This is a genomic window from Chitinophagales bacterium, assembly GCA_041392475.1.
Lineage (GTDB): Bacteria > Bacteroidota > Bacteroidia > Chitinophagales > UBA2359 > JAUHXA01.
Genome location: JAWKLZ010000003.1, coordinates 1,476,268 through 1,591,610, shown reverse-complemented (window position 1 = coordinate 1,591,610; position 115,343 = coordinate 1,476,268). Strand labels below are relative to the sequence as shown.

The window sequence follows — 115,343 nt, the reverse complement described above, 5'->3', positions numbered from 1 at the left end:
AAAGCAGAATCCTTCAAAATAGTTGTTTCCTTCCAAACTCCTTGATTGGCAATCAACAAGCCAAAACGAGCCATATCCCTCGCTCGGCTCACAAAAAAACTATTGTTCCCCACATCTAACCAAAACCCCGACCACATACCTATCGTATTGCGAATACGTGTATTAGTGTACTGATTAAGAGTTTGTCCCGAAACCTTTTCCAAGATGGGTTTCAATAAATTGTAGGAGCCATTGTGGTAAGCCCAACGGGTTCCGGCATCGGCTACATAAGTCAGACAATTGGGTGTGATGCAACTAAACTCTGTTTCATCCAAACCGCTTGTCATTGTGAGTTGATGACGAATGGTAATCAGAGCTTCTTTTTCGGGCGACAAACTGCTCCATCCCTGCCCTAAATAATCAGCACTGCTATCTTCTATATTCACTAAACCTTCCGCTTGTGCAATCCCTACCAATGTAGCCCTCAAACTTTTACCCGCAGAATACCAAATCCAAAGGCTGTCTTGACCAAAATCGCCAAAATATTGTTCCAACACGATTTTACCATCCTTCAAAAGGATAAAAGATTTGGTTTGTTCTACTTCCAAAAAATCGTAGAGGGCTTCAATGTCATCATCGCACCAATTGAGGGAAGTAGGTGAAATAGTCTCCCAATTATTGCCAATCAAAGGAGGAAAATAAATGTCTTGTACTTTTGTAGAAGCATTGAATTGAAGTAAGCACAGCAGCAGTATAAAAGATTTGGCCATTTTGAGGATGTTATTTTTCATTTTAGATAAAAATAATACCTTTTAGACAACCTTTCAAATGATTTTATTCCCTTCTCTTACAATTATTTATCCGAATTATTGAAATTCAATTATCTGAACCTCAAACATAGCCTCCAATTTCCACTTTTTGAGTTTGTCCTTGCTCCAAAGGCTTCAATTTATGCAATGCCAAAGTACTCGCTACTGCTGCAATACACGCACCCATCACAGCTCCAATAATAGGTATGAAAAGTAGAATGTAAAACACCATCCCAATAGCAGTGGCCAAACCTGCATATCGGCGTATGATTTCCTCACTTTGTCTAACCGTTTTACCCCTCTGTTTGAAGTAATTGTCCATAAGAACTACTCCCAAAAAATAACACTGAGCGATAAAAATCAAAGGTGTTTTGAGAAAATCTATGCCCAAAATGCCAAGAACAATGCCGATAATGATTGTGACAATCAACTCCAAAATATACTTTTGAATAATCACCTTCACAGCTCTAATCTGATCTGCAATGAATTCTTTGAAGGTCAAATGAAATGGAACTCCTGTAAGTACCTCCGTAGTTTTTCCACCAAAATGAATAATCAACACCTCCAAAGCCAAGACAATGAGATATTTAAAACCACCCAAAAAGAAAAGTTGGTAACTTTCTGTACCTACTTTGCTAAACAAATGAAAAATGCTGCTTGTCATCTCAATGGGATTGAAGAGAGGTATGTTGAGTAGAAATTCCATCAACATCATAAATATCTTGACTCCCAATACAACACCTGCCAATACAGAAAGTCTATTCAACCAACCATATTGTTTCATTCCCTTCCAAAGTTCATGTTTTTGGATAAAAGAGACGGCTTTGGAAAAAAAAGACAAGCCCAATGTGAAGTGAATAAGAAAATGAGCGAGAAAATGAGTCAATTTTGAAAGCATAGCTGATTCTATTAGTTAGTACCAATAAAGCTACTAAATCCATCAATAAGTTCCCAAAAACTCCCCTTTCAACTATAAAAATACCCAATAAACTGCTATTTTTAAAAAAAGAAATGAGTCTATTCTTCTGTATTGCAGCTTATTGGGTTATTCTTTCTAAGAAAATCAGGATAAAAATTTAGGTTTCTTTAACACAATCTTCAAAAGCCTTTTATAAACTTCAAATCGGTTAAGACAAAGAAGCATAAACGAGTGTTTGACACAAAATACCTCCCATCAATATCAAACTGATGAGCCAATACCCCGTATGAATCAATACATATTTCCATCCCCTTCTTTCAAAAAGTGCATTAATCGCAATCACTGGCAGCAAAAAGAAAATTGTGGTAATAGTTCCATGTATTGCGCCATGACCAAATGACCTAAAATTATTGCCGTAAGTAGCCATCAAATCATTAAAAGTCTGTTGAGCAGCACTTCCCGACTCCATTACATCAGGCATCATCATAGCAAATACTTGACCTTGATGAATGACCAAACCTCCCAAGAAAAAAGCTATGAAAAAGCTGAACACATAACACAGTCCAAAAATCAACGCCATATTGGCACCCTGTAGGCTTTCTTCGGTAAAGCCGTTGGTTTTCATCCAAGCTCCTCCCATTACTTTGGGATGATAATACACCGCTCCAACAAGTAAAGGAATCAGTGCAACGAGAAAATACATGTAGAAATTTGTAGGCATAATATTATTTGTTTTGGATTAGAAAATACCTTACAAACTTAGCAAAAAAATTTATTTTTTAGCATTAACAAACATTTTAATTTAAGTTAAGAAGGGTTAAAATATTCCCAACTATTTTTTTTTCTTTACAAATCTAAAATTTGTTTTTTTTTGTAAAAAATTTCGTCTATATTTGTCAAACCAAAAATTGGCAGACCAATTTTTAGCCAACCAATAGTGATATGAGTGTACTAAAAAATTTCCAAGAAATAGTTATTGAAACCCCTGTTGATAAAATCATCAAGCAAATCAGAAGTTTGATCACTTCTGGACAATTAGAACCAGGTGACAAACTTCCTCCAGAACGAAAATTAGCGGAAAGGTTGGGCGTAGGTAGAACACACGTCCGAGATGCCATCCGAAAATTAGAATTTTACGGCATATTAAAAACACTTCCTCAAAGCGGTACCATTGTGGCAGGAATTGGTATTGCAGCTTTGGAGGGACTAATTACAGATGTATTGAAACTCGAAAACAATGATTTTGCTTCTTTGGTCGAAACTAGGGTGATGCTTGAAACCAATGCAGCGAGCCTTGCAGCTTTGCGACGTACTCCAGAAGACATTATCAATATCCAAAAAGCATCGGAAGCTTATGCTGAAAAGGTGAAGAATGGCAAGCAGGCCATTGAAGAAGATTTGATGTTTCACCTCAAAATTGCCGAAGCTAGTAAAAATTCGGTATTGAAGTCCTTGATGCTGATTATTATTCCCGATATCATCAGCAGTTTTATCAAATTGGACATTTGTAAAGAAGACCACTTCAATAAAGTTTTGGAAGAACATCAAGACATATTAGAACACATTGTAAATCAAGAGCCTGAGCTGGCATCAAAAGCGATGCGTTTGCATTTGAGCGATGTCATCAAATACAGCAATGAACTGAAACAAGGAAATGGAAGATTATTATAAATAACAAGAGAACTGGTAACTATCAGTTGCCAACTCTTGCTTATCATTTAGCCCCAGACTGACTGGATTCACACCTCATCTATCAATAAGTTTTAGAAGAGGTAAAGACAAAATTTTAAGCCATAACAAAAGAATTTATCAACAAGATTTCTCCTATTGAAGGGGAATTTTTTGCCTAAAACGAAGTATATAATTATTGATAAAAAAGCCCACATGGCAGTGTGAGCTTTAGTAAAATCACAAACAAAATGTTGCGTTATGATAACAAAATTAACAAAAAAAATCAAACTTTTAAAATTAGCTTTTTGCTTGCTGGCAATTGTGCTATGTTTACCTCAATCTATAGTGGGGAATATCCTACTGAATGAGCAATCTATTACCAATATTCCTCCTACGGTAAGCGGAACCATTACTTCGGAAGAAGATGGACAACCGCTTATTGGTGTGACAGTTTTAGTAAAAGGAACTACAAACGGAACGGTTACTGACTTAGATGGCAAATACAGTATTGATGCTGAAGAAGGCGATGTATTGGTATTTAGTTACATCAGTTACAAAACCCAAGAAGTAACTGTCAATGGTGCTACTGCAATTAATTTGGTAATGAAAACCGATGTGGCTCAACTCGATCAGATTGTAGTTATTGGTTATGGTGGACAGAAAAAATCCCACCTCACAGGTTCTATCTCCAAAGTGAAAAACGAACAACTCGATCAAATTCCGATTTCTCGTGTAGATGATGCTTTGGTAGGACAAGTAGCGGGTGTAAACATCCAAATGACCAACCCTGCTGCGGGTGAGGCTCCAACGATTCGAGTACGTGGGCAAGGTTCTATTTCCTTTGATTCCAACCCTTTGATTGTTGTCGATGGAATCAGTGTAGGTACGGATGCCGACTTTCTTTCCAGTTTGGACATGAACGATGTCGAATCCATTGAAGTGCTAAAAGACGCAGCTTCTTCTGCCATTTACGGTTCGAGAGGGGCAAATGGTATTTTGATGATTACCACCAAACAAGGAAAAGAAGGTCCGACTAAATTTACCTATGATAGTTATGTAGGCTTCAAATCTGTTCCTGAAACAGATGTTTTGACCACAGTAGATGATTGGTTGCAGTTTGTCCAAGCAGAAAATGGAGAATTAACCGACCGAGCAAAATACATTCAACAATTGGGTAGTTACACCAATTGGGAAGATGTGATGTTTGACGGAGGTGCGATTCAAAGTCATTCCTTGGCGGCAAGAGGGGGAAGTAAAAACACCCAATTTAGAGCATCTATGAGTTATCTGAACGATGAAGGTGTACTACTTACCGACAATTTCAAAAAACTCAACTTCCGACTGAATTTAGATACCAAAATCAACGATCGGATTTCTTTTGGAGTCGTATTGAACCCATCTCATACTGAGCAGAGAAGATTCCCAATTGGTATTCACGATGCGATTCGTCAAAACCCTTGGCTGCCGCTATACTTAGACGAAAACACGATTCAGTTTGTCAATAGAACCAGAGAAAATGGCCGATGGGCAAATGCCCAAATCGGTGACTATGCGATGGAACGTATGTTCGACGACTACGATTTGGCAGCAGGTCAACCGAGTACAGGCAATGGCTTAGACATCAGTTCAACTTCTAATCAAAGTGCTTTGGCAAAAGTATTGGAGCGAGATCGACGTAAGTTCCAAACCAAAATATTCGCCAATGCTTATGTGAACGTAAACATTGCAGATGGATTTTTCTTCAAGCAATCTGTTGGTGGTGATTTTAGAGAAACCAAAAATACCCAGTGGGCAGGTGTACAAGCATCCAGAAATGGAGCTGCCGACTCTGAATCCATCAGAAGTTCTGCTACCGAATTTCACACGGTTTCGGAAAGTACCTTGAACTTCAATAAGGATTTTGGCGACCACGAAATTGGTGTAGTAGCAGGTTTTGCGTATGAGCAATGGGACAGAGAATACAGTTCGTTGGAAGCAGCAGGTTATGCGTTTGACTACATCGAAACTATTCCTGCTGCAAACTTGGTAGGGGGCGAAACCACTGAATTTGAAGAAAAATTGGTGTCATACTTATCGAGAATCACCTATGCTTACAAGGACAAATATTTGCTTTCGGTGAGTGCCAGAACAGACGGTAGTTCCAAATTTGGACCAGACAATAAATTTGGATTTTTCCCCGCAGCATCTGTCGGTTGGAGAGTTTCACAAGAAGATTTTTTGGTGGCCAATAGATTTATCTCTGACTTAAAACTTCGGTTCAGTTACGGTATCACAGGAAGTAATTCAGGTATTGGAGAATACGATTACATCGGTTTGGTTTCTCCTGTCGGAACAGCTCTTGGCGGTACTTCAACGGGCTTCAATGCCACCAACATATCCAACTCTGAACTTCAATGGGAAAAATTAGTTGAATACAACCCTGGGATTGATGCCTCTTTCTTTGACGGTCGTTTTGGTTTATCTTTTGACTACTATAATAGAACAAGTGAAGATTTATTGTTAGACCTTCCGATTCCTTCAGTGACAGGTTTTGGAACGGCATTGGTGAACAAAGGTGTGGTAGAAAACAAAGGCTTTGAATTGGAATTGCGTTCTAAAAACGTGAAAGGTCCAGACTTCTCATGGTCGACTTCTGCTATATTTACCCACAACAAAAATACACTTATCGACTTTGCAGGAGCAGACGGACTCATCAGCATCGTGGACGACAAACGTGCTGCCGAATGGATTGCATTAGAAGGGAGTCCTATTTCTTCTTACTACGGCTACGTTGTGAAAGGGGAAATTGACCCTCAATACATCAATGATCCTTACTATCCTATCAATGGACAATCACAAGATGTGTACGCAAAAGACTTGAATGGCGACGGTGTAATTGACACCGACGACCGTACCGTGTTGGGTTCACCTTATCCAGATTTGATTTGGAGTGTAAGCAATAACTTCAACTTCAAAGGCTTTGATTTGAGTTTCATGTTCCAAGGCTCACACGGCGCAGAAATCCGAAACATTTCTTCACAGTATATCAACAATGAGTTTGCAAGCAGTCAAGATTATACCAGCGACTTCCCAGACAAAGATTTGGTTGTAGAGCGAATTTTCACCAACGATGATATTCAAGATGCTTCTTATGTTGCATTGAGGAACTTAAACCTGGGTTATACCTTCAAACGAAATATGCTAGAAAACATTGGAATTCAAAAATTAAGAGTCTATGTTGGCGCACAAAACCTGCTTTACATTATGGCAGACGGTTATGTGGGTTACAATCCAGAAGGATCAGGTGAAGGAACAGTAGCAGGATTATCCTCTCCATTGACTTTCGGCTATCAAAGAGGCCCCGCACCTCTTTATAGAACCATTTCGGCTGGTGTAAACCTTGCTTTTTAAACGATGAAGCATTGAGAAAATAGAAGTTTAAAAAAACCTCTGTTTTCTATTGTACTCTCTAAAATCAAAAAATAAAATAATGACAAATAAAATATATAAATCAATCTATTTTCTCATTTTCTCCATGTTCTTCATGGCATGTGACAAAGAAGACTTGAACCTCAATCCTAAATCTGCCATTGGCGACAACGCTTTCTATACCAATGTAGAAGAAGTGCAAGGCGCAGTGATAGCCATTTACGATGGACTTCAAGCAGTTCCCTTGCGTGAATTTGCCTTAACAGAAATGCGTTCCGACAACACCAAAACCAAATCAAGCGAAGGCGATTGGGCACAGTTTGAAAGTTTCAATGTAAAACCTACCAATCTTGCAGTGGGTGATTACTGGTTAGCCAACTACAATGTGATTTTCAGAGCCAATCGTGTATTGGAACATTTGGATGTAGTAAACAATGCTACTTTGAAAAGCCAATTTGAAGGTGAAGCTAAATTTGCAAGAGCTTTGTCTCACTTCAATTTGGTTAGAGCTTTTGGTAGTGTACCCATTATTGACAAGGTAATCATCCAAACCGACACCGACTATTTCGATAGAGATGCTGCAAGCTCAGTATTGGCTTTCATTGAAGCCGATTTGACGGCTGCCAGAAGCGCATTACCCGCAAGTTCGCCTTACGGACGGGCTACAAGTGGTGCTGCAGCCGCACTTTTAGCAAAAGTTCAATTGACACAAGGAAATTATGCAGGTGCAGAAGCTATCTTGGCAGATGTAGTAGCCAGTGGAAACTATTCATTGCTTGCAAACTATTCAGATGTGTTTTATACAGAAGGAAACAACGAAATCATCTTTGCCATTCCTTACCTCAACGACAATACCAACGAAAGCCAAGATTTCTCTTTTGAGATGACCGCAGGCGGTCGAGTCAGTGGCTTGAACTACGTCACCAGCGACTTTGTAGCAGCAGTAGATCCTTTAGATACAGAAAGATCTGCCGTACTTTTCAATCCAAGTAATACTGCTGAAGTAGGCAAATTCCTAACGACTTCTGCTGATGCTCGTTTGTGCGGCAATGATTGGATTGTTCTACGATTGGCGGATGTTTATTTGATGCACGCCGAATCAATCATGGCAGGGGGCGCATCTACCAAAGATTTGGATGCCCTTGCTTCTTACAATGCTATCAGAGCAAGAGTGGGATTGAGTACATTGCCTTTAGATGGTAGTGCTACTTTGACCAAGGAAATGTTGATGAAAGAAAGACGTGTTGAATTGGCTTTTGAAAACCATCGTTTTTACGATTTGGTACGTTTTGGTGCAGCAGAATCAGTCTTGAGTGCTTTCGCAGCAGGTCAAAGTTATTCTTTTGAAGCAACTGATTTATTGTTGCCTATTCCACAAAACGAAATCAATGTGAGTCAAAATCTTTTGACACAAAATCCTGGTTATAATTAATTTAGTGATTAGAAGAATTAGTGACTGGTGATTTGTAGCCGATTCAAGTTTGAAGGTTATACAAAACCAATAACCAGTCACTAATTACCACATTCACCATTAAATAAAAATTTATAAAATAATAAAACATCATTTTCAAATGAAAACGATTAACAATAAAATATACATCACAAACTTCAATACCTTCTCATTGAAGTCTTTTTTCCTCACTGCAATGATGGCAGTTCTCTTTTCAGCTTGCGAAAAAAACGTATTGCCAGAAGAAGGGTCTATTCCAGATTTAACTCCCCCAAGTGCGAGCTTTGCTTTCACACCAAGTGATGCCGACTATCTTCAAATAACTTTCAGCAACGAATCAGGTAGTGCGACCGACTATACTTGGGATTTTGGAGATGGCATGACTTCAACCGAAAAAAATCCTGTTCACACCTATTCTGCCGCAGGAGATTACACCGTTTCTTTGACATCTTCTGACAAACTGAATGTAAGTAGTACAACCACTAGAACCATCGAAATTAAAGAACCTGTCAATGATTTCGTTCCCGTTATTCTCAATCCTGGTTTTGATATTGAAGGAGATGACAGTTATAGAGATCATTGGAAAAATGGTGATTTGGGAGGTGTATTGCAGATTACTTCCGACCCCGTTCACGATGGTCCTAAAGCTGCAAAATTTCCTTCGGCGGGTGATAGAATTGCTTACCAATTGATTACCGTTCAAGCCAACAAAGATTACATCGTTTCTTTCTACTATACCATGAAAACTTCGCCAGAAGGCACCATGACAGTAGCGATTTTGGCGGGTGATGTGACCGACCCAGATAAAGTAGCCGATGCTACTATTGATTCTGTTACATTGACCGACCAATCAGATTCAGGCACCTATGTATTGGATTCTGTTAGTTTCAATTCTGGTGACAATACTGAAGTGGCTATTTTGGTCACCAATGTAGGTGTAGAATGTAGAATTGACAGTTTTACGATTGTAGAAGATTAACTTAGTGATTAGCTGATTGGTGACTTGTGATGGCTTATATAAGCGCACAAGTCACCAATCATCCCACTTACTATTAAACAATAGCTCGTAGTTTTTTTCTAATAAATTGATAATCAGATTATTAGAAAATAAATTAATTTTTACAACTATCTGATAATCAAATCTCTGCGTCTCTCTGTCTCTGCGTTTAGTAAAAACTACCCGAACCATTGATTAAATAAAATGTAATAAAAACGAACTTAATGACCTTTATCCAACTCCGTTTGAAAACTTCCCTAATTACTATATTCTTTTTGTGTTTGGCTTTCAGCACTTCAAGTTGCAAAAAGACCAGTCTGCAAAAACCAGAAGGAGAATACATTCCGCCTCCAGAAGAAGAGGAGGAAGAAAACCCCAATGAAGGAACAGAAATATTCCCCAACATTGACCTAAATCATTGGAAAGTCACACTTCCTATCGGGAATCCAACCGAAGTAGCTCCGCCTGCAATTTTGGACTATGCGAATAACCCGACTTTGAAGCCCTTTATGTATGATGATACAACGGATGGCTCACTCGTTTTTTATACCTATCCCAATGCCTCAACCGCCAATTCTTCTTATTCTCGAACTGAATTGCGAGAACAAATGGAATCAGGCAATAACAATGTCAATTGGACTTTTGCACAGGGCGGAAATATGCGGGGAACGCTCGCTGTGCCTGAAATATCCAAGGGTTCGGACGGCAAAGACCACCGCACCATCATCATGCAAATCCACGGAAGATTGACCAACGAACAGCGAGATTTGATTGGAGAAGACGACAACAATGCTCCTCCAATGCTTAAAATCTACTGGCACTATGGCTATGTGCGGGTCAAAACCAAAGTGTTGAAAAACCTAAACGCATCTGATACAGAGATACTTTCAGTAGATGCTTGGGACGATGATGATGGACATACCTTCAATGAATATGTAGGTTATGACAAGTTTACCCTCGAAGTGAAAGTACAGGAAGGCAGAATGGAGGTTATTCTAAACGACAATGAATCTGTTGTTTACGATGATATTCACATCCAAAAATGGGGAGTGTTTGAAAACTACTTCAAAGCAGGGAATTACTTTGCTACCAAAGATGAAGGAGCTTTTGCCAAAGTGAAATACTATGAATTGGAAGTGACGCATTAATGCACTAAAGCACGAAAACAAAAAATTTTAAAATTTCCATTTTCTATTGTTCACAAAATGAGAACATCTAATAAATTCAAAAATGGACTACTCCAAAGAAGTTCAATATTTGTAGAAAGTCAAGAAAAAGCAATTACCAACTCTGTAGGATTTTTGGACTTTGGACGAAAGACAAAAGACGTAAATATTTGGTTATGAATAAATTGCATTAAAAATGTAATTTCACTTAATTCCTTTGCTGTCAATAATTCAATTTTTTTTGTCTTATGTCTTTAATCTTTCGTCCAAATTCTAAAAGAGTTGAACATCAGTAATACTTGCTATTTGTTTTTGGATTGAACTTCGAAGGAGTTCTATAATTACTTTCCAATTTTTTCTACAAATATTTAAGTCCTGATGGACTTACCCAAATAGCAACTATATACCTTATTTTTTTTTAAGAAATCATCTATCTGTATTCAACAATAACCTATGAATCTCAATACAAACCAATTATCTTCGACCTATTTCATTCTTTTACTTTGTATACTATCTTCAATGAGTTGTAGCAATAGCACCGCACAAACAACAGGCTTAGTACACAACCTCGAAGAATTCAAAAAAACCGTTGAATCTGCAAAAGCAGGCGATAAAATCATTTTGGCAAACGGTGTTTGGAAAGATGTGGAATTGGTTTTTGTGGGTGAAGGAACGGAAAAAGCTCCAATTACCTTGACCGTTGAAGAAAAGGGAAAAGTCACCCTTGAAGGGCAGTCCAATTTGAGGATGGCGGGCGAATATTTAGTGATAGAAGGTTTGGTTTTTAAGAACGGTTTTACTCCAACCAATGAAGTCATTTCTTTGAGGAGAAACAAAGAATATCTCTGCAATAACTGCCGAGTAACAGAATGTGTAATAGACAATTATAGCAATCCAGAGCGTTTTGAATCCGATTACTGGGTCGGAATTTACGGCAAAAACAACCGATTCGACCACAACTATCTCACAGGAAAACGCAATCATGGAGTAACACTTGCAGTGCGCTTAACCACAGAAGAAAGTCAAGAAAACCACCACCAAATAGACCACAATTATTTTGGTTATCACCCAATTTTGGGTTCAAATGGTGGCGAAACTTTGAGGATTGGCACAAGCCATCATTCACTGACCAACTCCAATACGCTTGTCGAAAACAACTACTTCGACCGCTGCAATGGTGAACATGAAATCATCTCCAACAAGTCTTGTCAAAACATTTATCGGGGTAATACTTTCTACGAATGTCAAGGCACACTAACCATGCGACATGGAAACGAAACACTGGTCGAAAGTAACTATTTTTTCGGCAATGGCAAGGCAAACACAGGCGGTATCCGCATCATCAACGAAAAACAAAAAGTAGTCAATAACTACTGCGAAGGCTTGACAGGCTACCGTTTTAGAGGGGCTTTGGTGATTATGAATGGTGTCCCCAATTCACCTTTGAACCGCTACTTTCAGGTCAAGGATTCGGAGGCTTCCAACAATACTTTCATCAATTGCGACTACATTCAACTCTGTGCAGGAAGTGATGAAGAACGCTCTGCCACACCCGAAAATACAGTGGTCTCCAACAATCTGTTTTATAACGAAAAAAAGGACGACTTATTCACTGTTTACGACGACATTAGTGGAATCAAATTTGAAGGAAACATACTCAGCGAGAATATACAAGCTATTGCAAAAAAAGGTTTTGAGAACAAAAAAATCATCTTAGAAAGAAACAAAGAGGGCATTTTGATGCCCAAAGGAGACACTGCAAAAGGTGCAGGAATTACAGAGGTAAAAGACCATGCAAGTCCCGAAAATACTGGCGTGACTTGGTATCCTCTTATTGATGAGGAAGTTCGTTTTGGAACGGGAAAAGTGATTGCAGTCAAGGCAGGTATGAATACGCTTTTTGATGCTGCAAAAACGGCTCAAAAAGGAGATATTTTGGAGCTAGAAGCGGGTGAATACATGCTCACCAAAGCCATAGACCTCTACTACCCTATCACCGTGAGAGCTGCAAAAGGAGCAAAAGAAAAACCCTTTCTCCAATTTCAGAAAACCTCTTTGTTCAACATCGAAAATGGTGGGAGCTTAACCCTGCAAAATGTAGTTGTAGATGGTATGGAATCGCCTGACAGTCCAGGCAATGCAGTCATTCGCACAAGTCGCTATTCGATGAATCACAACTACAAATTGTTCGTTGAAGACTGTAAATTCCAAAACCTGGACATCAACCACAGCTTTGAAGTACTGAAAGTATTCCAAAATACCTTTGCAGATTCCATTCTTTTACGCAATTCTGTTTTTGACAACATTTCGGGTTCTGTTTTGAGCCTCGATAAAGAAACGGATGACATCGGGATTTACAATGTCGAAAATGTAGTGATAGAGAACTGCGAATTTAATGACATTGAAGGAGTTGCAGTAAATCTACATAGAGGTGGCGGAGACGAAAGCACTTTTGGCCCTATCCTCGAAATCAACCATTCTACCTTCAATAAAGTGGGTTATGGCAAGCGCAATAAGACGGAGGCGGCTATTTCTTTGCATGGCGTTCAGTTCATCAACATCGAAAATAGCAGTTTTAATGATTCTGAATCTTTGAAAATGCACCTTAGTGTCGGTGAACCTGTGGTCAACATTTCTCACTCCAATTTTTCTAATTCTAAGGGGATTATTTCGAACGACGATGCTTATAAATTAGTTGAGGTGACGGAAAAAGAGACAGCAGTGGATTTGAAAGGAAATGACGGGAAGGCGATTGGAATATTTCGATAAAACAAGGTGTCGGATACATTGAAGGTACGATACCTGATAAGCAAAATAACTTGAACAAAATCAAAAACATACAAACATTTTTCCTGCTGCTATTTATCACTGCAATAGCAACTGCCCAAACACATCCCAAATTGATGCTCACACCAAAAGGAGTTGCAACAATTCGGGCAGAACTGGGCAAAGTCCCGCTATTTGATGCAGAATTGAAGGCAACAATTGAAGAAGTTAATGCAGAAATTGAAGAAGGTATTCACGTGCCGATTCCAAAAGACATGGCGGGCGGCTACACGCATGAACGTCACAAAAAAAACTTTTTCATTCTTCAAAAAGCGGGCAATTTATTTCAGATAACAGGAGATGAAAAATATGCAATTTACATTCGAGATATGTTATTGGAGTATGCCAAAATATACCCCAAATTGGGTTTGCACCCTGCAAACAAATCTTATGCCACAGGTAAAATATTTTGGCAATGTTTAAACGATGCAAATTGGTTGGTATATGTGAGTCAGGCGTATGATTGCATCTATGATTGGCTCCCAATCAAACAGCGCAAACACTTGGAGAATGACTTGTTTCGACCTTTTGCGGATTTCTTGTCTATCGGCAATCCTCAGTTTTACAACCGCATCCACAACCACAGTACATGGGGCAATGCGGCAGTCGGGATGATAGGCTTAGCAATGGACGATGAAGAATTGGTTAATCGGGCTTTGTATGGATTAAAGTCAGACGATATTCCTAAAGATTTGATGGACAATGATGGTGGTTTTATCAAAATTGAAGGTCAAAAATCTGCTGGTTTTTTGGCTCAGTTAGATTACTCATTTTCACCAGATGGTTATTTTACTGAAGGGCCTTATTACCTCCGATATGCAATGTCGCCTTTTTTGTTGTTTGCCAAATCACTGTCAAACAGTCGTCCAGATTTGAATATCTTCAATTATAGAGACAAAATACTTCAAAAATCCGTTTATGCGCTCCTCAATCAAACCGACGCAAACGGTGTGTTTTTTCCCATCAACGACTCTCAAAAAGGAATGTCGTGGTTGGCAAGGGAGGTAATCGCAGCCGTTGATATTGCATACTATGATTTTGGAAACGACCCCGAATTGTTATCAATTGCAGCATTGCAGGAGCAGGTTTTGCTAGACGAAACGGGTTTTGCAGTAGCGAAGGATTTGGCGAAAGGATTGGCACAGTCTTTTGAACAAAAACCCATTGCCTACACCGATGGAGCAGATGGCAAGCAAGGTGGTGTGGGAATTTTGCGGACAAAAGGACAAGAATCGGGCGAATTATGTTTGGTGATGAAATATTCGGAACAGGGTATGGGACATGGGCATTTCGACAAACTATCTTATTCACTTTACGATGAATCGGGCGAAGTCATACAAGATTATGGCGCAGCTCGTTGGGTGAATATTGACCAAAAAGGGGGCGGTCGTTACCTACCCGAAAACAATACTTTTGCGAAACAAAGTATCGCTCACAATACAGTAGTGGTCAATGAAAAATCGCACTACAATGGGGATATAAAAATAGGCTCGAAATACGCTCCAATCCCCTACTACTTCAATGCCGAAAACGATGCGCTGCAAATCGTTAGCGCAAAATCAAGTCATGCGTATGAGGGTGTGGAAATGCACCGCACGATGGTTTTATTGAAGAACGAGAGTTTTCACAAACCGATTTTGATAGACCTCTTTCGGATGCAGTCTGATTCTGCCCAACAATACGATTTGCCGACTTGGTTTCAAGGGCATTTATTGTCCAACAATTTTGAATACAAAGCCGAAACGGAATCTTTGAAGCCGATTGGCAAAGAGCATGGTTATCAGCATATTTGGAAGGAAGCTCAAGGTAAAGCAGATGGAAAAAATGCCAAATTGACTTGGTTTTTGAACGGTAAATTTTTCTCGATGACAGCGCTGACTTCAAAAGAGGATGATTTGATTTTTGCCCGAAGCGGTGCAAATGATTCCAACTTCAATTTGCGTCACGACCCTACTTTTATTATCCGCAAAAATGAAGCGAAAAATGCACTGTTTTGTTCGGTGATTGAACCGCATGGGAATTACAATCCTGTTGGTGAGATTCCACACAGTCCGTTTAGTAGCATTGATAAATTGGAGGTTATTGTTGATACTGAAGATTATACGATTGTAAGTTTTAGCAACCAAAAAGAAAAAGTTTGGACGCTAATGTTAGCGAATCAGGACAATTCGGAGGAAACGCAACATGCAATTGAAGTTGATGGAAAAACGTATGAATGGAAAGGAGTTTTTTCTCTAATGGAGAATTGAATACAATACAATTATTAAACAAACATAACAGGAAGATGAATCCTACCAAAACAGGCAAAGATTTTTTTTTTAAAGAAGAACAGGAATGGGAACAAGTTGATCCCTTGATACGGCGGCAAATTCATGGTTATGACGACAAAATCATGCTCGTCATTGCCGACTTCAAAGCAGGCGGTGTCGGACAAATGCACAATCACCATCATTCGCAAGTAACTTATGTACAAAGTGGTGAATTTGAAATGACCATTGGCGACCAAGTAAAAACCATCAAAGGCGGGGATTCTTACTACATCCCTCCAATGGTTATGCATGGTTGTACCTGTATAAAAGACGGACAATTGATTGATGTTTTTAGTCCATTAAGAGAAGATTTTTTATAAGAATCAGGCAGTACTTTGACTAAATATGGGCAGAGCCGTCCATCGTCAACCGTCTGCCGTCAACCGTAAACAAAATGAAATTAAAAGGACTACGATGGTGGGTTATTGCTTTGATTGCTCTTGCCACAATTATCAATTATATTGACAGACAATCACTTGGTGTTCTATGGCCAGAGATTGCGATGGATCTTTATCCAGATAGTACGGATGATGAGAGAAAAGAAATTTACGCATTGATTTCTGTTATCTTTGTGTTTTCTTATGCCTTTGGTCAAGCTATCTTTGGGAAGATTTTCGACTGGGTTGGAACACGATTGGGCTTTGCTTTGTCCATTGGTGTATGGTCTATTGCAACTGCACTTCACGCCTTAGCTCGTGGCGTACTTAGTTTTGGTATTTTTCGAGCCATTTTAGGAATTGCAGAAGCAGGGAACTGGCCAGGAGCTGCAAAAGGAAATGCCGAATGGTTTCCAACAAAGGAACGGGCTTTGGCTCAAGGGTTGTTCAATTCTGGTGCAGCTATCGGAGGGATTATCTCTATTCCACTTATCGCATTTCTGACGATTCATTTCAATTGGCAAATGATTTTCATTCTGGTTGGTCTGACGGGTTTGATGTGGCTGATTCCGTGGATGATTTTGGTCAAAGCTCCACCTAAGTCGCATCCGTGGATAACAGAGGAAGAACGGCAATACATTTTAAGTGGTCAAAAAAATCCAACCCCCAACGAAGTTGCCCAACTCGAAGAAGAGGGATATAACCCAACGACCAAAGAACTGTTATCCCACAAGGAAAGCTGGGGTGTTATCATTGCATCCGCAGTGATTGACCCGATTTGGTGGTTGTTTGTTTTTTGGATTCCGATTTACCTATTTGAAGTCTATGGTATGGATGTCAAAACGATTGGGATTTACGGTTGGGTGCCTTATGTAGGTGCAATGTTTGGAGCTTGGTTTGGTGGACTTTTGGCACAAAACCGCATCAAAGTAGGCTGGACAGTTGATAAAACTCGGAAACTGGTCATTACTCTTGGCTGTTTAATTATGTTGCCATCCTTATTGGCCATGGCAAGCCCAGGAACTCCCGTTAATGCGGTGCTTATCATGGCGGTTATCCTGTTTGGTTTCCAGACAGCAATCGGAAATGTTCAAACATTACCGAGTGATATGTTCGGAAAGAAAACGGTGGGTACTTTGTCAGGATTTTCAGGAATGGCTGCTAAGTTAGGGGCTGTGGGGCTTACTTCTCTCGTTCCGTGGCTTACTGCGGGCGGCAATTATACCCCTGCCTTTGTGATTGGTGCTACTTTGGCGGTGATTGCGATGGCGAGTATTTGGATTTTGTGTCCGAAGATTGAACCTTTGAAACCTAAATTTTATACAAAAAAATAATTAAAATATTTTTATAAATGAAGAAATTAAACGGAAAAGTAGCAATAATAACCGGTGCCACCGGTGGTATTGGCTTTGCAGTAGCAAAAAGATTAGGTCAAGACGGATATACTTTAGTATTAAACGGCCTTGATGATGAAGCAGGAGCTAAAAGAGTTGAAGAACTTACTGCAGAAGGGATTACGGCTGAATATTGCGGATTCGATGTTACTAAGGAAGAGCTTGTAACTAAGAACATCACTGCAATTGGTGAAAAGTATGGAAAAATTGATGTGCTTGTAAACAATGCAGGTGGATTAGGTGGAAGATCCAGGTTTGAAGATATGACAACAGAATTTTACAGATTTGTAATGGCATTAAACTTGGATTCTGTATTTTTCGCTTCAAGAGCGGCAATACCTTTCCTTAAAAAGGGAGAAAATCCTACAATCATTAACTATACATCAAATGCAGCATGGAATGCAGGAGGCCCTGGAGCTGGAATTTATGGAACATCCAAAGCTGGTGTCCATGCAATTACGAGAGCGTTAGCAAAAGATTTGGCAGAATATGGAATTAGAGTTAATGCAGTATCTCCCGGTACAATTGACACTCCATTTCATAAGCAAATTAAAGACACGAAACCAGAAGTTTTTGCTTCTTGGGCAAATAACATTATGCTGGGAAGGTTAGGTCAACCAGAAGATGTTGCGGGGGTTGTTTCTTTCTTAGCTAGTAAAGATGCCGCATTCTTAACAGCAGAAACGATTCAAGTTGGCGGTGGTCAAGCATTAGGAATCTAAGAGTATATTTAAATTTTCAGGTACTCATAATTTTAATTTATGAATTTAGCAGGTAAAACTGCCTGGAGGTTTAACGTTTTCTTAAAACAGAAATAAGGCATTAGTAGTAATTTAGTTTCATAATATTTATTGGTTTGTAAGCTATGCGAAATGTTGATAAGGCATTTTTGCATAGCTTTTTTTTGAGGGAGGGGCGCAAAAGAATGAAAATTTTTGTTTCTTTTATTTCGATTTTCATTAACCCCTTATCCTTTCAATCATTTCCAAAACCTCTCGCACTTTTCTTTCCAAAGCTGCATAATCACCTGCTTCAATAATCTCCTTAGAAATCAATTTTGACCCCATACCCACACACGTTACCCCCGCTTCAAACCAGGCTGTCAGGTTTTCGATGGTAGGCGAAACACCTCCTGTTGGCATGATGCTCGTCCACGGACAAGGACCTTTGACCGCCTTAACAAAAGAAGGCCCCAATACCTCTCCTGGGAAAATTTTCACAATTTCTGCTCCCATTTCCTCAGCAGTTGCAATTTCGGTTAGCGTTGCACAGCCAGGTGCCCACAATATCTTTTTTCGATTGCAAACAATCGCAATATCCTGCCTATAAACAGGTGTTACCACAAAATTTGCCCCCAATTGAAGGTACAAAGAAACTGTCCCTCCATCAGTCACTGAACCTACACCCAACATCATTTCAGGTAGTTCTCTGGCTGCAAAAAGATTGAGCTCTCTAAATACCTCGTGTGCATAATCCCCTCTATTGGTGAACTCTAATATTCTTGCACCACCCTTGTAACAAGCCTTTAGGAGTTGTTTTCCTACCTCAATATTGCTGTGATAAAATAACGGAACCAAACCTGTATGCTCCATTGTCTGAGCAACTTGTATTCTTGTAAATCGAGCCATTTTTATTATTTTTTAAATTATCTAGAAACCCTTCCACTTGCATCTCCTTGCATCAATTTTTCTACCTCGTCAACCTTCACCAAATTCGCATCACCATAAATCGTGTGTTTCAAGCAGGAAGCCGCCACTGCAAAATTTAAAGCTCGTTGGTCGTCTCCTTCGTAGCTGACCAAACCGTAAATCAAGCCGCCCATAAAACTATCTCCACCTCCCACTCTATCTACTATATGCGTAATTTGGTAGGTAGGCGAATGGTATAACTTATTGCCATCATACAATACACCTGCCCAAGAATTGTGGGAAGCACTGATAGAACCTCGAAGAGTAATGATTACCTTTTTTGCTCTCGGAAAACGCTCCATCAATTGTTCGCAAACCGATTGATAAGCAGCCGCATCCATCGAGTGTCCTTGCGTTACGTCAATGCCTTTGGGGTGAATGTCAAAATGTTTTTCGGCATCTTCCTCATTGCCGAGAATCACATCGCAGCCCGCCACCAGTTCAGGCATCACTTCAGCAGGAGATTTACCATAATTCCACAAGTTTTTGCGGTAGTTCAAGTCCGTTGAAACGGTCACTCCCAGTCGGTTTGCGGCCTGTATTGCCTCCAAGCAAACATCTGCTGCACTTTGTGAAATAGCGGGTGTAATACCTGTCCAGTGAAACCATTGAGCATCTGCAAAAACTTCCTCCCAATCAACCATTCCTTTTTGAATCTCTGACACAGCAGAATAGGCCCTATCGTAAACAACCTTGCTGCCTCTACTCACTGCCCCAATCTCTAAGAAATAAATTCCCAAACGTTCTCCTCCAAAAATAATGTGCTTTGTACCAACACCTCGTTTTCGCATTTCCATCAAGGCACATTCTCCAATGTCGTTTTTAGGTAAGCGAGTCACAAACTCTACGGGCAGACCATAGTTGGCTAAAGACACAGCAACATTGGATTCACCTCCTCCATATACTACATCAAAACTATTTGCTTGCGAAAAACGCAGGGCATTGGGCGGAGTCAATCGAAGCATAATTTCGCCGAAAGTGATTATTTTTTTCATTGAATATATTTTTAAATTGGTTTACCAATTAATTGGCAGACCAAAATTAAACCATTTTGTGAAGTCTGCAAAATTTATTTGAACAAAGTTTTCAAATTGCAGCAGAATTAGAAGATGCATATGATTGCAATGAATTAAAAAGATGTAAAAAACAAATGGAATGCACAATTAAAGGTTGTAATCATCATTTTTTTCCTATATTGGATGGACGTTGGATTTGCAAGACATACACCAGACTTTGGTAGCTCGATTAGCGTCTAAAATAGAATGAAAACCAACACCAAATACCATAATTCAGCTGCTAAGGTCTTTTTGGAACCAAGACCACAAGAATTTATCCATGATACCTTTACGCCTGATAGTGTGAGGGAATTTGTTGCAGGGAAAACACCATTGCAGCGAGAAGGAACATCGGAAGAAGTGGCAAATTTGGTGGCTTGTTTGACTTCTGACATGACTTCTTTTGTGACAGGAAACAATATTGACATCAATGGTGGACTGGCTTTTTCTTAGAAAAAATGTTTCATAAACGATTTACTAATTAGTATTTTTTTGAATATTTAGCAAAGTTTAGGGCTATAATACAATGTAACCAAAAGAAGTATTGTCTTGTAGCCTTTTTCATTCCGATTCTTTGAAAAAAAACCGTTCCTATAATCCCAAAAAATATACTATCCCTATTCCTCCAACCCCAATTCTCTACGCAAAACCCTGTCCTCCAATGAATGTTTGTCCCAATAATCCGACAAGATTGTATGCGTCCGTTTTGCAGTAGTCGTCAAAAGTTCACCACCTGCCCAAAAAGGTGCTTTATAGATTTCTTGGAAACCTTGGATTTTGTAAGGAGAAACATTTTCATAGACAATTTTCAGCGTGCGGTTGTGTTCGGGATAAATCAACACATATTCCATCAATTCTTCTCCTTCAAAATCTTCCCCTTCATAAACCGACAACAAAGCATCTGCATCCATAGGACGCAAACTCCAATGTCCCAAACGGCTGTACAATGTACTGGTCACAATCTCTATCCTACCCAATGGCAAATTATTGGGATTCATACGGATAATGTTCCATATCTCATCCTCTAAATAAGGGGTTTTCAATTCAAAAGTTTTGTCACCATCTGCTTCAAAATACGAGAAGCTTTTGACATCGTACTTCTTACCTTCCGTCCAATTCAATTGTGTAAAAACATGTCCGCACCATTCTTGGACCGAATTGGTAACTTTCAAACATTTGCTATTTTTGTCACCATTGGCAGGTGTAAACACAGAAGTCAGAGCCGAATAATCGTAGATGCCAGTGGGAAAATTTCGCATAAAATTAAGTTTCATTACATTAATGGCTTTATCTTTATTTGCCTCATTTTCCAGTTTCACCTGTATATCGGTGCGGAAATCTTCGGTTACAAAGACCATGATGGCATCGCCTTTGTGAATTTCACCATAACGTGCCTGTTGCAACTCAAAACGGCTGATTTCTGCTTTTCCTTGATACCAATATTCATCCAAGGCAGTCTCTACAGTATCTGTTGTGAAGTATTCAGGAGAAGAAGAAAGACCATCATTACAACTTACAAAAGCTGAAAACACACTGCCAATCAGGACTATAAAACATGAAAATAAAAATTTCATTTACCAAAGTGTTTTTATAAAATAAAAATAATTAATTAAAATGACCACAAAATTAACAATTAGAGTATTTGGGCCTTATTATATAAGTTAAAAAAGTTTCAAAATATCAATAATTCAAGTTTATGCAGGCATACGATTACATCATTGCAGGAGGAGGCTGTGCAGGTTTAAGCCTTGCTTTTCACCTACTTCAATCGCCGCTTTCCCACAAAAAAATTTTGATTGTCGACCGTTCTCCCAAAACCGAAAATGATAGAACTTGGTGTTTTTGGACTGATAAAAAAACGCTGTTCGACCCTATTTTGAAGGGTTCTTGGCGACAATTGCAATTCAAAAGTGCTGATTGGACACATACTTTTGACCTAAAAAATTGGCGATACAACATGATTCGAGGCATTGACTTCTACGAATTTATCCTACCACAGTTGCAGCAACAGGGCAATATTGATTTTGTTTTTGGTGAAATTGAAATCTTAGATGCAGATAAAGAAAAGGCGTGGGTGAAAGTAAATGATGAAACTTATTATGGTAACTGGTTGTTTGACAGCACTTTTTCCCCTGCAATGTTTGAACAGGAAAAAGACCTACAAAAATACCATTATATCCTTCAACACTTCAAAGGTTATGTAATTAACAGCCCCAAAGCCATTTTCAATCCCGACATACCTGTATTGTTTGACTTCAATATTCCACAAGAACAATCGGCACGTTTTGTCTATATACTGCCACACAGCCCAACCAAAGCATTGGTGGAGTTCACCGTTTTCTCCAAGGACTTATTACCTCAAAAATCCTACGATCAACACCTACAAGAGTATATCCATAATAACCTTCAATTGAAGGAATATGACATTGAAGAAACAGAGTTTGGGATTATTCCAATGACCGACCATCCTCTTCCTCAACGTCCTCACCCTCAAAAAAGAATTATGCACATCGGCACCAAAGGTGGCCGTTCCAAACCATCCACAGGCTACACTTTTTGGCGCATACAGGAGGACTCCAAACATATCGTCGAATCCCTCCAAAAAACGAACCAACCTTTTTATACCCCCATCACCTCCAAACGTTTTTTAGAATATGATGCATTGTTATTGAATATTTTGCAGCATCAAGGTGAGCAGATTCGCCCAATTTTCACCGAAATGTTTAAGAACAATTCGATACAACGCATTTTTCGGTTTTTGAATGAAGAAAGTAGTTTAGCGGAAGATCTCAAATTGATGTATTCTGTACCAAGTCGCCCCTTTTTGGAGGCCTTGTGGAAAGTGAAAATTGGAGGAAATTAATTTTGTCTTGCTACTTACCTAGTACAGTGATTAGTAAATTAGTGACTGGTGATTAGTTTTCAAAACTATTAATTGTCAGTTGTTTGTGCGGAAAATAAGTTGCCGCTTATTTGGTTTATGCTGTACTAGTACCCTGTAACGGAAATTTCTTAATATTTGAGCAGCATCGCTGCGGCTCCCTTTGTAGGGACAATGCTAAAGAGGTTCTTATGAGGGGCGTAGCCTCGACACCATAAAACCCGTTATTTATACGTGCTGAAGCGATGCTAAACTATTTTTGTTAAGCAGCGAGACAAAAATAGTTTTACACAAAAGAACCTTCAACTCTTTTGTAATCAAATTTTCGTTATTAGCAAAATGAATAACTATTCCCTAACCACTTTGCCACTCATCACCTTTCCATTCTCCAATTTTGCCCAATAATAATACACGCCGACAGGCAAATGACTCATATCCAACTCAAAAACACTTGTACTGCTCAACTTTTCCAACATCAATTTCCCAAAAGTCGAATACACTCTAAAATCCAACTTTCCAGCATTGAAGTATTCATCCTTCAAAGACACTGTAAATTTATCGTGGAAAGGATTGGGATGTATCGTCAGAAAAGACTCAGCTTTAGGTCTGGGAGATTTATCTTCAATGTCCGTAAACATACAAGTTGGATTGGAAGTCACGATTGGATCTGTTCGATTGTTGTCAAAAAACGCCAAAGTATATTCTCCAAATTGCAGGTTGTTGATGGTAAAACTACCTCGTCGATCATTTGAATTACCTTGCGTATCTTGGCTCACTCCCGTCACTTTTTGCCATTCATTTGCAGGACTGGCCCGATAATACACCTGTAAAGCACTTTCAGAACCACCGCCCATCAAATCGTTGTCCAAATATCCGCCATTCAAAGTTGCAGCGCCATTGTAAGCGATGGTAGCGGAAGCCAAAAACAAATTGTAGCGAATTCCATCCACTTTCCAATAACGATTGGGTGAAAAAACCAAACCTTCAGGTGCATTTTTCATGCGATCGGGTGCAGCCCAATGGTGTTCGATTCGCAGCAAAGTAGAATCTGCAATTTGATTGACCGTTACTTGCATTTTGGCATTTTCAAAATCGTAAACACCTGTTGTTGAAATCATTTGCTGATTTTCTGTCACCGCATCGCTGATTTTTTGGTCAATGTCTAAGACCGTCATCACAGGATAAAAAGGCAAATCGAAAGAATGAATATCACATTCACCATTCAGCCAAATCTTTTCGGTCTGCATATTCATATTGGTATCGTAGAAGGTAATATCCATCGGCACCTGCTCAAAAAAATCGGGTGCAGCATATAATTTTTGACGAATATACACATCAGCGGTAAAAGGATTGCCGTCAAAACCCACTACTATAGAGTCTATTGCAAAGTGCGGAAAACCTGCATTGAAGACCCAATCATTGAAGAAATCATCCAAATCAAAGCCCGAACATTCAGCCAAAAAATCTCTAAACTGTTCGCTTGTTGCCGTTTTGAAAGCAAAAGCCGACAAGTATTCTCGTATGCACCGAAAAAAGGCTTCATCGCCCATATAGCCTCGAAGTGTGTGCGCTACATCTGCACCTTTGCTATATACATGGCTACCATAGGTAATATCAAAAGGCACTCCTGAAACAGGGTAATGTCCTCCATCTCGAATGTGGGCGTATTGCATTACCTCAATGTGATTCGCCACCACCGAAGACAAATACGCTTCCTTGCCATACACCGCTTCCATAAACAAATGCTCTCCAAAACTCGCCCACCCCTCGTTGAGCCACATATCATCCGCAGTTTCGCAAGTCACCAAATCGCCCCACCAATGGTGTCCAAATTCATGCGCCATCAAATCCTCAAAAACCAACGTACCATCTATTGCAAAAGTTGGATAGGCAATATTGGTAGCGTGTTCCATCGCCCCTCCACCAAAAGGAACAATGCTGAAACCAACCTTGTCAAACCGATGCTTCCCATAGGCTGCTTCAAAAGCATCAATTGCATTCGGCAAGTGTTCAAAAGAAATCTTGAGATTGGTCGTATCAGCAGCACGAGCAGCCAACTGTATCAAAATCGGGTCATAAGCCCCTACATGCACACTTTCCAGTGTTTCGTAGTCCGCAACGGCTACGGATGCCAAGTAAGTCGGTATGCTTTGATATAGTTTCCAATGCCAGGTTTTGGTGCCGTTCTCATTGGTGTCAAAACCTTCTAACAAGCCATTGCAGAAAGCTTTGTGCGATTCTATGGTGGTGATGTGAAAATCATATATGCTCCGAGAGCTAAAGGTATCGAAACAAGGAAACCACGCCCTGCCATAGTTGGGCGGATCTACACCAATACCCACACCCAAATTGTAAGCATAATTGGAACTAAAATAAAAACCTCCAAAAGACACACTTTGAGGTTTTCCTGCATAAAACACATTGACCTCCAAAAATTGCCCTGCTGCAAAACTTCCCTTCAAATCAATATACAATTTCGGAGATTGCTGAGTGAACGTTGCAGGTTCGCCGTTTATCTCCACTTTTTCGACCAGCAAACTTTCCAAATCCAATTCAATTCGTTGGATGTCATTCACCTTGGTAAACATCAAAATCTTACAATTTCCTGCAATAATTCGGTTCTCAAAGTCTGTGACATCGAGCGAAATATCGTAGTGGGTGATGCCAAAACTGTCTTCTCTCGCATCCGCCATTGCAGTAGTTTTGGCTGCAATAGATTGCAGTGTTTCAGCTTGTGTCTGCTTAAAGTTTTGACAGTCCAAGTAGTGTTTTTGAGCCAAACAAAGATTGGAAATCAAACACAGTAAACAAATGAATCGTATTTTTTGCATGGTAATGTTTCGTTTAAAAGTAACGCACAAAATAGGTAATTCTTCAAAACTGATTGGCAATGCTTGTAACAAAAACAAAATTTTCTTACTTCAACTGATTAACTACATTTTTTTTGACATCTTTAGCATTTATCAATTACACTAAATACTGAACTATACTATGTCTAAGATAAAAATTCTCGTCGTGGAGGACATTCCTCAACATGCACAAGCCCTTATAAACCAACTTAATAAATTTGGATACCAATCTATTCAACATGTGCAAACTGGCAAAAAGGCAGTTGTTCTTAGTTCTTAGTTCATTAAAGGCTTGGAAACCATTGATGATGAACTTCACACTCTGATGGATCAAGGGATAAACAAAATTCCCATTAGCCGCACCTATGCGCCCAACTTAAAGCACTTTTTCATCAAACTATGAGCAGAAAAGAGAAAAAAATCACCGTTGGGAAAGTATTGGTGTCGTTGGGAAGAATTGTGTTATTCAATTAATAATTCTTGTCTTTCTTTACAACTATGCTTTTTCTCAAAGTAAAAACTATTTACGAAAAATTATTATTACTTGCGTTTTGAAAAAATTCTAGTTATGGAAATAATTTTGCGCCATTTTTTCTTTCTCCTTTTTACAAACCAATAATGGACATTTTCTCCAAATAAAAACAAGAGGTTTCTTTTCCTCATTTGCCTTCACAACAGCTCATCCAAATTGTACTATTTCGGTTTTTTATTTATCTTGTCTATCATTAACCTAAAACAACACAACAATATGATGCAATTTGTAGAACCTATTATTGGCGGTCTTGCGGCTTTCGCATTAGGCTTTGCGTGGTACACCGTTTTGTTTGGTAAGGCTTGGCAGGCCGAAACGGGAATGACCGCCGAAGATGCTCAAAAAGACATGGCTCGAACACATGGACTTGCTTTGTTGATGATGATTATTATGTCCTATGCCGTCAACTTCATCATCAATATGCACCCACTTGCCGACCAAACTTTCATTCACGGTGCTTTTCATGGTGCATTGGCTGGTTTGCTTTATGCCGCTCCAAGTACAGCAATCAACTATTTGTACCAAAGAAAATCTCTAAAATTGTACTTGATTGATGCTTCTTACCAGGTGCTTTTCTTGGCCCTTTCAGGTGGGGTAATGGCAGCTTTGAAGTTGGCATAGAATGATTTAATGCGATTCAATAATTGAAGAAAGTTCCAATTGAAGATAGTTCAATTGGAACTTTCTTGGTTTGGTAACTACTTGATTTATACACGAACAATCAATCCAACATTCCTAATTCTTCTGCAATGTCTTTGGTGATGGCAAAGATGCAAGGTTTCCGTTATAGCGAAAACTTTGGCAACGGTTCACAACCTTGCCAATGGAACAAATCTACTTAAATTTCTCTCCCAATCCCATTCTATTAGACTTGTACGGATTTGATTATGATAGAGTTATGTGAAAAGTGATTTGTTGTGTGCAATTATTTTCCTCTTGAAAAACATTTGTTATAATCAAAATATAGGACTCTTTTTCAAAACATTTGTTTATGAGTGTTTTAAGCATAAAATAATAAATCATTAAATATTTTCAATAATTTATTATTCACTGATTATCGAGCCGAACAAGTCTATTATCTTTGCAACCAAACAAAACAACTCCCATGCCCCAACAACAACACAAACTCCTCATCGCCAACCGAGGCGAAATTGCCATCCGTATTGCCCATGCCGCAAACGAACTCAACATCCCAACAGTCGGTATTTACTCACAAGACGATGAAAACTCCTTGCACATTCGCAAAACCGATGAAGCCATCCCATTGCAGGGAAAAGGTGCAGCGGCTTATTTGGATGCTTTGCAAATCATTGAAATAGCGAAGCAAACGGGCTGCAATATGATTCACTCAGGCTATGGTTTTTTGAGTGAAAACGCAAACTTTGCGCTTCAATGTGCGGCAAATAAAATCACCTTTGTCGGTCCTACCCCAAAAACTTTGGAGGTGTTCGGCAACAAAATGGCTGCTCGACAACTCGCCCAATATTGCGATATTCCCACCATTGAAGGCACTTTTCGAGCCACAACTTTGTCGGAAGCACAGGTTTTTTTCAGTGAGCAATTGAAGGAAGGTGAAGGTCTAATGCTCAAAGCAATTGCAGGGGGCGGCGGTCGTGGCATGAGGGCGGTTTTTGCTTCGGAAGACATGGAAGTAGCATACAAGCGTTGTCAATCGGAGGCTTTGCAGTCTTTTGGGAATGGAGATTTGTATGTCGAAAAATTGATTCAAAATGCCCGACACATTGAAATTCAAATCATTGGAGATGGCACAGGTGAGGTGAGTCACTTAGGCGAACGAGAATGTAGCATACAAAGGCGACACCAAAAGTTGATTGAAATTGCTCCTTGCCCAAACCTCTCCCCTATTTTGCGGCAAAAACTCTGCAATGCATCGGTAAAAATGGCGAAAGCAGTCCATTATGCCAATGCTGGAACGTTTGAGTTTTTGGTGGATAAAAGTTTGGCGGACGATGCAGCTTTTTACTTTATGGAAGCGAATCCCCGATTGCAGGTCGAACATACGGTGACGGAGGAGGTGACGGGCATTGACATCGTTCAGTTTCAATTGCAGCAAGCGATGGGTAAAACGTTGGCAGAATTGGATTTGCTGCAAAGTCAAATTTCTGCTTCAAAAGGTTGTGCGATTCAATTACGCATCAACATGGAAAGCATAGACAAGGACGGAAGTGTTCGACCGAGTGGCGGACAATTGACAACCTTTGAAATACCTGTGGGCAAAGGGATTCGGGTGGACACTTTTGGCTACAAAGGCTATCGGACGAGTCCAAATTTTGATTCTTTGTTGGCGAAGGTGATTGTGTCGGTTCGCTCGGATGATTTTGGAGATGTGGTGAGAAAAGCGAGTCGGGCTTTGGCGGATGTGCGTATTGAAGGTGTGGCTACGAATGTTGGTTTTTTGGGGGCGATTTTAGGTAATTCGGAGTTTCTGGAAGGGGATTTTGATATTGGGTTTGTGGAGGGGAATTTGGCGGCACTGGTGGATAGTATTGCCCTCGGACCTCCCCCTAACCCCCTCCCTTTTGGAGAGGGGATTTTACGCCAAAACTCCCCTATGATTGGTAGTATTGTCAGCATTGAAGTGGAAGTGGGACAAAGGGTGAAAAAAGGGCAGGCTTTGGTGGTGATGGAGGCGATGAAAATGGAGTCGGTGATTTTGGCGGAGGAAAGTGGTGTGGTGCATAGCATTGCAGTCGAGGTGGGTGATGTGGTGACGGACAGGCAGCCTTTGTTGTTTTTGGAGGTGGCGGAAATGGAGGATGGAGAGACATTGGAGGAGAAAGCGGTGGATTTGGATTACATTCGCCCAGATTTGGCGGAGTTGTTTCAAAGGCAATATTTTACCAAAGACGAAGCCCGACCCATTGCCGTAGAGAAACGCCACAAATACGGTCAGCAAACGGCTCGTGAAAACATTGACTTACTTTGTGATGCAAATAGCTTTCGAGAATATGGTTCACTGATTGTGGCAGCGCAAAGGCGGCGGCGCACACTGCAAGATTTGGTGGAGAATACGCCTGCCGATGGTTTGATTACAGGCATTGGGGCGGTGAATGGCAGTGATTTTGGGGAGGAAAAAGCGAGGTGCATGGTGATGGCTTACGACTATACGGTTTTGGCAGGAACGCAGGGGACCTTGAACCACAAGAAGATGGACCGAATGTTTCACCTTGCCGAAGAGTGGCGGATTCCTTTGGTGCTGTTTGTGGAAGGGGGTGGTGGTCGTCCAGGCGATACGGATTACATGATTGTGGCGGGTTTGGATATTTTGACCTTTACTTTGTTTGCTCGAATGAGTGGATTGGTGCCGAGAATTTCGATTGTTTCTCGCTATTGTTTTGCAGGAAATGCGGTGTTGGCGGGAGCGGCAGATGTGATTATTGCAACGGAAAATACTTCACTTGGAATGGGAGGTCCTGCAATGATTGAAGGGGGCGGTTTGGGCAAATTTCACCCCAAAGACGTCGGGCCTGCAAGTTTTCAAACGACGAATGGAGTGATTGATATTTTGGTGAAAGACGAGGTGGCAGCGATTGCAGCTGCAAAGAAGTACTTGTCTTATTTTCAAGGAACTACAATGAGTTGGGAGTGTGCTGACCAACGTTTGTTGCGTTCTGCTATTCCCGAAAATCGGCGCAGGGTGTATGATATTCGCTCGGTGATTGAGACGATGGCAGATACGGATTCGGTGTTGGAATTGCGTCCTTATTTTGGGGTGGGCATGGTGACGGCTTTGATTCGAATTGAAGGGCGTGCAATGGGTTTGATTGCCAACAACCCCAAACATTTGGGGGGGGCGATTGATTCGGATGGGGCGGACAAGGCGGCAAGGTTTATGCAGTTGTGTGATGCTTTTGGGATTCCTATTGTAGCCCTTTGTGATACGCCTGGTATTATGGTCGGTCCCGATGCCGAAAAAACGGGAACGGTGCGTCATGCGGCTCGTTTGTTTGTCGTTTCGGGTAGTTTGCGGGTGCCGTATTTTAGCATTGTTTTGCGGAAAGGCTATGGTTTGGGCGCAATGGCGATGACTGCGGGCAGCTTTAGTCGGTCGTTTTTTACGGTGGCTTGGCCCACGGGTGAGTTTGGCGCAATGGGCTTGGAAGGGGCGGTGGAATTGGGTTTTCGGAAGGAATTGGATGCTGCAATGAAGGAAAGCCCTGAAGCACACAAGGCTTTGTACGACAAATTGGTAGCCAAATCTTATGAACGGGGTAAGGGCATCAGCATGGCTGCTTTTTTTGAGATTGACCAGGTGATTGACCCAATGGAGTCGAGGGAATGGTTGGTTATGGGATTGAAGTCTGTACCGAAATTGAAGGAGGACGGGAAGAGGCGGTTTGTGGATACTTGGTGATTTGCTCACTAGCGGTGGGTTTCGAAACCCACCGCTAGTGAGCAAAATGTAGCGAATAGAGTGAAACTTTGGCAACGGTTGCAGACCTTGCCAACAGTTGAACGAAGCCCCCACTTCAACTGTTGGCAAAATTGGAAATTGTTGCCAAAGTTTTCGCTTATTTTTATCATAGCACCTATACAGATACTAAAGGTGTTTTGGCGCAACGAAAACCGTTGTTGTTGTTACGGTTTGTAGGATTGTTCCTGTTTCGATTCGCCGAGCGGCAGTTGTTTGGTTTGTTATTCCAAGACCCGCCACGAAGCACACGAACGCTACACGTTAGCCCATACATCCGAAGCTACTAAACTACAAAAGTCTTAGAGACTTTTGTAGTTTTTGGTACAATAAATTCTCAAAAAAAAATTTTGTCTCGCTTCGCTCGACATTAAAAGAAAAAAAGCAAAAGTGGAAAAGGGTAAAAGTGTCTGAGCGCAGAGGTTTAGGGAGTTTTCGCGCAACGAAAACCGACGCCGTAGTTGATACGGAACTCAGGATTGAACCAGAACCGATCCGCCGAGCGGCAGTTGAGTGGTTTGTTATTCCAAGACCCGCCACGAAGCACACGAACGCCGCCAGTAGCTGGTCCTTTTGGATTAGAACTTGGGCTACTCGAATAGTAATTTTCATCATACCAGTCGTTGCACCATTCCCATACATTTCCACTCATGTCATACAATCCCAATTCATTTGCTTTTTTGCCACCAACAGGGTGTGTTTTACTGCCTGAATTATCACCATACCAAGCCACCTCATCAATCGAATTGCTACCTGAATAGGTATAATTTCGGCTTTTTGTTCCACCTCTCGCTGCAAATTCCCATTCTGCTTCGGTCGGCAGTCGGAAGCGTTTTCCTGTGAGTTGGTTCAGTTTTTTGATAAAATCTTGGGCATCGTTCCAACTCACACTTTCTACTGGACAGTTGTCGCAGCCTGCCGATTTTTGGGAAGGATTACTGCCCATGACGGCTTCCCATTGTGCTTGTGTCACTTCGTATTTGCCCATTTGGAAGGTGCTGAGGGTGACGGGGTGAACGGGTTTTTCGTCATCTTGTCCGTCATTGCTTCCCATTTGGAAAGTGCCGCCTGAGACTGTGACCATGTTGTTGATGAGTTTTTGGATTTCGGGGTGCAGCCTACTCCCGACCTTCTCCGAGGGAGGAGGGGTTGTTGTTGAAGTTGTTTCTTTTGCGGGTTCAGGTTTTGGCTTTGGAGGAGGATTCAGTATTTTATCAATTGCATCTATTTTTCCTTGCAGATAACCCCTTTCGGCAGGTTTCAATTGAAGGGCTTCTTGGTATTTGCTTTTAGAGGCATTGTATTCTTGGCGGTCGTAGGCTTTGCTTGCATCCGCCAGTAGTTGGTTGTATTGGCTGTTTTTGCGTTCTTGCTCTTTTTGAGCGGCATCCGATTGAGCGATTTTGTTGAGTTGGATTTCTATTTTCTCCAATTGATGACTTGGGTACTTTTCTTTGGGTTGCAGTGCCAAAGCAGCTGTATAATCGCTTTTGGCATCTGCCCATTTTTCGGCTTTGAAGTGGCGGTCGGCTTTTTGTATCAGTTCGGTATAGGCTTTGGTTTCGGCAGCTTCTTTTTCGGGTTTACTTTGTTCTTTTTCGGCAATTTCTGAATCTTTTTTCAGGGCTAAGGCATCCTTGTCTTCAGGTTTGAACATCAAAGCACTGTCTGCATACAATATGGCTTGTTCATACGTCTTTTTGTCTTTTAAGTCGGTGGCAGTTTGGAAGAGGCGTTGGTATTCTGCGGTGCTGTCTGACCTCCTCCCAGCCTCCTCCGAGGGAGGAGGGGTTTTTGCATTGGTATTGGTTGTAGAAGGAATCATTTTTGAAATTCCCCATACAAGCAGCAACAAGAGCAATACACCTCCCGCCATGCTTCCGTAGCGCACTTTTGGATTTTCTTTGAGGGCAATGATTTGTGCCTCTCTTTGTTTTTGTTGGGCGTTTTTGATGTTTTGTTCGATGCTTTTTTTGTCGGGTTGGTCGCCTGTTTTGTAGTATTTCAGGCTCTCTTCAAAAGCTGAAATGGCAGTAGTCCAGTTTTGGTGTAGTAGGGCTTTGTCGGCTTCGAGTAGAGATTGTTTGAAGTGTGTCAGGCGTTGTTGTTCGGCTTGTGCTTCTTGCTCCGCCAGTTTTTCCCGTTCTTTTTGGAGTTCGAGTTGACGGAGGCGTTCTTGTTCTTCGGCATCTTTGCGGCGGCGTTCGGCGGCTATTTCTTGCTTTTTCTGGGTTTCTTTGGTTTGTCGTTGCAGTTGTGCCAACCGTTCTTGTTCTTTTGCAGCAGCGATTTTGCGTTGGCGTTCGGCTTCGGCTTCTTGCTTTTTTTGAAGGATTTCGGCGGCAGCTGCATTTTGTTTGGTTTTGACCTCTAGCACACTCCTATTGAGTCCTCTCACGATGTCGGTATAGGCTTTGGAGTCGTCTGCCCAATCGCTGATGGGTTTACCGTCTTTGGGTAGGGCTTGTAGTTCGCTGAGTTCGGTGATGTCCCATGCACAATGCGCCAAAATAATGGGTACGACGATGGCTTCTCCTCTTTGGTGTCGGGCGAGCGCATCCGCCATTTCTTTGTCGTAGAAGTAGTCAGAGGCGAGTGAGTTGGCACTGACCAATAGTAGAATGATGTCGGCAGTGTAGAGGTTGTCTTTGATGCTTTGTTCCCAAATGCTTCCAGGCACGATTTCGCCATCGTACCATATACGGATGGTCTTATTGCGGTCGAGGGGTTTGAGGTACTTTCGGAGTGCCTCTAAGTATTCCCCATCCAAACGCGAATAAGCGATGAATATTTTGACTGGATTTGATTGGCTTGCCATAATGGGTGTAAATATAAAAAGAATTTGCTTGGCATAGAATATTTTTGAACAGGAACTGCTAGATGGAAAGGAAGCTCGTGTGGGTGTATGGGAACAGGAATTTGGGGATTCGGAGGAATTTTGCTTGAGACTTTATGGCATATATACTACGCAGCTTTGAATTTTTCTGCTTTTTTATTCTCCTCAAATACAAGAGCTATGAGTCCTTAAACCTTTATTCCCTTTTTGGTGATAAAACACTATTTTTAAAAACAAAATAAATACCTGATTATAAGCCCCATTCGTAGCCTATGAATTAATTCATGGGCTACGAATGGAGATAATTTTTAGCGAAATATCGTCATAAAAGGAATAATTGAAAAATAGCAGTTATTCATGCCTCCTTAACTCCCCTTCAATGGTCAATACATGTTTCTTCAATTCTTTATCTTCTTTCACCAAAAAACCAACACCCAACAGCCAAACATCTTTACCCAAACCTTCAAAAGGCTCAAAATATTTGTGGCTACTGATTTGGTTCATTGCCTGCTTCAACAAATACGCCATCGTTCCTTTTTCACCATACTTGAACTCAATGACATACACCTTATCACCCATATCCAATACGCAGTCAATCCGCCCCTTATCAGTCGAACCTTCCAAAGTAGAATGTACACCCAAAAGCGACAAAACCAAATAAAACAAGCCGTGATAATAGGCTTCGCTCGCTTGACCTCGATGTTGGTAGGGAAGTGCAGCAAAAAGGGAACGGAGAATGGTTAAGAAACCCTCTTTGTCTTGGGTTTGCAATGCAGTTCTTAGTTTGATGGCTTTGTAGGTGATGTTCGTGTTGGTGTCTTGCGAAAAAGCTCCCAAAATAAACGCATTGAAGGATTGACGGACTTCTGAATTGGGATAATTGAGGGTGTATAAATCCCCAATTTCTGTTTCTAATATATGGGTTATCGTCAAATAACCCGTTTCATACAATAGTTTCAACAAAGGAATCGGCTCTCTCAAATCATAACTACTGTCCAACATCACCGTTTCTGCATTCTCAAACTCCTCCATCGTTGGCACATCCTCCCGCTCTTTGGCATACTTTTCTTTTATCAGCTTCACCAAAATGGCAGGCGTTCCTGTTTCAAACCAATAATTGTTGAACTTTTGGTCTTGAAGCACATTCACAATCGAATAGGGATTAAATAACCTGCTCTTGCCGTCCCACGAATAACCATCGTACCAAGAAGTGATTTTCTCCAATAGCTGCGTTTCACTCTGTTTTTCTTTCTCCGCAAACTGGCGAATATAGCCTCCAAAATTCTGCTGCAATTCCTCCATCGTAAACCCCAGCATGTTCACAAACTGTGGCTTCAAACTCACATCTTTCATCAAATTGACCACCGAAAAAATGGACATCTTCGCAAACTTGGAGATACCCGTCATAAACACAAATTTGAGTTCATTATTGGAGGCTTTGAGGATGCTGTAAAAATCCCGAAGAGAATCCTGAAAATCTTCCGCAACTTTTAAGTCGGTAATATTTCGAGCAATTGGCGCATCGTATTCATCAATCAAAACCACTACTTCTTTACCCGTTTTTTCGTAAAGGCGAAGTATCAAATCATTCATTTGGGCAGCATAATTCTTCGATTTAAGTGGTACTTCATATTGACGTGCATATTTTTCCATCAAACCAGACATTTCACCTTCAAATTCTTCCAAGTTTTTGTAGATAAGTCGCCCAAAGTCAATCCGAATCACAGGATATTCCTTCCATTCTATTTTGTCTTCAATCCACAAACCCTTGAACAATTCCTTTTTTCCTTGATACATCGCCTCCAATGTGCTCAGCAGCAAAGACTTCCCAAACCTACGAGGGCGAGATAGAAAGGCATAAGGGCTGTAATTGATTAAATCGTATATATCCTTGGTTTTATCCACATAGATATATCCCTCTTTAATGATTTTTTCAAAACTCGACTTGGCTAAAGGTAATTTTTTCATTGACTTTCTATTCTTTTGAAGGAAAACAGATGAAAAGATACAAAAGTTTCTTAGTAACCGCTTCAAACGTTCCGACAAATCGCAATGTTTGAAAAACAAGGCGGAATTTGAGTAGGCAATAAATACCTGATTTCAGATATTCACAAATCACCGCCCAAAGAATCTCCGCACGAATCAACCTAAGACTACCGTAGTTTTTGAAACTTCGGTAGTCTGCAAAGGGAAATAAAAATTAGTACAAAAATCCTAATTCCTTTCGTCTATTGAAGAAATGGTTTTATTTTTACCCAAACGAAACAATAAAATTCTTCAAGCATGAACAATAGACTTCCTTTTGAAGACCGTCTTTCTCTCCCGATGGTCGCTGCTCCCATGTTTTTGATTTCTGGCCCTAAGTTGGTGACCGCTTGCTGCAAAAATGGCGTAATTGGCACTTTTCCTGCACTGAATCAACGCAGCAGCGAAGGTTTTGAGCAGTGGCTTATAGACATCAAAGAGGACTTAGATAGGTACGAACAAACGACTGGCAAAAAAGCAGCTCCTTATGGGGTGAATTTGATTGTGCATCACTCCAATCCTCGTGTACAAGCGGATTTGGAGATTTGTGTGAAGCACAAAGTACCGATTATCATCACCTCATTGGGTGCAGTGTCAGAATTAGTCGACACTGTTCACAGCTATGGCGGTTTGGTGTTTCACGATGTAATCAACAAACGCCATGCTCAAAAAGCCATACAAGCAGGAGTTGACGGCTTGATTTTGGTCAGTGCAGGTGCGGGTGGTCATGCAGGCACTTTGAATCCAATGCCTTTTGTTGCAGAAATTCGCAGCTTTTTTGACGGCATTATATTGTTGTCGGGCTGTATGAGTAATGGTCGAGATGTGGCTTCTGCCATGCAAATGGGTGCAGATTTGGCCTACTTGGGCACTCGATTTATCAATACTGCTGAAAGTGAAGCGGATGAAGAGTACCGTCAAATGATTATTGACAGTGGCACGGCTGACATCGTTTATACGGCGGCTGTTTCGGGGGTGAATGCCAACTTTTTGCGTCCGAGTTTGGAAGCCATGGGCATTACCGAAGAGTTTTGGAGCAAAAAGGCAAAAATTGATTTTGGTTCCGAACTCGATGCTGCAAAAGCGGAAGCAAAGGCTTGGAAAACCATCTGGTCGGCTGGTCAAGGGGTGACTACTATTCACGACAATCCAACGGTTGCGGAATTGGTGGAACGGATGAAAGGGGAGTTTCGGGCAGCAATTGAAGCACAGGTGAAGTTATTGGAGCAGTATGGGTAGTGATTGGTTGATTGGTTATTCCTTTTATGACGATATTTCGCTAAAAATTATTCCCATTCGTAGCCCATGAATTAATTCATGGGCTACGAATGAAGCTTATAATCAAGCGATTATTCTGTTTTTAAAAATAGTGTTTTATCACCAAAAAGGGAATAAATTTTAATTGATAGGTAAATTTCGCACGTTCAAATCTCCTGACTTGCAGGTACTGAGGAGTCTGGAGACTCCAAACAAGAATATTGTTCAAGTCAGGAAACTTGAACAGGCAACTCTTCAGTATTAATCACCAATCAACCAATCACTACGAGAATGAGGAAAAAATCTTGGGATTTGTTTTTTTTCTATTAGCTTTACTTCAATAAAACAAACTTCTTTTCCATGCCTACAAACAACGCTCCTCCTACTTACTCCAACCGTTACCGAAATTATGTGCTGCTCGTTTTGACGGGCGTATATACCTTCAATTTTATTGACCGACAGATTTTGGTAATTCTACAAGAACCCATTAAAGCAGATTTGGGCTTGTCTGATACGCAATTGGGCTTATTGACGGGTTTTGCTTTTGCCATTTTTTATGTAACATTGGGTATTCCAATTGCACGATTTGCAGACAGAAGCAATCGTAAAAACATCACTTCAATCGCTTTGGTCGTTTGGAGTGGTATGACGGCTATTTCGGGTTTGGCGCAAAATTTCACCCATTTGTTGCTTGCAAGAATTGGGGTTGGAGTAGGGGAAGCAGGAGGAAGTCCGCCAGCACATTCCATTATTTCCGATTATTTTCCACCTGAGAAAAGGGCTACCGCTTTGTCCATTTATTCGACGGGGGTTTACATCGGCGTGTTCTTGGGCTTTTTGGTTGGTGGTATAGTTGGCCAAAAATATGGTTGGCGCACTGCTTTTTGGGTTTTGGGAATCCCTGGTATTTTGTATGCTTTTGTGGTGTATTTCACTGTAAAAGAGCCGATAAAAGGAATGTCGGACAAATTGAAGGTACAACAAGAAGCCCCTTCTTTTACAGAAGGAATGAAAATATTGCTTTCTCGCAAAACATTCATTTTCATTTCGCTTGGAACGGGTTTTCATACTTTTGTGAATTATGGTATGGGCAATTGGTTTCCACCTTTTTTGGCGAGGATGCACGGATTGGACACCATGACGATTGGAATATGGATGGCATTGAGTGCAGGCATTGGCGGTGGTTTGGGAACTTTTATGGGAGGTATAATTGCTGATAGACTGCGATACAAGGATTTGCGCTGGTATTGTTGGATTTCGGCATTGTCCAATTTGCTGTTGTTTTTCCCGTTGGCGATTTTGTTTTTTCATGCCAACACCAATTTGGTGATTGCAACTACTTTTTTGACCAATTTCTTGGGTGCACTGTATTTAGGCCCTTCTATTGCAGTAGCGCACAGTTTGGTTAGTGCCAAAATGCGGGCTTTTGCTTCTGCCATTTTGTTCTTTGTACTCAATATGATTGGTTTGGGCTTAGGACCTTTGACGATTGGTGTTTTGAGTGATTATTTGACTCCAGTATATGGTGAGGAAGCACTTAGATGGGCTATGATGGTTTCCTTTTTTGCAGCTTTTGCAGCCATGATTTTATTTTACAAAGCATCACAGACTTATCGGACAGATTTGGAGAGAGTTTGATGGTTTTGGAAGTAGGAAGTAGGAAGTAGGAAGTAGGAAGTAGGATGTAGGATGCAGGATGTAGGATGTAGGATGTAGGATGTAGGATGTAGGAAATAAAACATAAAAAAATGATACCCAAAAATTAAATAACAAACATAATTTTTAACCATATGAATTTTGAATACTCACAGAAAGTAAAAGACCTACAAGCGAAACTCAATCGCTTTATGGAAGAAAATATTTATCCCATTGAAGTAGAATATGGTCATTGGACACATGCGTCTGAAAATGCGTGGAAAGTGTGGCCAGGTATGGACGCATTGAAGGAGAAAGCTAGAGAAGAAGGGCTTTGGAATTTGTTTTTACCAGAAGATTATGGTGATTTAAGCCCTGGCTTAACCAATTTGGAATATGCTCCTTTGGCAGAAATCATGGGTAAAATCTTGTGGTCTTCGGAAGTCTTCAATTGTGCCGCACCTGATACGGGCAACATGGAAGTGCTGGCAAAATACGGTAGCCCTGCACATCAAGAGCGTTGGCTCAAGCCTTTGATGGCGGGCAAAATACGTTCGGCTTTTTTGATGACTGAACCTGAGGTGGCTTCTTCTGATGCGACCAATATACAAACTTCTATCATGAAAGAGGGTGATGAGTATGTCATCAATGGTCGAAAATGGTGGTCTTCGGGTGCGATGGATCCTCGGTGTGAAATCATGATTGTGATGGGCAAAACCGATCCAGAGGCTGATCGCTATGGACAACAAAGTATGATTCTCGTGCCTAAAAATACGCCGGGCGTGACTGTGGTTCGACCATTGGCGGTTTTCGGCACGTATGATTCACCAGGAGGTCATGCAGAAGTATTGCTGGAGAATGTGCGGGTTCCAGCGTCCAATTTGTTGTTGGGCGAAGGTCGTGGTTTTGAAATTGCACAGGGACGTTTGGGTCCTGGTCGGATTCACCACTGTATGCGCTTGATTGGCATGGCACAACGTTCTTTGGATTTGATGTGTCGCCGAGTTTCGGAGCGAGTAGCTTTCGGTCGTGCTATCAAAGATTTTAGCAGCATCCGTCAAGACATTGCTCGTTCTCGTTGTGAAATCGAACAAGCCCGTTTGTTGACGCTTTCGGCTGCCGATAAGATAGACAAGGAAGGGGTGAAAGGTGCGAAAGACCTGATTGCGATGATCAAGATTGTGGCACCAAGTATGACGCAAGGTGTAGTAGATAGAGCGATGCAGGCTTTTGGTGGTATGGGTTTGAGCCAAGATACGCCTTTGGCTGGTTACTTTGCATCGGCAAGGGTAATCCGATTGGCGGATGGTCCCGATGAAGTTCACATGTATCAATTGGGTAGAAATACGGTGAAACAGGCATTGATTAACGGATAGAAATTCAGACTCTAATATGTGTTTATTGACCAATATATGAGCATATAAGTTTGTTTTTTTGTTGCCACATCTTGCGTCCTACTTCTTTCGTCCAAAGTCCAAAAAAATTAGGAATGTGGTTTGTGATTTTGTTGTTAACTTTGCAGTTGAATTAGATTAATCATCACTTGCAAATTTTAAAAATTATGTTGCAGAAAAAATCCTTATTGTTATTTTTCGTAGCCGCCTTGTTGGTGGGCTGCAATAGTAGTAGTTCAAGCCCTCAAGCAGAATCTTCTGATGCTGTTCAGTTGGTAGATAACGGTGTTCAGCACTTTGGAGAAAAAATTGATGAAAGTGGCGTGATGTCGTTGGACGATATGTTGTCGAAGGTTTCGATGGGAGAAACGGGTTCGATGAAGATCAAGACCAAGGCTGAAGTTGAAGCGGTTTGTCAGGTGAAAGGTTGTTGGATGACTTTGAAGAAACCTGATGGCAATACGATGCGTGTGACTTTCAAAGATTATGGTTTTTTCATGCCCAAGGATATTGTGGGCAAAACGGTTATCATTGAAGGTGAAGCAAAAGTAGATACTACTACTGTAGACGACTTGCGTCACTATGCCGAGGATGAAGGTTTGCCACGAGAAGAAATTGAAAAAATTACGGAACCTGAAGTAGATGTTACCTTCATTGCAGACGGGGTAATTTTGAAGAATCAATAAAATTTCAGACGTTTTTCTGGATTTATTAATAAAATCTTAAAAAAACCTCTTACCTTTGCGGCGCACTAAGCAAAACGGTTGATTCCGTAGCTCAGCTGGTAGAGCAACGGCCTTTTAAGCCGTGGGCCCTGGGTTCGAGCCCCAGCGGGATCACAACCAAACCAATGCCTTGTAAATCTTTGATTTGCAAGGCATTTTTTGTTGGTCATACATAAATAAATTTTCAGCACGACAAATAAAAATGACCTTCTATATTTGCGGCTCGCTAAGCGAAACGGTTGATTCCGTAGCTCAGCTGGTAGAGCAACGGCCTTTTGCCGTGCCTTCGAGCCCCCCCAGCGGATCACAACCAAACCACCCTTGTAAATCTTTGATTTGCAAGGCATTTTTTGTTGGTCATACATAAATAAATTTTCAGCACGACAAATAAAAATGACTGATTATAACGGATTGCTGTGATTTCGATATCCTCCTAACGAAGCCGCGATTAACAAAATTCTGTAACCAGTCATGATGATAGACAAATCCGTTGAGTCTTGCCGCAGGACTGATTAAGACAGCTGATTCATCCCAAGCCTGTAAACAAGAGGGTGAAAAATTATGAAGAAGGGCAAAAGCTCTGAAATTATGAGTAGTGCTAAGTATATCTCCATGAAACATTTGGGAGTTGTTGGCATGTCTATTCATTGCCCTCATGGATCTATCTATCATGTTGGAGGTTTTGTGTGCTTTGGGAAAGTCAAAATGTGCTAACCACTTGTTTTTCTTTTTACAGAGTTTAAGAATATTATCTTTCATGGGGCAGGAAGGCACATTCTTAGCTGTCCATTCCCGAAGCCTTCTTATATGTTGTGCGAATTGTCTTTTTGAAGTAGTTCGATAAGCCTTCCACACCTTATCTGCTGCTGTATTGAAATAGTCTTGAATCTTTTTTGTAGCTCTGTCTCTAATTTTTAGAAAGGCGTGTAAGAAACATTCAATGACTTGAATATTTGGATAGAGTTTTTGCCATGCGTTCTGTGTAGCTGTCCACCCATCTGTATTTACTGTATTAGGTTGGTAGTCAGATGACACATCCTCTGCTTCTTGTTTGAATACACCATAAGCTTCTTCCAAAGAATCCGCATCTGCGCCAGAAGAAACTTCCATACCTAAAAACAGTTTTGTCCCACAGTTGTAGCCACATAAGCTTTTTTACCTTGTATTTTTACATGGTGTTCATCTGCTAAAATATCGGAAGGTAATTTTTCTGGGTCATGGATGGTTGTGCCTACAATGCTATAATCACTAAAACAATTATAGAGGCGGACCACCACATCGCATTGTATCCAAAAGCAAATGCCAATGCCCAGAAAGGAACACCGAACCGCTTTAAGAACAAGCCTTTAGAAGCTATATACGTCTTCGCTCTGCAATAAGGCAGAATGAAACTTGGGCGTATTTGATAATTTTGTCCCGCTACTTTTATTTTTCGCATTTGGATATTCATTTTTTTCGACGGCCGAGTTTTGCCGTTAAGCACATAACCTTTAGTCATTTGTGCAGGAAATAACTCGGGGCTTGTTGCCCATATTTCGCTAATTATTTGGCGAGCTATTTTTGGGTCGTTTAAAAATGAATCGTATTTATTTTCCAAAATCGGTAATACAATCGTACAATTTTTGTTAATTTGAGATGCCATTGAATTTGCACTTGTTTGGTTCGTACTTTAAACATAAGCTTTTTCAGTGGCTTTTTTATTATCACAGCAAAACGTTACAATCAGAAAAATGACAATTTAATTGCGAGGTTAAGAGGATTATTTACTACCTTGAAATGGAAAGGTTTTGGCATATTGTAACCTTATGCCTCTTCATGATTTTCAGTTTATTATTCTAATTTTTAACCAAGCCCTAATGAAAAAACTACCTTTACTCACTCTATTTTTTGCCTTGTTTATCGGCACAATTCTCTGCTCCAATTTGGCTTATACCTCAAGTATTCCCTCCAATATAAACACCTTTTCTACCAATATCTATGGAATAGAATCACCAACTCCCGAAACAGAAGTTTGGGTATGCAGGGGAAAATATGCAACCAAATACCACTTGAATAACAATTGTCAAGGTTTGAATAGATGCAAAAGTATAATTGAAAAAATCAGTAAAGAATCAGCAGCACAAGATGATTATTGTAGTCCATGTGGTTATTGTGCTAAATACAAGTCTTCTTTATGCAAGTAATCATATAACTTGAACTTCGCATTTAAGTAAAAGGGTGAGATGAATAGGCACATTCAACAAATAACTATTTTCAATTCTATCAAAATCCTCCAATCAAAAAGAAAACTCTTCAAAATATTCAAATGGTTTAGAAACCTCCTCTACATTACCGACATATTTTTTACCCCTCAATCGGTTCACTGTATAAGCCTCCAATTCTTCTTCTGGATAAGCAGTTATCAATTCTTGAATAGCCTTCTTGTCCAGCTCATCTACAATAGGTGCTAACCACTTATCCTCTAGTTCCTGTGGCAAAATGAGGGGCATTCGGGGCTCTTCAAGTTTTGGATTGTTGTGAATTTTTGCCATCATTCGGTTTCCTTTCGTTGTCACAATGGAAAACGTATTGAGGATTTGCCCCGTTTCCCTATCTACCCATTCACTCCATAAACCCGCCAATGTCAAAGGCTCATGGGTTCGGTGGTGAATAAAAAATGGATAGGCACTTCCTTTGAAGTGATGGTGTTCATAAAACCCGTTTACTTGTACAATGCACCGACGATTCTGAGCAGATTCCCGAAAGGAAGGTTTGTCAAAAATGGTTTCCCCTCTTGCATTCAGGGTATTGTTCCAACTTTTCTTGAGTTGAGCAGCATCTTTCACCCAATGCGGAACAAGTCCCCAAGTAGAAACGGTTGGATGATTTGGACTTTTGTCTGTATATATCAACATTTTAGGATGGCTAAACCCGGAAGCGTGGTAAATCGGTAAATTCGTTTGGGGAATCAACCTTTGCCGAATTTCTTGAAAAGCTTCGGCCTCTAAATTTCTCTTTGCCCGATTTAACTGGGCTTCCAAGGTTGCTTTTATATCGTAGCACATAAGTGTTGTTGTTGTTTTAATCTTCCACTTCTCAATCCAGATACAATTGTCTGCCAACTACTTTATCAATCGCCTCAAAAAAATGTTGTGGCTTCAGTCCTCGCCAATTCACATTGTTGAGCAAACCACCAAAAGACATATAATATTGTAGATTAATGGCTTGCATTTCCTCCAGAATGTGGTCTCGTATATTCAAAATCGTGATCCAGCCATCGTCATCTTTTACCTCTTCATACCATTCTTCGTAATAACAATCATCATCACTGTGAAAATTTAAGATATTTTCTGCAATCATCACAAACTTATGAATTCCTTTTCGGAGCAGTTTGTCAATGATATTTCGCTTCAAAGACATGATATCATTGTCAATACAATCATTCCATTCCCCAAACATCTCAATAATAGCAAAACCCTTGCTATAATCTATATACAAAATTTTTATATACAATGTATTCGAACCAATATCGTCCCATTGTGGATGGATGTAGTAATTGTAAATGCGATTGGAGTATTCAAATTCACTGTATTCTCGACCGAAAAAGGGAGAATTTTGGTCTTCTTCTGCAATATATGCATTTCGCCATCTATAAAAAGGCTCTATATTCTGCATGTTTTTTGTTATTTTAGTGCAAAAATACACGAAAAATCAAGGAAGGACAAACAACCTTGTCCATCTACTTTTCATTGTCCATTATATATCGTTCTATGAATAAACTATTCATTACTGCTTTCTTCATATCAGTTTTTTGCTGTTTTCAAAGTATCGCTCAACCCAAAAGTGTTTCACTTTCCTTTCAACAAACACCTTTGATAAACGTTCTGGTGGAAGTAAACAATTGTTTCTATCAACCTGACTCAAAAGAAAAATTTGTTTACCTCTATATCAACGCCAAAGCTGCAAAATTTTCTACAAATACCCAAAAACCCCCTCTTAATTTATCGCTGGTATTAGACAGAAGTGGTTCAATGTCAGGAGCAAAATTGAAATATGCACGCCAAGCATCAAAAGTGGTAATTGATCATCTCGATGAAAGCGACATCCTTTCTATCATAGCCTATGACCACGAAATTGAAGTGATGCAGCCCAGTTTAAGCATTACCAATAGCAAGACACGAAAGCAATTGAAGCGAAAAATAGATGCGATTTATGACAATGGTGCCACCAATTTGGGTGGAGGAATGTTGGAGGGGTTCAAACAGGTTTCAGAATATTATAATTCAAACTATGTCAATAGAGTACTGTTGCTATCAGACGGTTTGGCAAACAGAGGAATCATTGATCCTAAAGTATTGAAAGATACAACACAGTACTTCCATGAGCGTCAGAATATGAGTCTTTCTACTTTTGGTTTAGGAGCAGATTTTGACGAAGACCTTATGGAGGGTTTGGCGGAATATGGCGGAGCAAATTACTATTTCATTGATAAAGCCGAGAAAGTGACCGAAACTTTGCTCGATGAATTGAGGATTTTACAGAATGTGGTGTCTCAAAAAGAGCTGTTGAAGGTGGTTTTTCCCAGTGATATATTGCAGTTAGAAGAAGCCTATGGTCTGCCGATTAACGAAAAACAAGGAGTTATTACTGTTTCATTTAGCAATATGTTTGCAGGAGAAGAAAAAGCAGTATTGCTCAAATTTTTGGTGTTAAAAACCTTTCAAAACCCCATAGATATAGCCACTACTTTTAGCTATGCTACTATTCTAAAGCAGGATTTAGACAAAGACATGGTACAATTACAAAAAACATTACACATCACACCGACTCATGATGTAAATCAATGGGAAGCGAATCAAAATAAAATGGTTTACCAACAAATCGCTTTGTATAAAGGCAACGCTACTTTCCGAAAGGCTATTGAAGCGGTTGATGCGTCAAAGATAAATGTTGCCAAAAATCTACTAAAAGAAAATTTAGCTTATCTCCAAAAACAAATTTTTGATTTTGAATCAGATACTGCACTCAATCAACTGCAAAGTTACAATCAGACATACCTCAGCGAACTCGATAAATTCGAAGATTATAGTGACTATGAACAAAAAATATTGCAAAAATCGGCTAAGAATATGTATTACCGATTATTGAAAAAGAAAAAAATTGATTGGCTCTAAATTTCAGATTTTCGAGTTCGTTGTTTCCGGTTCTTTTTTTTCTCTTCTTTTTCTTTTTCCTTCAATTCAATGCGAACCTGTTCGTGTTGTTCTTTGCCTTCTCGCCATTTTTCAGCCGCTATACCCACTACTTCCTCTACTTTTTTCGAGATGTTGTTCGCACTGCTCGCTTTTCTTTTCACTTTTTTAGCCGCTTTTGGAAAACCTATTTCATTGAGTTTTTCTGAGATTTTATTGAATAAATCCAAGGCCTCATCTGCTTGTAAAGTTCTATTGGCTAACAATAAATTTCTATATTTGATTAAATGACTGAGAATAACTGCGTAATCTTTTGTACCAGGTTCTCGCACTTCCCCAGGATAGTGTCTGCGTTTTTTTTCCATCGATATTTTATTTTTCTGTGATGCAAATTTATTGTATTTTTAGCAACTTTTAAAGTCATTGGACTATTACCTAAAAAAATTATATAAACAATATGTTATGGCGGCGATTTACAAAAGATATATTCGAGATTTACACAAAAAATTTGGTTATCAGGCGACCTGGACTCCTGGTACACCTTTGAAGTTAGGTGACATAGGTATCTTCCGCAATAGTGTATTTGAAACAATTGACAATATCTCAAACGCTCATTTTGACTTTGAAATGATGGTAAGAGAAGATGACAATACGGAAGAATTGGAATTTGTGTCTTCAAGCAGTGTAAATATCACCACCAAAATTCAAGGAGAAGTCGCTCCTGTAGGCAGTCCCTTGACGCTCAATGATGCTGGTTTTATGATTCGTTTTGGCAGAAGTGGCGGATTGGTGTTTAAGGCTACGGGGGTTACTACACAAAGAATTATGAATCAGGCGGAATTGGCTCGCTTTGTCAAAACGGCTTTTTCTAATGGTGACTGGGTCGACGGTCATTACATCATCACAGAGCTAAAAGTAGCTGAATCTGCTACTATTCTTTATTCGGTCGAAAAAAATGCAGAGGTGGCCATCAGAGCAAATGGCTCTATCAGTACTGACTCTCTCAACATTGCAGATGCTGGTGCAAGTTTAGAAATTGCAGCTTCTAAAAGCATGGAAGTAAAGATAGTAGCTAGTGATGGTTTAACTCCTTTGTTCAAAGTAAGAGGAATCAGAGTTCGTGGAAACAATGCCAACCTTAGGCACCTTGAAAGCGATGAGGACGATTTGAATGACTTGCTTTTTGAAGAATATGATGAGGTAGAAATGATGGAGGATTAGCAGAAAAATATGCGCCATGAAGTTCAATATTAAACATTACAAACGATGACTACTCACACTCCCAAATATGTTACTTACCTAAAATCTTCAATAGGTGCTATTGCTATTGAAGGAAATGAGGTGGGGGTGACTGCTATTCAATTTTTGGATGCTGCTGCGCCAAATCATAATTCCACTGTCATTCCTACTTTTTTATCCGATGCTGCGATTCAACTACAAGAATATTTTGATAAAAAACGCACCGATTTTGACATCTCCATGGATTTGCAAGGAACTGATTTTCAGTTAAGAGTATGGAAAGAATTGCAGCATATCCCCTATGGCAAAACTGTTTCGTATTTGGATGTAGCATTGGCTTTGGGGGATAGAAAGGCAATTCGTGCGGTAGGTACTGCCAATGGTCGAAATCCTATTGCGATTGTCGTTCCATGTCATCGAGTGATTGGCAGCGACAGAAGTCTGACGGGTTATGCAGGTGGTTTGGAGCGTAAAAAATGGTTGCTGGATTTAGAGCAGCCATTTGTACAAGGAAGTTTATTTTAAATCACAGATTTGAAAGATTCCGCTGATTACACAGATGGGCAGACCAAAGTAATTGGTCTTAAACTTCAAATTACCTTGCTTTTCACAGTACCATTTGCCAACTCTGTTTCTACAACATCCCCTTTCTTCAAAGGATGAATATTTTTCAAAGCCATTCCATTTTTTCGAGTAATGCTAAAACCCCTTTGCAGCAAAGTTTCAACATTGAAAAGTTGAAAAGTGCGCTCCAATAGCTGCAATTGAAGATTTTCTCGCTTCAATCGTTGTTGGGCAGAGCGATTTAAACGTGCTTGGAGTTGTGCTATATTTACTTGCTCATTTTGTAGTAAATGAATAGCTTTTGATTGTAGGCGGCTGTCAATATGATTGAGTAGATATTGCTGTTGGGTGAGTAGTCTTTGGGTATTTTGCTGGATTTGTTCACCTAAAAGATACAATTGCTGTTCAAACTGCATATAGGTATCCAAAATATATTCGGCAACTGCCGTAGGAGTTTTGATGGAAGTATGGGCGACCAAATCAGCAACCGTTTCATCTTGCTGGTGTCCAATACCTGTGAGAATCGGTAGAGGATGTAGCGCAATTGTTTTGGCCAACTCATAACTGTTGAAAGATTCTAAATCCAGCTTACTACCGCCTCCACGAATGATAACAATAGCATCAAATCGGTTCTGATATTCAGCTATTTGTTGCAATTGAAGACGCATTTCGGTTTCCATATTGTCGCCCTGCATAGCAGAAGGAAAAAGATGGTGGTGAATTTGGTAGCCATAGGGATTGTTTTCCAATTGATTGACAAAATCACCATAACCCGCAGCAGTTGGAGAAGAAATAACAGCAATTCGCTGCAAAACTAAAGGGAGTTCTAAACGATTGTTGACATTGGTATAACCTTCTTCCTGCAATTTGCGAATGGTTTCCAAGCGACGCAATTCCAAATCGCCAATCGTTGCAGAAGCATCAAGGTCAATGATATTGAGTTTGAGACCATAAACTGCATGATAGCTGACTTTTGCACTTACCAAGACCCGATTCCCTTTCTTTAAAATTTGAGAAAGACTTCTACCAAATTTCCGCCTTAGTAATAAGCCCGTATTGTACCATATTGTAGCAGAGGATTTTGCAATTATCTTATTTTGCTCTTTCTCTATTAGATCTAAGTAAATATGCCCCGCCCCTGTGCTTTTGAGTTCCGCTATTTCTGCCATTACCCAAGTCGAACGACTACTCAATCCATAGAGTGCCTCGTCAATTTTTTCGTTGAGTTCTGAGAGCGTAAGAGAAGTCATAAATAATTGTTGAATGGTAAAATTGCAGAATTGTTGAGGATTGCGAATAAAATAATTTAACTCATGGATATTTTTGTTCAATTCTCAGCAATTCTGCAATCGGCAATCTATTCTTCTCCTTCTATCATTTTGCGGAGAATTTCTGTCACATCTTCCGCAGCAGGCCCAGGTAGAATACCTGGTTGGGCGGTATCAAATATGAACGCATAATTGCCTTCATTCAACAAATCCAATACAGCCTTGTCAACACTATCTTGAATAGGTTTCAGCAGAGCCTGTTCTTTGTTGGTCACATCTTGGTTTGCCTGAATTTTACCGAGGTCAATTGCATTTTTTTGGGTTTTGAGTTGATCTTCTCTTTCTTTTTGTTTGATAGGAGGCAAAAGTTTGATAGAATCTTGATATGTTTTCACCTGTGCCATAAGCGCATCTTCCTGTTCTTTAAATTTGGCGTTCAGTTGTTCTACATAGGTAGCCAATTCCTTTTCTGCTGCCTTAAAAGTGGAAAGACTGCTAAACAAACTCGCACTATTCATATATGCGAGTTTCTGTGCCTGAACACTAAGTGTAGAAAAAGCAATGAACCCGATAAAGAAAAATATTTTGAAGTATTTCATGTTTTGTTTGATTCAAGTATTAATTGAAAAACCTAACAGTGCCTATGTTGGGCATTGTTAGGTCTTATATTTTATATAAAAATTAAAATCGGTGTGACAGATTTCATTGATTTACTAAACTTATAGTTTAGCCTTGATTTTTGTGGTTACATCTTCGCCTGCTGGGCCAGGAACAATCACTCCTTGAGCTATGTCGAAAATGTAAGCATAATTACCATCAGTCATTACTGCTTTAATAGCATTGTTTACTCGATCTTTGATAGGGCCAAACAATTCCAACTCTTTTTTGGATGCTTTTTGCTGCGCTTCTTGCTGTTTCTTCAACAGGTTTTGTTCACGCTGTTGGAAAACAGGGTACTGTTGTTCGATTTGTGCTTCGGATAAGGCACCTGCTTTCACACTTTCTTGGAATGTTTGTAAATCCTTATAGAAAGCTTCTTCGTCTGTTTTCAGTTGTTTTTGAAGTTGTTGTGCATACGTTTCCAACTGCTTCTCGGCAGATTTCCACTCTGATAAGCTGCTATAAAGTTCGATGCTATTGGTATGACCAAACTTCTGCGCCATCAAATTCGTTACCATCAAAAAGCAACAACTTAACATTAAGAATTTTAATACACGTTTCATATTGACTGTTAAAGTTTAAATAAGAAGAACTGTGCTGTCTCTATTTTCACAAGTTCCCACTAAATTTGCAAATTAAATATTGTTGTTAAGGATTTGAATGAGGGTTGTTTTGATGCTAAAAAAGTGAGTGCAAAAGTAAGTTTAATTGGTAGAAATACCTAATTCTTTCAATACAGCAGAAGTCATATCATACTCTGGAGTGAAAAATAATATAGCTGCTCCTTCAGACTTATCCAACACAATGTCAATTTTTCTCTTCTTTGCAGCTTTTTCAATTGCTTGGAAAACATCATCTTGAATAGGTTGAACCAATTCTTGACGTTTTTGAAACAAGTCACCTTCTGTACCGAATTTGTCTTTCTGAAATTCTCGCATTTCTTTTTCTTTGTTCACAATTGCCTCCTCACGTCGTGTGCGTTCATTTTCAGTCAGTAATACTTGTTCGGCTTGGTAAGCACGATACATTTCATCAATGTTTTTGTGCTTTTGTTCGATTTCTTTTCTCCAACCTTCTACAATTTGGTCCAACTGCTTCTGAGCATCACCATATTCAGGTATTTGTTGGAGAATTTGTTTGGTATCTACAATCCCTACACTTTGAGCATGAACATTAATAGACACGAATAAAATAAGCGATAATAAACAAACTATCTTTTTCATATAAATGGTTTTTAAACTGATAATTTTCAATTGTAAGACTGTTAAGTGAACGCAATAGTTTAAGTAAAAAATGAAAATTAGATTAAGAATTAAAAGAAAAAAAAGTGGTGAATCATTGTTCATTTACTTTTGCAGGAATACTTAAACTAAGAAAAATCGGTTTTTTTGACAATTTTGATGGAGTCTATAAAGACCTCGATGGATTCGCAAGAATTTAACCTTCAGCAAAATACCTATGTAATTTTTAAAAGGATAAACTACCGTACCGGAGTCTTGTTTTGCCAATTGTGTCAAATAAACGAAAAATCCAAATACAGTTAGATTCTTAAATTAAATAGGTAAGCCCAAATTCACATATTGTATTGAATTTGAGCCTACCTACTTTTTGATTTTTTATTACTCTGGTTCTACTCCCAAAATTACACTAAACTTTCCATATCTAGACAAGAAGCTGTCACCACCAGTTGAAGATGAATTCGGCTGTTTGTCAAAACCAACTCCATAATCAAAACCCAATGTTCCAAACATGGGTAAGAAAATTCGCAGGCCAATTCCAGCAGCTCTTCTAACTTCTAATGGATTAAATTCCTTGATATTTTTCCATGCATTTCCTCCCTCTAAGAAAGAATGTGCATAAATCGTAGAACTTGGATTCAAACTGATTGGATAACGAACCTCCATTGTGTATTTAGCATAAAACGGAAAACCAGCTTGTTCTTCTACGGGTGTGTTAGCCGAATTTCGTACTCCCATAACATCCTCCACTTCATATCCTCTTAAAGCAATGATTTCTTTTCCAAACAATAAGTCAAAGTTCGCAATACCATCCCCTCCTACTTCAAATCGCTCTAATGGAGAATAACCTATATCTTCGTTGTAAAAGCCCATCAAGCCCATTTTAACAGCCGTTTTCAAAACGAACTTTCCGACAATAGGGGTGTACCATTCTGCTTTGAATTTCCATTTGTGGTACTCTGCCCATTTGTATCTTTCATCATTAGACACCGTACTGTAATCTTTGTCATTGAACTCTGAATAGGGTGGAGTAACTTGTAAGGTCAGCGAAATATTAGATCCCATACGTGGGAAAATCGGATTGTCAATTGAATAGCGTCCCAAAGAGGCTGTTAAATTCGCATTGTTCATGAATCCATTTTGGATGATAAATTGTGGAAACGAACGCCAATTGTCCAATTTGAAACGTTGGTAATTGAGAGCTACCTGCAAGCTAAAGTTATCATCAGGCCAGGTCAATCTTCTACCCAAGCCTACGCTTAGGCCCGAAATGTCCAAACTACCAATAATATTTCCTTGATCAGCAAACCCACCATTAAAGCCTCCAAATACAGAACTTTGGGAATCCAGCTGACGGTAGCGAGAATTGAACACACTCACAGTAAGTGCATTTGGGCGTTTTCCACCCAGCCACGGCTCGGTAAACGAAAAATTTAGACTTTGGAAACGGCGACCTGTGGATTGGTAACGTACCGACAATCGCTGTCCATCGCCACTCGGAAGCGGATGCCATGCACTTTTATCGAAGATGTTTTTTAGAGAAAAGTTATTGAAGGCAACTCCCAAACTTCCTACCACACTGTTTCCACTCCAACCTGCTGATAGTTCCAACTGATCGGTAGATTTTTCGACTACACTATATTCTATGTCTACTGTTCCTTTTTGAGGATCTGGAAGGGGAGTAATCCCAATTTGTTCGGGATCAAAATAACCCAAATTCGCAATTTCTCGCTGCGAACGAATTAAATCACTTCTGCTAAATTTAGCCCCAGGTACCGAACGCAATTCTCGGCGAATCACATGCTCATTGGTTTTGGTATTTCCTTTGATGATAATGCGATCTACTGTTGCTTGTGGGCCTTCATATACATTGATTACCAAATCAATAGAATCTCCTTCAACGGATTTTTCTAAAGGTGTTATTTGAAAAAACAAGTAACCATCGTCCATATACAACGAGCCGATGTCCTGTCCATTTGGATCCAATTGAAGGCGTTTGTTCAGCAACTCTAAATTATAAATATCTCCTTTCTCAATCCCTAAGATTGAAGCCAATTGAACATCAGTATATTTGCTATTTCCTCGCCAAGCTATATCTCTGAAATAATATCGTTCGCCTTCTTCAATTTTCAATTCTACCACCACATTATCTTTATCCACCGAATACAAAGTATCCATCACAATACGGGCATCACGATAACCTTTGGAGTTGTAAAATTCAATGATAGCTTTTTTATCATCTTCAAAGTCATCCTCAATGAATTTGGAAGAACTGAATGGTTTGAAGCGAAATACATTGGCATCAATATAATCTGCAGTTTGAGATAAAGAGATATTTCCCAATGCATTTCCTATACTTTTATCGTTGATGTCTTTGAAGATTTTTTTGAAGAAACCCGTTTTGAAGCGGTTGCGTTCTTTGGTACCGCTCATTTTCTTCTTGATTTTTCGGTCACTCACATTTTCGTTACCAGCAATAAAAACATCGTTGATTTTGACTTTATCTCCTCTCTGTATCTTCAATTCCAACATATCACGGTTGGTAAATAGGGTATCTTTTTCTTGGGTAATTTCTACATCTACATTGAGATAGCCCTTTTCGGAGTAGTATTTTACGATTGAATTTTTGGCATTGTTGAGGAGGTTTTGATTGATGATACGCCCACGAATTAGGCCAACCGATTCTTTTAGGTTTTCTTCATCGGATTTTTTCACCCCTTTGAAGCGGTATTTGGAGAGGCGCACCCTTTCTTTGAGGTCAATATTGAGGAAAATCACATCGTTGATAATGCGTGTTGCATATATTTTCACATCCGCAAACAAACCTTGTCGCCATAGCTTCTTGATGGCATTCGGCACATCGTCCCCAGGAATCGTCACTTTGTCACCTACATTCAACCCCGAAAAACTAATCAACACATTTTCATCGAGATACTCCGTCCCTGTGATGGTAATACCACCAATTTCATACGTTTTCGGTGTGCGGTAATCTATCGTTTCTTGTGCTTGAAGGGGCATCGTAATGACCATTGCAGCCAAAAGTAAAAGTAAAGTCAATAATCTGTTCATATTTCAATTTTGAATTTTGAATTTTGAATGGAACTGAATATTCAAAATTCATTCACTCAATCATTCATCCTTGTGAAACCTTGCCATAGCGTCTTTCCCGTTGCTGAAAATCGTAAATGGCTTTGTAAAATTCTTCTTTGTCAAATTCAGGCCAATATTTTGACGTGAAATACAATTCGGTATAAGCGACTTGCCAAAGTAAATAATTGCTAATGCGTTGTTCGCCACTTGTGCGAATCAACAAATCAGGATCAGGAATATTCCAAGTGCTTAGATAGCTGCTAATCAATGGTTCGTCAATCGCTTCAATGTCCAATTTACCTGCTTTCACATCTTGTGCAATACGCTTAGTAGCTTCTGTGATTTCCCACCTTGCGCTGTAACTCAATGCCAAAGTCAGAGTCATGTGTGCATTGTCTTTTGTAACCTCCATTGCTTCCATCAATCCATCGTAGCATCTTTTGGGCAAAGATGAGATATTGCCTATGGCATTAAGACGGATATTGTTCTCGTAAAGTTGCTTTGTTTCAACCTGAATGGTTTTAATCAGCAAATCCATCAGCGCACCGACTTCTTCAACAGGTCGCCCCCAGTTTTCAGTCGAAAATGCATACAAAGTGAGATAAGGTATTCCCAACTCCGCACAGGCTTCGGTTGTTTCTCTCACCGCTTTGACCCCTTTCGCATGACCAAACACTCGGTTTCGACCAAATCGCTCTTTTGCCCACCGTCCATTGCCGTCCATGATTACGGCAATGTGTTTGGGCAATCTATCCATGTCTATTTTGTCTTTGAAAGAAGTCATTGGAGTAAATTGAAATAATCGTATAATTGAAATGGTAGGATTGTCAAAGGTATCAATAGATTTTATGGCCCTTTTCCAATCCTACCATCTTCTTTCTACCTCGGTGTGATACATTTTCGATTAAAAATAACAAAAGTCAGTCCCGCATTGACCATCAAATAACCATCATTGCCGACACTATCTCCCCGCTGTCTTCCTTCTTCTCCAATTCGCACACTGCCCACTTCTAGCGAACGGTCTGCCAAGGCTGCTGCAATCGTGCCATCTCCCAGCAAAAAAGGATCAACATAAGTCGTACTTACATCGTCTATATAATCAGTCAAAGCATTTCGATAACTCACTTCAAAAAAGAAAGTCCAATTGCCGTTCATCCACTGTTTGATGCCCACACCTATCGGAATGGCCATTTGCACTTTTCTATAGGGTTTTCTGCCCGAAAAATCGCTGTTTTGCTGTCCTTCAGTTCCCAATGCCTGCAAATTGTAGGTTTCGCCCTGAAATTCTGCTTTTGGATTGAAGTAGAATGCTGATAAACCAATGGTCAAATAGGGCGTAAAAGCATGTCTTTCATCGCCAGGTCTGAACCGTTTGAAGTGCAAATCAATTTGTCCAGAACCTTCAATGATGGAGGTTTTGAAGCTGAGATTTCTTGCCTTTTGGAAAGGATTGTCAGAAAGAGAATCGGCATGAGCCAACCAAGTCATGCCCAGTCCTGCCTTCAATGAGACATACTCATTGTAGTGAAAACGATACAATACGCCAATAGCAGGCTTTGTTTTTTTGAAACTAAAGTCGCGATTCAAATCGCCAAAATACGTTCCTGTACCCAACCAAAGTCCTATTTCGGAGTGTTGAGCACCCGAATACTGTGCAAAAGAAGGGCATGACAGCAAAAGTGTCACCATCAATACTCCTATCCATTTCATTTTTTTAATAAACATATTGCTAATTTATGGTTCACTCCTACTAACGAGTGCCATGCTCAAATGTTGCAAATAAGCGGGCACAAAGGTACGAAAAAGATGGGGGAATTAGGATTTTTCGACTACCTTCTATAATTATTTGCTTTCAGCATTTTGAAGAATTACCGCACAAACACCTTCTGACTTTCAATATCCCTTCTCTCTCCATCCACTATCCGAAAGATATAGACATTCGATTCTAAATGAGGAAAGATAGTACGGAACCAATCTACTTCAAAATCGAATAAGTGTTGCCCAACAGTGTTGAAGACTTGAATCGTATAATTTTCTTCCTTTTCTCCCAGCCATTCTATCAAAATCTGTTTTCTATTGGAACTCCAAACTTGGTATTTTGCGGGTTTGCTGTCCAACAAAACCATTTTGATGTAAGTGCGCTCGTAATTGCCTGTCACCTCTACTGCCTTGATTCGATAATACAACACGTTTTCTGTGCCAGTGTATTCATCTTCAATTTGGTAAATATGAGCTTCTTCGTCTCCTTTTTGTGTTTCGACTTTGTGTACGGTTTCAAAAATGTAGGGATTGGAGCTGCGTTCTACTTCAAAATGACTGATGTTTTCTGAGTTGATGTATATCCATTTAATTTCCACGCTGTTGTTTTCCAAAGCTTCTGCTTCAAAGTCAATAAAAGTAACCTTCAAACTCAAAGGAGTACCAAAATCCACCTCCAAATCATCCGTCACCGTATTGAACACCTGATTCGTAGCCACAGGCGCATTGAAGTCGAAGTAAATATCCGCCTTGTTTTCAATCTTCGTTCCCATCTCCAAACCCGCTTTGGGCGAAATGCTAAATTGCACAAAACCATGACTTTCAGCTTCATTGGTTGTACTGTCGGGCAGCAAAATATCGTTGAATGTCCAGACCAATAAATTGCCGAACAGAATGTCAAAGGTATAATCGTGGCTGCTGCTGCCGAGGTTCAAAGTTGCGCCTTCCAATTCTCTCGGCAAAGTGTCCACCACCATCACCCGAAAAGCCGTGTCGTTGCCTGTGTTTTGAAAGCGAATTTTGTAGGTCAGTTTCGTGCTTTCTTCAATGAAGTGTTTTTCAGTCACTCCCGTAGGCGATACTTGAATGTCGTTGGGGTCAAAAGAGCCAATAATCGTTTGGCAGTCAATATCAATGCTTGGTGGTCGGTCGTTTTGTTCTACGCTGTTGATATAGCCATACGAAAAATTCCCCGTTCCGCAAGCCTCCACAAAAGCCTGTGGTTCGTCATTGGAGTTCGGAAAATAGGGACTTTGTTCGACCTTCAATTGCAGACTGCGCCCATTGGGGTTCAAATACAATTGCCGCCTTTCACCGTTTTTCAACTGGATTTTGCCCGTTTCGGTCAACACATTGTTTTCATACACCACATATTGCCGTTCTTCATTCATTTGTCCACTGCCAATGTTCTCCATCGTAAACCGCACATTTTCACCTACACAATCGCCACTCACTTCCACATTGCTGCCATCCCAAAGCGGACTTAGTGCTTCGCAAGGGTCGTTGGGCAAAATGCGTGACTTCAAACACAAAGTGCTGCCCAATTCGGCTTCGCATGAAATGGAATCCGTAACCATAAAAAAGCCACATTCGCCAATATCGACTCTTCCCAAGTCAAATGTCCACTGCTGTCCTTCCTGCAATGCGGGAATACTGCTCTGCAACGGAACCATCGCATCGGGAAATTCTAAACTGATTTTGGCATCTTCAGCAGCCAATGTGCCTTTGTTGCAGTACGAAACTTTGTAGGTGTTTTTGAAGCATCGACGCAAAAGCGGTGTGCCGATTTCGACTTCAAGTTTGGGACATTCTACAACGGGGCGCAGGGCGAAATTGAGGTTGGTGAGGGTGTCGTAGTTTTCGGTGAAATTGACGGTGTATTCATTTTGTCCGCAGCCGAGTTCGACCAAATCGTTGTCGAGGGTGTAGGAAATGGTGTAATCGCCGATGGGGATTTCTGCGGAAAAATTGCCATTGAGGTCGGTGTAAGCGTATCGAGTAAATTCTGGCGAATCAATAGTCACCACGATACCTGCATACAACCCCTTGTCTGTTTCTTCTTTTTCACAATTCTCATTGGAGTCTAAAAATATTTCTCCACTTACTAAATTTTCATACCTAAGCCCATTTTCATTGATGCTAAAAATATACAAAAACTCTTTTTGGGGATGTAAATCTATTACACTTGAAGCAGTGTAACAAATTTGAGAATCGTAGCACAGAGTAGTTTTAGGCTCAAAAAATAGGTCTTCGCCTTTTCCCAAATCATAAAACTCTCCCCATTTTAGTTTTCCAGAATCATCTATTTTAGCAGCAAAAGGAATTTTACTAACAGTAGATGGATGGTTTACATAGTTTTCGCCAAATCCAAACAAAAGATAATTACCACTTTTCAAAGGTTCTAAGTATGTCGATTTTGAATGATAAACCCAATCGTTATAAATTAAATCATAATACGCACTTTCCCACAAAAAATAACCTTCAGATGAAACCCTGCCTACATTTGGAAGTATTTCAAGGTCAGTAATAAAATCTCCATATAGCACATAATCCCCTTGCTTATCTTGCCTCACACGAAAACCAGACGATTCCCAAGCATTGTAATTGTCTTCGATATCATCTCCATAGGTTTTACTCCATTCAACATTACCGAATTTATCAAATTTTTCTAATGTCAAATAAGGGTAGTAAAAGAATTCATTAGGGATTTTAAAAGTCCTCAATGTAATCAAACCTTCATCACTTGTTATTTCTATATCGAATAAGAAATGCTCATCCCCATTTTCGGGTATATCTAAATTTTCTCCTTCAAAATCATAAGTATATCCTCCAATATGTTCACCTTCATCGGAAAATAACATGGTAAAAATATGGTGGCGGTCGCTTTTCCCTGCAATCATATAATTCCCATCCGAAGTCCATTTTCGTTTCCAAATTTGTTCGTCCACCTCTGTTGCATACACCTCTTTCCACAAAACACTTCCATCTTCTCGACTGAAGGCTGTTGCGACTATATCTCTTTCATCTTCTACCGAAATATCTTCAATTTCTACGGATGTGACTTGCAAATAATTACCTGATTTTAGCTCAATTATCTCTCCATAAAAATCCGCATCATTTACCCATATTGGTTCTCCATAAGCCCCCATTCTTGCCAAACGTTTGTTGGTTTCTAAACTATCCGTGCTGTAAAACAATAAATGTTCGCCATTTTGAAGCAATTGAATATTGGGATTGATAAATTCATCATCGGGCAAATTCAATTCGTGGAAAGAACGATTCCAAATTAATTTTCCCAAAATATTTATCTTCAATAATCTGAAATCATTATCTACTTTGGTAATCAATAGCAAACCACCATCTTCTGTAACTTTCATGTCTTGGTATAGCCAATCCTTCCCTTCCTCTCCCAACAACAATTCCCACTGCCCTCTAACATTTTGATTCACAATCAAAAACAAAAAAGCACCGAACAAAATAGAAAAAATAGTTTGTGTAAAAGTTTTCATAGCAATTGCATTTTGAAGAATAGAGAAATAGCTCTCTGTAAGATAAACGGAAAACTCGAAAAAGGTAAATCGGCAAAAACAGAAAAACAGGAACATGGCATTTTTACCAAAGTTTCTTTTACTTTTGTAGGATTCCTTTACCAAACAAAACAAGCAAACATACATGAAAGTACAAGCCTATGCAGCGCACGAAGCCAAAGGTGAATTGAAGCCTTTTGAATACGAATTGACCGAATTGAAGCACGATGAAGTCGCCATTGAAGTGAAGTATTGTGGCTTGTGTCACAGTGATTTGAGTATGCTCGACAACGATTGGCGTTTCACCTCCTACCCTTTTGTACCTGGTCATGAAATAGTGGGTAAAATCATCGAAATGGGTTCATCTGTTCGTCATTTAAAAGTAGGGCAAAGTGTGGGAGTAGGTTGGAATGTTGCCTCCTGTTTGACCTGTGATGAATGTATGAGCGGCAACCACAATTTGTGCAACTATGTAAAACCAACGATTATTGGGCGTTATGGCGGTTTTGGCGACAAGGTGAAAGCACAATCTTCTTGGGTATTTCCTTTGCCTGAAGGTATGGACGAAAGCAAAGCGGGACCGCTTTTTTGTGGCGGCATCACTGTATTCAATCCCCTTTTGCAGCACAACATCAGCCCTTTACACAGTGTTGGAGTGATTGGCATTGGAGGTTTGGGGCATTTGGCTTTGGCGTTTTTGAAGGCTTGGGGTTGTGAAGTGACGGCTTTTTCAACGAGTCCAGACAAGGAGGAAGAAGCCCGAAGTTTGGGCGCGCATCATTTTGTGAGTACACACGATGCGGATGCGTTGAAGAAATTGCAGGGACGTTTTGACATGGTGTTGGATACGGTCAGTGCGGATTTGGATTGGAATGCTTACCTCAAAACTTTGAAGGCAAAAGGTGTTTTTCACATTGTGGGTGTTGCGGGTTCAGTCAATGTGCGTGCAGGCAATCTCATGCCCAAACAACGCTCTATTTCTGCTTCTCCAACGGGCAGCCCAACTGCAATTCGCCAGATGGTGGAATTTGCGGCTCGTCACAAAGTAGAACCTATTGTGGAGGCATTTAAGATGTCGGAGGTGAATGAAGCAATGGAAAAACTGAGGAATGGCAAACCGAGGTATCGGATTGTTTTGGAGGTGGATTAAACAGAAAATATTTCCCAAAAACAACAATGCCCCTTTTCTTCATCCAGAAAAAAGGGGCATTGTATTAGCTTTCTAAAAGAATTAAGGTAAAGTAACCGTCTGCGGTACGCCATTCACCGTCACGGTCACTTTCTTATCGCACATTCCAGCACCATAATTGACAATATAAGTATCACCACCTCCCGTAGTCATTGTACGAATTCCGCTGACCGCATACACTGAACCCGTACTCAAACAAGCCAATTTGTAGCGCAAAGGTATAGTAGTAGTTGTCTGAAAAGTAGTGCCATCAAAAAGTTTCCCAGAAGTAGTACCAGTCGTTTCAAATACATCATCCAGCGGGTTTTCGGTATTCTCACCATTCACCCAAGCCTTTGTAAGTTGGGCTACAAAGGTAGCCGTTTTGCCATCAGGTTGGGTAATCGTGCCGCTGTTGACTGTCACTGCAAAATTGAGATGACCTTCGCTGTCTCGCCCAATAGACTTGTATTGAATACTGCCATCCACGCCATATCCATTGGAGAAATAATCATCGAAGGTGACATTTATTAGTTGATTGGATTCTCGCTCACTACCAATGTATTGAATTGACAAACTACCACTTCTTGTTCTACCATCTGACCCCACACAAGGCGTTGAGCCAAAGTCAATCAAAACCGTTTTGGTGGATTCACTGTGGGTTACATCCGCACAATTGTTGGCCACATAATCGGCTGCTTTGGCGTGTAAATTGGCACTCACTTCTTCGACCATTGCCAAGATTTCTTCAAATTTGGCTTCAACTTGTGCCTCTACTTCGGCTGGGTCAATGGAACTAACTTGGGTTTGAATGTCATTTTTCCGCTCCGCCAATTTTTCTGCAATGGCTTTGGCTTTCTCACCTTTGTTGAATTTAGGTTGTGCTTGTATAGAAGGGCTGCTGATTCCCAACAACAAAATAAGAGCTACGAATAATGACTTGATTTTTACATTACGCATAATTAAAAAGGTTTAAGGTTTAAAAAAATGTTGTCCACAACGTTCATTGTTGTGTTCGGTAGCAAATATATTGGTCAATTGCAGCTCCTGCTAATCTTTTCGACCAAGAACAGGATACCTTCAACCAACTGCAAAAATCAAGTAAAAGTCCGAACATTGAAGAAAAGCAACCGTTGGTCACTACCAATGGGTTTGTTGTTGAATTAATTAGCCCATTTCTTTAAAAACCTTTAGATTGCACAACAAAAATGGATGTCGATAAACATGACGAATAACAAATACACGCTAATTGGATTGAACATCTTGGTATGGATTATCATTACCGTATGGCTGACCTTCGCTTACATGGGGATTGCAGATATACAAACACTTTTGGTGAGGAATATTATCACTGCTATTTGCATGGCAAGTTTGGTATATCTCAATTTTTACTACCTGTTGCCTAAGTATTTATTTCGAGGGAAATATGTGCTTTACTTTACCATTTTGTCTGCATTGGTATTCACTATGAGCATCATCAGAACTTATATTGATGGGTATTTTTTGGTTCGCTTAGTACCTACTATGCCCGAAGACATTGCCTTATTTTCCAATATGCACTATGCTATAACAGTAATTTCGTTTGTAGTTGTATTGCTCATCAGTAGTCTGTTTAAATTCACCAGCGTTTATTATAAGAATATACAACTTCGACAACAATTGGAAAACCAGCAATTGGAGGCAGAATTGAAGTTTTTGAAGGCACAAATCAACCCTCATTTTTTGTTCAATACACTGAACAATATTTACACACTTTCTTATATGCAATCGGCCAAAGCAACGCCCATGATCATGAAGTTATCAGAATTGATGCGGTATATGCTCTACGATAGCAACCAATCTAAAGTTATGATTACAAAAGAAATACAATATCTCGAAAACTATATTGATTTACAACGCCTTAAAATGCCTAATGAGCAGAATATTTCTTTTGAAGTAATCGGCAATACCCAAGGCATTTTAATAGAACCGATGTTGTTGGTACCTTTGTTGGAAAATAGTTTCAAACACGGTGATATTGGCGACAATGAGGCCGCATGGGTCAATAGTATGCTTGAAATCAACAAGATAGCCCTTCAATTGACGGTTAGAAACAGCCTACCTACCGCTCCCAAAAAGAAGGACAAACAAGGCGGTATTGGTTTGGAGAACATCGAAAAACGATTGCAGTTATTGTACCCCAATAAGCATGAATTTGTTGCAGAGAAAAGAGTCGAGCAAAACGAATTTTATGCTTGTATCAAAATTTTATTTTAATCCATATTTTCATAAAACTATGCAGTGCCTTATCGTAGATGATGAATATTTAGCCCTTCAATTGTTGGAAAGTTATATTTCCAAGATTCCTTCCCTTCAATTGATAGACAAGTGCAGCAATGCCCTTCAAGCATTGGAAGTCCTTCGCAACCAAACCATTGATTTGCTTTTTTTGGACATCCAAATGCCCGATTTAACAGGCCTTGAACTTCTCAAAACCCTGCCTCATCCGCCGATGGTGATTTTCACCACAGCCTATTCTGACTATGCCATTGAAGGATACGAACTCAATGTCTTGGATTACTTATTGAAACCTATTGCTTTTGAGCGTTTTGTGAAGGCAGTAAACAAAGCGAAAACATTATTTACTTTGCAAAACAAAGATATTTCAATTCAAAATAATTCTATTACTTCAAATGAACCCATCAAAAACTACATGATGGTGAAAGCGGACTACAAAAATCTGAAAGTCCGCTTTGAAGACATACTGTATATTGAAGGTTTGAAGGAATATGTGAGTATTTACACGTCCACAGGAAAACGAATTATCACCCATTCGACCATGAAAAACATGGAAAGCAATTTGCCCCCTCATCAATTCATGCGAATCCACAAATCCTATATCATTTCGCTACCCAAAGTGGAAGCAATTGTGGGCAATATGATAGAAATCAACAAACAAGAGATTCCAATAGGAAGGAGTTACCGGTCAGTGGTGTTTGATTATTTTGGGTGAATGGTGAAATGTTCAAAGAACCCTTTTTTTATCAAAAACTTCAACGCATCAACGTTCCTTAACATAGGCTGCGAACCCTATAAACAAACCAAAACACCCCATCAATCCCCACACATTCGCCCAAAGCAATTCGGCATATCGCCCCTCCGAAAACACCAAAGCATCAGGAAACGCCCCCATCGCCAAAACAATCCCGACCAACACACCAAAACCAATCGAGAAGTGAAACGAGAGCTTAGAAGCCCGCATATTCCACAGCAAAAACACAGGCGCAAGCCCCATCACCATTGTACCACTGACTGTTGTAGCCGATAAAATTTCGGGATTCATAAACACGGGTAAAGTTCCCAAAATCACCAAAACCACCATCATCAAACGCCCTCTCGAAACCGTTCTCAGTTTTTTCTGCCCCAAATCCATCACCATTAATTTAGAAAAAGAACTAAAAGTCGAATCCAAAGTTGAAGCAGCCGAAGTAATCATGATAAAATTCATCGCCAACATTGCAGCCGTTCCCAATAATTTCCCCACTTCAACAGCCGCCTGACCTTTCAACCCTTGCATCTGAGCAAAAATCCCCACAAAACTAAACAGCACAATGCAGAAAAAACCAATCACTGCTGCCAACAAATAACTCTTCAAAGTCATCTTGGGCGTACTAATGAAACCCCTATCCGTCAATACAGGATCGTGAAAAGGGTAACTAAACGTTTGCAGCAAAGCAGCCAAAAACAGATTCACCCCCATACCCATCGACCATGTTCCCGAAGCCAGAAAATCTCCCACCCCACTCGACTCATGCGGCAAAATAAAGCCCAGCAATAGCAGCAACAAGACTCCAAAAAACACCATCTGAATCGCATCCGTCAGCAAAGAACTCCGTAAGCCGCCCTTCATCGTATAAGCAAGCGTCAAAGCAGTCACCACAAGGATTGCCGCATAATAGCCACCACTTCCAGCCACCCCAAAATAAGTTCCGACCACCATTGTATTCGACCAGACCTCATTGAACAAACGGAATCCAATCAACAAAGAAAAAACCATCACCGCCTCTCGTCCAAAGCGACTCTCCAAAAAATGGTGGATGCTCTTAAAACCACCCTTCGTCCGAAGTTGGTAAATCACCAAACCGCCCACCACAAACGAAAAATAATACACTGCATACGCCACTCCTCCAACAATGCCAAATTCCAGTCCCAAATTGGCGGCATTGGTAATCGACTTCGCAAAAATCCACGAAATCACCAAACTACTCGTCAACATAAATATCCCAGGCTGTTTCCCCTCATCCGAGCGAGCCGCAAAAAATTCCTCCACCGTTTTGGAGTAAGGCGCAATCCAGAAAAAAAGCGCACCGAATCCAATAAGTGTTGCCCATTGAAGGGTTATTGGTTCTATGGTCATTGTTTGATTTTTTGGTGGTTACAGTAAAACTGATGCTATTATTGAATTTGCGTTTGAACTTTGATTTTGAATTTTTCAATCCACATCCCACCAAACCCCAATATTTACACTATTCTGATTATCAGAAGTAGCCGCATTGTAATTTACCTGATTCAAAGCCGCTTCATCCGTTGGGTAAGGCATCCGAACAGGAATCAAATCATTGTTAAGACTCGCTGCAATCGGCTTCAAAACAGGAAACCCAGTTCGTCGGTATTCAATCCAGCCTTCATAGCCATTGATAATATTCGCCATCCATTTTTGAGTGATGATTTGCTCCAATTTGTTCGCACCATTGCCGCCGTAAGCCGCTGCGTCTGTGAGATAATCAGCAGGCATTGTAGTTTGCCAATAGTCAAAAGCCAAGTTCACACCCATTTCGTAATGCGCCTGTGCATCGGCTACAATCAAGCCCATTTCGGCAGCTTCCGCCCACAAAAAATGCGTCTCCCAAGCAGTCATAAAATTGGCATCCAAATCACCCGTATGCTCTCGAAATATCGTTCCCGTCAAGGAATAATCCGAAATCGAAATGGAGGTAGAAGAAGCGTCAAAGCCATTCAAAAAACCATCGTATTGCGTACCCGTATCATCGTTGCCGATGGGTCTAAAAAACACTTCGATTCGAGGGTCATTTAGGCTCTTCAAAATCTGCTCCATCGTTTCGGAGAGGATATACAGATTAAAGTCGCCATCCCTTAGCTGCTGCATTCTGAAACTGTTGGGGCGACCATCTGTAAAATCGAAGGTCGCATTTTGTTCATTCGTGGTAATGTAATTGCGTGAATCATAAACGCTTTGCAGGGTTGTCGAAACGTCCGCTTTACCAGAAATTCGCATCAAATATTTTACCTTCAAAGAATTCGCAAACCGAACCCAAGCCGCCAAATCACCTCCCAACAAAATATCACCTTCCAAAGGCAGTGAACCTTGATAGCCTGCAATCGCTGCAATTCCCTTGTCCAAATTCTCCAAAATTCCGTTCGTGCCTGTGTAAATCGTCTCCTGTGAATCATAAGTTGGAGTCACAATTCCGTCCAAACCTTTTAGGGCTTCGGAATAAGGCACATCGCCATAAATATCGGTCAAAGCAGCGGTCATATAGGCCTTCAATATCAAAGCGGGTCCTTCAAAAACGGCTTGACTTGGATTGTTCCTTGCTTGTTGCAAAATCAGTTCATTGTCCTGCAAATTGCTGTAAATGATGGGCCACGGATTACCGCCCAATTGTGGGGAAGAAAGGTTATGGCGGTCGAATAGATTGAAGTCGACCATTGTGAAATACTGCCCCAGTAGATTACCTGCTACAAAGCCTTCATAGGACATTTCTTCTCCATAATTGTAAATCACTTGCCGCAACAATAGCCCAGATTGCACCTCGTTTGGGGCATTAGGATTGGTGTTAATTTCTTCAAAATCCTTGTTGCAGGAAAGGAGAGAAAGTAGGATGATGATGTATATTAAATATTTCATTTTTTTGTTGTTTTTATTTTTTGACTTCAATGAATTAATCCCTTAGGAGTATAATTATTTGTAGAAATGAAGTTCAAGAGTAATGACCAACTCCATCGGAGTTGAACCTCAGAAGTATTTGCTTATTCAACTTGGGTTGAACTCCGCTGGAGTTCTCTAACCATCTCTTGGTTTTCTCTACAGATATTCAAGTCCTAGTGGACTTCAAAACCCTATACAAACCAGCAAAGTAAATTTGGCGGTTACATTGACTCAAAATTCCAGCCCCAATTTTATCCCCAAACTACGGCTCGAAGGATAAGACATATCTTCCACACCATTTACAAACTGATTCCCTTGAACCGCCAATTGTTCGGGGTCAAAATGCGGAATTTCACTCCAAGCATACAAGTTTCTACCAATCAGTGCGATATTCAAGGTTCGGTTTTGAGGTAAATTGAAGTGATAGCCGATGGACAATTGACGCAACTTCAAATAAGACGCATCATAAGTATTGTTTTCTTCGTGGTTGCGGTCGTAAAATTGACGGTAATAAGTTTCGGCTGAAACGGCGGTTGTATTTGGACTCCAGACCACGTTATCGCCTTCACCTACATTTACCACGCCACCTGCAACGATTCCCGCCTCTGGTCGGTCAGCAGTTCCAATCAGTTGACCGCCCACCGCTGCAAGCGATAAGGTTCTGGAAACCAATATTCCACCCTGTCGCCAGTCCAATAAAAAGCCCAAATCCCAATTTTTGTAGCTTAGATTATTGCTGAATCCCAGCGAGAAGTCGGGGTTGTAATTGCCCAACTTTTGAAGGGAATTGTCTGCAATATACCGACCATTGGCATCAATGATGAAGTCACCATTTTCGTTTCGTTGATAGCCCGTTCCGTACATATCACCTATCTTGCCGCCTTCTTCGACCTGAAACCAAACTGTTTGATTTACATTGTCATAAACGCTCGAAAAAGCCAAGGTGATTTTTTCTGCACCTTCTGGTAAGGATTCAACTGTGGAAACATTTTGGCTAAAATTGAAGAAAGCATCCCATTTGAAGTCTGCTTCTCTCACCAAACTCAAACCTGCCAATATTTCCACACCTTTGGAGCGAACCGCACCGCCATTGACAACTTGCTCATTGTAGCCAGATGAAATGGGTACGGGAAAGGAAATGATTTGGTTTTCGGTGAGGGCATTGTAGTAGGTGAAATCGAATCGAAGTCTATCGTCTAAGAATCGGAGGTCTGCACCCACTTCAATGGCAGTTGTTTGTTCGGGCTGCAAATTGGCATTGGCGATTACGTCTTGAGTCGTGAAGGTCGGTTGTGAGTTGTAAGTAGTTCCTGCCACAAATGCGCTGCCTGTTTGATAAGGTGCGGTGTCATTGCCGACTTGCGCCCAGCTTGCCCGAAGTTTGGCGAAGGAAAGTACATTTGGCAAATTCATTGTATTAGAGAGTACATAACTTGCAGATATTGAAGGGTAAAAGAAAGAAGTGTTGGCTATTGAAGTACGCGTAGCCAAGGCACTTGACCAGTCGTTTCGTCCTGTGATGTCGAGGTAGAGGAAGTCTTTGAAGGCAAATTTTGCCAAACCATACAAACTGTTGATGCGTTTTTGGGCTTCAAATTGGAAGACATTGAGGGGTGATGCGGCATTGGAGAAATTGAAGATACCTGGTTGGGCAAGGGACAGAGCTTCAGTTTGATTGGATGAAGCGGTTTGATCCATGCGGTTGCCGCCGAGTGAAATGTCTGCTTTGAAGTTGCCTAGGTCTTTTTGGTAGTTCAAGAGAAAATTGCTGTTGATTTCCCTGAAAAATACAGATTGTTCGGCATATGCTCCTTGCTTGAAGCGGTTGGTGCTGAAGTGGCGTATGTATTTTCGCAATTCGTTGGAGTAGTCCATACCACTTGCTAGGTTGAGGCTGAGCTCTTCGGTGAATTGATAACTTGCCGCAATGCTGCCAAAGAGTCGGTCTCGATTGAAGGAGTTTTTGTTTTCTAATAGGATGAAATAGGGATTGTCGAAGAAGGTATAATTGAAGGAAAATTGTTGGACATTTTCCAAATTGGGTTGCCAATAGTCTTTGAGGCTTTCGATGTTGAGGGAGCGAGGCCCCCATGCGACTAAGGAGTAGTTGGTGTTTTCGGAGCCGTAACCATTGGCGGGGCGGTTGTCGCTTTGGGAGTTGATGTAATTAAAGGAGGTCGAGATTTTTAGCTGTTGATTGGCTGTGAATGTGAATCTGCCTGCGGCGGTTTTTCTGTCTAAGTTTACGCCAGGAATATAAGAATCACTTCTTAAATCGGTGAAAGAGAGACGGTAATTTCCTTTTTCGGATGCAGAAGAAAGGGCGATGTTGTTGATTTTAGTTGTACCTGTTTCGTAGAAATTTTTGAGGTTGTCGGGGTGCGAATTGAAGGCTGTAGGAGTGATTTCTGCTCCACCATGTACTGCCACATCGCCCCCTCTGACAACTCTCCCATCGGGCAAAGTGACAGGGCTATCGAACTGAGGGATCAACAATCCTTGGTTAAGTGCGGGCCCCCAGCTGTAGGTGATGTTGTCGTTAATCCCTGCTCCTAAACCATCTACAAATTCAAATTGCCCTGAATTGCCCTGACCGTATTGATTTTGAAATTCGGGCAATTGGAAGGGACGGTCTATAAAGGTGGTGGAATTGAAGCTGATGCCTAAGCCTTTGGTTTTTGAGCCGTCTTTGGTGGTGACGATGACCACACCATTTGCAGCCCTTGTGCCGTAGAGTGCGGCTGCGCTTGGACCTTTGAGGACATTGACAGATGCGATGTCGTCTTGACTGATTTCCATGCCGCCATTTCCGAAGTCGACTTCTTGGAATCCTGCGGCTGCGGCATTGGTGAAATTGAGGTTGGTGCTGTTGTTAATGAGTACGCCGTCCACGACAAAGAGCGGGTTGTTGTTGGTGAAAGAGGCTTCTCCTCGAATAGTGATTTTGGAGGTTGAGCCTACGCCTGTTGCGCCTTGTGTGACCGAAATTCCTGCAACTCGCCCTGCAAGGTTGTCTACAAAGTTGGGGGATTTGACTTCCGAAACTTCCTTTGAATCAAGCTGCTGTACCGTATAGCCTAAAGATCTGGAGCTTCGGTTGAGATTGAGGGCTGTTACCATAACTTCGCCTAATAGGGCTTCATCGGCAGCCAATGAAATATTGATTTCGCTGCGTCCATTGATTTTTTGTTCTTGTGTGGTATAACCGACAAAGCTGAAAACCAGGGTTGCTCCTTCTGATACCTGCAATGTGTATTGTCCATTGGAGTCGGCAGTGGTGCCGTTGGTTGTACCTTTTTCTACGATGCTTGCGCCTGTTAGGACTTCACTGTTTTTGATGTCTTTGACGCTGCCGCTTATACTGGTGGTTTGTGCGGTTATTGAGCTTGTGTAGAGCAAGCAGAGGATGACTATGTAGGTTTTTTTCATGTGTGTATTTTTTGAACCATTCTACCCTCCCCAGACCTCCCAAAGGGAAGGCACTATGTATGGTAGGGCGAAATTTTTGAAAAAATTGAATAAAGCGACTTACGAGATTGTGAACTGTTTCGATTTTTTATCGGAGAACTTTTGAGCTTTTTTTGATGTATCTGACCAAAAACTGTATGGGTTGACGTTGCCAACAGAATTCTCACAGAACGACAAAAAAAGAGGATTCATCGAAGGTTTTAGAGGGATGAAACTTTTGAAGTTTATTCTGAAAGATATGGGATGTTTGAAAATCAGAACACTCTCAAAAGGAAACTTCAAAAGTATTTAACCGCTCCACTAAAAATATCCATGAGCGAAAAAGAGAAATATGTGCTGTGTGGTAATGGATTAAGGTGCTCGGAGGGAGAGACTGGAGGTATGTACGGTTTTGTGGGATGTATTTGCTTCAAAAGCCACTGGATTTGAAACAGATGCAAGGATGCTAGTGAATCGCTTTCGCAGGGGGCTGTGAAAGGGCAGTGCATCCATTAGTTTTTGGAAGTCAGCAGCTTGGTCAATGTCAAAATATCTTTCGAGCCAATTGATGCTGATGGATACGGAATTGGCGTAATTTTGCCAATCGCTTTGTAGCTTGTTTTCTTGCCAAGATAGGTCTGTGAATTTTTGGCGGTTGTAGGCGCATTTGGCAATGCCTATCAAATATACGCCTCCATCCGTAGCTGGCCCCAAAACCAGTTTTTCGTTTTCAAGTTTTTGACTGACCTTCAATAGTAAATCGGAACTGATAAAGGGACAATCGTTGCCAATCACAATTACTTTATTATAGCCTTTGGCATAGACGGATTCTATGGCATTGGCGAGGCGTTCACCAAAGGAATCACCGATTTGCTCTGAACTGTAGGAACTTAGGAGAGGTAGATTGGTTTTTTGAAGGGTGTCAATGCTCTGTCGAATAAGGCATTGGGATATGACCATATTCCCTTTTCTCCCAACATGGTTGTTGAAAGTTTTGACCGTCACTTCGTCTATGGCGGTTCGAGAAAAAAAGAGTAGGGCTGTGTTGGCCTTTGGGGTCATATAAAAATTTTATATTTGATTTTGTGTTGTTGTGTCAAAGGTATTTCTCTTTCTGGTTTGGAACCGTCTTTGGAGAGACATTTGAGAGAAACGAGGAATACCAATTTAGAAAACTCTTTTTCCTACTAATTTGATTTTTAAATAAATAGATACTAAAAAAGGAACAAAATTTCTTATCATATTTATTCTCTTTTTGGTGACAAAACACTATTTTTAAAAGCACAATAACCGCTTGATTAGAAACCACATTCGTAGCCCATGAATTAATTCATGGGCTACGAATAGAAATAATTTTTAGCGAAATATCATCATAAAAGGAATAGCTTAAAATTATACTTGAGTCATAAATTGATTTACGGCAAAAGTACAAAAATGGATTTTTGAAGGAGGGAGTTTTCTTTATTGACCACAATTTCTGGAACTTAATAAAAAAGGTTCTTTGACAAAATCTGTGATTTGAGACTTCGGAAGTTTGCCGCTTACAAAATCAAAAAACTATTTCGCTAAAAATTAACTTCTTATAAAATGAAACTTCCGAAGTCTTTATTGCTTCCACAAAAATTGTCACAGAACCATAAAAAATAAGATATGGTATTGATGGATGGATTGTTGGTATTGCCGAAGGAATTGGAGTAGGTGTCACTCAAATGTCGCCGTGTTTTTAAAACGACAGTGAATTTTCGTTTATTTAAATTGGATAGTGAAAACTTGACGACATCCAACGGGTTCGCAAACATTTGAAACAGAGAGGCTCATCTTTTGTCAAGGTCTCCGACCGTTTACAAAGTTTTGCTTAATTGGAAGGAAGGAACTACTCTACTTTGGCGCATCAAACCACTTCTTAAAATCAAAAGCCGCTTCCGTAGGCCCATTTTCTGCCAAATGCTTCAATGCCTTTTTACCATTCTTAACACTCGGAACAGTTCCCTCAGGAATCCACCAAAGCACATAAGGAGGCTCGTCCATTTTTTTGAACCACTCCCTACGGTTTCTCAAAAACTCAACATGTGCGGATTGAAAGGTGAACGCTTTCAAACTATCCAAATCTTCCCAAAGCGATAGATTTACTATAATCAGCGGATTGTCAAAAGCCTGTATGTCCGTTGCATCGCCCGAATCATCCTTCAACCGCCAAACAAATCCCTCGCTTGTTTCTGCCAAAGAGTTAATGCGGTCCAAACCATTCACAAAACCCGACATCACTTCGCTATCTAAAGGGCCAAGTGCTTCTGCAATGTTGATTTGGGCTAAGTAGTATTTTGTTTCCGACATTTTTGAACAAGTTGGGTTAAAAAATGCCAGAACTACCCAACTGTTTCCAAAAACAGTTAGGTAATTCTAAGCATTGTTAGTTGAATTATTTACACCATTTTATCAGCACAAACAGAGCTGGCAAAAGCATCTGGTTTGGCCTTGAAGGCAAAACCCATCCCTAAGATATAACCCATAGCTTCTTTCAAAGCTACGTTGGATTCAAAGTGAGGATTGGTATTGATGTCGGCGTGAACCTCCAAATCAACATCATAGGCATCTAAAAGGTCACAAAGGCTGTAAGCAATTTCAATAGACATGGCAACCTCAAGCAACATTCTTTCCTTCAAGGACATATCTTGGGTTTTATTTTCGTTGTGAATGAACATAAAACCTCCTCTTTTTTCTCGCAAGAACACAATAACAGTGGCAAACTCAACAGTTCCACCTCGTACTTGCGAGTCGGAACCAATGCAGACTTTCAGCTTGTTACCAGCCTTTTTTTCTCTAATAATTGTTTGTTCAACGGTTTTTTTCAGTTCCAAGATTGGTTCGCCGTTGAATCTTCTCCATTTTTTCATGGTAAAAATTTATTTTGATGATGACACTAAACTATTTTATCATTGAACTTTAAACTTTAAAGGATTATATTATTGCCTTAAATAATTACCTTTATCCCTCTGTTAATTTAAACTCTCTGACTCAATAAGGTATTTTTTCTCAAAATAATTCCCCAGATGCTACAAAAACCATTTTTTTTTGTAAATTTGCGGCTCGAAAAATAAAAGCAATAAAACAATGAATAAAGAGATACATCCTAAAAACTATCGATTTGTTGTCTTCAAAGACTTCTCTTGCGACTTTTCTTTCTTGTCACGTTCCACAACCGAAACTAAAGATACGATTGTTTGGGAAGATGGCAAAGAATACCCATTGGTGAAACTGGAAATATCCAGTGCTTCACATCCGTTTTTCACTGGTCAAATGAAATTTATTGATACGGCTGGTAGAATTGAGAAATTCCAAAAGAAATATGCCAAATTCAACAAGAAAAAGGCAGAATAGACTATTATTATTACTTTTTTGTATGATAGAATAATAGTTTATCAAAAAAGCCTCGATTCGATATCGGGGCTTTTTTGCTTGTATATGGCTTCAACTTTTTCCTGCAAAGATTTAGTTGTTAGATAATCAAGTATTAATAATAAGATAACATTCTCTAACTTTTTTTTTCTGCAAGATACTGCTCATGAGTAATTACATTTTATTTGACGATACTACTCGCAGAGACTTACTTCCCCTCACATATACTCGACCCATTGCGGACCTGCGAATTGGAATATTGACGATTCGCCAAAAATGGGAACAAGCATTGAATCAACCAACTTCAATATTAACAGCACCTTATTTGCAGACCCTGTTTCCGATGAATTGGGACAAAGACAACTCCAATGTCTATATCAATTCTTCGGTATTGCCCAACAAACAATTGTTGGAACAAATTAATAATCTCCCTGAAAATGAAATTATTATAGATGAAGAAATAATCATTGCAGCAAAAAGCATTCGATCTCATCCACATATTTTACACAGAAGTACGAATGAACAAGTTCCGTTGGTCAGTTCTTTTCCCAGTCAAGCTCCGAAAGCCCCATACAGAAAAATAAATAACCTATGGGATATTTTCATCTACAATGCAGAAGCTATTCAGCATGATTTTGAAGTACTTACTTACAATAGAACGAGCGAGAATTTGAGTGCTACCAATACGATTATCAATCGCAACAATATATTTGTTGAAGAAGGAGCAAGCATACAAGGTGCTTTTTTGAATGCTGAAGGTGGGCCTATTTACATTGGCAAAGAGGCTACGGTGATGGAAGGAAGTTTGATTCGAGGACCATTTGCACTTTGTGAACATGGACAGGTGAAAATGGGAGCAAAAATATATGGTGCTACAACGATTGGTCCTTACTCAAAAATAGGAGGAGAAGTCAGTAATTCTGTGATTTGGGGATACTCCAATAAGGGTCATGATGGGTTTTTAGGCAATTCGGTTCTAGGTGCTTGGTGCAATTTGGGAGCTGATACGAATACGTCTAACTTGAAGAACAATTACAGTGAGGTGCAAATATGGAACTATCCACAAGGTGATTTTATGCCAACAGGCCAGCAGTTTTGTGGCTTAATGATGGGAGATCACTCCAAAAGTGGCATCAATACAATGTTCAATACAGGTACAGTAGTCGGAGTTGCATCCAATATATTTGGAAGTGGTTTTCCTTCAAAGTTCATTCCCTCTTTTGCGTGGGGAGGAAGTGAAGGATTTACTACCCATAAAATTGACAAAGCAATAGAAACAGCAAAAAGGGTTTATGAACGAAGAGGTTTGTTGTTTTCAAAATTGGAGGAAGAGGTATTGAAAACCATTTTTGAAGAAACTACCTTGCATAGGAAAGAATTGTAAACTTCAAACTCAAATTTCAAAAAAATAATACTCAAGCAAAACATAACTTACAAAGATGAGAGCAAAAATAGTAGCAGGTAATTGGAAAATGAATAAAACCGCTCAGGAAGCGGTGGAATTGACTCAAGCCATTGCAGAAGGTTTACAAAATGTGGAACTGAATGACTACAAACAAGTGATTGTTTGTCCACCTTCCTTGTTTTTGAGCGTTGTGCAAAATGGCACGAAAAATTCAAAATTACAAGTGGGGGCTCAGAATTGTCACCAAAATGATGCAGGAGCTTATACAGGTGAAATTTCTGCACTTATGCTGCAATCCTTAGATATTCAATATGTTATATTGGGTCATTCCGAAAGAAGAAGTTATTTTGGAGAAACAGACGAATTGATCAAAGAAAAAACGGACAAAGCATTGGCATACGATTTGAAGGTAATTTATTGTTGTGGAGAACAATTGGCTGTTCGAGAAACTGGGGCTTACTTCGATTTGGTCAAAGAGCAAATTTCTACCGCACTTTTTCACCTTTCTCCCACTCAACTGCAAAATGTGGTAATTGCCTATGAACCTGTATGGGCTATTGGCACGGGCGTAACGGCGAGTCCTGAACAAGCGGAAGAAATGCACGCTTTTATCCGTCAATTACTAGCAAAACAATACAATCAAGAGACAGCTGATGCCATGACGATATTGTATGGAGGCAGCTGCAAACCGAGTAATGCCGCAGCCTTGTTTTCTAAGCCAAATGTAGATGGTGGATTGATTGGAGGGGCAGCACTTGAAGCAGATAGTTTTTTAGGTATTATTGAAGCTATGTAAGGCGATTTGTTTCGATTCGTCAGCAAACATTCAATATTTGTGTGTTTGATAAGCCATTTTTGAGATAATTGTCTATATTACGCTCCAACTGCTAAACATTTTATTAGTATGGAAGTCAAAGATGAAAGCCAAGCAGATATAACAAGATTATTGAACTGAACTAAAGAGTAAAATCATGAAATACCAAATAAATGTTGTTGAACAAGCTTTGATTATTTATTTTGAAGGAAACTTAATCAGCAAAGACCGATTGGTTGATTTAATCAATGAATTAGAGGTGTATGTTGAAGAAGGGATTAATCTTTTTGTTGTTGATGTGACCAAACTTAAACATATCAACAGCACTGGTCTTTCTGTCTTGCTTACTTTGCTCACAAAGGCTCGCAATTCGGGAGGAGAACTTATCTTAGCAGGTATTCCTGAACATCTTAACAAGCTCTTGATTATCACAAAGTTGAATTCTATTTTTACGATAGTTGCTAGCGTAGAGGAAGGTTTGGCTGCTTTGATGGTTTAGTTGGATTCATTGCAATAGACAAATGGTGTCTTGGACCAAATGTGGTTATTGATTCAGAAAAAAATTATTCGTGAATCAATAACCACATTTTTTTTGCCCCAAAAGCTCATTTGTTTTCTATAAAAATAGAAGGAAATGAGAAAAATATTAACCCAAAATTAACCTCCCTTCATTTTAAAATCCCCCACAATTTCCCTAATTTCACCATTTACCAAAAACACTATAATAATTATGTCAGTAGATGTATTGTTAGGACTCCAATGGGGAGATGAAGGTAAGGGAAAGATAGTAGATTACCTTGCCAACAATTACGATTTGATTGCACGATTTCAAGGAGGTGCAAATGCAGGACATACGCTATATATAAATGGAAAGAAAATAGTTTTACACAATATTCCTTCTGGTGTATTTCACGAACGCCCTCTTAATTTGATAGGAAATGGCATGGTCATAGACCCAGTTGCCTTCAAAAAAGAGGTCGAACAGATTACTGCTTTTGGCACTGATATTCGCCAAAAACTCGTTTTAGCGAAAAAAGCGCACCTCACCATACCTACCCACAAAATTCTCGATGCTGCTTCAGAAGCCGCCAAAGGAAAAGCAAAAATTGGTTCTACTTTGCGGGGAATTTCACCGACTTATATGGACAAAATCGGTCGAAATGGTTTGCGAATAGGCGATATTACCTTACCCGATTTTGAAGAACGCTACCAAAAATTGAAGGCAAAACACGAAGAACTTTTGTCGAGATTATATGATTTCAACTACGATTTGAAGGAAATGGAAGAAGAGTGGCGAGAGGGAATTGAGGTGATGCGTTCTTTTGAACTCGTTGAAGGAGAATATTTTGTCAATCAATTTTTGAAGGAAGGAAAAGAAGTATTGGCAGAAGGTGCGCAAGGTAGCATGTTGGACATAGATTTTGGAACGTATCCTTATGTCACCTCGTCCAATACCATTACCGCAGGTGTCTGCAATGGCTTGGGAGTAGCACCACAACATATCAAAGAGGTCATAGGAATTACCAAAGCTTATTGTACACGAGTGGGAGCGGGTCCATTTCCTTCGGAGTTGGAAGATGAAGTAGGAGAAGAGATTCGACGCATTGGAGGTGAATTTGGAGCTACAACAGGTCGCCCTCGCCGTTGTGGATGGATTGATTTACCAGCCCTTCGATATGCCATCATGCTCAATGGTGTAACCAAATTGGTGATGACCAAAGTAGATATTTTGTCGGAGTTTGAAAGCATTGAAGTGTGTGAGCAATATTTGGTGGATGGAACACTACAAAATCACCTGCCTTTTGACCTTACCAAACACAAAATAGAGCCTGTCTATCACGCTTTTGAAGGTTGGCAGTCAAGTTTGGATGATTTGGAAACGTTTGAACAATTGCCTGCTAAACTGCAAACATATATCGATTATATTGAAGAACAACTGCAAGTTCCAGTTGCCATACTTTCGACAGGCCCAGGAAGAGACCAGTTGATTTTCAAAGCAATGGAAGAAGTAGTAGCTTAAATTGGTGAAATTGTGTGACTGTGAAAGTAAAATGTGTGATGGAAAAGTTGTAAAATGAAGAGTTGATGTAATTTTCACAGTCACCCATTTTAGTCCTTTTATGAAGATATTTGGCTACGAATAGAGCTTATAATCAAGCAGTTATTCTGCTTTTAAAAATAGTGTTTTATTACCAAAAGGCAATAGTGCTTTTAGACTTTGGACGAGGGAGCAGAGATGCGAGAAGTTAGACATTAATCAATTGATAATGAATAATTTACGACTAAACAACAAAAGCAAGCAAATCTTTGATTACCAAATCTTTACATCTTACTTCCTGCTTCTTACTTCTTTCGTCCAAAGTCCAAAGTGCTTCAAAATATAAATACCTCAACACCCAAACACAGCGTCTAAAAATGGCAAATTTTCAACTTTACAATAACAATGGGCAAACCTTAACAGAGCGAAGCTTACAATTGCCTCCTTATGTGAAAATAAAGGGCATTGACTCGCCAAAGGGATACATTGCTTCTCAACCTTTGACAGATGCGGTGAATGTGGCATTGGCATTAGGGCAGCCGCTATTATTGACGGGTGAGCCAGGAACGGGAAAAACGCAATTGGCAAGCAGTATTGCTTATCAATTGGGAGTTCCTTTGTTGAAGTTTTATACGAAAACGACTTCAACGGCAAAGGATCTTTTTTACCGCTACGATTCTCTTCGGCATTTTCACGATGCACAATTGAAGGAAAAAAACAATGTGGACACCAACGATTATATCGAACTCAACGCATTGGGTCAGGCGATTATCAATTCTGCGGATATGCGTTCTGTAGTGTTGATAGATGAAATAGACAAGGCTCCTCGTGATTTTCCCAACGATGTATTGAATGAGTTGGAAAACATGGCATTTAGAATTAGGGAAACAGGTAAGGAATATCAGACAAAAGAGGCGAACCGTCCGATTGTATTGATTACCAGCAATTCAGAAAAAAATCTACCCGATGCTTTTCTTCGGCGTTGTATATTTTACCACATTCCTTTTCCCAATACGGCTTTGTTGAAGCAGATTGTGAATAGCAGAGTCGCATTGAATGAAACTTTTAGAAACGAAATGTTGGATGCTGCAATTGAACATTTTGAAGACTTACGTGCCAAAAAACTTCGGAAAAAACCTGCAACGGCAGAGTTGCTTTCTTGGATTCATGTTCTGAATACGCTGAATATTCGTCCTGATGCCAATGTTGCTGCTGAGGTGAAACAGCTTAAAATGACTTATACGATACTGGCAAAAAACCAAGATGATTTGGAGATAATGAGAGGATAAATGTGAAATTGTACGATGGAAAAATGACCCCATCGTACAATTTCGCAATAGAAACATGTTACTGTTTAGCATTGATGCTCAAAGTAGTATGAGGCACCAACTTCAATCGTCGTTTGTCAATCAGTTCACCTGTTACCTTACAAACTCCATACGTCTTGTTGGCAATTCGTAGCAGTGCATGGTCTAAACTTTGAATAAATTTCTGTTGTCTTTCCATAATCTGGCTCAAGTATTCTCGCTCACTATGGGTAGAACCACTTTCAAAATCACCCAATTTAGAAGGATCATTTTCTTCGTTCAATTCGATTAGTTGCTCTTTGGCATACTTCAATTCTTCCCTTGCCTTCTCAATTTTGGCTTCAATGATTTGTTTGAACTCCGCTAAGTCGGCATCGCTGTATCGGACAAATTTTTTATTAACTTCCATCTTTACTTAGGATTATAAGTTTGTTTAATGAATTAAGAGAATTACCTCTTGCTAAAAATACTATTATAGACTATTTATTGTGTTTTGGTCACAATTTTTAACTCCAAAAAAAAATGAACAACTTTTTTTAGAAAAAATAGTGACCAATTTTAAAATCGGTGTCTATTATTCAACTTTCAAAAACATTGCTCATTTTTTTAAGCTCAAATACTATCATTATGCAATTCAACGAAGAAAACTATTACGACCAAGAGGAGTTGGAACAATACAATATTCATGCTCCCGCAACCAATGTAAGTCAGAAATACAAAGATGATGAATACGACTACATGGATGACGACAGCACTGATACTACTACCGACTCAGAAGTGCTTATACCTGCTCAGGATACGGTAGAAGACGTTTTCGTTAGTACCAACGATGACTTTTTTGAAGTACACATTGCAGTGAAAGGTATTGCTCAGAAGAATATTCGAATCAATACTGACAAATATTACTTGAATGTCAGTATTTCACCAAAAGTAGGTGCTAAAGGGACTTCTTCTTTTAGCCATGCCTTCAGACTTCCTCCAAATGCCAATACACGAGGAGGCGTTGCCACTAAATATGTAAAAGGAAATTTAGTGTTGAGCGTCAAATTGAACAAGCCGTCGTAATACAATCGTTTTATAATCAAATAAATATAGAACTCGGTTTCACGCATGATAGTAGTGAAACCGAGTTTTTGTTTATACATGTCCTTCATGTTATAATTGGGCAAGGACAATAGTATAGTTCAGGCGAAATAGGAGTGACAAGTTGAGAAAAGTTAAGGCTGAATTGAGTGCTGAAACTTTTACTTTTAATTTTTCCTGTTCCAGTTTTTACTTGTACTCTTTGAAAAATTCCATCTTTGTCTCTAACTACAAACATATCATCTCCAACATCAACTTCTGGCACTGCCACATTCCATCCTCTTGCCAAAAATTCGGACATGGCAAACAATTGTCCTGCTTGACCCAAATATAAATTAAACTTGTTCGAATTCATTTTGTGGTTGTTGTATTGCTTTTAAATACACTTTTTCTGTTGAAGGTTGAATGAACAGCAAAGTGTGAATCTGTTTGAGTTTTTCATAGGATAAGCCCGTTAAGAGAGGAACTATATGTTGAACTACCATTTCTTTGTAAGGCTCCAAACTATCCTTTATTTCTTCTCCAAAAGGTACTTGTAGCGTAGTACTTAAAAATGTTGCCTCTGGAAAGTGTTGTAGCAACTTCTCTTTTGAAAGATAATCTAATGCGAAATTCACTCCTTTTCCTTGTTTGGAAACACTGATGATTAAAGTATCCATACTATTGTTTTTTAAATGCTTCAATTGGGATTTTAACAAAAACTGCAAAGGGAAAGTTGCATTGCAGACTTTCATTTATTCCCAATCGACCCTCCATTGCATTCCCGTTTCATCCACAAAACTGACAATTCCAAATTCTTTGTTGTAGTAAATTTTGGTATAGAATCCCTTCAAATCTTCTTCATGCGTATAGACTTCAAAAAAAGTTTTTCCGAGGATTTCGATTTCGGGGAGGTATTGGAAATCGTAAGGGAAAGACTGAGTATTTATCGTACCGAAGGGCAAAGAAAATGAACTATTAGGCTGAATTGGTTTATCTATAACGTTAGTAATTCTCAGTATTTCTCCTAAACTTGAAAAATTCAGATTCCATGGAATTGAAGGAGTCAGAGAATCGCTTACATTTGAAAAATTAGGCCAAATACTTACAGAAAGTCTCTGTTCCGATAAGAGAGTTGTTATAGAAATACCTATCAGTTTCAAAATTAACACAACGCAATTTCATTTTGCTGGAATCCTGTTCACACTTTGTTGTTGGCTGTACAAATAACTTACCACGACCTTTATGAAAAATAGAAAGATTGGTCGTTTCTCCTTGTGCATTTACAAAGAGAATTGTATCTCCTTGTTCACAACAATAATAAGGAAGTAAATCCCCTGCTTCTTCACTCAATGGGAAATAAGAAGTAGAAGTAATTAGTTCACAATATTGGAGAGTATCTAATTCTCTTAAATTGCAACTGGTCAAAGTAAAATCAATAGGTTCTTCATCCTTCAAACAATTCCCAAACTCATGATTCCGAATTGGAGAATTTCCCTCCTTTTTACAAGAAATAAAAACCAACAAGAAAGCCACAAAAAGTAATAGATATTTCATAAGTGCATGATTACGAATTTGAAAATCACATGTCCAGCCTCCACTGAACGCCCGTTTCATCCACAAAACTGACAATTCCAAACTCCTTGTTGTAGTAAATCTTGGTGTAAAAACCCTTCAAATCTTCTTCGTGTGTATAGACTTCAAAATAGGTTTTTCCGAGGATTTCGATTTCGGGGAGGTATTGAAAGTTATAAGATAGAGAACTGTTTAAATTGTTCAAATCTGCTGGAATAATGAAAAGGTCTCTTTGAATTCCTCTTACAAAGCGGTTAAATATTATCAAATGTTCTCCTAATTCTTGAAACTTTAGAAACTCGTTTACATAAGTTGGTAGTAAGTACAACACAATTCCACTATCGGTCAAATCTGAATCAATTTGAAACCACACCGATTCATAATTAACACAATTGATTTTTTTAAGAGTAGGGTCTAATTCACAGTCTTCTAACTGATTTACTGATAATGGTCTACGCAATTTTGCTGAAATTGAAAAATCCACAGATTCATTCATTTGATTTATGAATGGAATTTTGTCTCCAATCTCACAACAATAATAGGGAAGCAAATCGCTCGCAACATTACTCAATGGTAAAATAGCATTTGGATAAATTATTTCACAATATTCAATAGAGTCTGATTCAGGTAGAATACATTCTTCAAAATAAAGTGGTTCTTCATCCTTCAAACAGTTCCCAAACTCGTGATTGCGAATTGGAGCATTCTCTTCCTTTTTACAAGAAACCAAAACCAACAAAAAAACTGCAAAAAGTAATAAATATTTCATAAGTGTATGATTACAAGTTTAAAAATCACATATCAACCCTCCACTGAACACCCGTTTCATCCACAAAACTGACAATTCCATACTCCTTGTTGTAGTAAATTTTGGTGTAAAAGCCCTTCAAATCTTCTTCGTGTGTATAGACTTCAAAAAAAGTTTTTCCGAGGATTTCGATTTCGGGGAGGTATTGGTACTCGTAGAGGAAAGGTCTGCTAATATTTGATTGGTCTATGGGTATAATAAGTTGGATGAATTCTCCTCCTCCAAGATTACCGCCTCTTCTACCACCACCATTATTTTGAATTGTGTCAATAGTAAAAGCACTGGAGGAAATTTGATTAACCCGCATATGTGCCCCTAATTTTGGATTTTCAGACAAAATATCTTCATAATCGGGCCAAATCTCTAACGAAAGAATTTTGTCTGACAAAGAGGACTGTAACCATACATCAGCCATTTCAAAGTAATGATAGTAAGTCATCTTTTTATCTGGTTGATTTTCAAACGAAGTATCAGTTGGAACTCTCATCAATACTGGTTTTCTCTCATCTACAAAAAGAGATGCTTTTTCACCCAGTTCATTTATGTATGAAAACTCCTTATTATCTTCGCAGCAATAGTTAGAAAGCCATTCACAAGCTTCATCTGACAATGGAAAGTGCGTATTTGAGAAAATATTACCACAATATAGACTGTCATCAAAATTGGAATCATCATGTTCCATTGTAAAATTACCAGGAACAGTTCCATTAAAACATTTTCCTAACTCAAAAACAACCCTTGGAGGACTTTCCTCCTTTTTACAAGAAACCAAAGCCAACAAAAAAGTTACAAAAAGCAAAAGTCGTTTCATAAGTATAAAATTTAAAGAATCCCCACAAACTTCAAAAATACTTCAATTAATCCATAACACAAAATAAAATACACAATCCGTATTTAAAATTTTCCTTCAAAACCAAACACTTAACCTTTGCAGCTTCAATTCCAAAAACAAACTCCTATCTTTGCGGCTTCAAAACCAAAACATTGATTTACCGCTTATGAGCTATCAATTTATACAGCTTACCCTTCAATCCCACATTCGAGACACCAAAGGCGAACACGTCCAAAAAAATTCCGAAGACTTTTTGGGTATCAACACAGGCACGGTCAAGAGCAGCAAAGTTTTTGCAGTCGATTACCCAATGGACCCAGAGGCACTGCAAGATTTTGCAGGAAAGTGCTTGACGGATGAAATCATGAATGAAACCTACATCCAAGAATTGTGGAAAGGAGATGGTTTTCAGTCTTTTATTGCAGTCGCCAAACTGCCAGGTGTCACCGATGATGAAGGCACTTCTGCTCAGAAAGCATTGGTCGACTTCCGCAATTTAGATTTGGATGTGAATACCCAACACATTTACAGTCAAGACATTTACTACATCGAAAAAGCCCTTTCTATCGAAGAACTGCAAACCATTGCAGCCGATTTGTTGGGCAATAAACTAATCAATCATTTCCAATACGGCAGCCTTGCAGCGGGGAAAAATTTCCCACAGCCCAAAGATTTGTACGTTCCCAAAGTACAGATTGCAGTCGATTCAACCACGAATACCATTGACTTGGATTTGTCGGATGAAGATTTGATAGACTTGTCGAAGCGCATGGTTTTGGCTTTGAATTTGGAGGAAATGAAAGCCATTCAAGACCACTACAATGCACCTGAAACACAAGCAATTCGCAAAGAAAAGGGCTTGCCATTGAAGCCAACCGATTGTGAGTTGGAGGTATTGGCGCAGACTTGGAGCGAACACTGCAAACACAAGGAATTCAACGCCATAATCGAATATACCAACCACGAAACAGGCGAAACCAAAACCATCAAATCCCTCTTCAAAACCTTCATCAAAGGTGCGACCGACAAGGTAGCCGAAAGTTTGGCGGCAAAAAAGAACGATTGGTTGGTCAAAGTTTTTACGGACAATGCAGGAGTCGTGAAGGTGAATGAAAACACCCACTTTGTCTTCAAAGTCGAAACCCACAATTCCCCTTCTGCACTCGACCCTTACGGTGGAGCGATTACAGGAATTTTGGGCAACAACCGAGACCCTTTGGGTACAGGTGTTGGCGGCGCAAAATTGTTGTTTAATACGAATGTTCTCTGCTTCGGTTCGCCCAATTTTGACGGCAAATTATTGACTGGACAATTGCATCCCAAGCGCATTTTTGCAGGCGTGCGAAATGGAATTGAAGATGGCGGCAACAAATCGGGCGTTCCTACGGTGAATGGTTCGATTGTTTTTGACGACCGTTATAGAGGCAAACCTTTGGTTTATTGCGGTACAGGCGCATTGATGCCACCTCAATACAAGGGCAAAAACAGTTGGGAAAAACCGATTGACAAAGGAGATAGAATTTTGGTGATTGGAGGTCGAGTCGGCAAAGATGGGATTCATGGAGCGACTTTTTCTTCCGTAGAGATTGACGAACATTCGCCCATGTCTGCCGTGCAAATTGGCAGTCCGATTACCCAAAAACTGGCTTCCGACTTTTTGGAAAGAGCCTGTCGTGCGGGTTTGGTGAAATGCTCAACCGACAATGGCGCAGGTGGTTTGTCTTCTTCAATTGGTGAAATGGCAGACCTTTGTGGAGGCGCAGTTGTCGACTTGGACAAAGTTCCTTTAAAGTATTCTGGATTGAAGCCCTGGGAGATTTTTGTGTCTGAATCTCAGGAGCGTATGAGTTTGGTGGTTGAGCCAAAAGATTTAGAAGCGATACACCAGATGGCGCAGGAAATGGAAGTCGAAATGACCGACATTGGCTATTTTACCAAAGATGGCTACCTCGAAGTGCGCTACAATGGGGAAAAAGTAGCTTACCTCAACATGGAATTTTTGCATGATGGTGTGCCTATCAAACATTTGGAGGCAGAATGGAAAAAGCCCGATTTGTACGAGCCTTCCATTGCGATGAACATGATGGTTTCGAGTCCTTCAATGCCTCTCTACAACGATGTTTTGTTGGCTTTGATGGGCAGCCTCAATATTTGCTCCCGTGAAAATGTGATTCGCCAATACGACCACGAAGTAAAAGGCAAAACAATTATCAAACCTTTGATGGGACGAAAGGGGAAAGCTCCGCAAGATGCGGCGGTGATGCGAATTGGTTTTGAGACTTTTGAAGGGGTGGCAGTTTCCAATGGGATTTTGCCGAGGTATGGCGACATTGATGCCTACGAAATGTCGGCAGGTGCTTTTGACGAGGCGGTGCGACAAATCATTTCGGTGGGGGGACAACTGCCAAATATGGGCGAAAACGATGGCGTTTTTTGGTCCATCAACGATAATTTCTGTGTACCTGATTCGGTCTATCACCCCGAAACGAACCCCGATGGCAAGGAAAAACTCGCCAAATTGGTGCAAATGTGTGAGGCACTCTACGACATGGCGACTTACTTCGATATTCCTCTGACTTCGGGCAAGGATAGCATGAAAAACGACTACAAAGGCGATGGCGTGAAAATTTCGATTCCTCCAACCATCTTGTACTCCATGTCTGCAAAGGTGAACGACATCCGCAAAATGGTGACTTCTGACTTCAAAAAAGCGGGTGATTTGGTCTATCAACTCGGCAAAACCTACAATGAATTGGGGGCTTCGGAGTTCTACAATTTGTTTGAAGAATTGGGCGCAAACGTGCCAAAAGTCCGAAAAGAGGATGCCAAGCTTTTGTATATGAAGGTGATGGAAGCGAACAGCAAAGGCTTGATTGCGAGTAGCCATGATTTGTCGGACGGTGGTTTGGCGGTGGCTGTGGTGGAATCTGCTTTTGGCGGTGATTTGGGAGTTGATTTAGATTTAGATGCTTTGAAAGACAATGATTTGGACTTGAATGCCATTTTGTTTTCGGAGTCTCATTCTCGTTTTGTGGTGTCGGTTGCGCCTGAACATCGGGCTGATTTTGAAGGGATTTTGGGTAGTGATGCGACTTTCTTGGGAGAGGTGAAAGCGGATAAGCAGGTAGTGTTTGATTTTGAGGGAGAAAAGGTGGTGGATTTACCTGTGGAGGATTTGCAGGAGGCTTGGAGTGGGGGATTGGTGGAGGTGTAGTGTCGCTTCAAACGTTTGCGAATCCTTCGGATGTCGCCAAGTTTTTTGCTATCTATTAATTGAATCAAACGAATGATTTTGAAGGGAACGAGTGGTGAATTTGCCTGTGGAGGCTTTGTAAGAAGCTTGGAGTGGGGGATTGGTGGAGGTTTAGTTACTTTTCCCTCTTTAATCTCCTTAGGTCTTTTCTAATTTCAGAGAAATAGTGACTATCTATTCTAAAACCTAAGGCAGTATTAAATATGCCTACTTCATTATCTATCATAGTATTTACAAATTGTTCTAAATTAGTCAAGACAATTGGAGTACTGTGACTTTTAGTATAACTCAATGCGTCTTTTGTAAATCTTGATGTTGTAAAAAATATTCCTCTTGCATTGGGATATTCTTTATTATCGGAAACTGCCCCTGCAAATGAACGAACATCCTTTAAAGGAATGCTTTTGTTGCTATAATGTTTAACTTGAATGAGTATTATGTAACCAAAAAAACCATTATTAATCTTAATAACTCCGTCAATTCCTCCATCTTTGGAATATCTTGTTATTTGAGCTTCTCCACCTGTAATATCGGAAATAATTTTAGCGATTACATATTCTAACTCTCTCTCATTAAACGAACATATCTTTTTCATTAAAATGTCATTTACATCAGTATCAATGTATTTATCTAAATCGTTTACAAATACATCAATACTTATATTTTCTAATACCATTTGAAGCGCATCATATTTATTCTCATGCAACTTACTCCAGTTTTTTGATTGGTGAAACCGCTTAACTAAAGAGGATACACCAAGTCTTTTTTTCAAAAAAGATAACCCCGTAGGAGTGATTGCCCAATTGTTCTTGTAATCTTTCAAAAGAAAACCACATTGATGTAAATATTCTTCTGCAATTGAGGCTATTTTTTTACAAACATTCCTTTTACCATTAATTATTCTAAAACCCCTTTTCGTTGTGTTATCAGGTATAGTATATTTGAATTTTTTGGCTACTAAATATATCGACTTCTCTACTGTATAGCCAAAGTTTTCTTTCAAGTTGGAATTAATATCTTTAAGTAAAATATGAGTAAATTCTTCTATTGTAAGCATGAAATGAATTAACTTTGATTATAGGAAATTTTCGCTAAATTAATATTTTTTTCATCATGTTTAAATAAAATCTATTGAGATTGTTTTAATATGCCCAAAAACATCGACAAACACATAGACCACGATACCCGTTGGAAAGAAATCATTGAACAGCTTTTTGAGTATTTTGTGGGATTCTTCATGCCCGACTTATATCCATTGGTAGATTTTGAGCAGAAGCCTGAATTTTTGCAGCAAGAACTCCACCAAATTATAGCTGTTCCCAAAAAGAAAGGTAAGAAAATCAATGATGCTTTTGTGAAGGTGTATTTGAAAGATGGTACGAATCAGTGGTTTTTGATTCACATTGAAGTACAAGACAAACACGAGACAGACTTCGCAGAAAGGATGTTTACCTACTACTATCGAATTTACGATAAGTTCAAAATCAAGAAGATAACAGCTATTGCCATATTTATTGGTGAAAGCGTTCCCAAAAACTACAATCGGTTTTCCAACGAATATTTTGGAACGGAAGTGACCTACAAGTACAATACCTACATTGTCAAAAAGCAAGACGAAAAATCCTTACTTGCTTCTAAAAACCCCTTTGCAATTGCAGTATTGGCAGCCTTGCATATTTTGAACACGAAGGAAAATTTGGATAATAGGCTGAAATTGAAGGTCGCTCTCATCAAATTCATCAAAAAGCGAGCAGAAGAAAGAAACTTTCCTGAATATGTGATTGTTCCATTGGTACAATTTGTGATGAATTTGATGGTATTGGACTGCAAGCGAGAATCCAAATTTCAAGAGATTTTTTACAAACCTTTTCAAAAGAAAGACAAGATGACAATGACCGAATACGATAAACAGATTATAGATGGAATGAATTTGGCTTATTATGGAGAAACTATTGAACAGAGAGAAGAGAGAAAAGCCAAAGAATTACTTGAAAAACAAAACCGTCAAATGGTTTTGAAGCTCTTTTATGAACACAAATGGGAGGTTATTAACATTGCTTTGCTGTTAGGTGTGGAGAAAGAATTCGTAGAGAAAGTTATTGAAGAGTATAAAAATTAAAAATTTCACCAATGGAATTTAAAGTAAATAAAAAAGTAATAAACATCACAAAAATGGGTGAAGAACCCAATGATAGAGCGTTTTGGATGAATCAATCTTGGATTTATCGCTTATCTGCTTTGGAATCTTTGCGTGAACAATTTTACAATTATAACTATGAGACTGCACCCCGACTTCAAAGAGTTCTTACAATTACTCAACAAGCATGAGGTATCTATATGGTTTTGGCATGATGAAAGATAAACCTGATTTGTATAAAGGCTAAACGAAAATTCGCCATCGTTTGAAAAACAGGGCGACATTTGAGTGGCTCATTATCGAAGGGTTTCGAAGCCCTCTGATAATGAGCCTGTTTATACTCCCTCCCGAAGTTGCCTCAAAATTTCTTCATAAATTCCTTTTTCAACCCCTCGTTCCTCCATCTTCAAATCCACATAATCCCCTTCCATTCCCTTGAAAAATATATCTACATCCTTCCATAATGGAATACTTTTCCGATACCAATCTATGGCAATTTTTATTTCTTCTTTCAACAAATAAACATGCCCTATATTCATAGCGGCGTGGCTCATATTTTGATTAGAAACTTCCCAAGCCTTTAAAAAGTAAGACAAAGCTTTTTCTAAGTTGAAATACTTTTCTAATTGAATCCAGCCTATGCTATGGTAGGCGTCGGCATATTGGGGATTGAGTTCGATGGCTTTCAAATAGTGAGCAATCGCTTTTTCCAATTCCCCTTGGTCAGAATAAGCACTTCCCAAATTATTATAGGCGGCGAGATTTTGTGGATTGAGTTCGATAGTTTTTTCAAATTGTACTATTGCTTTTGTCAATTCCCCTTGCTCTTTATAAGCACTTCCCAAACCATTGTAAGAAGTGGCATCTTTGGGGTCGATTTCGATGGCTTTTTTAAAATACTCGATAGCACTACTCAAATCTCCCAATTCCTTATATATGTATCCAAATTTATTGTAAGTATTGGCATCTTGTGGATTGAGTAGTTCTATGGCTTTCCTAAGAAGTTTCATGGCTTTTTTAAGCTCGGATTGTGCGGAGTAAGCAAGAATAAGAGCTAAATAAGCAAATAGGTGGGAATTAGAATTGAGTTCTATGGATTTTTGATAGATTTTGATATATTTTATAGCCTTGTTGAGTTCCTCCTGTTCAATATAAGCAAAACCAAGAAATAAGTAAAAGTTAGCATCTTGTGGGTTCAGTTCTATGGCTTTTTTATAAAGTTCTATGGATTTTTTTATGTCATAAGTATAACACGCTTCTTGAAAGTAGAAGAAACTTGCAGCTACAGGTTCTTTTATCCATTTTTGTCGATTGATTGTTTCAAAAAAAATGAAAGCGACTTCTTTTTCATCAGCAATAGAAGCTGCAATTCCCTTTTGAATAAACCTACTCCATTTTTCTTCATTAACCAATTCTCCCGTTTTGGCAATTGTATCTGTCCAAAGAAGCATATCATATTCCTTTATAATATTCTTCCAATGAATCGCCATTTTTTCTACGACATTGGGCAGTTCTTTTTCAAAGTTTGCACATAAACGGTGGTAACTTGCTTCAATGGTGAATTGAAGCCATGTATCGTTGGTGTATTGACTTTGGAAGGTATTCAAACCGAGATTGGCAGCCCTATTTTCAAAATAGGTAGCCAAAGCGTAATGCTGTTTCGACCAAGTACGTGGAGAGCGTTGGTATTGGTAGCGAAGCATTTGGTCTTTGACCACAGGGTGGTAGGTTTTGATGTCACCTCGCTGTTGGACAAAGGGCTGACTGTTGAGGAGTTGGTAGTAGTGGTGGCATTGTTTTTTGTCCATTTCCAATACACCCATTAATTCTTCAACGATGTCTTGATTGATGGCACGAGGAAGGGCAGTCGCCAAAATGATTTCTCGTTCTTGAGTATTGGGAATCCACTTTAGGAATCGCTCTACGGCACTTTCTGAGGCATGGGCGACTTGATCGGGCGTTTCGGGGGCTTTGTCCGCAAGCAGCACCATCAACATGGGCAATCTGTCAGATATTTCAACAATCGTTTGAATGACAGATTCGTTTGTGATATTTTGGTTTTTTAGGAACGCAATAGCTTCTACTTCAGTAAAGCGTTCGAGTGGTATTTTGTGAAGGATGGATTTGAAATCGCTCCATTTCTCCGAAAGTTCGTCACGCCCACTGATGACCATCAGCACATTTTCGGGGAATTCTCCATATTGGGAATTAAAAATATGACGCAACCAATCGTCCAATTTTGGAAAGGCAACTTCATAGGTATCAAAAATCAAGCAAATATCCTTGTCTTCTGCACATTCACTTACTTCTTCAATGAAGAGGGGAGTAAGTACTTTGACAGGTTCTAAAAGCAATTCCAACTCGTCTTTGTTGGTGATTTTCTTGCGGATAAAACTTATCACGTCTCCCACATGTTCTGCAATGGCATCGGTTGGCAGCATTTCTACCAAATGTCCCCCTGGCAGTTTTTTGAGTTCTTCCATCCCGACTTTAGTCAGGGTTCTCCCAATAGTTCCTTCTATTCCCTTTGGAGCTTCGGGGTCTCTTTCGAGCTGTTCTTTTTCTTGTCGGTAGCTTTTGTATTTTTTGTCAAAAGCTGAGAATTTGACATTTTGTGTTTGCAGTTGGCGCACGATTTCTGCCATTAGTGCAGGAATGTCTTTGATGTCGCTTTCCAAGTCAAAGAAGGCGACCAATGCGTTGTTTTCTTTTGCCACACGTTCGTATTGGCGAGAAAGGGCAGATTTGCCTACTCCCCCTTGCCCGTAGATGTTGAAGATATTATAGAGTGCATCATCGGAGGCATTTCCACTGAAGTTGACCCGAAAAATTGCCAACTGCTCTTCTCGTCCGATGAAAGCTTTTTGCTTTTGGGTGGCTAATTTGTCTTTGAGGCTTCTGCGCTTTTTTCTGGGCATGGTGTCTGTATTTGTAATTGAAGTGTGTTACAAATATATAAATGATTTATCAAAAAGCGAGCAGAAGAAAGAAACCTTCCTGAATATGTGATTGTTCCATTGGTACAGTTCGTGATGAATTTGATGGTGTTGGACCCCAAAAGAGAATCCAAATTTCAAGAGATTTTTTACAAACCTTTTCAAAAGAAAGACAAGATGACAATGACCGAATACGATAAACAAATATTGGATGGGATATAGACCATTTTCGCTTCAAACATCGGCAAAACCATATTGCTATTCTCTTTTTCTTCAATCACTGCGTCATTATCAAAATATATTTTTGGAGATTGTGTTATTTTATGGAACTGATTGCGTAGCTATAAACGTTATAGCCCCTAACGAAAAAATAAAAAAACAACCGCCACCTGTTTGACTATGGGACAAGCAAACTAAACAGGGTATTGCGGAGCTTTGTCCCAAGAGGTTCGACTCCTCATTGCATCGGATTTGCAAAGGTCGTAAGACCAACAGCCTGTTAAGCTGACAAAGAAAGGGTAAAAGACAGGGCAGCAATGTCCAAACCTAAAGAGAGTTTGCAGGACGAGGGATACCGTTTGAACAATAGTTCTTACTCAACTTGTCTTCCCTCAATTTTGGTGTCTTTTATCTTTTTATTTTACAAATGTCAAAACATCAAAACGATGAGAATATTTAAAAAGGAATACCAAGTAAAACCAAACACAACGGGCTTTCTTTACCGAAACAACCAATTTGAACAAAAGCTAAATTCTGGTTATTATAAAGTTTGGGACTGGAAAAACAGGACAGAATTATTTACACTTCCTGAAACTTCTAAACTGATTACCGTGACCAATCAAGAAGTATTGACGAAGGACAATATCGCTCTAAGGTTTTCATTCAATGTTCTTTACAAAATAGTAGATGGACACAAGTTTTTAAGTAAGTTTGCACTGGATCGACCTATTCCATTCATTATACAAGAAGCAGAGCAAAGGCTTTACAATATCGTTCAAATTTTTATACGCAAACGGATTGCAGAAATGGACAGTGAGACCTTGAATGAAAAACGCAATGAACTAACTGACTTCAAAACCGAAGAAATGGTTATTCAAGTTGATGAGTTTGGAATCGAAATAGAAGAAGCACAATTGCGGGATTTGACCTTTCCAAAATCCATTCAAGACTTGTTTTCCAAACACTTAGAAGCAAAGATTAGATCAAAATCAGAACTTGAAAATGCAAGAACAACAGTTGCGACTGCAAGGGCTTTGAAGAATGCTTCTGAGTTGATGAAAGACGATGACAACATTAAGTTCTTTCAAATCATTGAGACCATTTCAAAAATTGCAGACAAAGGAAAGCATACTTTTATGATTGGAGATTTACAGCAACTAACAAAAAAGTAAACTTATTTTTAAACAGCTAATCGTATCAAAATACAATTCAGCACCTTAAACAACCATACTATGAACTTAGGAGGATTTTCTACCAGCCTTACAGTCAAAGATTTAAAAACGTCAAAAGAATTTTACGAAGCATTGGGTTTCAGTGTTTTTCATGGTGATGAAAGCCAAGGCTGGCTCATTATGAAAAGTCCAAGCTGCAATATTGGACTCTTTCAAGGAATGTTTGAAAAAAATATTTTGACCTTCAATCCTGGATGGGACGAAAATGCAAGTCCTGTTGAGTCTTATACGGATGTGAGAAAAATCCAAAAAAATCTGAAAGAGAAAGGGATCAAAATTGTCAATGAAGTGGACGAAACGGGTTCAGGGCCAGGTAGTTTTAGTGTGATTGATCCAGATGGAAATCCGATTTTGATTGACCAGCATGTTTGAGTATTTTTAGAAAACCGAAGTCTTTGAGACTTCGGTTTTCTTTTACACCATAGCTTACATACTCCTCCGATACTGCCCACCAACCTCATACAAAGCCTTGGTAATCTGCCCCAAAGAACAGTACTTCACAGTCTCCATCAACTCCTCAAAAATATTGTCGTTGCGAACAGCCTTTTGTTGTAGGCGTTTCAAAGCAGCAGCAGCTTTGTCGGCATGAGCTTTTTGAAGGGTTTGCAGATTGGCGATTTGAAGTTCCTTTTCTTCGGTCGTTGCACGAATCACCTCACGAGGCAAAATTGTAGGTGAACCATCTTTGCTCAAGAAAGTATTGACCCCAACAATCGGCAATTCACCACTATGTTTCAGGTGTTCGTAGTACATACTTTCCTCTTGAATTTTGCTGCGTTGGTACATTTTTTCCATCGCGCCCAAAACGCCACCACGCTCGGTAAGTCGGTCAAATTCCATCAAAACGGCTTCCTCCACCAAGTCGGTCAATTCTTCGATGATGAACGAACCCTGCAATGGATTTTCGTTGGTTGCCAAACCCAATTCCTTGTTGATAATCAACTGAATCGCCATTGCTCGGCGCACCGATTCTTCCGTTGGAGTGGTAATCGCCTCATCGTAGGCATTGGTATGCAAGCTATTGCAGTTGTCATAAATCGCATAGAGAGCTTGCAGCGTAGTGCGAATGTCGTTGAAGTCAATTTCTTGGGCGTGAAGTGAGCGACCCGAAGTTTGGATGTGGTATTTTAGTTTTTGAGAACGGTCATTTGCGCCATATTTGTGCTTCAATGCCTTTGCCCAAATCCTTCGTGCCACTCTACCAATCACCGCATATTCTGGGTCGGTTCCGTTAGAGAAAAAGAAGGACAAATTGGGGGCAAAATCGTCAATGTTCATGCCTCTGCTCAAATAATATTCGATGAAAGTGAAGCCATTGGAGAGCGTGAACGCCAATTGACTAATCGGATTTGCGCCTGCTTCTGCAATGTGGTAGCCGCTGATGGACACAGAATAGAAATTGCGAACCTTGTGGTCAATGAAATATTGCTGCACATCACCCATCAATCGGAGCGAAAATTCGGTGCTGAAAATGCAAGTGTTTTGTGCTTGGTCTTCCTTCAATATGTCCGCTTGAACCGTTCCCCGAACCGAAGACAAGGCTTTGGCTTTAAGGTTTTGATAGACATCGGCATCCAAAATTTGGTCGCCCGATAAGCCCAACAATTGCAGCCCCAAACCATCATTGCCTTTCGGCAAGTCACCATTGTATTGCGGTCTTGGCAAACCTTTGTCGTCATACACTTCCTTCAATTTGGCTTCAACCAAGTGCTGCAAACCATTTTCTGCAATGTATTTTTCACACGCTTGGTCAATCGCTGCGTTCATAAAAAAGGCGCAAATCGTGGCAGCAGGGCCGTTAATCGTCATCGAAACGGAAGTGTTTTTGGCTGCCAAATCAAAACCTGAATACAGTTTTTTGGCATCGTCCAAGCTGCAAACCGATACGCCCGAATTACCAACTTTTCCGTAAATATCAGGGCGGTGGTCGGGGTCTTCACCGTATAAAGTCACCGAATCAAAAGCGGTCGACAATCGCTTGGCGGGCAAACCCAAGGATACATAGTGAAAGCGTTTGTTGGTGCGCTCTGGACCGCCTTCTCCTGCAAACATTCGAGTTGGGTCTTCGCCTGCTCGTTTGAAGGGAAAAACACCTGCGGTAAAGGGAAATTCGCCTGGTACATTTTCCTGCAAATTCCATGTCAAAATATCGCCCCATGCCTTGTAGCGGGGCAGCGAAATCTTGGGAATCATGTTGTGTGACAAACTTTTGGTGTGGGTTTTTACCCGAATGTCTCGCCCTCGAACCTGATAGACAAACTCTTCGTTTTTATAGTTTTGCACTTTTTGTTGCCATTGGTCGAGCAAATCTTGGTTTTCGGGAGAAAGTTGTCTTTGAAGGTTTTGGTAAGCAGCCTGCAAAGCCTTTGAAGTGTTTTCATCTTCCTTCAATTGGTCGGTCGCCAATTGCAGTCCATACAGTTTTTGTGCAATTTCTGATTGTTCTTTCACCCACTGATCATAGCTGCGGTTGTTGTCCGAAATTTCGGAAAGATAGCGCACCCGTTTTGGAGGAATGATGTATTGTTTTTGACTGTCGCCAATAGGAAGGTCAATCGTTGAAGTGAAATCGGTGTTGGTTTTGACGCTGACCGTTGCCATCAATGCTTTGTAGAGGCGGTTGGTGCCTGGGTCGTTGAATTGCGAAGCGATTGTGCCAAAAACGGGTAAATCATTGAAGTCCGTAGTCCACAATTGATGGTTGCGTTGGTATTGTTTTTTGACATCTCGCACCGCATCCAAAGCCCCACGTTTGTCAAATTTATTAACCGTTATCAAGTCTGCAAAGTCCAGCATGTCAATCTTTTCCAACTGCGAAGCGGCACCATATTCGGGGGTCATCACATACAATGACACATCGGCATAATCCACAATTTCGGAACCCGACTGACCAATGCCCGAAGACTCCAAAAGGATGAAATCGTAGCCCGCTGCCTTGACGATTTGGACGGCATCGGTGATGTGTTTGGAGAGCGAAAGGTTGGCTTGTCGAGTCGCCAAAGAACGCATATAAACATTGGGATGGTGTATGGAATTCATGCGGATTCGGTCGCCCAACAATGCGCCTCCTGTTTTGCGTTTGGAGGGGTCGACGGACAATATGGCGATTTTTTTGTCGGGAAAATCCATCAAAAAACGACGCACCAATTCATCGACCAATGAAGATTTTCCTGCGCCTCCTGTTCCTGTCATTCCTACGATGGGCGCATTGGATTTTGCAGCCAATTGATTGATTTCGGATTGTTTGTATGCGTCAATTGTGTTGTTTTCGGCTGCGGTGATGAGGCGGGCGATGGCTAATATTTTATCGTTTTCTAAATTTGTAGACGACTTTTGTTTGCCGTTCGAAGTGTCGCCGAATCCGTTGGATGTCGGCGAACTTTCCACTGTTTTGGCAGACGTTTCGGCGACACCTGAAAGGTTCACCGACAACTTGCCTACTTCTCCATTCAATGTTTCTCCCAAAGGATAATCTGCTCTTTGCAGCACATCGTTGATCATTCCCTGTAAGCCCAATGAACGCCCATCATCGGGTGAATAAATGCGGGCAATGCCGTATTGATGCAGTTCTTCAATTTCGGAAGGCAAAATGGTTCCTCCGCCTCCGCCAACGATTTTGATGTGTCCTGCGCCTTTTTGTTGTAGCAAATCGTACATGTACTTCAAAAACTCGGTGTGACCGCCTTGATAGGAAGTGATGGCGATGGCTTGTGCGTCTTCTTGTATGGCAGTGTCCACAATTTCGGCTACACTTCGATTGTGTCCTAAGTGAATGACCTCTGCGCCAGATGCTTGCATGATGCGGCGCATGATGTTGATGGCGGCATCGTGTCCGTCAAAGAGTGAACCTGCAGTGACGATTCTAACGTTGTGTTTGGTTTTGTAGGGAGTTGGAGGGGTATTCATCTATGTTTGTTTTTTGTTGGCTAACGTATGCTAGTGAGCAATTACAAAGATACGGCATTTCTTGCAAAGTGACTTGTCTAAAATGGTAAATCCTTTTATTGGTAGTTGGCAAAAGTAGCGGCAAAAAGCTCTAATCCTATTTCGCTCTTGTTTGTAGTGAAGGCAACCGCTGTGTATAATCCGCAAAGTGCAAAAATCTACATCATTTCTGAAGATTGGTCGAAGTATGTTGAGAGGCAAATTATTGGATAAACAAAAAAAAGAGCAAACATCCAATGCTTGCTCTCCTTCTGTTCAGTATGGTTTCATATTGAATATCAAGTCTACATTGAACTAAGGTCGACTGCCCCAGGTTTGCCACTACGCCCTATCTCGATCTCATATGACACTTTTTGACCTTCTCGTAAGCCATCCATACCCGCTTTCTGTACTGATGTTACATGAACAAATAGATCCGCGCTTCCATCATCAGGTTCAATGAAGCCATATCCTTTTGATTCATTATACCATTTTACTGTGCCTGTAGCCATTACTATATTTTATTTAAAAAGTTAATTAATTGGACAAAGATAAAAAATAAAGGTATGGTTCATAGTTTATCTAACATTTAGGATCGAAAAATATTTACGAATTAGCAAATCAAAAAGGGAGAATTGTTTTTTATAGATACAGACATTAAAACAAAAAATAGTACCTATGTTCAAAAACAACGTAACTCCCCTCGAAAGACTTCAATTGGGCAGTACCCTTTATGAAGGTTTACCTCACGTTGAGGTGACCGCTTTAGTATCAGATTACCAAGTAAGTCGTTGGTTTTTATACGACTGCAAAAATTTGGTCAAAGATATTCTTTCTACACAATTTTCCCCAAAAAAAGGTTCTTCAACTTGTGAGTCCTCCCTTTATTTATTAAAGTTGTTACAATATAATTTTAGTTAATTTGATTGAATTTTCAGATGTAGATTCCATTTGGCGAATTTAGAGTATAGGTAATCGTGCGTTTTTCTGAACTTTCTATCTCTCAAATTAAATTTTCAGAACGGCTGCTCGAAGAGCTTCATTCGTGAAAATATGCTGTAATCCTGCTAATAGTTGAGGTAGCTCATGACGGCTTCGCATATCTATTTCTACCTCTCCAAATTGTGCTTCAAATTCTTTACGCATCAGATAGTATAGGTCTTCGCATTAAAAAGGAATAAATCGCAACCCACCCCTGCCCCTCCAAGGAGGGGAATACTTGTACCAAGTGGGAAATTCCCCTCTTGGGAGGGGTAAGGGGTGGGTTTAAGTAATATAAACAATCAATGCGGAAACCAATAATACTTTTTTACACGAATCTCATTTGATTCGTAATTAACATTATACAAATATTGCAATTGCTAAGATAATAATTTCTACTATAAAATTCAAGCAAAAAAAGCTCTTTATTTTAATCAATATCAAATATTTGTGCCTTATCGTTCAAGCACTATCTAGCTCAATCTCAATGGATGCTTGAAACGGAAAGAAAGAATTATCCCGATATTGAGTTTCATTCTACTTCGGAGTTTAAAACGCAGGCATAATAGCTCTTTTCCTAATGGGTCAATTTGGAATACACCCTTGACTTCGAGATTGAAAAATTTGTTAAGAAACGTTAAGAATTACAAATTAGTGCAACGTTTAAGAAATCTACCACATCTACCCTATCATACAAAGCGAGCAATAGTTCCTTTACTCCATCAATTATAAGTTTCCCATCATACTATCGAGTGTTTCATTTTGCACATCAACAAAACCAAAAACACTTGATTGGCAGCGTTTTTCTAATACCATCAATACCTTATTTAGCGGTTCGGTTCGGATTGACAAATAGTGAGGTTCATTTTTGAATTTTCACTTATTTTAATTTGCTGACAAATATTAATGCGTAAATCTAATTTTTCATTGAAGGATAGGTTAGTGGAAGAGGTATGTTTTGAAGAAAACGTAATCCACCCTTGCCCCTCCCAAAAGGAGAATTTTTAATTCGATTCCAATAATTTCTCCTTCATTCTCCCTTTGAAGGGAGTTAGGGAAATGTTCTTCCATAGACTACAAACTTATGTTCCGCACCTCTTTAAAAATCTTTGGATAATTCATTTTTTTTACAGTTCACCCTTAACAAATAATACAATTCAATTTTAAAAATCTAAAAATCAATTGTTTGTAGAATAAAAGTCAAAAAACAGTTTGACTCTCTTAGTTAAAGAATGTTTATTATACATAGAGTGTTTGCTTAAAATTGGAGGTCGATGCCAAATAATGAATTTATAAAAAATAAGTTAAAAATTATTGATACTTATAATTCAATATTATTAAATGAATTGCAAAAATGAGTTAATTGCTTTTTTGAAAAAAAGGGTGCGAAGTGTGAGTACAAAAGTTTCAAAACTTTTGTAGTCTCATTTATAAAAAACTTATTTCTTAACTCCATAAAATCAAAGTATGAAACACTTATGGTTTATTTTACTCTTATTTTCAATCGTTTCGGTAGATGCGTTAGCGCAAAGCCGCACACTTACAGGAACGGTGACAGACTCGGCAGACGAGCCCATCATTGGGGCAAATGTCGTAGTAGCAGGCACAACGATTGGAACTGTCACCGATATTGACGGAAAATATTCGCTGGTTGTTCCCGAAGATGCCAAACAATTGGTGATCAGTTTTATTGGGTTTCAATCCATTACCTTCCCCATTGAAGCCTCCAATGTCATTGACGCAAGCCTCAAAGCAGGTGTGGATTTGACCGAAGTATTGGTGGTCGGATATGGCACACAGCAAAAACGGGATATCACAGGCTCAGTCGCCAATTTGTCCATTGAAGACCTCCAAACCGTACCCGTCACGAGCATCGAACAGGGATTGCAGGGGCGCATTGCAGGAGTCGACATTCTCCAAAATTCAGGCACACCTGGTTCGGCAATCAATGTACGCATCAGAGGCGGAACGTCTATTTTAGGAGACAACCAACCGCTCTACATCGTTGATGGAGTACCGATTACCACGGGAAACCCGTCTGGATTGGACGATATTTTGAGCGGACAAGAAATTGACGCAACGGCTGACATCAACGCCAACGAAATCGAATCCATCACCGTATTGAAAGATGCAGCAGCAGCAGCCTTGTATGGTTCAAGAGCTGCAAATGGCGTGGTGATTATCAACACCAAACGAGGACAACAAGGCAAAACAAAATTCAATTTCAATGCCTATCGTGGCTTTCAACAAGACATGAACCGCCTCGAATTTTTATCAGGCCCAGAACATTTGCGAATTTCCGACATTGCCTTAGAGCCTTATGGTTTGGTTGTTGCGGATTTGTTGGGAAGCGATGCCGTTGAATCCTATGGCGGTGTATTCAATGAAAACACAGGCACTTGGGACTACTCCAATGTCGGCACAACCGATTGGCAAGAAGAAGTTTTGCGGACGGCTCCAATTAGCAACTACGAATTGTCGGCAAAAGGGGGAAGCGAAAACACCCGTTTTTACACAGGTTTTTCTCTTTTCGACCAAGAGGGAATCGTCATTGGGTCGAGCTACAAACGCTTCAATGGTCGCTTCAATCTTGACCACCAAGCAAGTGAAGACCTTTCCTTGAGTTTGAGTTTGGGCTTGTCACGTTCTGAAAACGAGCGAATTGTGTCCGACAATACCATTTATTCGCCTTTCGCCAACTCTATCGCATTGCCTACTTTCGTACCTGCTTACGACGAAAATGGTGATTTTGGCCCTACGATTGGTGCGTATGACAATCCACTTGCGATTGCAGAATACGACCAACAGTTGAGTTTGCAGCACCGCATTTTGGGCAACATTGCAGGAACGTACCAAATCGCTCCTTCGCTTTCTTTCACCACCCGATGGTCGGCGGATATGCTGTTCCTCAAAGAAGATTTTTTCTGGAATCCATTGGTCGGTCAAGCAGTCGGCAGGGGCGGTGAAGCCAATACTGCAACTGCACTCGTCACCAAATATGTGAACGAAAACACCTTGAACTTCAATACTGAAATAGGTGAAAACCAAAAATTTGACGCCTTGTTGGGTTTTAGCTGGGAGAAAAACCACACCGAACGTTCTTCGCTTCAAGCCACTGGTTTTCCGAATGTTGAATTTACAACTATCAATGCCGCCACCAATTATACAGACGGCTTTTCGTCCTATACCGACTATGGAATCGTGTCTTATTTTTCCCGCTTCAATTACAGCATCAACAACAAATACCGAGCGTCTTTCAGTTTGCGTTTAGACGGTTCTTCCCGATTTGGCGAAAACAACCGATATGCGCTATTTCCCGCAGGTTCATTGGGATGGACAGTTTCGGATGAGCCTTTTTTGTCCAATTCCAACACGGTTAGCAACATGAATTTGCGATTGAGTTATGGACTAACAGGAAACCAATCTATTGACAATTTTGCCTCTCGTGGCTTATATGCCGCAGGGCGAAACTATGCAGGTAGTTCTGGTACTGCTCCCGAACAATTGGGCAACCCCGATTTGACATGGGAAGAAACTTCGCAGTTCAATATGGGCTTAGATCTTGCCTTCTTCAAAGGCAGAGTAGCATTGACGGCTGATTATTACATCAAAAACACCACTGAATTACTGCTTCCCCGTCCAATTTCTGGTACAACTGGATTCACACAAATACAACAAAACGTGGGTGAAATCGAAAACAAAGGCATAGAATTTCTTTTGACCACCTACAATATCACCAACGGTGGTGATGGCTTCAATTGGAATACCAACTTCAATTTAGGCTATAACAAACCTATGGTCAAAGCCTTAAACAACGATGAACCTTTGTTTTACGGTTTAGGAGGTGATTCCAATGCTTTTATCGTAGGTGAAGTTCCTGCAGCATTGTACGGTTTTGAGTCGACAGGTATTTTCCAAAGTGAGGAAGAAATTGCAGTCAGTCCACAAGCGGATACGGCTGTTCCCGGAGATTTGATTTATACGGATGTGGATGGCGATGGAGCAATTACAGGCAATGACAAAAAAGTAATCGGTTCGCCCTGGCCCAATGTTTTTGGAGGAATCACCAATACCTTTTCCTTCAAAGGTTTTGAATTGAGTGCTTTCTTTTCTTATTCTTTCGGCAACGATTTGTATTGGCTTCAATCTATTTATGCCACCGATTTTGGTCCTTTTGATGCTCAATTGGCAAAAATGGCGAATTATTGGACTCCCGAAAACCCGAATACCGATGTACCTCAGCCTTTTGCATTTGGTGACCATACCCGACAAGGTAGTCACATGGTTTTTGATGCGTCTTACATTCGATTGAAAAACTTGACTTTAGCCTACAATTTTTCGTCCAGTTTGACTCAAAAATTGGGTTTGGAGAAAATCCGTTTGTATGCTCAGGGACAAAACCTGATGACAAGTACGGATTATCCTGGATTGGACCCAGAGGCTAATTCTGGTGGAGCAGACGGTACGAATCGAGGCTACGATTTTTATGCCTATCCACAGGCTCGAACAATTACGTTTGGGGTGAATTTGGGATTTTAGATGTGTTTATGGTTTTAAAGGTGACATCTTTGTAGAGAAACGAAAAAGGTGTAATCTTTAAAACCAAGTCCGACAGCAAGATGTCACCTTCTCCATTCTTCCGAAGATTACACCTTGCTGTCTCAACAGTATAACAATTCAACCATAAAACAAAAATATCAAATGAAACATATAAAACAGCTTTTCTTTTTCCTCATGTTCTTCACACTAATAGGTTGTGAAGACATCTTAGAACCCGAACCAATTGGCATTGCCCGATTCGATGCAGCGACTGCGATTACCAACCTTGATGATGCAGAATTGGCTCTCATTGGAGCGTATGACGGACTGCAAACGCAAATCATCTCCAACGCAGTAGAATATGATTATTATGGAGTGAGTTTTGCAGTGGCGGGTGACTTGATTGCAGACAACTTATTGGCAACTACGACTTTTACCTCCTATACCAACATTGACAATTTGGATGCAACTTCCGATAACATCACCACAGAACGCATCTGGAATGCGATGTATCAGGTCATCAATCGAGCCAATAACATCATCGAAAGAGCCGCTTCAATTGATGGTGCAAATAGTATCATTGCAGAAGCCAAGTTTTTGCGGGCATTGGCGTATTTTGATTTGGTGCGAACTTACGCTTTGCCGCCAACTAGTTCGGTGGGCAGTCCGACTAAGGATTTGGGTGTACCGATTGTATTGCAGCCCATTGAAGGACCAGGAGATTTGCAGACGATTGGTAGAAACACGGTTTCGGAAGTGTATGCTCAGGTAGTGGCGGATTTGCAGTCAGCAGCAGCAGATTTACCTGATGCAAATGCTGATGGACGAGCGAACAAATGGGCGGCAACGGCTCTATTAGCAAGAGCTTACCTCTATATGGGGCAGTATGCTCAGGCTACTTCAACGGCGGAATCAGTTATCAATAGCGGTAATTTTGCTTTGAATGGTAATTTCTCCAACAACTTTGTGACCGAATTTAGCGGCGAATCCATTTTTGAGATTGACTTTGGGCCTGCTTTGGCGGACGACAATGTCTTGGCGAGGGACTTATTCGACTCGAATCAAGGGGCTTTGCAGCGTTTCACTCCTACCCAAAGTATTTACAATGCTTTTGAAGCGGGTGACAGCCGATTGACTGCGACTTTGGGTAATACAGACATTCCTTATACGGTGGCGGACGCTTTTGTGAAAAAGTATTTTCGATTGAGTAGCAATGACGATAATTTTATTGTTTCGAGGTTGGCGGAAATGTATTTGATTGTGGCGGAAGCGGATGCACAAGCCAATAGTGCATTGACAGACAAGGCTTTGACGGCTTTGAATACGCTTAGAGAACGGGCGTTTGGTGACAGCAATCACAACTATGGCAGTGGCATGGATTTGACGACTTTTTTGGCGGCAGTGGCGAATGAGCGTCGCGTGGAATTGGCATTTGAAAACCATCGTTCTTTTGATTTGTTGCGTACCAATCAAGTAGCAGCTACTACGGGCGACAATCCTTTGCGCTATATTTTCCCGATTCCGATTCGAGAATTGCAGATCAATGGGGATGTGATGGTGCAGAATGAGGGGTATTGATTTTTTTAGAGGCATGACCCAAGATGAAAGAGGTAAGACTTCTGATTCTTGTATTTGGCTAAAAATAGTATGATAAGGACTTTTTTTAAGCTGCCTTTTGGTTTCTTCTTTCTTGGGGAGGAAATTGAAGGGTGGCTTTATTTATTTGGGTGACATAGAATTGGGTTCAAACGAAACGATTAACTATGCGCTTTGGCTGCAATCGAAATGGCAGAAACGGGATTATTATGAACTGGTATTGGAGTCGGTGAAAGGATAAATCATTACTCGATTTTCAAAATTCTCTGGCTGCTTACTTCGGTTGGTGTGACAACCTGCAAAAAGTACAATCCTGTTTGCCAAGATTCAGTTTGAAGCGTTATTTTCTTGTTTGGATTATCATGGAAATAAATCATTTTTCCACTCGCATCCAAAATTGTGATTTGCAGGAGATTTGTATTTTGAGGAAACTCTAAATGTAAGGTTTGATTGAAGGGGTTCGGGAAAGTTGAATAGAATAAAGAAGTGTTTTGACGACTTTCAATGCTGGTATAGGATTTCATTTGGACACAATAATCACTGCAATCTACTCTACCATCCAAACTCAAGCAAATTTCCAAATCATTGATATTATACTTACCTGAGTAATTGTCTATTTCAATGTACTTTTTATCTTCATCATTCTCATTGAAGTAATCTCCATTGACTCTCCAATTTCGGGAATAGATGTCTCCGTGATGCAAGCTGTTATCTGTTATATAAATTCTTGAGCTATATACACTGACGGATATGTCTGATGTACACCCCGCTGAAATATCATCGCAAAATTGGCTCTCACATCCATTTTCGTTCTTTAATGTCAAACATACCTCATAGGTGTCATGGTGTTCGTATTGATGTATCGGAGTGATTTCGGTAGAAATGTTTCCGTCCCCAAAATCCCAATGATAAGTATTCGCAGTATTTTCCTTGTCGTAGGATAAATTGTAGAATTGAACATGTCCATAGTCAAACTGATAGTATCTAAGCGGCAAAAATCGAGCTGCACAGGTGTCTATATTGCCAATATTTAGCCATTCACAAAAACTTTGAGAGACAACTTCGGTAAAACCTCCTCCCTTATAAGCAGTCAAACAAACTTGATAAAAGCCTTCTGATTCGTAATGGTGAGTAACATTTTTACTGGTATCTGTAAGTCCATCTCCAAAATCCCAAAGATAAGAATGTGCAAAAGGAGTGAGGTTTTCAAATTGATAAGCGTTTGGAGTAGTTTCGGTTACAATAAAACAAGGAGCAGGTCTGAAAATGCGGTCTATGTCTTTGGCGTAATACACCTTATCACCTGTATATTCTGAATAACAGCCATCTTCCATAGTGAGTTTCAATACTGGATTTGTTGAATTGAAGTTGTGGTAATTTCCATGAATAATGTGTTCTGTACTATCTTTATCACTGTAATAGCCATAAGGTGCAGGATTCCAGTTGAATGACGGGTTTTCGCCTTCATATTCAGAGGTGTTTTCAAAGAAATAATAAAATCCCTCTCTAAGAGGACGTACCTTAAATTTGGCTTCACATCGTGTTCGGGTAGAAAATTGTATGGCATGACAGTAGTATTCTGGACAGCCCTCCAAAGGACTTTTGGCACATACCGAAATGTCTTTGTAGGTGTCGGGAAATATGTGTGTAAAAGAAGTTTTGGTAGGTTGAACTACATCGCCATTGCTGAAGGTAAAAACTGGCAACACACCCAGACCTGTATTCTCGAAATTAAAATGTACGACATTGGCATAAGCCGTATCCAATTCAAAAGTGAAATCTCCAATGCAATTTATTGTCACTTTTTGGCAAAGATTGGCAGTTTGCACCAAAGTAGTATCCTCTACATACAAGCAAACTTCGTAAGTTCCAACATCGGTAAAGCTATGACTTGGGTTGAGGTAATTAGAAACAATACCATCTCCAAAACTCCAAGTTGATAGGTATTCTTCACCCCAACTCTTATTGTAAAAGTGCATGAGGGGATGGTTATATGAATTAAGACGATAAGTAAAATCTGAATGAAAATCAACTTCAAAATCCAAAAGTAATTTGTCTTTACACATAAAGTAGCCACTTTTGTCCCAAGAAGATACAATCAAATCTCGTTTGCTTGGATAATAAATGGTTTCGTTAAGGCTATCTCCCAAAAACAATTTTTCGCCATCCAATAACCACGCTGTATGGTTATAGAGTTGGTATTTCAAATTCAAATTCAATTCATTATGTTTGGGCAATACTTCAATATTGTATTCAAACCGTTCTTCACAAGAAGGAATGTAATAATTTCCTTCTGCTACAATCGTAACATCGTCTTTTGCTCCTTCACAGGTAGTAACCACTACATGGTAAATGCCTGGAAATTGGTAGCGGTGGATTTCCATTCGGTCTTTTCCCACTCCGCTATAATCAAAAGTTCTCACAACGCCGTCCCCGAAAGCCCAAGTAGAGTGAGAAGAATTTGCATAGTCTCTTACTTTGAAAATATAGGTCAGTCCTGTATCATCCTTATAATCAGGGTAGTAATCCTGTATTCTGATAGAACACTTGCTCCACAAAGTAGTACAAAAAAACAGGGAAATAGTGAGTAAAAGTAGGTTCTTCATAGTCTATACAATTGAAGGGAGAGTAGAATGTCTAAAACTACTAAAAAAGACCCACAACTGCAATAAAAAAACGGATTTCAATTGTTAATACAATTCGTTTCTGTGAAAAATACACTTATTGAAGGATTCACTACGTATAATAGTAGATTTTCCACACTTACTAAAAATCAAAAAATATTACCCCACAAATGCTTAATTTAGAAGGACTTTTTCAAAATTAAAAGCCTAAATTAAGATGATGAAATACTTATTTTTTGCACTTCTATTATTTCCCTTCAATGAAGCATTTGCTCAAAAGACGAAGTTCAAACGAGTCACTTTTGGCAAAACCAAAAACGTGAAAGAAGAATACCATGTCTTGAAGAAAGACAAAAAAATCAAGCAGGGCGAGTACACTTCTTACCACTTCAATGGAAATGTCAAAGAAACAGGTCAATACCTAAACGACCAGAAAGATGGAAAATGGCTGGTGTATCACAAAGATGGTTCTTTGAGTGAGGTTCAACATTATCAATTAGGTCAAAAGTTAGAAATTGAGGAACAGCCATTAAAGGAAAATTTCATTCCCAAACGATTTAGCAAATGCTATAACCGAAAAATAAAACCACTCGTTTATGTAGCAATCAAGTATCCTCCAATGGCAAGAGAGGAAGGAGTAGAAGGCATTGTGGAACTAAGCTATAGCTTTGGAAAAAACTGCAACTTAGAAGAAATCAAAGTAGTGAAATCCGTAGGTTATGGGTGCGACGAAGAAGCAATAGAAGTAATAAAAAGGCTTGTTTATCTAACTAAAAGCAAATTTCCCGAAAAATGTGAAGATATATCCAACTATATTCCTACGGCTATTTGTTTTCGTTTAAATTGAATGTCATTACTTCTATAAGCCAACACTAATACCTAAACACCTAAACACGCAAACACAATTTACCAACCCAAACACCCAAAAATAAATCATTCATACCTCAACGCCCGAACAGGATTCCCAACAGCAGCCTTGACCGCTTGAAAACTCACTGTCACAACCGCAATCACCAAACCCAAAATACTCGCCAAACCAAATGTCCAAATCGTAATATCAGCAGGATAAGCAAAGGTTTCTGTCCATTTTTGCATCATAAAGTAGGCAATCGGCCACGCGATGATGTTGGATATTAAGACCAAGACAATGAACTCTTTGGTGAGTAGAACGGTAATGTTGCCAATCGAAGCACCCAACACTTTGCGAATACCGATTTCTTTGGTGCGCTGTTCGGCAGTGTAAGAAGCCAAACCAAACAAACCCAAGCAAGCAATGAAAATCGCCAACAAAGTGAAGTACAAAAACACCTTGCCCAGTCGCTCTTCGGCACTGTAAAGCGAGGCAAATTTTTGGTCAAGGAAATCATAGTGAAAAGGATATTCAGGTTCAAAACCCGTCCATACTTCTTCAATGTGTGACAAACTTTCTGCAATATTGTTGGAACTGATTCGAATGGCTACATTGTAGTTGTATCGAGAATTGATGTTCAAAATCATTGGCTTGATTTGTTTGGTAAAACCTTCTGTATGAAAGTCTTTTACAACTCCAATAATTCTACCAGGAACTATTTCGGATTGGTGAGTATTCATTTCGGTAATTTCTTTTCCAATAGGATTTTCCCACCCAAAACCTTTCACTGCCGATTCATTGAGGATATAAGTCGTAATGCTATCCGTTGAAAGATTGCGGTCAAAAGCCCGCCCTTCAATTATTTCCAAGCCCAAAGTTTCGATAAAATCAAAAGTAGATGAGTTTTGTAAACTGCTTTTGGGTAGGGATTTTTATATGCTTGACTAACAACTCCAATAACTTTATAGTTCGATAAACTCCCCACCAAGCAACAACAATCAAACCTTCTCCAACCTCACCCTCACCCGCATATTCTTATGGTAAGGCGTTTTTGCCAAAGGGCCGCAATAAGTAGGAGAAGTCAAGATATTGGGCATCGATTGCACCCTTTTTTTGATGCTGCCTGGTGGACTCGTCAGTTGGACGGCATCCCCTTCTTCGATGTCGTGTTTTCCAACAATTTAAAAGGGCTTCAACACCAACTCATGCACCGTATGTTCTTCAATTTTCGCCTCATCGAACCACCAATACAGCCATTCACCACTCAGCCAAGCATCCAATTGTGACTCAAAATAAGGATGGAATTGCCGAGCCACATTGCCGCCCGAAACAACAGCTCGAATTTTTTCAGCGTCACTCAAATCCGCCACCATCCGCATCGAACTAAACCACTGACTTTCGTATTTTTCGCCCTTCAAATCGTATTGACCCCGATTCAGTGTTTCGCCCGAGCCATTGGCGGGATGAACACCTCCACCGACCCAGTCCCTACCAAAACCTTTTTGCCGCAAAGGGCTAACAAAGGTGATAGGGTGCATTTTGCCCCAAGTCCAATCGTTCCTATTTTCGCCGAATAATTGGGTCAATCTTTCTTTGCTTGCTTTTGCAGCCATCACCAAAAGTTTGTCCAAATCTTCCGCCGTTTCGGTTGTTTGAATATCCAACCATTCCTCCTCTCCTTTTTCGATGATTTCATCTGAGCGTTGCAGCCAATAGTAGCGCATATTCAAGTATTTATCCAACAATTCAGGCGACATATCATCTCCAAAAACGAATCTTGCTAACTCCTCATGCAATACATGAAAAACCGTTGCAGCCGTTGAAGAAATTTCGTCTTTATAGTCCCAATTTTGCAGCAAAAGCCCCATTTCCTTTGTTTCATTTTCCTTCAATAAAATTTTCGCAAACAAGGGCGCAAAACGTTTGGCATGTAAGTTGGTGACATCCAAAATGAAGCTCCAATGGTCTTCAGGACTTAGTTGAGGTTTTGACTCCATGAGTTCTTTTTGGCGCAGGTAGCGGTAGTTGGGTGAAAAATGGGCGGAATAGTAGTAGGGGTAATCGTCTGGCACAACATCGTGGTTGGAAGTGCCGAGCCAACCTTTTGCAGGATTGATTTGTCCAGGCATTTCGGTTTTGGGAATAAATCCTTTCCAGTTGTGCAGTGAATCAGCAGTTTGAGCAGTTGCTCCATTGTAGTTGGCTCGAATCGGAATTTGTCCTGTGCTTCGGTGTCCGATGTTGCCTTTGGTGTCTGCAAAAACCAGATTGAAGTACATCACATCTATCTTTGCTGCAACGAGGGAATCCATTTCATACACATTTTTTGCAGTTAATAAATGGTTGATTCCTATTGCAGGAGAGGTAATATTTGCCAAAGACCATTGAAGGGAAATTGGCTGCTCAGTGGTGATACCAAATTCTTTGAAATCAGAGATAATCGGACCTCTTTTGGTATATCGTACCTGCAATTTGATTTGGCTACTTGCATTTTTTCCCTTCGTAGTAATGGCAATTTCTCTTACTTCAAAGGGTATGCTTTCGCCATTGTCCATGTAGTTTGCAGAGTTGTTGGGGTCGACTTCTTCAATGAACAAATCTTGGCTGTCGCCATAAGCATTGGTGATTCCAAAGGCTAAATGCTCGGTTCTACCTGTTAAAATGCCTGGTATGCCTGGAATTGCCCCCCCTATAGCCTTGCCTTGTGGACAAAACAATCCAACGGGGTGCCAAGTGCCTGGCAAAATTCGTGCATCTAAATGTGGATCGTTGGAAACGATGGGTGCACCGTTTTGAGAATGTTCGGCGTTGGTTGTCCAGTTGTTGGAGCCTGTGTAGGGGAGGCTTGTGGGGGCACCGAAACCTCCCCTAACCCCTCCAAGGAGGGGGATTTTTATATTGGAGGCTTTTACATTGGGGATTTTCACATTGGACATTCCCAAAAGTGAATCCATTACTTGATTGATTGGATTTTTGCGGTCGGGGTTGATGTTTAGTGGGCGCAATTTTGTGGCTTTTGCTGCACCCAATTCTGCTGCCAAATTCAAGCCCATGATTTCGTCTCGGTAGTTTTGACCATGTGTAAATCCTACAAAATGTAAGATGGACAATATGCTTTTGACGGTGAAAGGTTCTGGCTCTAATTCCAACAATTGTAACTCAAAAGGAAATTCGTCTTCACAGTTCTTCAAATAGGCATTGAAGCCATCGGCATACCATTGCAGGTAATTTCGGCTTTCTTCATCCAAATACGGCGCATGGCGTTTGGCGTTACCAGCTATATCTAAGATTTTCATTTCTATGTCCGACTCATAACCTGCTTCTCCAATCACAGACGATAGTCTTCCTGCAATCACTTTTTGGTACAAAGTTATCTGAAACAATCTATCTTGTGCGGCTACAAACCCTTGACCTCGTATCACATCTGCCAAACTATTGGCAAAGACATAGGGTATTCCGTTTTCGTCTCGTTTGATGATGACATCTTCTTCGAAGACGTCTATGATAAGCGTTCCATCTTCTTGAAATTCATTGAGGCTTGGGAGGTAGTCCCTTATTAAAAAGCCTATCGTAATAAGCAAAAGAGAAAGAATGAGTAGTATATTTTTGATCATATTAGAGGTGGTTTTAGTTTGGTTTTCTTTGAACCAGAGGCAAAATCTCTTATTTCATTCCAAGTAAAGATAACCGTTTTTCAGGAAAAATCCATGTCAAGAAATCGGGCAATACTTTAGCCCAAGTTTTGGGATGGTGCTTCCCTCCTTCTACCTCTACGTAGCGAATGTCCACGTCTTTTCTATAGCCCTTTTCTTCGAGTGCGGTAATCAAATCTAAGGTGTCGTCAATCGCATCAATGATGCCGTTGTTGTTGCGGTCTGATTTTTCGTCCTCAGTTGCTGCTTGAAACCACATTTTGAGTGCCCCCGTTTTTTCGGTACGATGTATCAAACGGTGCATGATTCGGTCTTGATCGATTTCAGCGTCTGGAAGGTCGTGTTCATGCCACCAAAACGAACCAGAAAAAACACCTATTTTGCTGAATTGATCGGGATGATGCCAAGCGATATCCATTGCAGACAAACCACCCAATGAAAAACCTGCAATGGCTTTTTCCATTGCATGAGCCGAACATTTTCCCCGCATTTCGATAAAAGGTAACAGTTCTTTGAGCATAAAATCGGTATAGGCAGCAGCCTTGTTTCCACGATTTTTGTAATCTGCAATGGCAGCGGTTCCGTATTCTTTCATTCGATTCTGTGCATGAATAGCCACTACAACTATCTTTTGCATAGCTTCCCATACATATAAATCTTCTAATACATGCACCAAATTGACCGCCTCCATATCTTGACCATCATTGAAGTACAAGGTTGGGTAGGTCACATCATCGTCTAAAAAATAATGTGGGGGTAAATAGACATCTATCAAGACATTTCGCTTCAAATATTGCGAATGTAGATGGAGTTGATATACTTTGATTCCTATTTTTGAAGTGAATATAAGTTCTGACTTGGGACCAAAGAGTTTGTCTATTATTTTTTTGAAGGTCAGCATTCCTATAGTTTTGGTGAACTTGTAGAAACGGCAAGATAAAAAGGATTGTTTAAAAGGGCAAAATAAGATTTATGCTTGTAGCAAAATGAAAAATGGTAGAATTGTAAATCATACATTTACAATTCTACCATTTTCTCGTTCTACAATTAATTCAATGAGAATATCATCTTTCTACGTCCTTCAATTGTCTGCCTGCCAAATCATCTAAGAATATCTCTTGATTGTTTAGATACTCTTCTAACCAAACCGCACAGGCTTGAAAATCTTCAAAACAATATTTTTCATCTACTAAGCCAGGTACTAAGTTGATTGCCCTGAACATATCATAAGGCTGTGAGCCTTTTTCCAAGCCTGTAAATACAACAGCCACATTCTTTTGAAATAGCTCCATTATAGCTTCTTCCATAGCATACAAACCCGATTGATCCACGTAAGGAACCTTTCCCATACGAATAACTACAACGGTGATATTGGGCAGATTTTTCACCATTTCTTGAAACCTTGCAATGAAGCCAAAAAATAATGGTCCTTCTAAGTGCTTGATATACACTTTATCTCCAAGACGGTCAATGATATCGCCCTCATCATTCCACGCTGCTTCTCGGGAAAACTCTTTCAAAGGAGCAGAATAGGTTTGATTTTCAACCACCTCGGATACTTTTTTCATAAACAAAATCGAAGATAACACCATTCCAATCGCTACTGCCACTAACAAGTCGACAAAAACGGTCAAAAATAAAACCACAAGCATCACAAAAGCATCAGATTTTGGAACACTTCTAATGTGTTTGATTCCCTTGTAATCAATGATTCCGATGCCTACCGTTATCAAAATCCCAGCCAATACGGCATTTGGAATATAACCCACCAAAGTTCCCAAGCCCAACAAAATTGCCAACAAAAACAAACCTGCCATTATACCTGACAACCTTGTTTTACCACCAGAATTGATATTGATGACTGTCCGCATTGTAGCTCCTGCACCAGGGAGTCCTCCAATGAGTGCTGCACCTATATTGCCAATCCCCTGCCCTATCAACTCCTGATCGCTATTGTGTTTGGTTTTGGTCATATTATCCGCTACTACCGAAGTCAAAAGAGAGTCAATCGCTCCCAGTGCTGCCAAAGTAAAAGCATACTCAAATACAATCATCATGTGCTGAAAGTCTCCGAATACCTTCAAAAAGCCAAACTGTAAATCGGGTAAACCTGTTGGTATCGCACCTGCTGAATTGATTCGGAAAATATCTCCCGCAGGCACAATAAAGAACGCTGCCAACGAAACCACCACCAATGCCATCAACGCTGAGGGAATTTTTTTGGTAACTTTTGGAAAGAAATAGATAATCAATATCGTCACAGTAGCTACTATGACAGAGGTGTAATTGACAATTTCGGGAATCTTGTGAATGGATTGAATCGTTCCCAGTGACCCACCTACAGGAGCAGATACACCGAAAAGTGGAAAAATTTGGGTGATGATGATGATGACTCCAATACCACTCATAAAACCCGATACAACGGGATAAGGAAAAAATCGAATGTATCGCCCCAACCTGAATACGCCAAACAAAGCTTCTATTAGCCCTGCAATGACAAAAGTAGCAATGATAATGGGAAAAGCAAGACTCAAATCACCTCCCATATACTGCACTGCATCTGCAATAATCAAAGCCGAAACAACGGTCATAGGAGCAGTTGGCCCACTTACTTGTGTGGGTGTGCCTCCAAAAAAGGCTGCTAAAACGCCAATAGCAATTGCTCCATACAATCCTGCAATGGCTCCCAATTCTGTCTGCTCACCAAATGCGAGTGCCAATGGAAGGGCTACAATACCTGCGGTCAAACCGCCAAATAAATCTCCTTTGAAGTTGGAAAGGTCTAAACGCAAGAGGTTTTTCATTGATGATTTTTGTAGGGTAAGAATGATTGTTTGAGGGAAGATTGGGGTAAAATTAACAAAATAATTCTAACCCATAATATAAACAAAATTAAAAAGAAATGGTTTACTTAAATTTTTAATTATACATTCTCTCCATTTCACTCTCCACCAAATACATCCCCAATTCCAGTGCCTTTTGAACATGCTCACAAGCTGACTTGTACTGAAGTGCTTTTTTGATAGCTGCCCTCAAATAATAATTTTCTGTACCTCTTTTATTCACTTACAAAACTTCTACTTCTTGCATACCACCCCAATTAATCAACCGATACAACACCCTCGCCCCCACATTCGCATCCCATTCATTCCCTTCATTCCCTTCATTTTCCGAATCAAGCGACACCTCACACAAGTCAAAACCAATAATCTGCCGTCCCGAAAGCACCAATTTTTTCAGCAAATAAAACACCTCATACAATTCAAAACCACCTGCAACAGGCGTTCCCGTATTTGGACATAGATTGGCTTCAAACCGTCACTTCCCACGGCACAGGCAATAAGACCACCTTTGCATCTTCATAATCGAAGGGCAAACCAAACAAACACCCATTCGCACAGGCGTAGGCGTTTGGATCGAAAGCATTGATTTTTTGTTGTTTATTCAAAGCAAAAAAGTATTTTTAATAGATTACAAAAGTTTTGAAAACTTTTGTAATCTTGCTTTTATGAATTTTACCAATTCAACAACCAAGCAAATATCAAGGGCGCAACAATCGTCGCATCTGATTCAATGATATAACTCGGCGTATCGACCGTCAATTTGCCCCAAGTGATTTTTTCGTTGGGAACAGCACCAGAATACGAGCCATAACTCGTTGTAGAATCCGAAATTTGACAGAAATAACCCCAACATTTGATATAATCTTTCTCCAAATCTTGGGTCAACATCGGCACGACACAAATCGGAAAATCTCCTGCAATGCCTCCTCCAATTTGGAAAAAACCAATCCCTGTATCGCCCATATTCTGCTCATACCAATCTGCCAACCAAATCATGTATTGAATCCCTCCCTTCAAAATGTTTGGCGTAATCTCCTGTGTGATACAATGACTTGCAAACATATTGCCGAGTGTAGAATCTTCCCATCCTGGCACAACGATTGGAATGTTCCTTTCACAAGCCGCCAACATCCACGAATTTTTGGTGTCAATTTGGTAGTATTGCTCCAATTTGCCGCTGCGAATGAGTTGGTAAAAATATTCGTGTGGAAAATAACTTTCACCTGCTTCGTGTGCTTTTAGCCAAATTTCCATCATCGAGTCTTCAATTCGGCGCATTGCCTCCATTTCGGGAATGCAAGTGTCGGTAACACGATTGTAGTGATTTTGAAGTAAATCCCACTCATCTTGTGGACTCAAATCTCGGTAATTGGGTATGCGCTTGTAAAAATCATGCGCCACCAAATTGAAGATGTCTTCCTCCAAGTTTGCCCCCGTACAGGTGATGATGTCAACCTTTCCTTGACGAATGATTTCTGCCAAAGACTTACCCAATTCAGCCGTTGACATCGCCCCTGCAAGCGTAATCATCATTTTGCCGCCCTTGTCCAAATGCGCTTGATAGCCTTTTGCAGCATCAACGAGTGCGGCAGCATTGAAGTGAAGGTAATGGTTTTCAATAAACTGAGAAACAGGTCCTTTTTGTG

At 40.0% G+C, this 115,343-nt stretch carries 94 protein-coding genes and 1 tRNA gene (2 of these 95 only partly in view); 44 read left to right on the top strand and 51 right to left on the bottom strand.

Features of this window, described 5'->3' with window-relative positions; genetic code table 11:
• The 3 genes from R3E32_29165 to R3E32_29155 form a co-directional block, all read right to left on the bottom strand.
• Positions 1–770 carry the 5' portion of a serine hydrolase gene (locus R3E32_29165; GenBank protein ID MEZ4888832.1) on the bottom strand. It extends 556 nt beyond the left edge of the window, so only the first 770 of its 1,326 coding nucleotides appear in the window; it begins with the start codon at positions 768–770; the stop codon falls past the left edge of the window.
• 100 nt (positions 771–870) lie between these two features.
• Complete coding sequence (locus R3E32_29160; GenBank protein MEZ4888831.1) at positions 871–1,686, bottom strand: hypothetical protein; 816 nt, start codon at positions 1,684–1,686, stop codon at positions 871–873.
• 229 nt (positions 1,687–1,915) lie between these two features.
• Positions 1,916–2,428 (bottom strand): DUF1761 domain-containing protein, encoded by a 513-nt coding sequence (locus R3E32_29155; protein ID MEZ4888830.1) that lies wholly within the window; start codon positions 2,426–2,428, stop codon positions 1,916–1,918.
• 221 nt (positions 2,429–2,649) lie between these two features.
• On the opposite strand from R3E32_29155, the gene R3E32_29150 reads away from it, so the two are divergent.
• The 10 genes from R3E32_29150 to R3E32_29105 all read left to right on the top strand — a co-directional run bounded on the left by R3E32_29150 (position 2,650) and on the right by R3E32_29105 (position 18,027).
• On the top strand, positions 2,650–3,378 hold the full coding sequence (locus tag R3E32_29150; GenBank protein ID MEZ4888829.1) for a FadR/GntR family transcriptional regulator: 729 nt from the start codon (positions 2,650–2,652) through the stop codon (positions 3,376–3,378).
• Between the two features lie 258 nt (positions 3,379–3,636).
• Complete coding sequence (locus R3E32_29145; protein ID MEZ4888828.1) at positions 3,637–6,768, top strand: TonB-dependent receptor; 3,132 nt, start codon at positions 3,637–3,639, stop codon at positions 6,766–6,768.
• A 79-nt stretch (positions 6,769–6,847) separates the two neighbouring features.
• Entirely contained in the window at positions 6,848–8,218 is a 1,371-nt protein-coding gene (locus R3E32_29140; protein MEZ4888827.1) for a RagB/SusD family nutrient uptake outer membrane protein, read from the top strand.
• A gap of 139 nt (positions 8,219–8,357) precedes the next feature.
• A complete protein-coding gene (locus tag R3E32_29135) occupies positions 8,358–9,215 on the top strand; it encodes a PKD domain-containing protein (GenBank protein MEZ4888826.1) in 858 nt (285 codons plus the stop codon).
• A 242-nt stretch (positions 9,216–9,457) separates the two neighbouring features.
• Positions 9,458–10,381, top strand: coding sequence for a polysaccharide lyase family 7 protein (locus R3E32_29130; protein ID MEZ4888825.1), 924 nt, complete (start codon positions 9,458–9,460; stop codon positions 10,379–10,381).
• A 471-nt stretch (positions 10,382–10,852) separates the two neighbouring features.
• Positions 10,853–13,168, top strand: a complete 2,316-nt coding sequence (locus R3E32_29125) for a polysaccharide lyase 6 family protein (GenBank protein ID MEZ4888824.1) — start codon at positions 10,853–10,855, stop codon at positions 13,166–13,168.
• 50 nt (positions 13,169–13,218) lie between these two features.
• Entirely contained in the window at positions 13,219–15,474 is a 2,256-nt protein-coding gene (locus R3E32_29120; GenBank protein ID MEZ4888823.1) for a heparinase II/III family protein, read from the top strand.
• Between the two features lie 35 nt (positions 15,475–15,509).
• Positions 15,510–15,854, top strand: coding sequence for a cupin domain-containing protein (locus tag R3E32_29115; protein ID MEZ4888822.1), 345 nt, complete (start codon positions 15,510–15,512; stop codon positions 15,852–15,854).
• 74 nt (positions 15,855–15,928) lie between these two features.
• Complete coding sequence (locus tag R3E32_29110) at positions 15,929–17,245, top strand: MFS transporter (protein ID MEZ4888821.1); 1,317 nt, start codon at positions 15,929–15,931, stop codon at positions 17,243–17,245.
• A gap of 17 nt (positions 17,246–17,262) precedes the next feature.
• Positions 17,263–18,027, top strand: coding sequence for an SDR family NAD(P)-dependent oxidoreductase (locus tag R3E32_29105; GenBank protein MEZ4888820.1), 765 nt, complete (start codon positions 17,263–17,265; stop codon positions 18,025–18,027).
• Between the two features lie 237 nt (positions 18,028–18,264).
• Here the strand turns inward: R3E32_29105 and R3E32_29100 are convergent, their stop codons facing one another.
• Both R3E32_29100 and R3E32_29095 read right to left on the bottom strand, forming a co-directional pair.
• Complete coding sequence (locus R3E32_29100; GenBank protein MEZ4888819.1) at positions 18,265–18,933, bottom strand: bifunctional 4-hydroxy-2-oxoglutarate aldolase/2-dehydro-3-deoxy-phosphogluconate aldolase; 669 nt, start codon at positions 18,931–18,933, stop codon at positions 18,265–18,267.
• A gap of 17 nt (positions 18,934–18,950) precedes the next feature.
• On the bottom strand, positions 18,951–19,988 hold the full coding sequence (locus tag R3E32_29095; GenBank protein ID MEZ4888818.1) for a sugar kinase: 1,038 nt from the start codon (positions 19,986–19,988) through the stop codon (positions 18,951–18,953).
• A gap of 267 nt (positions 19,989–20,255) precedes the next feature.
• Between R3E32_29095 and R3E32_29090 the strand changes: the two genes are divergently transcribed.
• Positions 20,256–20,501 carry an SDR family oxidoreductase gene (locus R3E32_29090; protein ID MEZ4888817.1) on the top strand — a complete coding sequence of 82 codons (246 nt, stop codon included), beginning with the start codon at positions 20,256–20,258 and terminating at the stop codon, positions 20,499–20,501.
• 164 nt (positions 20,502–20,665) lie between these two features.
• Here R3E32_29090 and R3E32_29085 read toward each other — a convergent pair whose 3' ends face one another.
• Positions 20,666–21,622: a hypothetical protein gene (locus R3E32_29085; GenBank protein MEZ4888816.1), complete on the bottom strand. Its 957-nt coding sequence runs from the start codon at positions 21,620–21,622 to the stop codon at positions 20,666–20,668.
• A gap of 122 nt (positions 21,623–21,744) precedes the next feature.
• On the opposite strand from R3E32_29085, the gene R3E32_29080 reads away from it, so the two are divergent.
• On the top strand, positions 21,745–22,911 hold the full coding sequence (locus R3E32_29080) for a lycopene cyclase family protein (protein MEZ4888815.1): 1,167 nt from the start codon (positions 21,745–21,747) through the stop codon (positions 22,909–22,911).
• A gap of 365 nt (positions 22,912–23,276) precedes the next feature.
• Here R3E32_29080 and R3E32_29075 read toward each other — a convergent pair whose 3' ends face one another.
• Positions 23,277–25,760: a M1 family aminopeptidase gene (locus tag R3E32_29075; protein ID MEZ4888814.1), complete on the bottom strand. Its 2,484-nt coding sequence runs from the start codon at positions 25,758–25,760 to the stop codon at positions 23,277–23,279.
• Positions 25,761–26,526: 766 nt separating this feature from the next.
• Here R3E32_29075 and R3E32_29070 point away from each other — a divergent pair.
• From R3E32_29070 to R3E32_29060, 3 genes are all read left to right on the top strand, one after another.
• Entirely contained in the window at positions 26,527–26,931 is a 405-nt protein-coding gene (locus R3E32_29070) for a DUF1761 domain-containing protein (protein MEZ4888813.1), read from the top strand.
• Between the two features lie 484 nt (positions 26,932–27,415).
• Positions 27,416–30,685: a carboxyl transferase domain-containing protein gene (locus R3E32_29065; protein ID MEZ4888812.1), complete on the top strand. Its 3,270-nt coding sequence runs from the start codon at positions 27,416–27,418 to the stop codon at positions 30,683–30,685.
• Positions 30,686–30,807: 122 nt separating this feature from the next.
• The gene (locus R3E32_29060; protein ID MEZ4888811.1) at positions 30,808–31,032 is read left to right on the top strand and encodes a hypothetical protein; all 225 of its coding nucleotides are present in this window, start codon (positions 30,808–30,810) and stop codon (positions 31,030–31,032) included.
• Positions 31,033–31,166: 134 nt separating this feature from the next.
• On the opposite strand, the gene R3E32_29055 is transcribed toward R3E32_29060, so the two are convergent.
• Positions 31,167–33,560: an SUMF1/EgtB/PvdO family nonheme iron enzyme gene (locus R3E32_29055; GenBank protein ID MEZ4888810.1), complete on the bottom strand. Its 2,394-nt coding sequence runs from the start codon at positions 33,558–33,560 to the stop codon at positions 31,167–31,169.
• A gap of 369 nt (positions 33,561–33,929) precedes the next feature.
• Positions 33,930–35,546, bottom strand: coding sequence for an AAA family ATPase (locus R3E32_29050; protein ID MEZ4888809.1), 1,617 nt, complete (start codon positions 35,544–35,546; stop codon positions 33,930–33,932).
• A gap of 315 nt (positions 35,547–35,861) precedes the next feature.
• On the opposite strand from R3E32_29050, the gene R3E32_29045 reads away from it, so the two are divergent.
• From R3E32_29045 to R3E32_29025, 5 genes are all read left to right on the top strand, one after another.
• The gene (locus R3E32_29045; protein ID MEZ4888808.1) at positions 35,862–36,842 is read left to right on the top strand and encodes a nitronate monooxygenase family protein; all 981 of its coding nucleotides are present in this window, start codon (positions 35,862–35,864) and stop codon (positions 36,840–36,842) included.
• A 378-nt stretch (positions 36,843–37,220) separates the two neighbouring features.
• Entirely contained in the window at positions 37,221–38,498 is a 1,278-nt protein-coding gene (locus tag R3E32_29040; GenBank protein ID MEZ4888807.1) for an MFS transporter, read from the top strand.
• Between the two features lie 152 nt (positions 38,499–38,650).
• Positions 38,651–39,871: an acyl-CoA dehydrogenase family protein gene (locus R3E32_29035; protein MEZ4888806.1), complete on the top strand. Its 1,221-nt coding sequence runs from the start codon at positions 38,651–38,653 to the stop codon at positions 39,869–39,871.
• A 185-nt stretch (positions 39,872–40,056) separates the two neighbouring features.
• The gene (locus R3E32_29030; GenBank protein MEZ4888805.1) at positions 40,057–40,575 is read left to right on the top strand and encodes a DUF4920 domain-containing protein; all 519 of its coding nucleotides are present in this window, start codon (positions 40,057–40,059) and stop codon (positions 40,573–40,575) included.
• An 80-nt stretch (positions 40,576–40,655) separates the two neighbouring features.
• Positions 40,656–40,728, top strand: a tRNA-Lys gene (locus R3E32_29025).
• Positions 40,729–40,989: 261 nt separating this feature from the next.
• Here the strand turns inward: R3E32_29025 and R3E32_29020 are convergent.
• Positions 40,990–41,724, bottom strand: a complete 735-nt coding sequence (locus tag R3E32_29020) for a hypothetical protein (GenBank protein MEZ4888804.1) — start codon at positions 41,722–41,724, stop codon at positions 40,990–40,992.
• A 121-nt stretch (positions 41,725–41,845) separates the two neighbouring features.
• A complete protein-coding gene (locus R3E32_29015) occupies positions 41,846–42,256 on the bottom strand; it encodes a hypothetical protein (GenBank protein MEZ4888803.1) in 411 nt (136 codons plus the stop codon).
• Between the two features lie 214 nt (positions 42,257–42,470).
• Here R3E32_29015 and R3E32_29010 point away from each other — a divergent pair, with 214 nt between their 5' ends.
• Positions 42,471–42,797 carry a hypothetical protein gene (locus R3E32_29010; GenBank protein ID MEZ4888802.1) on the top strand — a complete coding sequence of 109 codons (327 nt, stop codon included), beginning with the start codon at positions 42,471–42,473 and terminating at the stop codon, positions 42,795–42,797.
• 93 nt (positions 42,798–42,890) lie between these two features.
• Here R3E32_29010 and R3E32_29005 read toward each other — a convergent pair whose 3' ends face one another.
• A complete protein-coding gene (locus tag R3E32_29005; GenBank protein ID MEZ4888801.1) occupies positions 42,891–43,658 on the bottom strand; it encodes an SOS response-associated peptidase in 768 nt (255 codons plus the stop codon).
• 31 nt (positions 43,659–43,689) lie between these two features.
• Complete coding sequence (locus R3E32_29000; GenBank protein ID MEZ4888800.1) at positions 43,690–44,268, bottom strand: hypothetical protein; 579 nt, start codon at positions 44,266–44,268, stop codon at positions 43,690–43,692.
• Positions 44,269–44,363: 95 nt separating this feature from the next.
• Between R3E32_29000 and R3E32_28995 the strand changes: the two genes are divergently transcribed.
• Complete coding sequence (locus tag R3E32_28995) at positions 44,364–45,767, top strand: VWA domain-containing protein (protein MEZ4888799.1); 1,404 nt, start codon at positions 44,364–44,366, stop codon at positions 45,765–45,767.
• Here R3E32_28995 and R3E32_28990 read toward each other — a convergent pair.
• Positions 45,764–46,150: a hypothetical protein gene (locus R3E32_28990; protein ID MEZ4888798.1), complete on the bottom strand. Its 387-nt coding sequence runs from the start codon at positions 46,148–46,150 to the stop codon at positions 45,764–45,766. The two genes, R3E32_28995 and R3E32_28990, sit on opposite strands and share 4 nt — an antisense overlap.
• Positions 46,151–46,247: 97 nt before the next feature.
• Here R3E32_28990 and R3E32_28985 point away from each other — a divergent pair, with 97 nt between their 5' ends.
• On the top strand, positions 46,248–47,006 hold the full coding sequence (locus R3E32_28985; protein MEZ4888797.1) for a hypothetical protein: 759 nt from the start codon (positions 46,248–46,250) through the stop codon (positions 47,004–47,006).
• 45 nt (positions 47,007–47,051) lie between these two features.
• Positions 47,052–47,549, top strand: a complete 498-nt coding sequence (locus tag R3E32_28980; GenBank protein MEZ4888796.1) for a methylated-DNA--[protein]-cysteine S-methyltransferase — start codon at positions 47,052–47,054, stop codon at positions 47,547–47,549.
• Positions 47,550–47,614: 65 nt separating this feature from the next.
• On the opposite strand, the gene xseA is transcribed toward R3E32_28980, so the two are convergent.
• From xseA to R3E32_28940, 8 genes are all read right to left on the bottom strand, one after another.
• Complete coding sequence (gene xseA, locus R3E32_28975; GenBank protein ID MEZ4888795.1) at positions 47,615–48,919, bottom strand: exodeoxyribonuclease VII large subunit; 1,305 nt, start codon at positions 48,917–48,919, stop codon at positions 47,615–47,617.
• A 26-nt stretch (positions 48,920–48,945) separates the two neighbouring features.
• Positions 48,946–49,455, bottom strand: a complete 510-nt coding sequence (locus R3E32_28970; protein MEZ4888794.1) for an OmpH family outer membrane protein — start codon at positions 49,453–49,455, stop codon at positions 48,946–48,948.
• Between the two features lie 120 nt (positions 49,456–49,575).
• Positions 49,576–50,079 (bottom strand): OmpH family outer membrane protein, encoded by a 504-nt coding sequence (locus tag R3E32_28965; protein ID MEZ4888793.1) that lies wholly within the window; start codon positions 50,077–50,079, stop codon positions 49,576–49,578.
• A 141-nt stretch (positions 50,080–50,220) separates the two neighbouring features.
• Positions 50,221–50,739, bottom strand: a complete 519-nt coding sequence (locus R3E32_28960; GenBank protein ID MEZ4888792.1) for an OmpH family outer membrane protein — start codon at positions 50,737–50,739, stop codon at positions 50,221–50,223.
• Positions 50,740–51,135: 396 nt separating this feature from the next.
• On the bottom strand, positions 51,136–53,823 hold the full coding sequence (locus R3E32_28955; GenBank protein MEZ4888791.1) for a POTRA domain-containing protein: 2,688 nt from the start codon (positions 53,821–53,823) through the stop codon (positions 51,136–51,138).
• A gap of 64 nt (positions 53,824–53,887) precedes the next feature.
• Entirely contained in the window at positions 53,888–54,628 is a 741-nt protein-coding gene (locus tag R3E32_28950) for an isoprenyl transferase (protein MEZ4888790.1), read from the bottom strand.
• A gap of 95 nt (positions 54,629–54,723) precedes the next feature.
• Positions 54,724–55,554, bottom strand: coding sequence for a DUF6089 family protein (locus R3E32_28945; protein MEZ4888789.1), 831 nt, complete (start codon positions 55,552–55,554; stop codon positions 54,724–54,726).
• 158 nt (positions 55,555–55,712) lie between these two features.
• Positions 55,713–59,111 carry a hypothetical protein gene (locus R3E32_28940; GenBank protein ID MEZ4888788.1) on the bottom strand — a complete coding sequence of 1,133 codons (3,399 nt, stop codon included), beginning with the start codon at positions 59,109–59,111 and terminating at the stop codon, positions 55,713–55,715.
• Positions 59,112–59,274: 163 nt separating this feature from the next.
• Here R3E32_28940 and R3E32_28935 point away from each other — a divergent pair, with 163 nt between their 5' ends.
• Positions 59,275–60,279, top strand: a complete 1,005-nt coding sequence (locus tag R3E32_28935) for an NAD(P)-dependent alcohol dehydrogenase (GenBank protein MEZ4888787.1) — start codon at positions 59,275–59,277, stop codon at positions 60,277–60,279.
• Between the two features lie 81 nt (positions 60,280–60,360).
• On the opposite strand, the gene R3E32_28930 is transcribed toward R3E32_28935, so the two are convergent.
• On the bottom strand, positions 60,361–61,257 hold the full coding sequence (locus R3E32_28930; protein ID MEZ4888786.1) for a hypothetical protein: 897 nt from the start codon (positions 61,255–61,257) through the stop codon (positions 60,361–60,363).
• A gap of 264 nt (positions 61,258–61,521) precedes the next feature.
• Here R3E32_28930 and R3E32_28925 point away from each other — a divergent pair, with 264 nt between their 5' ends.
• Together R3E32_28925 and R3E32_28920 are read left to right on the top strand one after the other, a co-directional pair.
• Positions 61,522–62,553, top strand: coding sequence for a sensor histidine kinase (locus R3E32_28925; GenBank protein MEZ4888785.1), 1,032 nt, complete (start codon positions 61,522–61,524; stop codon positions 62,551–62,553).
• Between the two features lie 19 nt (positions 62,554–62,572).
• Positions 62,573–63,289 (top strand): LytTR family DNA-binding domain-containing protein, encoded by a 717-nt coding sequence (locus R3E32_28920; protein ID MEZ4888784.1) that lies wholly within the window; start codon positions 62,573–62,575, stop codon positions 63,287–63,289.
• Between the two features lie 48 nt (positions 63,290–63,337).
• On the opposite strand, the gene R3E32_28915 is transcribed toward R3E32_28920, so the two are convergent.
• From R3E32_28915 to R3E32_28890, 6 genes are all read right to left on the bottom strand, one after another.
• A complete protein-coding gene (locus R3E32_28915; protein MEZ4888783.1) occupies positions 63,338–64,693 on the bottom strand; it encodes a hypothetical protein in 1,356 nt (451 codons plus the stop codon).
• A gap of 75 nt (positions 64,694–64,768) precedes the next feature.
• Entirely contained in the window at positions 64,769–66,205 is a 1,437-nt protein-coding gene (locus tag R3E32_28910; GenBank protein MEZ4888782.1) for a SusD/RagB family nutrient-binding outer membrane lipoprotein, read from the bottom strand.
• Positions 66,206–66,457: 252 nt separating this feature from the next.
• Positions 66,458–69,655, bottom strand: coding sequence for a SusC/RagA family TonB-linked outer membrane protein (locus R3E32_28905; protein ID MEZ4888781.1), 3,198 nt, complete (start codon positions 69,653–69,655; stop codon positions 66,458–66,460).
• A 390-nt stretch (positions 69,656–70,045) separates the two neighbouring features.
• A complete protein-coding gene (locus R3E32_28900; GenBank protein MEZ4888780.1) occupies positions 70,046–70,735 on the bottom strand; it encodes a DUF2064 domain-containing protein in 690 nt (229 codons plus the stop codon).
• A gap of 816 nt (positions 70,736–71,551) precedes the next feature.
• Positions 71,552–72,007 carry a DUF3291 domain-containing protein gene (locus R3E32_28895; GenBank protein ID MEZ4888779.1) on the bottom strand — a complete coding sequence of 152 codons (456 nt, stop codon included), beginning with the start codon at positions 72,005–72,007 and terminating at the stop codon, positions 71,552–71,554.
• Between the two features lie 89 nt (positions 72,008–72,096).
• Positions 72,097–72,567, bottom strand: a complete 471-nt coding sequence (locus R3E32_28890) for a ribonuclease H-like YkuK family protein (protein MEZ4888778.1) — start codon at positions 72,565–72,567, stop codon at positions 72,097–72,099.
• Positions 72,568–72,784: 217 nt separating this feature from the next.
• Between R3E32_28890 and R3E32_28885 the strand changes: the two genes are divergently transcribed.
• The 6 genes from R3E32_28885 to R3E32_28860 all read left to right on the top strand — a co-directional run bounded on the left by R3E32_28885 (position 72,785) and on the right by R3E32_28860 (position 78,615).
• Positions 72,785–73,051 carry a type B 50S ribosomal protein L31 gene (locus R3E32_28885; GenBank protein MEZ4888777.1) on the top strand — a complete coding sequence of 89 codons (267 nt, stop codon included), beginning with the start codon at positions 72,785–72,787 and terminating at the stop codon, positions 73,049–73,051.
• A 184-nt stretch (positions 73,052–73,235) separates the two neighbouring features.
• Positions 73,236–74,453 (top strand): GlmU family protein, encoded by a 1,218-nt coding sequence (locus R3E32_28880; GenBank protein ID MEZ4888776.1) that lies wholly within the window; start codon positions 73,236–73,238, stop codon positions 74,451–74,453.
• A 55-nt stretch (positions 74,454–74,508) separates the two neighbouring features.
• Entirely contained in the window at positions 74,509–75,270 is a 762-nt protein-coding gene (gene tpiA / locus R3E32_28875; GenBank protein MEZ4888775.1) for a triose-phosphate isomerase, read from the top strand.
• A 175-nt stretch (positions 75,271–75,445) separates the two neighbouring features.
• Complete coding sequence (locus R3E32_28870) at positions 75,446–75,787, top strand: STAS domain-containing protein (GenBank protein ID MEZ4888774.1); 342 nt, start codon at positions 75,446–75,448, stop codon at positions 75,785–75,787.
• A 231-nt stretch (positions 75,788–76,018) separates the two neighbouring features.
• A complete protein-coding gene (locus R3E32_28865) occupies positions 76,019–77,308 on the top strand; it encodes an adenylosuccinate synthase (protein MEZ4888773.1) in 1,290 nt (429 codons plus the stop codon).
• 395 nt (positions 77,309–77,703) lie between these two features.
• The gene (locus tag R3E32_28860; GenBank protein ID MEZ4888772.1) at positions 77,704–78,615 is read left to right on the top strand and encodes a MoxR family ATPase; all 912 of its coding nucleotides are present in this window, start codon (positions 77,704–77,706) and stop codon (positions 78,613–78,615) included.
• Between the two features lie 58 nt (positions 78,616–78,673).
• Here R3E32_28860 and R3E32_28855 read toward each other — a convergent pair whose 3' ends face one another.
• A complete protein-coding gene (locus R3E32_28855) occupies positions 78,674–79,042 on the bottom strand; it encodes a TraR/DksA family transcriptional regulator (protein ID MEZ4888771.1) in 369 nt (122 codons plus the stop codon).
• A 218-nt stretch (positions 79,043–79,260) separates the two neighbouring features.
• Here R3E32_28855 and R3E32_28850 point away from each other — a divergent pair, with 218 nt between their 5' ends.
• On the top strand, positions 79,261–79,698 hold the full coding sequence (locus tag R3E32_28850) for an Hsp20/alpha crystallin family protein (GenBank protein ID MEZ4888770.1): 438 nt from the start codon (positions 79,261–79,263) through the stop codon (positions 79,696–79,698).
• Positions 79,699–79,783: 85 nt separating this feature from the next.
• Here R3E32_28850 and R3E32_28845 read toward each other — a convergent pair whose 3' ends face one another.
• The 6 genes from R3E32_28845 to R3E32_28820 all read right to left on the bottom strand — a co-directional run bounded on the left by R3E32_28845 (position 79,784) and on the right by R3E32_28820 (position 82,889).
• On the bottom strand, positions 79,784–80,071 hold the full coding sequence (locus R3E32_28845; protein MEZ4888769.1) for a group I intron-associated PD-(D/E)XK endonuclease: 288 nt from the start codon (positions 80,069–80,071) through the stop codon (positions 79,784–79,786).
• Positions 80,052–80,375, bottom strand: a complete 324-nt coding sequence (locus R3E32_28840; protein MEZ4888768.1) for a hypothetical protein — start codon at positions 80,373–80,375, stop codon at positions 80,052–80,054. Before R3E32_28840 ends, R3E32_28845 begins: the two co-directional genes overlap by 20 nt.
• Positions 80,376–80,450: 75 nt before the next feature.
• A complete protein-coding gene (locus R3E32_28835; protein ID MEZ4888767.1) occupies positions 80,451–80,660 on the bottom strand; it encodes a hypothetical protein in 210 nt (69 codons plus the stop codon).
• Between the two features lie 127 nt (positions 80,661–80,787).
• Complete coding sequence (locus tag R3E32_28830; protein ID MEZ4888766.1) at positions 80,788–81,252, bottom strand: hypothetical protein; 465 nt, start codon at positions 81,250–81,252, stop codon at positions 80,788–80,790.
• A 25-nt stretch (positions 81,253–81,277) separates the two neighbouring features.
• On the bottom strand, positions 81,278–82,039 hold the full coding sequence (locus R3E32_28825; GenBank protein ID MEZ4888765.1) for a hypothetical protein: 762 nt from the start codon (positions 82,037–82,039) through the stop codon (positions 81,278–81,280).
• A 25-nt stretch (positions 82,040–82,064) separates the two neighbouring features.
• Positions 82,065–82,889, bottom strand: a complete 825-nt coding sequence (locus R3E32_28820; GenBank protein ID MEZ4888764.1) for a hypothetical protein — start codon at positions 82,887–82,889, stop codon at positions 82,065–82,067.
• A gap of 151 nt (positions 82,890–83,040) precedes the next feature.
• Here R3E32_28820 and R3E32_28815 point away from each other — a divergent pair, with 151 nt between their 5' ends.
• Positions 83,041–86,124 carry an AIR synthase-related protein gene (locus tag R3E32_28815; GenBank protein MEZ4888763.1) on the top strand — a complete coding sequence of 1,028 codons (3,084 nt, stop codon included), beginning with the start codon at positions 83,041–83,043 and terminating at the stop codon, positions 86,122–86,124.
• A gap of 154 nt (positions 86,125–86,278) precedes the next feature.
• Here R3E32_28815 and R3E32_28810 read toward each other — a convergent pair whose 3' ends face one another.
• Positions 86,279–87,220, bottom strand: coding sequence for a restriction endonuclease (locus tag R3E32_28810; protein MEZ4888762.1), 942 nt, complete (start codon positions 87,218–87,220; stop codon positions 86,279–86,281).
• 90 nt (positions 87,221–87,310) lie between these two features.
• On the opposite strand from R3E32_28810, the gene R3E32_28805 reads away from it, so the two are divergent.
• Entirely contained in the window at positions 87,311–88,282 is a 972-nt protein-coding gene (locus R3E32_28805; GenBank protein MEZ4888761.1) for a hypothetical protein, read from the top strand.
• An 11-nt stretch (positions 88,283–88,293) separates the two neighbouring features.
• Positions 88,294–88,491: a hypothetical protein gene (locus R3E32_28800; protein ID MEZ4888760.1), complete on the top strand. Its 198-nt coding sequence runs from the start codon at positions 88,294–88,296 to the stop codon at positions 88,489–88,491.
• A 144-nt stretch (positions 88,492–88,635) separates the two neighbouring features.
• Here R3E32_28800 and R3E32_28795 read toward each other — a convergent pair whose 3' ends face one another.
• The gene (locus tag R3E32_28795; GenBank protein ID MEZ4888759.1) at positions 88,636–91,218 is read right to left on the bottom strand and encodes a tetratricopeptide repeat protein; all 2,583 of its coding nucleotides are present in this window, start codon (positions 91,216–91,218) and stop codon (positions 88,636–88,638) included.
• A 683-nt stretch (positions 91,219–91,901) separates the two neighbouring features.
• On the opposite strand from R3E32_28795, the gene R3E32_28790 reads away from it, so the two are divergent.
• Positions 91,902–92,627, top strand: coding sequence for a slipin family protein (locus R3E32_28790; GenBank protein MEZ4888758.1), 726 nt, complete (start codon positions 91,902–91,904; stop codon positions 92,625–92,627).
• A 60-nt stretch (positions 92,628–92,687) separates the two neighbouring features.
• The gene (locus R3E32_28785) at positions 92,688–93,059 is read left to right on the top strand and encodes a VOC family protein (GenBank protein ID MEZ4888757.1); all 372 of its coding nucleotides are present in this window, start codon (positions 92,688–92,690) and stop codon (positions 93,057–93,059) included.
• 54 nt (positions 93,060–93,113) lie between these two features.
• Here R3E32_28785 and R3E32_28780 read toward each other — a convergent pair whose 3' ends face one another.
• Together R3E32_28780 and R3E32_28775 are read right to left on the bottom strand one after the other, a co-directional pair.
• A complete protein-coding gene (locus R3E32_28780) occupies positions 93,114–96,593 on the bottom strand; it encodes a methylmalonyl-CoA mutase family protein (GenBank protein MEZ4888756.1) in 3,480 nt (1,159 codons plus the stop codon).
• A gap of 323 nt (positions 96,594–96,916) precedes the next feature.
• The gene (locus tag R3E32_28775; GenBank protein MEZ4888755.1) at positions 96,917–97,123 is read right to left on the bottom strand and encodes a cold-shock protein; all 207 of its coding nucleotides are present in this window, start codon (positions 97,121–97,123) and stop codon (positions 96,917–96,919) included.
• A gap of 166 nt (positions 97,124–97,289) precedes the next feature.
• Between R3E32_28775 and R3E32_28770 the strand changes: the two genes are divergently transcribed.
• On the top strand, positions 97,290–97,532 hold the full coding sequence (locus R3E32_28770) for a hypothetical protein (protein MEZ4888754.1): 243 nt from the start codon (positions 97,290–97,292) through the stop codon (positions 97,530–97,532).
• Positions 97,533–97,619: 87 nt separating this feature from the next.
• On the opposite strand, the gene R3E32_28765 is transcribed toward R3E32_28770, so the two are convergent.
• Positions 97,620–97,757, bottom strand: coding sequence for a hypothetical protein (locus tag R3E32_28765; GenBank protein MEZ4888753.1), 138 nt, complete (start codon positions 97,755–97,757; stop codon positions 97,620–97,622).
• A 774-nt stretch (positions 97,758–98,531) separates the two neighbouring features.
• Positions 98,532–98,663: a hypothetical protein gene (locus R3E32_28760; protein ID MEZ4888752.1), complete on the bottom strand. Its 132-nt coding sequence runs from the start codon at positions 98,661–98,663 to the stop codon at positions 98,532–98,534.
• Between the two features lie 396 nt (positions 98,664–99,059).
• On the opposite strand from R3E32_28760, the gene R3E32_28755 reads away from it, so the two are divergent.
• The 3 genes from R3E32_28755 to R3E32_28745 all read left to right on the top strand — a co-directional run bounded on the left by R3E32_28755 (position 99,060) and on the right by R3E32_28745 (position 103,968).
• Positions 99,060–102,131: a TonB-dependent receptor gene (locus R3E32_28755; GenBank protein MEZ4888751.1), complete on the top strand. Its 3,072-nt coding sequence runs from the start codon at positions 99,060–99,062 to the stop codon at positions 102,129–102,131.
• A gap of 162 nt (positions 102,132–102,293) precedes the next feature.
• Positions 102,294–103,709, top strand: a complete 1,416-nt coding sequence (locus R3E32_28750) for a RagB/SusD family nutrient uptake outer membrane protein (protein ID MEZ4888750.1) — start codon at positions 102,294–102,296, stop codon at positions 103,707–103,709.
• Positions 103,710–103,806: 97 nt separating this feature from the next.
• Positions 103,807–103,968 carry a hypothetical protein gene (locus R3E32_28745; protein ID MEZ4888749.1) on the top strand — a complete coding sequence of 54 codons (162 nt, stop codon included), beginning with the start codon at positions 103,807–103,809 and terminating at the stop codon, positions 103,966–103,968.
• 4 nt (positions 103,969–103,972) lie between these two features.
• Here R3E32_28745 and R3E32_28740 read toward each other — a convergent pair whose 3' ends face one another.
• Positions 103,973–106,333, bottom strand: coding sequence for a PKD domain-containing protein (locus R3E32_28740; GenBank protein MEZ4888748.1), 2,361 nt, complete (start codon positions 106,331–106,333; stop codon positions 103,973–103,975).
• A 238-nt stretch (positions 106,334–106,571) separates the two neighbouring features.
• On the opposite strand from R3E32_28740, the gene R3E32_28735 reads away from it, so the two are divergent.
• Entirely contained in the window at positions 106,572–107,198 is a 627-nt protein-coding gene (locus R3E32_28735; protein MEZ4888747.1) for an energy transducer TonB, read from the top strand.
• Positions 107,199–107,284: 86 nt separating this feature from the next.
• Here R3E32_28735 and R3E32_28730 read toward each other — a convergent pair whose 3' ends face one another.
• From R3E32_28730 to R3E32_28695, 8 genes are all read right to left on the bottom strand, one after another.
• On the bottom strand, positions 107,285–108,070 hold the full coding sequence (locus R3E32_28730; protein MEZ4888746.1) for an FtsX-like permease family protein: 786 nt from the start codon (positions 108,068–108,070) through the stop codon (positions 107,285–107,287).
• 312 nt (positions 108,071–108,382) lie between these two features.
• Positions 108,383–110,815, bottom strand: coding sequence for a penicillin acylase family protein (locus R3E32_28725; GenBank protein ID MEZ4888745.1), 2,433 nt, complete (start codon positions 110,813–110,815; stop codon positions 108,383–108,385).
• 49 nt (positions 110,816–110,864) lie between these two features.
• Positions 110,865–111,755, bottom strand: a complete 891-nt coding sequence (locus tag R3E32_28720; protein ID MEZ4888744.1) for an alpha/beta hydrolase-fold protein — start codon at positions 111,753–111,755, stop codon at positions 110,865–110,867.
• Positions 111,756–111,918: 163 nt separating this feature from the next.
• Positions 111,919–113,658: a SulP family inorganic anion transporter gene (locus tag R3E32_28715; protein MEZ4888743.1), complete on the bottom strand. Its 1,740-nt coding sequence runs from the start codon at positions 113,656–113,658 to the stop codon at positions 111,919–111,921.
• A gap of 115 nt (positions 113,659–113,773) precedes the next feature.
• Positions 113,774–113,920: a hypothetical protein gene (locus R3E32_28710; protein MEZ4888742.1), complete on the bottom strand. Its 147-nt coding sequence runs from the start codon at positions 113,918–113,920 to the stop codon at positions 113,774–113,776.
• Positions 113,921–114,106: a hypothetical protein gene (locus R3E32_28705; GenBank protein ID MEZ4888741.1), complete on the bottom strand. Its 186-nt coding sequence runs from the start codon at positions 114,104–114,106 to the stop codon at positions 113,921–113,923.
• A gap of 58 nt (positions 114,107–114,164) precedes the next feature.
• Positions 114,165–114,302: a hypothetical protein gene (locus R3E32_28700; protein ID MEZ4888740.1), complete on the bottom strand. Its 138-nt coding sequence runs from the start codon at positions 114,300–114,302 to the stop codon at positions 114,165–114,167.
• Positions 114,303–114,369: 67 nt separating this feature from the next.
• Positions 114,370–115,343, bottom strand: the 3' portion of a protein-coding gene (locus R3E32_28695; protein MEZ4888739.1) for a deoxyhypusine synthase family protein. It continues 10 nt past the right edge of the window; 974 of the gene's 984 nt are visible here — the last part of the coding sequence; the start codon falls outside the window, past its right edge — the gene reads right to left on this strand; it ends in the stop codon at positions 114,370–114,372.

Bases quoted from the DNA above. Each gene is read 5' to 3' on its own strand.
- R3E32_28895 (MEZ4888779.1), bottom strand. From the start codon at position 72,007: ATGTCGGAAACAAAATACTACTTAGCCCAAATCAACATTGCAGAAGCA.
- R3E32_28840 (MEZ4888768.1), bottom strand. From the start codon at position 80,375: ATGGATACTTTAATCATCAGTGTTTCCAAACAAGGAAAAGGAGTGAAT.
- R3E32_29000 (MEZ4888800.1), bottom strand. From the start codon at position 44,268: ATGCAGAATATAGAGCCTTTTTATAGATGGCGAAATGCATATATTGCA.
- R3E32_29110 (MEZ4888821.1), top strand. From the start codon at position 15,929: ATGAAATTAAAAGGACTACGATGGTGGGTTATTGCTTTGATTGCTCTT.
- R3E32_29145 (MEZ4888828.1), top strand. From the start codon at position 3,637: ATGATAACAAAATTAACAAAAAAAATCAAACTTTTAAAATTAGCTTTT.
- R3E32_29115 (MEZ4888822.1), top strand. From the start codon at position 15,510: ATGAATCCTACCAAAACAGGCAAAGATTTTTTTTTTAAAGAAGAACAG.
- R3E32_29050 (MEZ4888809.1), bottom strand. From the start codon at position 35,546: ATGAAAAAATTACCTTTAGCCAAGTCGAGTTTTGAAAAAATCATTAAA.
- R3E32_28980 (MEZ4888796.1), top strand. From the start codon at position 47,052: ATGACTACTCACACTCCCAAATATGTTACTTACCTAAAATCTTCAATA.
- R3E32_29040 (MEZ4888807.1), top strand. From the start codon at position 37,221: ATGCCTACAAACAACGCTCCTCCTACTTACTCCAACCGTTACCGAAAT.
- R3E32_29090 (MEZ4888817.1), top strand. From the start codon at position 20,256: ATGAAAACCAACACCAAATACCATAATTCAGCTGCTAAGGTCTTTTTG.
- R3E32_29150 (MEZ4888829.1), top strand. From the start codon at position 2,650: ATGAGTGTACTAAAAAATTTCCAAGAAATAGTTATTGAAACCCCTGTT.
- R3E32_28825 (MEZ4888765.1), bottom strand. From the start codon at position 82,039: ATGAAATATTTATTACTTTTTGCAGTTTTTTTGTTGGTTTTGGTTTCT.
- R3E32_28930 (MEZ4888786.1), bottom strand. From the start codon at position 61,257: ATGCGTAATGTAAAAATCAAGTCATTATTCGTAGCTCTTATTTTGTTG.
- R3E32_28845 (MEZ4888769.1), bottom strand. From the start codon at position 80,071: ATGAATTCGAACAAGTTTAATTTATATTTGGGTCAAGCAGGACAATTG.
- R3E32_29030 (MEZ4888805.1), top strand. From the start codon at position 40,057: ATGTTGCAGAAAAAATCCTTATTGTTATTTTTCGTAGCCGCCTTGTTG.
- R3E32_28995 (MEZ4888799.1), top strand. From the start codon at position 44,364: ATGAATAAACTATTCATTACTGCTTTCTTCATATCAGTTTTTTGCTGT.
- R3E32_28735 (MEZ4888747.1), top strand. From the start codon at position 106,572: ATGAAATACTTATTTTTTGCACTTCTATTATTTCCCTTCAATGAAGCA.
- R3E32_28790 (MEZ4888758.1), top strand. From the start codon at position 91,902: ATGAGAATATTTAAAAAGGAATACCAAGTAAAACCAAACACAACGGGC.
- R3E32_28900 (MEZ4888780.1), bottom strand. From the start codon at position 70,735: ATGACCCCAAAGGCCAACACAGCCCTACTCTTTTTTTCTCGAACCGCC.
- R3E32_28750 (MEZ4888750.1), top strand. From the start codon at position 102,294: ATGAAACATATAAAACAGCTTTTCTTTTTCCTCATGTTCTTCACACTA.
- R3E32_28985 (MEZ4888797.1), top strand. From the start codon at position 46,248: ATGGCGGCGATTTACAAAAGATATATTCGAGATTTACACAAAAAATTT.
- R3E32_28775 (MEZ4888755.1), bottom strand. From the start codon at position 97,123: ATGGCTACAGGCACAGTAAAATGGTATAATGAATCAAAAGGATATGGC.
- R3E32_28755 (MEZ4888751.1), top strand. From the start codon at position 99,060: ATGAAACACTTATGGTTTATTTTACTCTTATTTTCAATCGTTTCGGTA.
- R3E32_28965 (MEZ4888793.1), bottom strand. From the start codon at position 50,079: ATGAAACGTGTATTAAAATTCTTAATGTTAAGTTGTTGCTTTTTGATG.
- R3E32_28925 (MEZ4888785.1), top strand. From the start codon at position 61,522: ATGACGAATAACAAATACACGCTAATTGGATTGAACATCTTGGTATGG.
- R3E32_28770 (MEZ4888754.1), top strand. From the start codon at position 97,290: ATGTTCAAAAACAACGTAACTCCCCTCGAAAGACTTCAATTGGGCAGT.
- R3E32_28850 (MEZ4888770.1), top strand. From the start codon at position 79,261: ATGCAATTCAACGAAGAAAACTATTACGACCAAGAGGAGTTGGAACAA.
- R3E32_28830 (MEZ4888766.1), bottom strand. From the start codon at position 81,252: ATGAAATATCTATTACTTTTTGTGGCTTTCTTGTTGGTTTTTATTTCT.
- R3E32_28915 (MEZ4888783.1), bottom strand. From the start codon at position 64,693: ATGACCATAGAACCAATAACCCTTCAATGGGCAACACTTATTGGATTC.
- R3E32_29140 (MEZ4888827.1), top strand. From the start codon at position 6,848: ATGACAAATAAAATATATAAATCAATCTATTTTCTCATTTTCTCCATG.
- R3E32_28885 (MEZ4888777.1), top strand. From the start codon at position 72,785: ATGAATAAAGAGATACATCCTAAAAACTATCGATTTGTTGTCTTCAAA.
- R3E32_29005 (MEZ4888801.1), bottom strand. From the start codon at position 43,658: ATGTGCTACGATATAAAAGCAACCTTGGAAGCCCAGTTAAATCGGGCA.
- R3E32_29070 (MEZ4888813.1), top strand. From the start codon at position 26,527: ATGATGCAATTTGTAGAACCTATTATTGGCGGTCTTGCGGCTTTCGCA.
- R3E32_28960 (MEZ4888792.1), bottom strand. From the start codon at position 50,739: ATGAAAAAGATAGTTTGTTTATTATCGCTTATTTTATTCGTGTCTATT.
- R3E32_29135 (MEZ4888826.1), top strand. From the start codon at position 8,358: ATGAAAACGATTAACAATAAAATATACATCACAAACTTCAATACCTTC.
- R3E32_29085 (MEZ4888816.1), bottom strand. From the start codon at position 21,622: ATGAAATTTTTATTTTCATGTTTTATAGTCCTGATTGGCAGTGTGTTT.
- R3E32_28880 (MEZ4888776.1), top strand. From the start codon at position 73,236: ATGAGTAATTACATTTTATTTGACGATACTACTCGCAGAGACTTACTT.
- R3E32_28805 (MEZ4888761.1), top strand. From the start codon at position 87,311: ATGCCCAAAAACATCGACAAACACATAGACCACGATACCCGTTGGAAA.
- R3E32_29105 (MEZ4888820.1), top strand. From the start codon at position 17,263: ATGAAGAAATTAAACGGAAAAGTAGCAATAATAACCGGTGCCACCGGT.
- R3E32_28785 (MEZ4888757.1), top strand. From the start codon at position 92,688: ATGAACTTAGGAGGATTTTCTACCAGCCTTACAGTCAAAGATTTAAAA.
- R3E32_28765 (MEZ4888753.1), bottom strand. From the start codon at position 97,757: ATGCGTAAAGAATTTGAAGCACAATTTGGAGAGGTAGAAATAGATATG.
- R3E32_28780 (MEZ4888756.1), bottom strand. From the start codon at position 96,593: ATGAATACCCCTCCAACTCCCTACAAAACCAAACACAACGTTAGAATC.
- R3E32_28910 (MEZ4888782.1), bottom strand. From the start codon at position 66,205: ATGAAATATTTAATATACATCATCATCCTACTTTCTCTCCTTTCCTGC.
- R3E32_29130 (MEZ4888825.1), top strand. From the start codon at position 9,458: ATGACCTTTATCCAACTCCGTTTGAAAACTTCCCTAATTACTATATTC.
- R3E32_29045 (MEZ4888808.1), top strand. From the start codon at position 35,862: ATGAACAATAGACTTCCTTTTGAAGACCGTCTTTCTCTCCCGATGGTC.
- R3E32_28795 (MEZ4888759.1), bottom strand. From the start codon at position 91,218: ATGCCCAGAAAAAAGCGCAGAAGCCTCAAAGACAAATTAGCCACCCAA.
- R3E32_28820 (MEZ4888764.1), bottom strand. From the start codon at position 82,889: ATGAAACGACTTTTGCTTTTTGTAACTTTTTTGTTGGCTTTGGTTTCT.
- R3E32_28870 (MEZ4888774.1), top strand. From the start codon at position 75,446: ATGAAATACCAAATAAATGTTGTTGAACAAGCTTTGATTATTTATTTT.
- R3E32_28715 (MEZ4888743.1), bottom strand. From the start codon at position 113,658: ATGAAAAACCTCTTGCGTTTAGACCTTTCCAACTTCAAAGGAGATTTA.
- R3E32_28905 (MEZ4888781.1), bottom strand. From the start codon at position 69,655: ATGAAAAAAACCTACATAGTCATCCTCTGCTTGCTCTACACAAGCTCA.
- R3E32_28860 (MEZ4888772.1), top strand. From the start codon at position 77,704: ATGGCAAATTTTCAACTTTACAATAACAATGGGCAAACCTTAACAGAG.
- R3E32_28950 (MEZ4888790.1), bottom strand. From the start codon at position 54,628: ATGACTTCTTTCAAAGACAAAATAGACATGGATAGATTGCCCAAACAC.
- R3E32_28890 (MEZ4888778.1), bottom strand. From the start codon at position 72,567: ATGAAAAAATGGAGAAGATTCAACGGCGAACCAATCTTGGAACTGAAA.
- R3E32_28760 (MEZ4888752.1), bottom strand. From the start codon at position 98,663: ATGGAAGAACATTTCCCTAACTCCCTTCAAAGGGAGAATGAAGGAGAA.
- R3E32_29035 (MEZ4888806.1), top strand. From the start codon at position 38,651: ATGAATTTTGAATACTCACAGAAAGTAAAAGACCTACAAGCGAAACTC.
- R3E32_29125 (MEZ4888824.1), top strand. From the start codon at position 10,853: ATGAATCTCAATACAAACCAATTATCTTCGACCTATTTCATTCTTTTA.
- R3E32_28865 (MEZ4888773.1), top strand. From the start codon at position 76,019: ATGTCAGTAGATGTATTGTTAGGACTCCAATGGGGAGATGAAGGTAAG.
- R3E32_28810 (MEZ4888762.1), bottom strand. From the start codon at position 87,220: ATGCTTACAATAGAAGAATTTACTCATATTTTACTTAAAGATATTAAT.
- R3E32_29155 (MEZ4888830.1), bottom strand. From the start codon at position 2,428: ATGCCTACAAATTTCTACATGTATTTTCTCGTTGCACTGATTCCTTTA.
- R3E32_29095 (MEZ4888818.1), bottom strand. From the start codon at position 19,988: ATGAAAAAAATAATCACTTTCGGCGAAATTATGCTTCGATTGACTCCG.
- R3E32_28990 (MEZ4888798.1), bottom strand. From the start codon at position 46,150: ATGGAAAAAAAACGCAGACACTATCCTGGGGAAGTGCGAGAACCTGGT.
- tpiA (MEZ4888775.1), top strand. From the start codon at position 74,509: ATGAGAGCAAAAATAGTAGCAGGTAATTGGAAAATGAATAAAACCGCT.
- R3E32_29015 (MEZ4888803.1), bottom strand. From the start codon at position 42,256: ATGGCATCTCAAATTAACAAAAATTGTACGATTGTATTACCGATTTTG.
- R3E32_28920 (MEZ4888784.1), top strand. From the start codon at position 62,573: ATGCAGTGCCTTATCGTAGATGATGAATATTTAGCCCTTCAATTGTTG.
- R3E32_29100 (MEZ4888819.1), bottom strand. From the start codon at position 18,933: ATGGCTCGATTTACAAGAATACAAGTTGCTCAGACAATGGAGCATACA.
- R3E32_29080 (MEZ4888815.1), top strand. From the start codon at position 21,745: ATGCAGGCATACGATTACATCATTGCAGGAGGAGGCTGTGCAGGTTTA.
- R3E32_29020 (MEZ4888804.1), bottom strand. From the start codon at position 41,724: ATGGAAGTTTCTTCTGGCGCAGATGCGGATTCTTTGGAAGAAGCTTAT.
- R3E32_28935 (MEZ4888787.1), top strand. From the start codon at position 59,275: ATGAAAGTACAAGCCTATGCAGCGCACGAAGCCAAAGGTGAATTGAAG.
- R3E32_28725 (MEZ4888745.1), bottom strand. From the start codon at position 110,815: ATGATCAAAAATATACTACTCATTCTTTCTCTTTTGCTTATTACGATA.
- R3E32_29055 (MEZ4888810.1), bottom strand. From the start codon at position 33,560: ATGGCAAGCCAATCAAATCCAGTCAAAATATTCATCGCTTATTCGCGT.
- R3E32_28970 (MEZ4888794.1), bottom strand. From the start codon at position 49,455: ATGAAATACTTCAAAATATTTTTCTTTATCGGGTTCATTGCTTTTTCT.
- R3E32_29075 (MEZ4888814.1), bottom strand. From the start codon at position 25,760: ATGCAAAAAATACGATTCATTTGTTTACTGTGTTTGATTTCCAATCTT.
- R3E32_29065 (MEZ4888812.1), top strand. From the start codon at position 27,416: ATGCCCCAACAACAACACAAACTCCTCATCGCCAACCGAGGCGAAATT.
- R3E32_28955 (MEZ4888791.1), bottom strand. From the start codon at position 53,823: ATGAACAGATTATTGACTTTACTTTTACTTTTGGCTGCAATGGTCATT.
- R3E32_28800 (MEZ4888760.1), top strand. From the start codon at position 88,294: ATGGAATTTAAAGTAAATAAAAAAGTAATAAACATCACAAAAATGGGT.
- R3E32_29160 (MEZ4888831.1), bottom strand. From the start codon at position 1,686: ATGCTTTCAAAATTGACTCATTTTCTCGCTCATTTTCTTATTCACTTC.
- R3E32_28945 (MEZ4888789.1), bottom strand. From the start codon at position 55,554: ATGAAATGGATAGGAGTATTGATGGTGACACTTTTGCTGTCATGCCCT.
- R3E32_28855 (MEZ4888771.1), bottom strand. From the start codon at position 79,042: ATGGAAGTTAATAAAAAATTTGTCCGATACAGCGATGCCGACTTAGCG.
- R3E32_29010 (MEZ4888802.1), top strand. From the start codon at position 42,471: ATGAAAAAACTACCTTTACTCACTCTATTTTTTGCCTTGTTTATCGGC.
- R3E32_28720 (MEZ4888744.1), bottom strand. From the start codon at position 111,755: ATGCTGACCTTCAAAAAAATAATAGACAAACTCTTTGGTCCCAAGTCA.
- R3E32_28940 (MEZ4888788.1), bottom strand. From the start codon at position 59,111: ATGAAAACTTTTACACAAACTATTTTTTCTATTTTGTTCGGTGCTTTT.
- R3E32_28740 (MEZ4888748.1), bottom strand. From the start codon at position 106,333: ATGAAGAACCTACTTTTACTCACTATTTCCCTGTTTTTTTGTACTACT.